Origin of the sequence: Sphingobacterium sp. UBA6317 (assembly GCF_002440385.1) — a bacterium.
GTDB lineage: Bacteria > Bacteroidota > Bacteroidia > Sphingobacteriales > Sphingobacteriaceae > Sphingobacterium > Sphingobacterium multivorum.
In genome coordinates this window covers 1-95,520 of sequence record NZ_DJTD01000049.1, presented here as the reverse complement: position 1 = coordinate 95,520, position 95,520 = coordinate 1, and the positions used below count along the sequence as shown (strand labels likewise).

Annotated in this window: 73 protein-coding genes and 1 tRNA gene; 35 read left to right on the top strand and 39 right to left on the bottom strand. The window is 41.3% G+C overall.

The annotated features are described in order from the left end of the window. Positions 1-263 precede the first annotated feature (263 nt). Positions 264-1,997, top strand: a complete 1,734-nt coding sequence (locus tag B3E92_RS17730) for a thiamine pyrophosphate-dependent enzyme (RefSeq protein ID WP_070569752.1) — start codon at positions 264-266, stop codon at positions 1,995-1,997. Between the two features lie 153 nt (positions 1,998-2,150). Here the strand turns inward: B3E92_RS17730 and B3E92_RS17725 are convergent, their stop codons facing one another. After that, positions 2,151-2,339, bottom strand: a complete 189-nt coding sequence (locus B3E92_RS17725) for a hypothetical protein (RefSeq protein WP_112374468.1) — start codon at positions 2,337-2,339, stop codon at positions 2,151-2,153. A gap of 266 nt (positions 2,340-2,605) precedes the next feature. Between B3E92_RS17725 and B3E92_RS17720 the strand changes: the two genes are divergently transcribed. Then, positions 2,606-3,094 (top strand): hypothetical protein, encoded by a 489-nt coding sequence (locus B3E92_RS17720; RefSeq protein ID WP_112374469.1) that lies wholly within the window; start codon positions 2,606-2,608, stop codon positions 3,092-3,094. Here the strand turns inward: B3E92_RS17720 and B3E92_RS17715 are convergent. Beyond that, on the bottom strand, positions 3,068-3,460 hold the full coding sequence (locus B3E92_RS17715; RefSeq protein WP_070569758.1) for a diacylglycerol kinase family protein: 393 nt from the start codon (positions 3,458-3,460) through the stop codon (positions 3,068-3,070). The two genes, B3E92_RS17720 and B3E92_RS17715, sit on opposite strands and share 27 nt — an antisense overlap. Before the next feature lie 203 nt (positions 3,461-3,663). On the opposite strand from B3E92_RS17715, the gene B3E92_RS17710 reads away from it, so the two are divergent. Then, positions 3,664-4,842 carry a MalY/PatB family protein gene (locus B3E92_RS17710; RefSeq protein WP_112374470.1) on the top strand — a complete coding sequence of 393 codons (1,179 nt, stop codon included), beginning with the start codon at positions 3,664-3,666 and terminating at the stop codon, positions 4,840-4,842. A gap of 162 nt (positions 4,843-5,004) precedes the next feature. Here the strand turns inward: B3E92_RS17710 and B3E92_RS17705 are convergent, their stop codons facing one another. Further along, entirely contained in the window at positions 5,005-7,167 is a 2,163-nt protein-coding gene (locus B3E92_RS17705; RefSeq protein ID WP_112374471.1) for a S46 family peptidase, read from the bottom strand. Between the two features lie 226 nt (positions 7,168-7,393). Between B3E92_RS17705 and B3E92_RS17700 the strand changes: the two genes are divergently transcribed. Both B3E92_RS17700 and B3E92_RS17695 read left to right on the top strand, forming a co-directional pair. After that, the gene (locus tag B3E92_RS17700; RefSeq protein WP_286897751.1) at positions 7,394-8,332 is read left to right on the top strand and encodes a hydrogen peroxide-inducible genes activator; all 939 of its coding nucleotides are present in this window, start codon (positions 7,394-7,396) and stop codon (positions 8,330-8,332) included. A gap of 6 nt (positions 8,333-8,338) precedes the next feature. Then, a complete protein-coding gene (locus B3E92_RS17695; protein WP_070569765.1) occupies positions 8,339-10,138 on the top strand; it encodes a chloride channel protein in 1,800 nt (599 codons plus the stop codon). A gap of 89 nt (positions 10,139-10,227) precedes the next feature. On the opposite strand, the gene B3E92_RS17690 is transcribed toward B3E92_RS17695, so the two are convergent. The 7 genes from B3E92_RS17690 to B3E92_RS17660 form a co-directional block, all read right to left on the bottom strand. Then, positions 10,228-10,818, bottom strand: a complete 591-nt coding sequence (locus B3E92_RS17690; protein ID WP_046675860.1) for a riboflavin synthase — start codon at positions 10,816-10,818, stop codon at positions 10,228-10,230. 751 nt (positions 10,819-11,569) lie between these two features. Continuing rightward, positions 11,570-12,163 carry an RNA polymerase sigma factor gene (locus tag B3E92_RS17685; RefSeq protein ID WP_070569769.1) on the bottom strand — a complete coding sequence of 198 codons (594 nt, stop codon included), beginning with the start codon at positions 12,161-12,163 and terminating at the stop codon, positions 11,570-11,572. A gap of 199 nt (positions 12,164-12,362) precedes the next feature. Beyond that, the gene (locus tag B3E92_RS17680; protein WP_112374472.1) at positions 12,363-13,853 is read right to left on the bottom strand and encodes an arylsulfatase; all 1,491 of its coding nucleotides are present in this window, start codon (positions 13,851-13,853) and stop codon (positions 12,363-12,365) included. Beyond that, positions 13,850-15,373: a sulfatase-like hydrolase/transferase gene (locus tag B3E92_RS17675; protein ID WP_112374473.1), complete on the bottom strand. Its 1,524-nt coding sequence runs from the start codon at positions 15,371-15,373 to the stop codon at positions 13,850-13,852. The genes B3E92_RS17680 and B3E92_RS17675 overlap by 4 nt, the downstream gene beginning before the upstream one ends. 55 nt (positions 15,374-15,428) lie before the next feature. Next, positions 15,429-17,084: a RagB/SusD family nutrient uptake outer membrane protein gene (locus B3E92_RS17670; RefSeq protein ID WP_286897750.1), complete on the bottom strand. Its 1,656-nt coding sequence runs from the start codon at positions 17,082-17,084 to the stop codon at positions 15,429-15,431. Positions 17,085-17,101: 17 nt separating this feature from the next. Further along, on the bottom strand, positions 17,102-20,530 hold the full coding sequence (locus tag B3E92_RS17665; protein WP_286897749.1) for a SusC/RagA family TonB-linked outer membrane protein: 3,429 nt from the start codon (positions 20,528-20,530) through the stop codon (positions 17,102-17,104). 185 nt (positions 20,531-20,715) lie between these two features. Beyond that, positions 20,716-21,894: a FecR family protein gene (locus tag B3E92_RS17660; protein WP_112374476.1), complete on the bottom strand. Its 1,179-nt coding sequence runs from the start codon at positions 21,892-21,894 to the stop codon at positions 20,716-20,718. A 360-nt stretch (positions 21,895-22,254) separates the two neighbouring features. On the opposite strand from B3E92_RS17660, the gene B3E92_RS17655 reads away from it, so the two are divergent. After that, positions 22,255-22,680 carry a hypothetical protein gene (locus tag B3E92_RS17655; RefSeq protein WP_146753040.1) on the top strand — a complete coding sequence of 142 codons (426 nt, stop codon included), beginning with the start codon at positions 22,255-22,257 and terminating at the stop codon, positions 22,678-22,680. On the opposite strand, the gene B3E92_RS17650 is transcribed toward B3E92_RS17655, so the two are convergent. From B3E92_RS17650 to B3E92_RS17615, 8 genes are all read right to left on the bottom strand, one after another. Next, entirely contained in the window at positions 22,661-23,533 is an 873-nt protein-coding gene (locus B3E92_RS17650) for an EamA family transporter (protein ID WP_286897746.1), read from the bottom strand. The two genes, B3E92_RS17655 and B3E92_RS17650, sit on opposite strands and share 20 nt — an antisense overlap. After that, positions 23,520-24,338 carry an alpha/beta hydrolase gene (locus tag B3E92_RS17645; RefSeq protein WP_286897744.1) on the bottom strand — a complete coding sequence of 273 codons (819 nt, stop codon included), beginning with the start codon at positions 24,336-24,338 and terminating at the stop codon, positions 23,520-23,522. The genes B3E92_RS17650 and B3E92_RS17645 overlap by 14 nt, the downstream gene beginning before the upstream one ends. Before the next feature lie 74 nt (positions 24,339-24,412). Next, positions 24,413-24,988, bottom strand: a complete 576-nt coding sequence (locus B3E92_RS17640) for a Crp/Fnr family transcriptional regulator (RefSeq protein ID WP_286897742.1) — start codon at positions 24,986-24,988, stop codon at positions 24,413-24,415. Positions 24,989-25,099: 111 nt separating this feature from the next. Then, positions 25,100-25,876: a hypothetical protein gene (locus tag B3E92_RS17635; RefSeq protein WP_286897740.1), complete on the bottom strand. Its 777-nt coding sequence runs from the start codon at positions 25,874-25,876 to the stop codon at positions 25,100-25,102. Between the two features lie 179 nt (positions 25,877-26,055). Next, a tRNA-Lys gene (locus B3E92_RS17630) sits at positions 26,056-26,128 on the bottom strand. Positions 26,129-26,269: 141 nt separating this feature from the next. Further along, a complete protein-coding gene (locus B3E92_RS17625) occupies positions 26,270-26,548 on the bottom strand; it encodes a lipopolysaccharide assembly protein LapA domain-containing protein (RefSeq protein ID WP_070561913.1) in 279 nt (92 codons plus the stop codon). Positions 26,549-26,603: 55 nt separating this feature from the next. Next, positions 26,604-29,201, bottom strand: a complete 2,598-nt coding sequence (locus tag B3E92_RS17620) for a heavy metal translocating P-type ATPase (protein ID WP_286897739.1) — start codon at positions 29,199-29,201, stop codon at positions 26,604-26,606. Positions 29,202-29,456: 255 nt separating this feature from the next. Then, positions 29,457-29,690, bottom strand: a complete 234-nt coding sequence (locus B3E92_RS17615; protein ID WP_286897738.1) for a hypothetical protein — start codon at positions 29,688-29,690, stop codon at positions 29,457-29,459. 269 nt (positions 29,691-29,959) lie between these two features. Between B3E92_RS17615 and fbp the strand changes: the two genes are divergently transcribed. Continuing rightward, positions 29,960-30,970, top strand: coding sequence for a class 1 fructose-bisphosphatase (gene fbp, locus B3E92_RS17610; RefSeq protein WP_286897737.1), 1,011 nt, complete (start codon positions 29,960-29,962; stop codon positions 30,968-30,970). Between the two features lie 114 nt (positions 30,971-31,084). Then, positions 31,085-32,533, top strand: a complete 1,449-nt coding sequence (locus B3E92_RS17605; RefSeq protein ID WP_286897736.1) for a L,D-transpeptidase family protein — start codon at positions 31,085-31,087, stop codon at positions 32,531-32,533. A 42-nt stretch (positions 32,534-32,575) separates the two neighbouring features. Here the strand turns inward: B3E92_RS17605 and B3E92_RS17600 are convergent, their stop codons facing one another. Next, positions 32,576-34,108: a DUF3943 domain-containing protein gene (locus B3E92_RS17600; RefSeq protein ID WP_286897734.1), complete on the bottom strand. Its 1,533-nt coding sequence runs from the start codon at positions 34,106-34,108 to the stop codon at positions 32,576-32,578. Positions 34,109-34,209: 101 nt separating this feature from the next. On the opposite strand from B3E92_RS17600, the gene B3E92_RS17595 reads away from it, so the two are divergent. Beyond that, positions 34,210-35,742 carry a SulP family inorganic anion transporter gene (locus B3E92_RS17595; protein ID WP_286897733.1) on the top strand — a complete coding sequence of 511 codons (1,533 nt, stop codon included), beginning with the start codon at positions 34,210-34,212 and terminating at the stop codon, positions 35,740-35,742. Here B3E92_RS17595 and B3E92_RS17590 read toward each other — a convergent pair. After that, positions 35,726-36,334, bottom strand: a complete 609-nt coding sequence (locus B3E92_RS17590) for a methyltransferase domain-containing protein (protein ID WP_286897732.1) — start codon at positions 36,332-36,334, stop codon at positions 35,726-35,728. The genes B3E92_RS17595 and B3E92_RS17590 overlap by 17 nt on opposite strands. Positions 36,335-36,562: 228 nt before the next feature. Between B3E92_RS17590 and B3E92_RS17585 the strand changes: the two genes are divergently transcribed. The 6 genes from B3E92_RS17585 to B3E92_RS17565 all read left to right on the top strand — a co-directional run bounded on the left by B3E92_RS17585 (position 36,563) and on the right by B3E92_RS17565 (position 44,986). After that, positions 36,563-37,021, top strand: a complete 459-nt coding sequence (locus B3E92_RS17585) for a hypothetical protein (protein ID WP_201639382.1) — start codon at positions 36,563-36,565, stop codon at positions 37,019-37,021. Between the two features lie 252 nt (positions 37,022-37,273). Continuing rightward, complete coding sequence (locus B3E92_RS17580; protein WP_046675878.1) at positions 37,274-38,545, top strand: glucose-1-phosphate adenylyltransferase; 1,272 nt, start codon at positions 37,274-37,276, stop codon at positions 38,543-38,545. A gap of 61 nt (positions 38,546-38,606) precedes the next feature. Beyond that, positions 38,607-38,690 (top strand): hydroxyisourate hydrolase, encoded by an 84-nt coding sequence (locus tag B3E92_RS24380; protein WP_083295797.1) that lies wholly within the window; start codon positions 38,607-38,609, stop codon positions 38,688-38,690. A 116-nt stretch (positions 38,691-38,806) separates the two neighbouring features. Continuing rightward, entirely contained in the window at positions 38,807-39,583 is a 777-nt protein-coding gene (locus tag B3E92_RS17575; RefSeq protein WP_286897731.1) for a phosphatase PAP2 family protein, read from the top strand. A gap of 376 nt (positions 39,584-39,959) precedes the next feature. Further along, on the top strand, positions 39,960-43,205 hold the full coding sequence (locus B3E92_RS17570) for a SusC/RagA family TonB-linked outer membrane protein (protein WP_286897729.1): 3,246 nt from the start codon (positions 39,960-39,962) through the stop codon (positions 43,203-43,205). Positions 43,206-43,216: 11 nt separating this feature from the next. Continuing rightward, positions 43,217-44,986 (top strand): RagB/SusD family nutrient uptake outer membrane protein, encoded by a 1,770-nt coding sequence (locus B3E92_RS17565; protein WP_286897728.1) that lies wholly within the window; start codon positions 43,217-43,219, stop codon positions 44,984-44,986. 109 nt (positions 44,987-45,095) lie between these two features. Here the strand turns inward: B3E92_RS17565 and B3E92_RS17560 are convergent, their stop codons facing one another. Further along, positions 45,096-46,025, bottom strand: coding sequence for a metallophosphoesterase (locus tag B3E92_RS17560; RefSeq protein ID WP_286897726.1), 930 nt, complete (start codon positions 46,023-46,025; stop codon positions 45,096-45,098). An 855-nt stretch (positions 46,026-46,880) separates the two neighbouring features. Here B3E92_RS17560 and B3E92_RS17555 point away from each other — a divergent pair. The 7 genes from B3E92_RS17555 (at position 46,881) to B3E92_RS17525 (ending at position 63,212) form a co-directional block, all read left to right on the top strand. Continuing rightward, the gene (locus B3E92_RS17555; protein ID WP_046675883.1) at positions 46,881-47,471 is read left to right on the top strand and encodes a YdeI/OmpD-associated family protein; all 591 of its coding nucleotides are present in this window, start codon (positions 46,881-46,883) and stop codon (positions 47,469-47,471) included. 443 nt (positions 47,472-47,914) lie between these two features. After that, positions 47,915-51,925 carry a hybrid sensor histidine kinase/response regulator transcription factor gene (locus B3E92_RS17550; protein ID WP_286897724.1) on the top strand — a complete coding sequence of 1,337 codons (4,011 nt, stop codon included), beginning with the start codon at positions 47,915-47,917 and terminating at the stop codon, positions 51,923-51,925. 182 nt (positions 51,926-52,107) lie between these two features. Then, complete coding sequence (locus B3E92_RS17545; RefSeq protein ID WP_286897722.1) at positions 52,108-54,972, top strand: TIM-barrel domain-containing protein; 2,865 nt, start codon at positions 52,108-52,110, stop codon at positions 54,970-54,972. A 27-nt stretch (positions 54,973-54,999) separates the two neighbouring features. Then, entirely contained in the window at positions 55,000-58,137 is a 3,138-nt protein-coding gene (locus B3E92_RS17540) for a SusC/RagA family TonB-linked outer membrane protein (protein WP_286897720.1), read from the top strand. A gap of 12 nt (positions 58,138-58,149) precedes the next feature. Then, positions 58,150-59,778 carry a RagB/SusD family nutrient uptake outer membrane protein gene (locus B3E92_RS17535; protein ID WP_112374501.1) on the top strand — a complete coding sequence of 543 codons (1,629 nt, stop codon included), beginning with the start codon at positions 58,150-58,152 and terminating at the stop codon, positions 59,776-59,778. Between the two features lie 49 nt (positions 59,779-59,827). After that, the gene (locus B3E92_RS17530; protein ID WP_286897719.1) at positions 59,828-60,763 is read left to right on the top strand and encodes a hypothetical protein; all 936 of its coding nucleotides are present in this window, start codon (positions 59,828-59,830) and stop codon (positions 60,761-60,763) included. A 4-nt stretch (positions 60,764-60,767) separates the two neighbouring features. Further along, positions 60,768-63,212 carry a glycoside hydrolase family 2 TIM barrel-domain containing protein gene (locus tag B3E92_RS17525; RefSeq protein WP_286897718.1) on the top strand — a complete coding sequence of 815 codons (2,445 nt, stop codon included), beginning with the start codon at positions 60,768-60,770 and terminating at the stop codon, positions 63,210-63,212. A gap of 512 nt (positions 63,213-63,724) precedes the next feature. Here the strand turns inward: B3E92_RS17525 and B3E92_RS17520 are convergent. The 7 genes from B3E92_RS17520 to B3E92_RS17490 form a co-directional block, all read right to left on the bottom strand. Beyond that, positions 63,725-64,615, bottom strand: coding sequence for a helix-turn-helix domain-containing protein (locus B3E92_RS17520; protein WP_286897716.1), 891 nt, complete (start codon positions 64,613-64,615; stop codon positions 63,725-63,727). Between the two features lie 172 nt (positions 64,616-64,787). Next, positions 64,788-65,981, bottom strand: coding sequence for an MFS transporter (locus tag B3E92_RS17515; RefSeq protein ID WP_286897714.1), 1,194 nt, complete (start codon positions 65,979-65,981; stop codon positions 64,788-64,790). 176 nt (positions 65,982-66,157) lie between these two features. After that, positions 66,158-67,042 carry an MBL fold metallo-hydrolase gene (locus tag B3E92_RS17510; RefSeq protein ID WP_286897712.1) on the bottom strand — a complete coding sequence of 295 codons (885 nt, stop codon included), beginning with the start codon at positions 67,040-67,042 and terminating at the stop codon, positions 66,158-66,160. A 622-nt stretch (positions 67,043-67,664) separates the two neighbouring features. Beyond that, complete coding sequence (locus B3E92_RS17505) at positions 67,665-68,582, bottom strand: helix-turn-helix domain-containing protein (protein ID WP_286897711.1); 918 nt, start codon at positions 68,580-68,582, stop codon at positions 67,665-67,667. 36 nt (positions 68,583-68,618) lie between these two features. Further along, complete coding sequence (locus B3E92_RS17500) at positions 68,619-69,422, bottom strand: SDR family oxidoreductase (protein WP_286897709.1); 804 nt, start codon at positions 69,420-69,422, stop codon at positions 68,619-68,621. Between the two features lie 120 nt (positions 69,423-69,542). Next, on the bottom strand, positions 69,543-70,505 hold the full coding sequence (locus B3E92_RS17495; RefSeq protein ID WP_286897706.1) for a polysaccharide deacetylase family protein: 963 nt from the start codon (positions 70,503-70,505) through the stop codon (positions 69,543-69,545). 4 nt (positions 70,506-70,509) lie between these two features. Next, complete coding sequence (locus tag B3E92_RS17490) at positions 70,510-70,902, bottom strand: DoxX family protein (RefSeq protein ID WP_286897703.1); 393 nt, start codon at positions 70,900-70,902, stop codon at positions 70,510-70,512. Positions 70,903-70,983: 81 nt separating this feature from the next. Here B3E92_RS17490 and B3E92_RS17485 point away from each other — a divergent pair, with 81 nt between their 5' ends. The 4 genes from B3E92_RS17485 (at position 70,984) to B3E92_RS17470 (ending at position 73,923) form a co-directional block, all read left to right on the top strand. Further along, on the top strand, positions 70,984-71,814 hold the full coding sequence (locus B3E92_RS17485; RefSeq protein ID WP_286897701.1) for an AraC family transcriptional regulator: 831 nt from the start codon (positions 70,984-70,986) through the stop codon (positions 71,812-71,814). Between the two features lie 203 nt (positions 71,815-72,017). Next, on the top strand, positions 72,018-72,323 hold the full coding sequence (locus B3E92_RS17480; protein ID WP_286897699.1) for a carboxymuconolactone decarboxylase family protein: 306 nt from the start codon (positions 72,018-72,020) through the stop codon (positions 72,321-72,323). Between the two features lie 255 nt (positions 72,324-72,578). After that, the gene (locus B3E92_RS17475; RefSeq protein ID WP_286897697.1) at positions 72,579-72,968 is read left to right on the top strand and encodes a DoxX family protein; all 390 of its coding nucleotides are present in this window, start codon (positions 72,579-72,581) and stop codon (positions 72,966-72,968) included. Next, the gene (locus B3E92_RS17470) at positions 72,946-73,923 is read left to right on the top strand and encodes a quinone oxidoreductase family protein (protein ID WP_286897695.1); all 978 of its coding nucleotides are present in this window, start codon (positions 72,946-72,948) and stop codon (positions 73,921-73,923) included. The genes B3E92_RS17475 and B3E92_RS17470 overlap by 23 nt, the downstream gene beginning before the upstream one ends. A 92-nt stretch (positions 73,924-74,015) precedes the next feature. Here the strand turns inward: B3E92_RS17470 and B3E92_RS17465 are convergent, their stop codons facing one another. Continuing rightward, complete coding sequence (locus B3E92_RS17465) at positions 74,016-74,372, bottom strand: winged helix-turn-helix transcriptional regulator (RefSeq protein ID WP_286897694.1); 357 nt, start codon at positions 74,370-74,372, stop codon at positions 74,016-74,018. 102 nt (positions 74,373-74,474) lie between these two features. Here B3E92_RS17465 and B3E92_RS17460 point away from each other — a divergent pair, with 102 nt between their 5' ends. After that, entirely contained in the window at positions 74,475-75,368 is an 894-nt protein-coding gene (locus B3E92_RS17460) for an MBL fold metallo-hydrolase (protein WP_286897693.1), read from the top strand. Positions 75,369-75,691: 323 nt separating this feature from the next. On the opposite strand, the gene B3E92_RS17455 is transcribed toward B3E92_RS17460, so the two are convergent. Next, positions 75,692-76,468, bottom strand: a complete 777-nt coding sequence (locus B3E92_RS17455; RefSeq protein ID WP_286897692.1) for a carbon-nitrogen hydrolase family protein — start codon at positions 76,466-76,468, stop codon at positions 75,692-75,694. Positions 76,469-76,649: 181 nt separating this feature from the next. Then, on the bottom strand, positions 76,650-77,612 hold the full coding sequence (locus B3E92_RS17450) for an aldo/keto reductase (RefSeq protein ID WP_286897690.1): 963 nt from the start codon (positions 77,610-77,612) through the stop codon (positions 76,650-76,652). Between the two features lie 105 nt (positions 77,613-77,717). On the opposite strand from B3E92_RS17450, the gene B3E92_RS17445 reads away from it, so the two are divergent. Then, a complete protein-coding gene (locus tag B3E92_RS17445; protein WP_159332986.1) occupies positions 77,718-78,059 on the top strand; it encodes a winged helix-turn-helix transcriptional regulator in 342 nt (113 codons plus the stop codon). A gap of 106 nt (positions 78,060-78,165) precedes the next feature. Here the strand turns inward: B3E92_RS17445 and B3E92_RS17440 are convergent, their stop codons facing one another. The 4 genes from B3E92_RS17440 to B3E92_RS17425 all read right to left on the bottom strand — a co-directional run bounded on the left by B3E92_RS17440 (position 78,166) and on the right by B3E92_RS17425 (position 81,481). Then, a complete protein-coding gene (locus B3E92_RS17440; protein ID WP_286897688.1) occupies positions 78,166-79,209 on the bottom strand; it encodes an alpha/beta hydrolase in 1,044 nt (347 codons plus the stop codon). A gap of 5 nt (positions 79,210-79,214) precedes the next feature. Next, positions 79,215-79,628 (bottom strand): OsmC family protein, encoded by a 414-nt coding sequence (locus tag B3E92_RS17435; protein WP_286897686.1) that lies wholly within the window; start codon positions 79,626-79,628, stop codon positions 79,215-79,217. Positions 79,629-79,737: 109 nt separating this feature from the next. Continuing rightward, entirely contained in the window at positions 79,738-80,595 is an 858-nt protein-coding gene (locus B3E92_RS17430) for a helix-turn-helix domain-containing protein (protein ID WP_286897684.1), read from the bottom strand. Between the two features lie 160 nt (positions 80,596-80,755). After that, on the bottom strand, positions 80,756-81,481 hold the full coding sequence (locus tag B3E92_RS17425; protein ID WP_286897682.1) for a CPBP family intramembrane glutamic endopeptidase: 726 nt from the start codon (positions 81,479-81,481) through the stop codon (positions 80,756-80,758). Between the two features lie 507 nt (positions 81,482-81,988). On the opposite strand from B3E92_RS17425, the gene B3E92_RS17420 reads away from it, so the two are divergent. After that, positions 81,989-83,092 carry a PAS domain-containing sensor histidine kinase gene (locus B3E92_RS17420; protein ID WP_286897680.1) on the top strand — a complete coding sequence of 368 codons (1,104 nt, stop codon included), beginning with the start codon at positions 81,989-81,991 and terminating at the stop codon, positions 83,090-83,092. Here B3E92_RS17420 and B3E92_RS17415 read toward each other — a convergent pair. After that, entirely contained in the window at positions 83,081-84,328 is a 1,248-nt protein-coding gene (locus tag B3E92_RS17415; RefSeq protein WP_286897678.1) for an arsenic transporter, read from the bottom strand. The two genes, B3E92_RS17420 and B3E92_RS17415, sit on opposite strands and share 12 nt — an antisense overlap. 409 nt (positions 84,329-84,737) lie before the next feature. Here B3E92_RS17415 and B3E92_RS17410 point away from each other — a divergent pair, with 409 nt between their 5' ends. Next, a complete protein-coding gene (locus tag B3E92_RS17410) occupies positions 84,738-85,100 on the top strand; it encodes a response regulator (RefSeq protein ID WP_286897676.1) in 363 nt (120 codons plus the stop codon). 124 nt (positions 85,101-85,224) lie between these two features. Beyond that, positions 85,225-85,566 carry a hypothetical protein gene (locus B3E92_RS17405; RefSeq protein ID WP_286897674.1) on the top strand — a complete coding sequence of 114 codons (342 nt, stop codon included), beginning with the start codon at positions 85,225-85,227 and terminating at the stop codon, positions 85,564-85,566. A gap of 819 nt (positions 85,567-86,385) precedes the next feature. Here B3E92_RS17405 and B3E92_RS17400 read toward each other — a convergent pair. Continuing rightward, positions 86,386-86,634, bottom strand: a complete 249-nt coding sequence (locus tag B3E92_RS17400; RefSeq protein ID WP_286897672.1) for a helix-turn-helix domain-containing protein — start codon at positions 86,632-86,634, stop codon at positions 86,386-86,388. 1,011 nt (positions 86,635-87,645) lie between these two features. Here B3E92_RS17400 and B3E92_RS17395 point away from each other — a divergent pair. The 4 genes from B3E92_RS17395 to B3E92_RS17380 are packed head-to-tail and all read left to right on the top strand — an operon-like array spanning position 87,646 to position 94,020. Next, on the top strand, positions 87,646-88,017 hold the full coding sequence (locus tag B3E92_RS17395) for a hypothetical protein (protein WP_286897670.1): 372 nt from the start codon (positions 87,646-87,648) through the stop codon (positions 88,015-88,017). An 18-nt stretch (positions 88,018-88,035) separates the two neighbouring features. Further along, entirely contained in the window at positions 88,036-89,418 is a 1,383-nt protein-coding gene (locus B3E92_RS17390; RefSeq protein WP_286897669.1) for a TlpA family protein disulfide reductase, read from the top strand. A 2-nt stretch (positions 89,419-89,420) separates the two neighbouring features. Further along, on the top strand, positions 89,421-92,639 hold the full coding sequence (locus B3E92_RS17385) for a SusC/RagA family TonB-linked outer membrane protein (RefSeq protein WP_286897667.1): 3,219 nt from the start codon (positions 89,421-89,423) through the stop codon (positions 92,637-92,639). 34 nt (positions 92,640-92,673) lie between these two features. Further along, positions 92,674-94,020, top strand: a complete 1,347-nt coding sequence (locus tag B3E92_RS17380) for a RagB/SusD family nutrient uptake outer membrane protein (RefSeq protein ID WP_286897666.1) — start codon at positions 92,674-92,676, stop codon at positions 94,018-94,020. A gap of 71 nt (positions 94,021-94,091) precedes the next feature. Here B3E92_RS17380 and B3E92_RS17375 read toward each other — a convergent pair whose 3' ends face one another. Next, the gene (locus B3E92_RS17375; RefSeq protein ID WP_286897664.1) at positions 94,092-94,568 is read right to left on the bottom strand and encodes a hypothetical protein; all 477 of its coding nucleotides are present in this window, start codon (positions 94,566-94,568) and stop codon (positions 94,092-94,094) included. A gap of 47 nt (positions 94,569-94,615) precedes the next feature. Next, positions 94,616-95,230, bottom strand: coding sequence for a MauE/DoxX family redox-associated membrane protein (locus tag B3E92_RS17370; protein WP_286897662.1), 615 nt, complete (start codon positions 95,228-95,230; stop codon positions 94,616-94,618). Positions 95,231-95,520 lie beyond the last annotated feature (290 nt).

Below are 95,520 nucleotides of genomic sequence, written 5' to 3'. Positions count from 1 at the left end.
TTTTGAGACAGCCTCTTTTTTTGTTGAATACAATTTCTTTTTATTTCAAGTATAGCGAATTGTTGGCTTTAATTTGAGCCCAGTATATACCTGCTCCCAATTGAGGCTGTTATTGCACATTCGACCAGATTATACGCTTGGGAAACGACAGACCTGTTCAGCTAATGTCCCAAACCATTACGCTACATTATTGTTGTTATTAAATAGCGGCAATATAATTTGCACGATGCCGCTATCACAAAATCTTAAATTATAGTATAAGTATGAAAAATGTAGCACACCAGATTGTGGGTCTTTTAAAGGATGCGGGAATTCAGCGTATTTATGCCGTAACGGGCGATAGTTTAAATTTTTTCAACGAAGCTGTTCATGCAGATGGAACGATGCAATGGATACATGTCAGGCATGAGGAAGTGGGGGCGTTTGCTGCAACGGCAGAAGCTGATTTGCACGGGATCGCTTGTTGTGCGGGAAGCAGTGGGCCTGGGCATGTGCATCTGATCAATGGTGTTTATGAAGCACACAAGACTCGTGTACCCATGCTTGTGATCGCATCAACATGTGCTACCTACGAATTTGGAACCGATTATTTTCAAGAAACCAATCCAATCAAGCTGTTTGATGATTGTTCTTGCTACAACCAAATGATCACTCGGCCGGAGCAGGTGCAACGTATGGTGCAAAATGCATTACAACAGGCTATCTCTAAACGGGATGTTGCAGTTATCGGCCTACCTGGTGACGTATCAGAAATGGAAGCGGTTCAAATGAATACTTCAACGAAGGTGTTTTTTACCGAGCCGCAAATTAGACCTTCGGAGATGGAAATTGGGCGATTGGCACAATATATCAATCAAGCAGAAAAGATAACCTTGTTCTGTGGTGTGGGGGCCAAGAAAGCACAGCAGCAAATTGTAGCATTATCACAAAAGATCCATGCGCCAGTAGGTTATTCATTTAAAGCAAAGTTGGATATCCAACGCGACAATCCCAATGAAATCGGGATGACAGGACTTCTAGGAATGGCTTCGGCTTTTCAAAGTATGCATCATTCCGATCTTATTTTACTTTTAGGGACTGATTTTCCTTATAAGGATTTTATACCGACCAACAAAACCATTATCCAGATTGATATTGAAGGTGAAAAGCTAGGGCGTAGATCCATCGTAGACTATGGGCTTGTTGGCGATATTGAGCATACCTTAAAAGCGGTATTGCCCTTTGTAGAAGCGCGTTCGGATACGAAATTTCTGGAGAAGCAGCTTGCTTCTTATGAAAAGGTCAAGGAAGATCTCATGACGTATGTGGAGGATTCAGGCAGCGAATGCGCAATACAGCCAGAATTTGTCGCTCATACCATTGATCAGAAAGCCAATGATGATGCGATTTTCTTGCTTGATACCGGTATGTGCTGTGTTTGGGGAGCACGTTATATTAATCAGCGAAAGGATCGAATCATGCTGGGGTCTTTCAATCATGGTTCTATGGCTAATGCCATGCCAATGGCTATTGGAGCTGCATTGACACATCCTGAGCGCCAGGTTATTGCTTTTTGTGGCGATGGAGGCCTATCCATGTTGTTGGGGGACCTTGCAACAATAAAACAATATAACTTACCGATCAAAATCATCGTCTTCAACAATCGTGCACTTGGTATGGTTAAATTGGAAATGCAGGTATCAGGTCTTAAAGATCAGGAAACTAATATGGTCAATCCAGATTTTGCGATGATCGCCCAGGCGATGGGCATACGTGCATTTACGGTGACTCAACCCCAGGAGGTGGATGGTGTTATCCATGAGGCTTTTGGGATTGTCGATGAGCCTGTCCTAATTGATCTATATACCAATCCCAATGCATTGGCTATGCCACCCAAAATATCCTTCAGTCAAATGAAAGGGATGACAGAAAGTATGGCAAAATTAATGTTGTCGGGTAATTTCGAAGAGGTGTGGGATACCATTAAGTCTAATTATAAACATTTGAAATCGCTTTGATCCCTTGTGACGGCGAATTATTGAATATATTAAAAGCCCCAAAAAGCATAAAGCAGAGGGGCTTATTTTGTGTTAAAAGTGACTTGAATGTGTGGCGGTCAGACCATAAGAGGCTGATCGGCGGATAGTCGAAAATTGAAGGAAAATGTTATCTCAACATTGACGTTGAACAAACCAAAGGCTTTTAAGTAATTCTTCTTTACAGCGTCTGAGTTTTTCAATTTTGGATTCGGAAGGAATCGTAACTTGCTCTTTAACAATAATAGCCAAGTCTGTTTCAATGGACAATTTTGTGAGTGATGTACATCCACTATCAAATTTCTTAAAGCTTACATCTTTCATACTAATATTGGTTAAGAATTCCTGAATTTTATAATGTACAATTTACTAATAAAAATTAGCTTTACAATAAGCCTACGATAATTTTATTGTTACTAAATTGTTTATTTTTAATAGCTTATATCGTGCTAAAATAGTAGACTGCTATCTAACTTATAAACAATATTCGCTTGCTTTTTGTTTTTTGAATTTGAAAATTTTAAATGGTAGTTATTTAAAACAAAAATTCTTTTGAATTGCTATCTATACGATCAAACAAAAAATAGACGATGAGAATAATCAATTTCGGATTTATAGCGTTGCTGTGTTGTGCTGGCTGCCATCAGGAACAAAAAAAACAAGTTACTTCAACGAAACGCAATGATACTGTTCAAACTACTCAACCGTTGGATACCGCGGGGTTTCTTAGTGGAAAGAGTACATATCAGTACCTTAAAAATGGCGATACCATTTCACTGTCAATCACTGTTGATGGAGAAAAGGTACAGGGTGATCTTAGCTATGCCTGGAAGGAAAAAGATCGTAATAGCGGACATATTGATGGTGTATTGAAGGGGGACATTTTAACGGCCGATTATACTTTTTCTTCTGAGGGACAGGAATCGGTCCGCCAGGTGATATTTAAATTATCTAAAGCTCGTGCAATGGAAGGTTATGGTGCGATGAAGGAGAAAGCTGGAAAAATGTCTTTTGTTGATCCGAAGAAGATTGCATTTGATGAGAAATTCGCGTTAGAAAATGTAACGAAGGGCCAATGAGATCAGCTTGGGGGTAAAAATTAATAGGCCGATCAATAGCGCGGTGATGCTGCTTATCATCACTGCCGCTGCGGCGACATCTTTCATCTTTTTGATGTTTGGGTTATGTTCTGGACAGATAAAGTCAGCCATATTTTCCAATGCAGTATTTAACAACTCACAGACGAATACAAAACCAATGGCAAAGAGTACAGCAATCCATTCGTGGGTACTGATGTGAAGCACAACGGATAGCAGTATGGCCATAATGGCCGCTATACAATGCACCCTGAAATTATGTTCTTCCTGCCAGGCTGTTTTCAACCCACTGAAAGCATAGTGAAAACTCTTTAATCTGGCACGGAATGAAAAGTTGTTTTTGGCCATAGTTGTTATGCTATTTTCTGTAAAGATAGCGCTTTCTGCTTATCCAGGTATACTGGATTTTTTTATTGCATGTTGTCTATTATGTCCGCGAGTTTTGTTATGTATATTAGCCTTCACTAAGTAATTTATCGTGCGATCTGAACCCCCTTTTACTTTATCATATTTTTTTTGCAAATGCCTCCTAATTTTAATTAAATTGCTGTATGATCTATAATTTTGACAAAACGATTGTTCGTCGTGGTACCGATTCGGTCAAATGGAATCAACATGATTATGCCGATTTGATTCCACTCTGGGTTGCGGATATGGACTTTCCAGCAGCACAACCAGTCGTGGATGCACTTGCGCAACGGGTTCAACATGCGGTATATGGTTATGCTACGATTCCAGCTGCTTTTTACAGCGCAGTGATGAGCTGGTCCTCACGGCGACATAAATTTGTACTTCAACCGGAATGGATACTTCCAGTTATCGGTGTGGTACCGGCGCTTTCGGCTTTGGTTAGCGCATTGACATCACCCGGAGATAAGGTTTTGGTGCAAGAACCTGTATATCATTGTTTTTTTTCTTCCATAGAACGCAATCAAGCCCAGGTGGTTTCCAATGACCTGATTTATCGTAATGGCGAGTATACGATCGATTTTGAGGATTTTGAGCATAAAGCAAGTGATCCGAAAGTCAAGTTATTTATTTTATGTAGCCCACATAACCCGGCTGGGCGAGTTTGGACCCGAGCTGAGCTTGAACGTCTTGGTGAAATCTGTTTGCGACACCAAGTTTTAGTCATTTCGGATGAAATTCACTGCGATCTGGTATTTGAAGGCTATACACATATTCCTTTTGGAAGTATCAGTGCAGCCTTTTTGGCGAATTCGATTACCTGTGTAGCACCGAGTAAAACCTTTAATTTGGCGGGATTGCAGGTCGCTACAGTCCTCGTGGCCGATCCTGAACTCAAGAGGAAGGTGCAACAGGCTTTCTTAGCTAATGAGATCAGTAGCATTAGCCCCTTTGCCATTACGGGCTTGATCGCTGCGTATGAGTGGGGCGGGGAATGGTTGGATCAGGCTTTAAGCTACATCCATGCAAATTATCTGTATTTGAAAGGCTTTATGAACGAACATCTGCCTGCTTTGCATGTGCTTCCTTTGGAGGGTACTTATCTGGTATGGGTAGATTGCGCCGCTTTGGGGATTTCAAGTCGAAAATTGGGAAAGCTCTTATTGGATGAAGCGCATGTGCAGGTGAATGTAGGTGCGATGTACGGGAAGGGGAGTGATGACTTTATTCGCCTCAACATTGCTTGTTCGAGGGAGGTATTGACAACAGGCTTGTTGCGTTTGAAGACTGTTTTCTCTTCTTTGCTCCAAGGGGCAAAATAGTACGCGAAGCTATTCTGAGTTAGATGAATAGGTTCTGATTTACGGTGAATTCTTCGTTCGCAGTGGCACGCCGCCGGGCGAATCGGAAATAGCGTGGTGAACAAAAAAAAGCCGCTGCATCTCTCGATGCAGCGGCTTTCTTGCGCCTTGTTTTAGACCAGATTAGATACCCATTTCTTTCAGGATAAAATGCGCGTTGTCAATTTTATCGGCAACCCAGAGGACATAACGAATGTCGACTCCGATGGATCTGCTGTAACTCTCGTTCCAAGCGAAATCATTAATTGTTGCGTCGTAAGCACGATCAAAATTTACACCGATTAATTCACCATTGGCATTCATAATTGGAGATCCTGAATTTCCACCTGTGGTATCCATATCATATAGGATATTGACCGGTACGGATCCCAGATCCTTTTGAAGATACGGACCAAAATTTTTGTTGAGGTAAGCTGTCTTGATTTCTTGTGGATAGTCAAATTCTGCTAAACCAAGATTTCCTTTTTGAATAATCCCTTCGATTGTTGTAAACGGTTTCATATAGGTTGCGTCAGCAGGCGAGTAGCCTTTGATGTGCCCGTAAGTCAGACGTAAGGTTGAATTTGCATCAGGAATAAAGTTCTTGGCCTGGAAAATTTCCTTAACGGCGACATAATCGCCCATTAATTTGTTCAGTACCCCTTCACGTCTTTTTTGTTCAGCAGCGAACTGGACAATATCATTGTTCAATTTGCCCTGGAAATCCAATAATTTGTCGTCAAATTTCTGAAGTGCATCGGCATTGGCCAAGACAGTATTTAGTATGTAATTTTGATCGCCAAGTTTACTGTTCTGAATAATCTCTGTTGCAAATTCTTGTGCAGTAGCCGTATTAAATTGCAATTTCTGAATGGAGGCCAATTGATTTTTACCTTGGAATGCAATGGCATCTTCCAACATTCGGGAGAAAATACGCTGATCAGCTTGCTTATTGTAGCTTTCGTAAGTTTCTTTAAGTGCTGTTTTTAACTTTTCAATATTTAAATCGAAAAGCTGTTTGGCCACCTGGGATGATTTTTCCTTGGCTAAGTTGGTTTTCAGAACGTTTAGGTCGCGAGCTACTTTCAATAAGCTTGTGCTGTTGTAAATATTGTTGATCCAAAGTTCCTTAAGGGCATCTTGATCACTGAGCTGATAATAGGCATCAATATCAGCGAGTAGACTTCCATATTTGTTTTTCAATTCGGGTTTACTTAAGATAAACGCTGCCAGTGCTTCGTCTTCTTGTTTTTTTGTCGATAGCAAGTCGATTCCTCGTAAGCCCTTGAGTTTACCACGATAGTTTTTCAATACATTCGCATTACGTTTTATGCGTGTTGCCAAGGACAAGGCGATATCGGTATTGTCTTTTCCTGCTTCCTCCATCTGTTTATTTTGGAAATCATACAGGTTGGATACGTAAGGCAAAAGATATTCCTGTTGATATTGAATATATTGTGCTGGTCTGTGTCGGAATGTTTTTCCGGGATAACCAAGGATAAAGGTGAAATCATTTTCCCGTACCCCATTTGGATTGACTTTAAGGTGTTTTTTGGGCTGGTAAGGAACGTTATCTTTAGAATAAGGTGCAGATTTTCCGTTTTTGCCGACATAAGCTCTCAGAAAAGAATAATCTCCCGTGTGGCGTGGCCATACCCAGTTATCGGTCTCTCCACCAAATTCTCCGATGTTTTGACGTGGAATATAAACTAAACGAACGTCTTCAATTGTTTTATAACGGAATAGGACATAACTTTTGCCGATAAACATTTCCGATACTTCAGCTTTAATCGTTGGATCTTCCTTTTCAGCTTGTTTAACCAGTTCTTGTTGTTTACGTTTGATCGTATTGATACGCTCCACTGGATCGCTGATGTTAGCGACAGCATTTAATATTTTAGCGGAAACATCCTCATAAGAATCGGTAATTCTTATTTTTAATCCTTTTGCCTCAATTTCCTGCTCTTGATTTTGTGCGACAAAACCGTTTTTTAGGTAATTGTTGATTGCTGTACTCGCAAGTTGAACGGCAGAAAAAGCACAATGATGATTGGTAATAATCAGACCACGGTTTGAGACAAACGATCCAGTACATCCACTAACTTGAACCAGGGCATCTACCAGTCCGACCTGGCCAGGATTGTAGATGTCTCTCTCACTGATCTTTAATCCGGCTTTCTTCAATCCAGCTCTATTTAATTCGCTCAATGGAAACATTCCCTCATCAGGATTTGCCTTGCTATAAGGACTGTTTGCCATGGTTAAGAATAAAGCTAGTGCAATTGTCGTACGATTTATAAACTTCATAGGATTTTAACTATCAACTGTTGTAAATCTCCAAATTTAAGAAAAGCATTTCGATGAAATCGATTTTTTATGTGAACTAATGTAACAATAGTGGATATACAGGATCTTTTTGGCAAGGTATTTATTGTATAATAAGCAGGCCAAATACCCCTGTTGACTTTAATTGTAAAGGATTTGACATTGGTTTACGACAGGAATCGTAATTTTGTGCTTTAAAGATAGTAAGATGACCTTAATCCAATTGGAATATATTATAGCTGTTGATACCTACCGAAGTTTTGTTGCAGCTGCAGAAAAATGTTTTGTCACGCAACCTACGTTGAGCATGCAAATACAAAAACTTGAAGAGTCTTTAGGGGCAAAAATCTTTGACCGGAGCCGTCAGCCTGTTGTTCCTACAGAAATCGGCGAGAAAATTATTCTTCAAGCTCGAATGGTATTGACGGAAAGCCGAAAAATCAATGAGATTGTACAGGATAAAAAAGGGGAAATTGAGGGCACGCTAAGGGTCGGTGTTATCCCGACAATCGCACCATATTTACTTCCGAATGTGCTGACCACATTTATGGAAAAATATCCAAAGCTACAATTGCAGATATGGGAATACACGACAGAACGGATTGTGCATGAATTGAAGGTCGGACTTTTGGACTGTGGTGTGCTATCTACTCCTTTAAATGACCCTGGGATTTTGGAGTCGCCCTTATTTTACGAAAATTTTGTCGCCTATATATCCGTCAATAGCCCCCTGTTTCCGAAAAAAATACTGAGTGGCGATGATATTGCCGATGATAAACTTTGGTTGCTCAATGAGGGGCATTGTATGCGTGGGCAGGTACTTAATATTTGTCACCACAAGCACAATCAAGATCTTACGGGAAGATTTGAATATAACACCGGTAGCGTAGAGACCTTAAAACGTATGGTCGATATCAACGATGGCATCACCATATTGCCTGAATTGTCGATTTGGGATTATTCCGACGAACAATTGGATCGTATCCGTTATTTCAAATCACCAGAACCGGTACGTGAGATATCATTGGTGACCACACAGAACTATGTGAAGAGACAGGCCATCCAGACGCTGGAAAGAGAAATATTGGCCGTAGTACCCGATAAATTCAAAACAAAAAAGAAGAAGGAAGTGTTGAGCTTTCAATAGAACGATATGGGAAACCTCAAAAGACGTTTTTTTAAAAAAATAGACCAGATCAATCAATGGCGGATGAAGAAAGTTTCAAATCGGAACTTTATCATTATACTCGCATTTTTGGTTGGAATTGTCGGTGGTATTATGGCATCTGTACTGAAAAGATTAACCCATTTTATTGCAACGACAATACAAGATGATATCGACTGGAAAGTAAAATACTCAGTTTACTTAATTTTTCCATTGATCGGAATATTGCTCAGCGTGTTTTTTGTTCGCAAATTTCTAAAAGGGAAGAAGATGGAACATGGGATTACACCCATTATCTATGCCATCAGTCGGAAAGGCAGCCGATTGGATCCCAGTAATATTTATTCTCAGGTAGTGACCTCAGCTATAACCGTTGGCTTTGGCGGTTCCTGTGGTTTGGAAGCACCAGTTGCTTTGGGCGGGTCTTCTATCGGTTCTAATATCGCCCGTTTTTTTGGACTGCAGTATAAGGAAGTTACCATGTTATTGGCTTGCGGTGCAGCAGCAGGAATTTCAGGTGCATTCAACAGCCCTTTGGCCGGAATGATCTTTGCCATCGAGATTTTGCTTCCAGAATTTTCAATTCCCGTGTTCATTCCTTTGCTGATCTCATCAGCATTAGCTTCTGTTGTCTCTCGTGTGCTTTATAATGAACCCTTATTCAGTACATTCAATTCCGACTGGCAGGTTTCGGCCTTAATATTTTACCTCTTGTTGGCCGTGTTGATTGGGCTTTATACGATTTACTTTGCACGTGTTTCCAGAAGTGTGGGTAAATGGTTTTCTAAGATTAAGAATCCCTATAATAAAGTCTGGGTCAGTGGAATTGCTTTAGGTCTGATGATTTTTGTATTCCCGGCACTGTATGGCGAGGGCTATATTACCATTCAGCAGATTCTGAATGGTCAGTTTAACTCGATTGTTAAGAACAGTTTGTTTTCAGACTATAAAGATATGGGATTAGTCGTCCTGGGTTATACGATATTGACTTTATTTGGAAAGTCCCTTGCCGCATTATTTACTTTAAATGGCGGTGGAAATGGTGGTGTATTTGGACCAAGTTTAGTCATGGGCGGATTATTAGGATTTGCATTTTCGTATGGTGTAAACTTAACCGGAATAGCCGAGTTAAATGTGCCAAATTTTGTGGTTGCGGGGATGGCCGGTGCGTTGAGCGGCATTATGCATGCGCCGTTGACGGGCATATTTTTGATTGCTGAAGTGACCGGAGGTTATACGTTAATGGTTCCATTGATGTTGGTTTGTTCCATTTCTTATTTGATTAATCGAGCCGTGCTAAAGCATTCCATTTACACCAAGGTATTGGCCGAGTCTGGCGATCTGATTTCTTATGAAGATAAGGATCGATCCGTGTTAAGTATGATGCGGATTAAATATGTATTGGAAACTAATTTTGTGATCTTACGCCCTGACGAAACACCAAAAGGTCGACAAACAGACATCATCCATAGTAAACGCAATATCTTTCCCGTGGTTGATTATGAGGGCAAATTTATGGGACTTCTTTATAGTGAGTTTCTATTTTCAGTCTTATTGGGCGAAGTGGATGGGGGAGATACCACCTTTGAGAAATTAGCGCAGAAGCCAAATGATACCGTTGGGATCAACGAAAACATGGAAATCGTGATGGCTAAAATGAATAAGGACGATACGTGGATACTTCCAGTTTTAGGGGACGAAAATAAATATATGGGCTTTGTTTCCAAATCGAGTGTATTCAATAAATATCGCGCATTACTGATCCGTCAGGGGCACTATTTGGAATAAATCAAGTATACAGTTAGGACCCGGAATAAAGCGTGTAAGGATGAACTTCCTTGGATTACCTTTAAACCCAAGGAAGAACAGTGAATTTTTTAAGCGCGCAAAGCCATTATCTTCGTGACATATTTCCCGATGATATCAAACTCCAAGTTGACTGTGCTCCCCACTTCAACCTGCTGCAAGTTGGTATGCTCTAACGTATATGGAATGATGGCAACGGAGAACTGATCGTCTTTAGAATCGACTACTGTCAAGCTGATACCATTTACGGTAATGGATCCTTTTTCTACGGTGATATTTTGTTTGGAAACATCATATTGAAAGGTGAAAATAAAACTACCATTTTCATCTTTCTTTTGGATACAACGCGCAGTCTGATCTACATGTCCCTGAACGATATGTCCATCAAATCTTCCGCCTGCCAAAGTACAGCGTTCCAGATTGATCAGATCGCCCACCTTTAACTGAGCCAGATTTGTCTTCTGTAGCGTTTCGTCAATTGCTGTCACTTTATGGAGATCATTGTTTAATCCTACTACAGTAAGACAAACGCCATTATGACTAACGCTTTGGTCTATTTTAAGTTCATTGGAAATAGCAGAACTGACGTAAAAATGGATATTACTTTTCTCCTGTTCGATATTTTCTATTTTTCCTAAGGTTTCTATGATTCCAGTAAACATGTTATTTTATTTTTGATTGTTTCCAAAGTTACTAAATAAAAAAATGAAATATGATTGTTAAGGTCGCACAAATACTGTCGCGATAAGTCAGGCGAATGCTAGTTGAAACTGGACTTGATGTTCAAACTAGCAGGATCGTTATAGCGATTGTTAAAAGGATCTTTAAAAAGGGCAATCCATCATTTCGGACCCTGTTTATGCATCCAATTGAACCTGTAAAGAATAAGAGTGCTTGATAAAACGAAGCAAAGGAGTGCTCCCTTATTACATAGTAAATTTAAATAATGCACGAGTTAAATACTGTGGTTGGGAGGCGCTGAGCGAAGCTACCAAAAAAAAAGCTTGTTGAAAAATGCAAAAAGATTGTAGTGTACATTGTACACTTACTATTCCTTTTGTGATTGCTATGCTAAAACAAATTTATGGGAGTTGAAAAAAAATATAACAAAATTTTTGTTTATATCATTTGAAGCACTATCTTTGTCCTAGGTTTAGGTTGATTGCCTCTTACAAAGAGGTATTTATAAAAGCTTAGCAGGTCGCCCGACCGAATGCTAAGCTTTTTTTTGTTTCTAGTTTTTTAAAATTATTGCTTTCTTAGTTTACTGATAAACAGCTGTTTGTATTTTTTAAACCGTTCCAAGGTTGGAGGGCAAGTATTGCCTGAAGGTGGTTAACCTTAGGGGGGATGCTGTGTGAATAGCCTATTGGTCTATCTAGGGGTCGGATGCGGGAAATTGAAGGGAGTTAATTATCCTTTGAAGGCATACCATACAGATAGCATAAGAACACTGAGGTATTCAAATTTTTTAGATTTGAACCTTTCTTTTAATGCGTATAATGCCTTAGACCTTGCATAATAGACGGTCGATGCGGTTGTGTTTAATGTTTCACAAATTTCTTCGGTATTCAAGCCGTCCAAAAAGCTGAGCTTGAAGATCTGAGCCTGCTGTCTGGGGAGCAAATTTATTTCAGCAAGCAGCAATTCGGTGAGTTCCGTACGGAATATTTTCTTGAGTACATCGTCTTCCGGAACCGACATATGCTGAAGAATATCGAGCTCCTCTTTCCGTATTTTGAATTGCGTCGTTCTTTGCATATCGATACAGGCATTTTTAGTAGCGATAAAAAGAAAGGCTTTCAGGCTTTCATAATTCTCTACCTTTTGTCGATTATTCCATAACTTAACAAAAACATCGGAGACAATTTCTTCGGCGTCGGTTTTGTTGCGGAGGTAGGAAAAGGCAAAATAGCGTAACGAATGACCAAAATGATCCATAAAAAAGCATAAAGCCATTTCATCACCTTCTTTTAGTGTATTGATGTATGATTCTATTTGCCGCATACTTGGTTATTGATCCTTTTACGTTGGCCTTCGGAATATGTTGTACTCCTCTATGGTCGATACGTCATTCAATAGGTACATTCACATTAGACTCCAGCTGTGGATTGCTGTGCTAAATTACATAAAAAACTTGGGTTGTCATGATTCAATCCGGACAACCCAAGTTTTTTAAGATAAAAAAATGAAGAAAGAAATCGATTTATTTTTTAATCATCTTATTCGCTACAATTTCCCATTCCTGAATATGGGCAGGTCGGTGTTCATGCTGAACAATTTCATCAAAATGTCGCAGCATTTGTGGGTATTGTGCAGCTAAATCATTTTCTTCCCAAGGGTCTGTCGTTAAATCAAACAATTGCCATTTTGCTTTGGGGTTTTTCTTCAGATCGAGTTTGACGGCCTTCCAACGTCCTTCGCGTATGGCGAGCTGGCCGCCCTTTTCTGGATATTCGAAATAGAGGTATTGATGTTTCTGTTGATTCTTCTGACCCAGCCAGGTTGGAAGGAGGGAGAGCCCATTGCTGTGTCCGGGGCTTTGTTGAACCAGCTGTGCGAAGGTTGCCATGAGGTCATATTGGGCCGAGATAAGGTCCGTTTCAGCATTGGCTTTGATATGGTTTGGCCACCTGACAATTAACGGAACTTTGATACCACCTTCAAAAACATCCATTTTTAATCCCCTAAGCGAATCGACACTGCGGAAAAAGCGATAATCTATGCCCCCATTAAAACCAGTTCCGTTGTCACTGGAAAACAGAATAATGGTATTGTCATCTATTCCCAATGATTTGATATGTTTCATAATCGTACCGACTTGGTCATCCAGATAGGTGATCATACCCGCATAGGTCGCTCTTGGATAGGGGGTAGCGGTATAGCCGTCCTGTCCGTAATACGGTTTGTCCTGGAAGAGGTCCTTATATTTATCCACATATTCCTGGGGAACTTGTAGTGATAAGTGCGGCAAAGTATAAGGAAGGTATAAGAAAAAAGGTTTACTTCGGTTTTTGTCGATAAAAGCCAGCGCTTTCGCTGTCATTAGTTCAGGTGCATATTCCTTACCGTCAAACTGCTTGAAGTCCTCTGCCGTGGCCTTACTGGAATCTAAAGGAGTATGTACAAATTTTTCCTTGTTTTGAAGGGGATATTTTGTTTCATTTTCCCAAAGATGGGTTGGGTAGTAATTGTGGGCCTGTTTTTGGTCCAGGTAGCCAAAAAAATAATCAAATCCCTGTTTGTTGGGGCTTCCGGTGGAGTTATTCATCCCAAGTCCCCACTTTCCAATGGCTGCGGTCTGATAGCCGGCTTTTTTAAATAGGTGAGCCATGGTATACGTTCCTTCAGGAAGTGGCATCTGGCCAGCTTCGAGACTATCTGCAAAACCGCCCAATTCATAATTTCCACGAATATAGGATTGGCCACCATGCTTGCCCGTCAATAACATGCAGCGGGCGGGGGCACAGACAGGCGTACTTGTATAGTGGTTTATAAAACGTAGACCTTCACGTGCCAGCTGTTGGATATGGGGTGTTTTGATCAATCGCTGTCCATAGGGCTCCGTTTCGGCATAACCTAAATCGTCCGCATAAAAAAATATAATATTGGGCAATTTTTGTTGCTTTTTCTTTTGTTGTGCAAAAAGAGTCCCCCATCCAAGGAGGATGAGGGCGAGTCCAGCTTTTATTTTCATTTTTTACGTTCTCCTTCCAATAACTGCTTGAGTTCAGCGACCTTTTCTGGATATTTTGAAGCCACATTATTCTTTTCGCCGATATCATTTTTGAGATCGTATAACTGATCTTCCGGAAGACTTCCTGTTTCAGTATCGGTTAGTTTCATGTAGGGGGCACCTTTGCTGGGTGCAATATATTTCCATTCGTCCTTTACGATAGCCAGTGTCTGCGCATGCTGTACCATACTGCTACGTCCCTTATTATCTTGACCGGTTAAGGTTTTCAAGAGTGGGGCGCTGTCTTTTGCTTCATCTGCTTTTAGTGGAACATCCAATAATTGGGCACTTGTTGCCAACAGATCTATTTGGCTGATCAAAGCATTGGAAACTTTCCCCTGTGCAACACCTTTGCCGCTCACGATAAAGGGCACGCGCGTTCCGCCTTCGAAGATGCTATATTTGCCACCGCGTAGTGGGCCTGCGGGTAGATGGCCATTTTGTTGGGCCACAGCTCCATCCATATAGCCGTCGTCGAGAACGGGCCCGTTGTCGCTACTGAAAATTATAATCGTGTTTTTGTCAAGTCCCAAGAGCTGCAACTGCTGTTGAATTTGTCCGACGGTCCAATCCAACTGCAGAATAGCATCGCCGCGGTAGCCGAGTTTGCTTTTCCCTTTAAATTGTGTTGCGGGCATACGTGGGACATGTGGTTCTGTCAAGCAGAAATAGAGAAAGAACGGTTTGTTTTGATGTTGGGAAATAAAGTCCTGGGCTTTGTGGAGAAATGTTGTGGAAACTTCTTCATCCACCCACCTGGCACGTGTTCCGCCGCTCATGTAGCCGATTCTTCCGATACCGTTGACGATAGTCTGATTGTGGCCCTGACCCGGTGAAGAATGCATTTTGAGCAGTTCGGGGTGTTCTTTGCCCGTAGGGTCGTTCCCAATTTTCTTTTCATAGTCCACCAGAATTGGATCATTGGCTTCAGCGGCCACAACTTGATCATTTTCAAGAAACACTGTTGGGACGCGATCTGCTGTTGCAGGAAAAATGAATGAATAGTCAAAACCTACATCATTAGGCCCGGGTTTAATGGGGGCATTCCAGTCTTTTTGGACCTGATTTCCGAGTCCCATATGCCATTTGCCAACAATGGCAGTAGCATAGCCGGCATGTTTAAATACTTTGGGTAATGTAATTTTATCCGTAGGAACGATTAGCTTGGCATCGCCTGGCAGAATGCCTGTACCTTCCTGGCGCCATGGATACGTCCCGGTCATCAATGCAAAACGGGAAGGGGTGCAAGTTGCCGATGTACTATGTGCATTGGTAAATCGGACGCCGTTCCGGGCGAGCTTATCCAGGTTGGGTGTCTCGATTTGTTTGGCACCATAGCTACTTAAATCACCGAAACCAAGATCATCCGCATAAATATAGATGACATTCGGTTTACTTGCCTTTTGGGCAAAACTAACGGTGGGTAGCGTAACAAAAAGGCTCGCGGAGAGTAATAACGCTAGAGATAGTGGCTTCTTCATATACGTTGAATTTTGTTTAAAGGGTATCGTTTGACAATTGACGATACCCAAGGTACTATTTTAAATCTGGATTGATATTAATTTCATTCTGTGGAATTGGCCAATGTTCATCTTGGCCAGCTCGGAAGGCCTTACTGGTTACGTACCATCGGCTATAAGGATCTTTGTTTCCACCTGCTTTTATGCGGAGATTTTTCGCCCCTGGGAATGGTGCCCCATAGAAATCGCCCTTTAGTACATCTTTTGCGATACCCCAACGTAATAAATCCCAATAACGGAGTCCTTCCAGTGCAAGTTCGACACGTCTTTCGTTACGTAAGGTCGAACGCAGTGCGCTACTGCTTTGGACGGTGATGGCTGGCATATTAACGCTGCTTCTTTTTCTGACAGCGTTGATAGTTTTGTCCAGTAGGTCGCTTGTAATAGGATCACCATTTTCGAGTTTGGCTTCAAGGTAACTCAGGAGGACTTCGGCGTAGCGTATAATAGGAACATCGGCTCCAGAGTTTTGTAAGTTTCCACTAAAGCCTTCGTCGTTGAACTTGCGCAATCCGTAGCCCGTGCGTGTTGCCTGTTTTGTTGTTGTCAATTGATCAATAGACAATGTGGAATCTGGATGTGAGGTGTATTTTAAATTTTTAAAGCGGTCTCCATTTGTTATCACCGTGAAGGCTAAACGCGGATCCCGGTTTTTGCTGATGTCTTGCGCATTATATCGCGCATCATCGTACGAAAATGCCGTTCCATCGGTGAAACCATAGCTCTCTACAAGGCTACCAAGCGGGCAATGGAGATGCCAACCGCCGGCGACTGCGGGAAAATTGTGTTGGAACATACCGTTTCCAGCGAGATCAACAAGATACTGCGTGGCAAAAATAATCTCTTTGCTCGTTTCGTTGGTTCCATTAAATAAGCCTGAATAGTTGGGATCAATGCTGTTTTCATTGGCATTGATGATCTGCTCATAACTTTTGATCGCGTCGGCGTAGGCTTTTTCGGCCAGTTGGATGCGTCCCAGGAAAGCGAGGGCTGCCTGTTTGCTTGCGCGGCCCCGTTCTGCGGCAGTCAATTTGCCATAACTCGGTAAGTCGTTTGCCGCTTCCTGTAATTCACGTTCAACAAAAGTAACCAATTCCTGTTTTTTTGCTTTGGATACCTGGTTTGCCTCATTGGGTGTTAAGGTTTTGGTCACCAAGGGAGCGTCACCCCAGTATTGAGAGAGGTAGAAATATTGACAGGCACGTATAAAGCGCGCTTCTGCCTTGAAACGAGCGAGTAGTTCAGCTGAAATCGGCGTCTTATCAATATTTTCAAGGAAATAATTTGCACGGGCGATTTTCTTATAGGTATACTGCCAATAATTGTCTAAGTTGCCGTTATTGCTCGTTAATGTTCCATCGGATAGCTTGTTGAAAACCGAATTATCACCACGTCTATCGTAGGCATTGTCCGAAGCAAACTCCAGATAAAGTAGCCCGTTATAGGACCACCAGTCTGTGGGGCTGAATTCGGCGAGGGAGTTCATTTGGATTTCTGCTTTGTATAATCCTGTCAGCGCTGATTGCGCATTCGTTTCACTGGTCCAAAAAGTCTCGTTTGCAAATTTATCAAGCGGATTGGTTTCCAGCTGTTTTTTGCAGCTGATGCTCAGGCTTGATGCAAGAAGAATGCATAGGGCCAATTTTATATGTCTGTGTGTGCTATGTATCATGGTTTTTTATCGATCGGTTAAAAACTAAGGTTAACCCCAAATGTAAAATTGCGCATAATAGGGTAGTAGGCGCCGCTTGAATTGATTTCCGGATCCCAGCCTTTTCTATAATTGCTTTTGGTAAATAGGTTTTCGGCGTTTGCATAGATCCGCAGGCCTGACAATTTCCATTTTGCAAGGGTGTTCTTGGGAATGGTATAGCCTAATTGCATATTTTTGAGGCGTAAGTAGCTCGCATCCAAAAGCCAGTAGTCTGACAGCAGTGTATTGGGAGTACCTGTGCTTGGCAATTGTTCAATTCTTGGGTAAACCGCATTGCGGTCGGGATTTGCTGCTGTCCATCTGCCATCAGCTTGCCAGCGTTGGATATTGCCGTTTTGTGTCAACGCAAATCCAGCATAATTGTCCAATAAGCCTTTAACACCACTTACACCTTGAAGAAGTATTCCTAAGTCAAAACCTTTATAGCTCATCCCGATATTCATCCCGTAGGTGTATTTGGGGATACGTGATCCGATCACAGTTCGGTCATATGTGGCATCTACTTTTCCATCAGGTATGCCGTCGGGGCCACTAATGTCTTTGTATCGGATATCGCCTGGCTGTGGCTTTGGGTTGATGCTGGTTTGATTGGCCCAGCTTGCAATATCAGCAGCATCGATAAATAGGCCATCGGCTTGGTAGCCATAGTAAGCCTGTATGGGGTAACCGATAAATAGGGTTGAACCATTTCCAACTAAGCCATTTGGCTGGTTGATATTGCCGACACCCAAATCGACGACTCTATTTTTGACGGTAGAGAAGTTTAGATTCACATTATACGAAAATTCGTTCAACTTCTTTTGATGTCCCAAGGTGAATTCCCAGCCACTATTTCGAAGTTTTCCAGAATTCTGTACGCCTACTTCAAACCCCAAAACTTTGGAAACACTAGAACCTGGGCTCACCAAAATATCGTAAGTATATCGGTTATAATATGTACTACTGAATGTCAATAAATTTTTAAATAAAGCCACTTCCATGCCCGCATCTGCCGTTCGGGTTGATTCCCACCGTAGCGTAGGGTCAACAATTGTTGTTCTGGCGACCCCTGGAGAAATGGTATTTCCAAAAGGGTAATTATAACCCGGATTTAAAACATCCTGGTATGGGTAGTTAGAGACAACGCGCTGTTGTATATTACCGACAATATTTTGGTTTCCAAGTACCCCATAAGATCCTTTGATTTTCAATTCGTCGATCCAACTATAATGGTCCTTTATAAACGATTCTTCACTCAGCAACCAACCTACTGCAATCGAAGGGAAGGTCGCATATTTTTTATCGGTTGGAAAACGGGATGACCCATCGTATCGAACAACACCCTCGACAAGGTATTTCTTGGCATAATTATATTGTACGCGTGCAAATAATGATTCTAATGCCCACTCTGAGGCTGTCCCAGCGTTCTGTTGCCCATCTGGTGAACCTACATTTAACTCGGTAAGATCATTGCTGGGAAAATTCTGGCGGTAAGCGCTTAAACCTTCGCTGTAGCCTTTTTCGAAAGAATAACCACCTAATATTTTCAGGTTATGCGACCCGAAAGTCTTCGTGTAGTCTGCTAAAGCTTGAAAAGTTTTGTAAGTGTCGTAGGGCGCACTTTGGTTCAGATTTGAGGGGCCCAGAATTATGGAATTGTTGATCCGTTGCGAAGCTCTGAAAAGTTTTGTACGGCCATTCGTCTGCGTATACCCGCCAATAGCGGATAAGGTCAGATCTGAAATCGGTTTCCAATCGAGCCTTGCGTTTCCCGAGATATTGGATACTTTTTCTTTGTAGAAGGATTCGCTCTCCAGGAAAGATACGGGTGTCCCTTTCAGGTTATTTCCTGCGCCCCAGTCACCGTTGCTCAACCGAATAGGGTATATGGCGGGATAGCGAATCACCTGAGAAATGATATCCGTCATGCGGGAGAAGTCGAGCGTTGCCGGTGCTGCCGGTTCGTCTGTTTCGGTCTGAATTGCTGCTACCCGCGTCGTTAATTTGAGCTTGTCATTGAGGTTTGATATGAGATTGAGGCGGACATTGTATTTGTCAAAATTGTTTTTGATGACAATACCTTTTTGATTCAAAAAACCAGCAGATAAGGTGTATTGTATTTTATCTGTGGTATTGGATATATTTAAATTGTGGCCTGTTTGTGTTGCTTGCGACTTAAATGAGCTTGCCATATAATTGGCATTGGGATAATTGTCAGGATCTGAGCCATCCTTAAATTTTTGGATTTCTTCGGCCGTATAACCACCGCCACCACTTGTGGTTTCGTTGAGTAAGGAAGCGTACTCCCAAGAGTTGACAAATTCGGGGAATGCTGTTGGCTTTTGGATCCCATAATAACCATTGTAATTGACCGTTAATTTTCCGCCAGCTGCGCCTGTTTTTGTTGTTACCAGAATAACGCCGTTTGCGGCTCTAGCTCCATATATGGCTGCTGAGGAGGCGTCTTTCAATACCGATATCGAGGCAACATCATTTGGATCAATATCATTAAAGGAATTGGTGGGGATACCATCAACTAAAATAAGTGCATCGGTACTGGCGCCGAATGATCCCACACCACGAATCTGTATCGTATTGTTTGCTGCCCCGGGTTGGCCAGATCGCTGTATGACGGTCACGCCCGGCATTTGACCAGTGAGGGCCTGAGCAAGCTGGGGAACGGAGCGTTTGGCGAGTTGTTTCCCATCAACTTGGGAAACCGAACCGATTAGTTCTTTCTTTTTTGTCGTACCGTAGCCTACGACGACGACTTCCTCCAATGCGTCGATATGCTGGCTAAGTTCAATATTGAGGTAGGGCTGGTTGGCCAACGGGATTTCCTTGGTTTGGTAGCCGATCATTTTAATGACAAGTACGGCGTTATTATTTGCTTCAATCTGAAAGTTACCACTTGCATCTGTAGTAGTTGCTTTTGTCGAACCTTTTATCATAATTGTTGCACCTTGGAGCGCGGTTCCTTTGCTATCGTGAACATTTCCCTTGATGGTGCGGTTTTGTTGCACTAAGACGTAATTGCTTGGAAGGTCATACGTTAGGTGGTTTGTTTTTAACTTCGTTACGACAAGCATATTATCCTGAAAACTCCAATCCACAGGTTGGACTTTTAAGAGGATCGGTACAGCTTTTTCTAAAGGCATATTGCGAACCTGCGCCTCAACTTTTAGTTCAGCAAGTTCTTTACCATTCAATAGAAAGGGGACGCCACTCTGTTTTTGGATGGTACGTAGTACCTGCACCAATGACATTTTTTTGGCGTTAATCGTGATTGATTGTGCGTAGCTGGCTGCAGACAGCTTAACAACACATGCAAGAGTAAAAAATGCGCTCAGCTTCATTTTGGTCTTCCATTGCTTGGGGATGTTCACAGCAATTCGATTTCTATGAACAAGAAATTTAAAATTCATAAATTTGTTGAATTAGGGATATAATCTATTGTTAAACTGATTGGGTAAATCGGTCAAAAATGGAGATCGCTATTATGGCCGATTAATGTTCGTAGCATTGGTCGGCTTTTTTTAGTATCTCGTTTTGTCTCCTTAGGTTGGTTTTCTCATAATTGTTGTTTTTGGGTTATTTCATGGATAATTGGTTAGTTTGAAACAAAGAGTTTACGGATGCCATTTTCTTGGATCAATTCAAATTTAATATGGCTGCGTTCCAAAATTTTTAGGACTGCCGATAGACTTTTCGTACGTTGAATTTCGCCATATAATAGTGTTTCTTTTATCGGTTGCGTGTAGATGATTTGCAGGTCATACCATTGACCGATCAATTGTAGGGCAGTATGAAGGTCCGTTTCATTAAAATAGAATTTATTGTCGAGCCATGCGATGTAATTAGCGGGATCGACCACTTTTTTGGATAGTTGACCCGAAGCTAAGAGCGCTTGTTGGTTGGGTCTGAGCTGTAACGTTTGCCCTTGCGCCGATAGATTGATGCTTCCCTCCACAAGCGTTGTACTACTTTGGGATTTCGAATAGGTGTTTACGTTGAATTCGGTACCGGTGACTTCGATGAGCTGTCCATTGGAAACGACCTGAAATGGAACCTTTTTATTTTTTGCAATTTTGAAATAGGCTTCACCGTCAACTTCAACAACACGTTTGTTTTTTGCAAAATGAAGCGGGTATTTGAGTGTTGTTTTCGCATTGAGTGTAATTTCCGAGCCATCTTCCAATTGGAGTTTCAGCATTGTGCCGGCGGGGGTATTAACTGTGGCCATCAGATCTTCTTTTAAAGATTCGTTTTGTAGAACAGTACCGTCTTCGTAGGTCAATTTATCTCCTGAAACAAGGGCTCCTTTCTGACTCGATACCTGGAGTACTTTGCCATTCGAAAGTCGTATTTCAGCGTTGTTGTTCTGTGCTTCTACATCATTTAAGACCATTCGATCGCTGATCGGTGTAGCCTGTTTTTTTACCACTATGAAATACATCAGACCACCTAAAATTAGGCTTATTAAAGCTGCAGCGTAGGGTAGCAAACGCTTTAGGTTTCTTATAGGAGATGGTTTAATGGCGGAGGTTCGAATGGTCTCTAGGGTCTTTGTCTTTAACCTTTCGTTCCAATCCATCGTATCTGAGGCCTGGAGTAGGCTCCATTGATTTAAATCGTTGATAAAATCATCGCGATCTAAAAGGTCTTCAAAAAAAATACGGTGTTCTGCTGATTCGTCCAACCATAGCTTTAAATCGGTCTTTTCATCCGACGTTAAGTTGTCGCCGATGTACTTTATGATTAGTTGTTTGATATCATCAGTCAATCTCATGGTGTATAATTTTAGATAGATACGTAACAGGAAGGATAAACCTTAGTAAAAAAATGAAAAAATATTCAGGTGTAGCATGCCGACAAATATTAAGGTCCATCCGTCAAACATCGTCAGGACCACGTCCAATAGTGCTTTGGCATTTATCTTTCAAGGATTAATTTGCATCTTTAAAAAGATTCTTGTCGTTTAAAGGTTACGCGGGTTTAGCAGTTATGCTATGTGAGAAGTCAGCCTTGAATTCGGTTTTGAAATTGAGGCGCTCGGAAGGGGCCTGGTCGAAATTTATTAAGGGAAAATAGGAGGGGACGAGAAGTTCAGGCCTATTCGCGGTTTTGTTTATTTTAAAATATTGTGCCGATGAAAAGAAAGCTAAGTTTTATTTTTCTGCGAATTATAGGGTTTAGTGTGTCGACGACCTTTGTCCTTACAGCCATACTTCAGGCAAATAATGAGGCGGCAAAAAGAGCACGTTGCTACATGCCCTTTTTTACAGAATTGTTGCTTTCATTCGTGACACTCTGTATTGCGATTGGTACGATATCTATTTTTCTAAATTTAAATAAGCAATTCAGAAGCAGTAGGCTTGCACGGGCACTATCCTTTGTTTTATTGCCCGCTGCTATTAGTCTATTGTTTTCATCCTTTCTGATCCAAACTGGTGGAGCCTCTAATATATTTGAAATGCTCCACATGGCTGCAACCATAGTTCCGGTTTGGGGGCTGATCTTATGGCAATATAATAGATTTAGTCATTGGCTGGCTACTACGACTTACCAACATTAATTATGATGACAGCCATTAAAATCAGGAGTATGCCCAACCATTGGAATCCTGAAACAACTTCCTGCAGAACCAACATGGCAGATAAGGTTGAAACAGGAATTTCCAGACTTGAAATAATATTTCCCATCGCTATTCCAGTTTTCGGGATTCCCTTTGTAAACAATAAAGGCGGTAGGATCGTTCCAAAAATGGCAATCAGAAATCCCCAGGGGACTGCATTAACTTGCATATACCGAATAATATCCATGTTCCAAAATGCGACGATGAGCAGCAGTCCGCCTAAAACCAAGAATTGGCTTCGTACCGAACTCGGCAGCTCTTTCTCCACTGTGCTTGAAGCATAAATTGCCAGCGCATAACTTATTCCCGCTCCGAACCCCAGTATTATTCCTCTGTAATCAAGCGCATTATTGTTTTGGAATAGATTGGTTGCTAAGGTCGTTCCGAGCAAAACGATAATAACTCCTGTTATCTTGCCTTTTGAAGGAAACTTTTTCAACAGCACTGCTTCTGCAACCAAACTTATCCAAATGGATTGCATCAGTAAAATAATTCCAACAGATACCGAGATATATTGGATGGAGAGATAGTAAAGTGTAGTTGTTAGGCCCAATGAAATGCCCCATACCATCAGTTTTATTTTTGATGAAAATTTGATAACGTTATGTTCTTTTGCACTACGCTTTGAAAACAGATTAAAGGCCAGCAAAAAGAGAAAACCAAACATAAACTGCAGAAAGGTCAACAGACTTGTGTGTATCCCTAAATGGTTTGCATATTTCACGATCGTTGCGAGGAGTCCATAGCTGCAAGCGCCTGCAGCAACATAGAGTGTCGATTTATAGTCCTTCATGTTGAAAGTAGTTTTGAAATAAAGCCAACTGTTGTGATAGTGATTTGCTCCAATAAGCAGTATCGTGTCCGCCTTTTGATTCGATGTAAAGATGCTCGATGTTTTTGTTGGTCAGATGCTTGTGGAATGTCCGGTTCATTTCCAGCATTTGCAGGTCTTCCGTTCCACAATCGAGGATATAGCGTTGTTTATTGTGCTTCATTTTATCTTCGTTGCTGTAGATGCGGTCTACATCGTTCAGATTTTTGAAATCGCCCAATACCTTGTCTACCTGATATTGCTGGTAGGCTTGTCCAAAGCGGTCGAAATCAAGTGCGCCGCATGAACTTCCGACGATCGAAAATGTTTGTGGGTAGGCTATGCCGATGTGCAATGCTCCGTAGCCACCCATACTCCAGCCCAGTATTCCGCGCGCATTTCGGTTTTGTTGCGTCGGGTAGTGATGATCGATGTAATTGACTAGCTCATTTCCGATAAAGGTGCTGTACTGTGAATGTGGATCGATGGGGCTATCTACGTACCAAGAATTGAAGTTGCCATTTGGGAGCACATAAATAGTCTGAAATGTTTTTGCTTTTTGGATTAAGTGGGGAATATCTTCTTGCACTGTGCGGGTGGGGTTGCCGCTATAACCGTGGAGTATATAAACTGTTTTATAATTGATCCCGTCTTGCATGTCGGGTGTAATTATAATGGTTTCAATGTTTTTGTCCATTTTGGCACTATGGATTTTTGTCTTAACGACTTTTTGTGCCGCCAGTGGTAGGCTAAGGGCAGAAAATAGGAGGGTGTATACTGTTTTCATAGCTTAAAATTTTATCTTTATAAGGCAAAATTCAAGAGTATAATCTTTAAAAACGTATACAGATGTTGATGGAATTATTCTTTTAATTCCTTACGGATGCGGCTTAATTGCGTGGGAGTTACACCAAGATAGGAGGCGATATGATGCTGTTTGAGGCGTTTGAAAAGCACTTGATTCTGATGAAGTTCAAGGTAACGTTCCTTCGCAGATTCCCATTTCAAATCGATTTCAAGTGGTTCTTTTTTGACCACCCAATTCTTTTCCAGGTAGGCTATCTGAAAGAGTACTAAATCATGCTTTGTCCGGACAAGCTCACGGAAAGCCTTGGCAGAATACTGAATCAACTCAACATCTTCGAGTGCAACGATGTTGAACGCGCTCGGTGTTTCTGTGATGATGGCGGCGGTGGAAGCACAAAAGCTATTTTCTTCAAAAAACATTTTATAGATGGTATTACCATCAGCGTCTAATTTATAATAGCCTAATAATCCTTTGCAGATAAAATAATAGTACTTGGCATATTCTCCAGCACGTAGAATATGTTCATTTTTTTTGAACTGCTTCACCTGAAAGATAGTTTTCAAAATGTCTGTTGTTTCTGCACTGAGCGCAGCATAAGTATTCATTTCGAAGAGTAGTTTTTCTATCATCTGGGGCAATTGTTTTTGTACATGCTGGTCTGTCTTATTAACAAAGTTAGTGAAATGACAGCTGCAATAGTGTCTTTACGGACTGTAACTTGGAAATTAATGATTTTTACACTAGTCTTTGATGTAATACTCTGTTCCATTTAAGCCGACATAGATTTCCCTATCGAGGTCACCGCGATAGCCAATAAATAGCGGATACTGCTGTTCACGTAGTGGATTATTATAAAGTTCCTCGATATTCGCATACTTTGCTTTAACAACGATCTGATTGGTTTCGCTATTTTTTATTCCCTTCAGTAAAGTGCGTTCACTGGTAAAATCTATGTAGGGTATTTCTTTTCGTTTGGGCTGAAAAACCAATTTAACACCTTCTTCAATCAACTCCTTGTTTTTTGTTCGAAATTCCTGAATGGATTGCTCGTCCGGAAATAGTTGTTTTCCGTTCCGGTTGTCTCTGATGTGTTGAAAGAGTGTGTTTTGATCTATGTTGTCGCTATAATAAACAGTTGAATTTTTATACAGATAAATGGTTGTTTCACCTGTTTTAAAATCGGTTGGATTGTATTTATATACTCGTGTACCCTTTTTATCGATGCGGTATCGCTCACCATTGAATAGAACCCAGGCATAGTCTGCTGTTCCATATTTAATGATCTCGGCATTATTCACATGGAAAAGTTGGAAATTGTAATCAGCCTCGAATAATTCTGCATTTTCAAAAAGCGCTTTTATCTTAATGTTTAGCGATTTGTCAGAGTAGCCATATAAGCTGTTCTGCATGAGAGTCGGAATTAAATCAGGATACGCCAAATCTGTTGAGGCTAATTTATCTTGGGCATGAGCAGGAATACATAAAAAGGTTAAAAGAAGTAAAATAAAATTTTTCATCCGTTTTGCTATTTAATGTGCCTAACCAAGCTATTAAATTAGCTCTGTAAAAAAATCAATGGAAATAGTGATTTTTAATATTGCTGAGCCTCGAAAGGATTGAATCCGGCCGACCTTTCTTTCGAATCCTAATGGCTTTAAAACAAAAAAAGCTAATCTTGCGATTAGCTTTTCTTTTGTGATCCCGCTGGGATTCGAACCCAGGACCCATACATTAAAAGTGTATTGCTCTACCAGCTGAGCTACGGAATCTTACTTCTTTGTTTTTGAACTACCGTTCCTTGTTTGAAGTGATGCAAAGATAGGGTTAATCCCTATTCCACGCAAGTATTTGTGCCATAAAAATGCGCTACAGCTGTTTAGGGCTTCATTTTTAGTGGTTTATTTTTTCTTTTAGGAGAGGAATTCTCGATCTTCATCCGATAATTGAGGTTTTTTGTGATCGTTTTCTTCTTCCGATTCGTCTATTTCTTCCTCTTCATACGCCCGCTGTTTCTTTTTTCCGATTTTCAATAGAGATACAAATACAATTCCCGCAATAAAAAAGGCCAATAGTAGCTTCCATAGTGCCACTTGCGATTCCCCGATAAAATTGAGCTGCACCGATTGCGGATTCTTGACACAGACAACTGTGATGATAACCGTAATTAAGATTAAAAAGATATTACGCATGTTACTGTAAGCTATATGTCGTTATTGTAGCAGCGAATATAGGGAATATCTGTTTTTAATCGATATCGATCTTTGCACGATTTAAGCGCAAAGAATTCAAAATAACCGAAACGGAACTAAAACTCATTGCGGCAGCTGCTATCATGGGTGACAAGAGAATTCCGAAAGATGGATATAGCAGGCCGGCTGCCAATGGAATTCCGAGTATATTATAGACGAAAGCAAAACCCAGGTTTTCCTTAATGTTACGAAGCAATTTATGACTCAGTACTTTTGCTTTGGCAATTCCAGTAAGATCTCCTTTCAACAAAGTCAAAGAAGCACTTTGTATGGCAACGTCAGTACCCGTACCCATGGCAATGCCGATATCGGCTTGAGCAAGGGCAGGGGCATCATTGATACCATCACCGGCCATCGCGACCACATGACCTTGTTGCTGTAATGTATGAATCTCTTGCAACTTATCTTTGGGCAAGGCATTGGCTTTGAAATGCTTAATGCCGACTTGATCCGCCACAGCCTTTGCCGTATGGACATTATCTCCAGTCAGCATGACTACATCGACTTGATGTTTTTGGAGGTATTGAATTGCCTGCTTCGATGAAGCCTTGATTTGATCTGAAATACTAAAATAGCCCAATAAGGTTTGATCTTTTGCGAGGAAAGACACCGTTTTTCCATTGGATTGAGCGGTTTCAGCCATCTGCTTCATATCGTGTGGAACTGCTATACCGATAGACTGCATCAACAATTGATTGCCAAGTGCTATACTGTTTCCGTTTATGTTTCCTTTGATTCCTTGTCCCGCTACGTTTTCGAAATCGGAAACTTTATTTTCTGTTTTACTGTTTTCTTTTTTTGCTCTTTCAATAATAGCATGACCTAAAGGATGTGTGCTATTGGCATTTAAAGCGGCAGCCAAAGACAATATTTCGTCTTTGCTACTGGAGGAGTTTGGTTGAATATCATCGACGGTGGGTTTTCCTTCGGTGATGGTACCGGTTTTGTCTGTTAGTACCACATCGACCTGGTTCATTTTTTCCAGCGCACTTGCGTCTTTGATCAGGATACCATGTTTGGCCCCTTTTCCGACACCAACCATGACGGACATCGGTGTCGCGAGCCCCAAGGCACAGGGGCAGGCAACAATTAGTACGGCAAGTGCATTGGCAAAGCCGAACGCTAAGGAAGCAGAAGGAACCCAGAGCCACCAGGTAAGAAATGTCAAAATTGCAATGATAATGACAATCGGAACAAATACCTCGGATACTTTATCTGTTAACCGTTGAATGGGTGCCTTGCTTCTGCTGGCATCATTAACAAGTTGAATAATCTGAGCCAAGAGTGTGTCCGAACCAATACGCTCTGCTTTCATGAGGAAACTGCGGTCGCCATTGATGGTTCCTGAACTGACATGATCGCCTTCCTGCTTTTCTACCGGAATAGGTTCACCCGTCAGCATGGATTCATCGATGCTGCTGTTGCCATCCGTAATTTGTCCGTCGACTGGAATTTTATCACCGGGTTTTACTTTGAGTATATCACCAAGTTGAATTTGATCTATGCCTATTTTTTTATCGATTCCATTTTCCACGCGCGTAGCTTCGGAAGGACTCAGCTTGATCAGTTCTTTGATCGCTGAATTGGTTTTGGAATGTGCTTTAGCCTCCATCACCTGGCCTAACAATACCAGCGTTAGAATGACGGTAACGGACTCGAAGTAAAGCGCAATGTAGCCATGGTGATTTTTTAATTCGTCAGGAAAGATCTGCGGAAAAAATAGACCTACCAAACTATAGACAAACGCAGCACCAGCACCAAGTGCAATCAGGCTAAACATATTAAGGCGCCAGGTTTTGAAAGATACCCAGCCACGTTGAAAAAAAGACCAACAGGTGTAAAAAACAACCGGTAAAGATAAAACCAGTTGTATCCATCCCGACCAGCTGGGTGGAATGATTTTACCGATCGGGTTGCCCGCAAGCATTTCACCCATGGAAAGTATAAATATGGGGACAGTAAATAGGATAGAGACCCATAGTTTCATACGAAGATTACGATAGGTATGATCGTCGTCCGCATTATTGCCATTGGCTATAGGCACAAGGTCCATACCACATATGGGGCAATTTCCGGGATGGTCTTGTACAATCTCAGGATGCATTGGGCAAGTATATTGAAGGTCTGTCTTTAACATGGGGACTTTTTCCAGGTTCATGCCGCATACGGGGCAGTTTCCTGGTGAGTCATAGAGCTTGTCGCCTTCACAATGCATCGGGCAATAGTATTTATCCGCAGACGGATTACCATGTGCTTTGTCGGGCGTAGCTAATGTTTGTGACTGATGTATTGTAGCATTTGACTGAGCGGAATGATTGTGTTGCTGTTCGCTATGAATAGGCGGAACTTCCATGGATTGATCGGAGGGAACCTCGGAAGTATGCTGATGTGCTTCGCCGATTTGATATGGCCCCAATTTGGATATTATTTCCTGTAATTGCTGTAACGGAATGTGTTTCTGGGATGTTATTGTCATGCTTGGCGGGTTTAAAGTCACCTCGGCATGAACCCCAGGTAGCTCGTTCAATGCATGTTCGATTGTTGTTTTACATCCATCACAGGACATTCCTGAAAGTGTATAGCGGTGTTGCATAGCGTTGTCTTTGTTGCCTAAAGTTAAAAGTTATATCGAGGTGATTTTTACACTTTTACCGGGTTTTTTTGTAAAATTTCCCGTTGATAATATGCTTTCAATTTGCCCCCATTTTCTAGGTCGAGCCAGCTTTATAGTCTTCGGGAGACAGAATATGGTGTAAAAAAACAGCGAAATTACGCTATGATAAACACAATCGAGCTATGTTTTGTTTGCTCTGGGGATAGGTATTAGGATAGGAGAATTTCCCTTTGATTAAGCCAGTAGCATTACTTGGGGATGTTTGATCAATGTATTGATGGTTACCTGCTCTTTCAAAACTGCTTCGTGAAAAGGCGCTGGAATCATCAGTTTAAATGTTTTTTTTGTGGTTTGGACCATGAATAGGGCGCCGTGAACGACCTGTTTATCGTCTATGATCAACGTGTGCTGTTTTACCAATTGGCTTCCCAATTTTTCCTTTTCGATGAGCTGTATAAGTTGTTGCATTGTATCAGAATATTTAGCCAAAATTACCAAATACTTAGCATTTATTGTTTTTTTTCTAATCGTCGCTCTTTGAAATTTATCCACTGCTTTCCGCCTTTTATTATCTTTTTAATAGCTAATAATCGTTTTAGCAAAGAAGAGTTTTCAAAACTTAGCGCAATCGATTGCGTATTTAGTCTGCTAAAATGCTAAATATGAGTAGCATGTGTTTGCTAAAGTTTGTTTAACTTTTTTAGCTTTGTGCAACAAATATCCAATAAAACAATATTATGAGTGGTATAACTACACTAGGTCAATTTATCATTGAAAAACAGGCCGATTTTCCATATGCCAAAGGGGAACTTTCTAGACTCTTGCGCGATATTGGAATTGCGGCAAAAATTGTAAATAGAGAGGTAAATAAAGCGGGATTGGTTGATATTTTAGGCGATGCAGGACAGGTTAATGTGCAGGGCGAGGGACAAAAGAAACTGGATGTTTACGCTGATGAACAGTTTATCAAAGCACTTCAAAGTGGGGGCGAATGCTGTGTAGTTGCCTCAGAGGAGCATGAAAATCCAGTTTACATCCAGTCAGGGGTTTCCAAAAATGCCAAATATATTGTGTGTATTGACCCACTGGATGGCTCAAGCAATATTGATGTCAACGTATCTGTGGGGACTATTTTTTCCATTTATCGACGAATTTCTGATACGGGTGTTTCTTGTAATAGCAATGATATTTTACAACATGGAACGAAACAGGTCGCTGCAGGTTATGTGATCTATGGTAGTTCAACCATGTTGGTGTATACAACCGGAAAGGGCGTAAACGGATTCACATTGGATCCATCGATCGGCGAGTTTTGTTTATCCCATCCCGACATGAAAATTCCGGCTTCAGGCCAAATTTATTCAATTAACGAGGGAAATTATTCCAAATTTCCAAACGGTGTCAAGCAATATATCAAATATTGCCAAATGGAAGACAGTGCAACGCAACGCCCCTATGCGTCACGGTATATCGGCTCAATGGTCGCCGATATACACCGCAATCTCCTCAAAGGGGGCATTTTTCTTTATCCTACGACTTCTGCACACCCTAATGGGAAACTGAGATTGATGTATGAGTGCAATCCAATTGCCTTCATCATTGAGCAGGCAGGGGGTAAAGCTTCGAATGGATCGCAGCGTATACTAGCTATTGAGCCAAAAACTTTGCACCAACGATCAGCAGCTTTTTTGGGCAATACCGATATGGTGGAATTGCTGGAAGATTTTCTGAAAAAATACAGTGATTGATTCTGTAGTGATTCAATGACAGGTAAGATTCTTTAGACCATAAGAATTATTTATCTTTGTCCCCAGAAAATGGCTTCATTATTGCGAAGCCATTTCTTTTTCACGATTTGTAATATGTTACGATTTTTAGTTTTTATTTCATTTGTTTCAGTAGTATTTTTTTCTTGTAAAGATAACCCTCCAACTTATGGCGATGTGCTGGCGAAGGAGTTTGAAAATAAGTCCTATAAGGATTTTGACACAGCTGCTTACGTAAAAGTCTTCCGTGACGTGTATGCTAAGGAAAAATCCCAATTGGTTAATCCGAGCTGGATGAAGGAATTATCCGATTCTACTGAAGGGATGACTTTAATTGCTGAACATCTCTTTGATGGTAGTATCGATACTATGATTACTTACTTCGAGCGAAGCGAAGAGCATGGTATTCGGACCAGTTATTTCCATACGGCTGCGATTAAGGAAACGTTGTTTTCGCTTCGAAAACTGAAGGGCAAAGATGTTGCCGAAGTTTATCCTTTATTGGCGAAGCTTGACTTATTGAGCACTGATGGACTCGTGGCTTATATCAGCAGTATCAAATATGGTGTGGTTAATCCCAAACGCCTTTATGGAAGGTATTTCGTTCCTCAAAAACGTATGAGCTATGGCAAAGTTATCAACTTGTTGGACAGCGTGAAAATCGGAAACGTCTTGGCCGATATACAGCCTAAAAATCAATATTATACTAGATTTCAAGATTTGTTGGAAAATGGGAATCTAAACAGTGCACAACGAAGCCAGGTGTTAATGGTATTGGAAAAATTGCGCTGGATGGGGGATGCTTTTCCGGAGAAATATGTATTTGTGAACATACCTGAACAGCGTTTACATATCATGGAAGATGGGAAGACAAGCCAACTGATGAATGTGTGTGTGGGTGAAACAGACAATCCGGCATATACGCGGAAAGGTGAGAACCATGAAACGCCTGTGATGCAGGGGATGTTGGATGCCATGCAAGTTAATCCGGTATGGAATATTCCAAGCAGTATTGTTAAGAAAGAATTATTGGCAAGTGTTCGGAATAATCCAAACTATTTGGCGTCGCGCAATATGGTGGCTTATTACAAAGGTAAACAAGTGGATCCTACCACTGTCAATTGGAATTCGGATTCTGTGGAGAATTTTCGTTTCAAACAGAATCCCGGTTCGGATAATTCATTGGGGAATGTAAAGTTCCTGTTCGAGAATCCCTATTCTATTTATCTACATGATACGCCGGCAAAACAAATGTTTGGGCAAAGCAACCGGGCGGTCAGCCATGGTTGTGTGCGTGTAGAAAAACCTGTGGATTTGGCTTCTTATCTTGTCAATAATGAAAAACAGGCCGAAAAAATTGCGAAAGAAATTACGACAGATTCCATTTCAAAGTCTCGCTGGGTAACACTAAAACGGCAGATGCCAGTTTATATCACGTATTATACCACCTGGTTGGATGACGAAGGTAAAATTGTTACTTATCCGGATATATACGGGTACGACCCGCGTTTAAAGGAAGCGTTAAAGAAGTATTGGACAAATTGATGAGAAAGGCTTAACCAAATGCGTTAAGCCTTTTTTTTATAGCTAATATTCAGAGTTGTAGGCTAGGGCTATCCGGACAAAAGGATAGTCTTTGTTTACGTTGTTATGGTCTTGATAACGACCTTCCAATCTAAAGTAACCAGAGTAAAGGTTGACGCCAAAGTTCTTCCAGATACGCATTGAAGCACTCGTGGATGCCGTATGAAGAAAATGGTGGGATTTGTTACCACTGATTGTGACAAAATATCCACCACGATAATCTACACCAAATTTAAAGCGGTTTAATGTGCTCAATGTAGCCGAAGCCCTAACATCAGCTCCGGGTCCGTAATCGTATGTACGGCTTTCACCAAAATGGAGGTAGGGATCGGGTACAGCGGCCAATACCACCGGACCACCACCAAGAATGGTTGTCAGCTTGGTACGGCTACCAATATTGAAGTTTGAAAAGACATTGTAATTGATGCTCTGGGATCCGTAATAAAAAGCTTCATTGCGCAGAAAGTCGAAATGTGCAGACACGATACCACGGTGGCGTCCTGTTAAATTGGAGAGAATACGGTTTCCATATAGCGAAGCATAGACATTGACCGCATTGACAATGGAACTATCATCTGATCCGAGTTCCAAATTGAGGAAGAAGTCATCAAAGGGTTTCTTTTTGTCTATATCATTGTTGGTGTAAATCAGTTTGATACGTGCATATACGTCATTCTTTCCTTTATTTAAGATGTCATGTTCTTTGGCATCAAACCGTCTTAGCCCCAATTCAACTTCGGTGTGCACTAAAGAACTGTCGATAACAGCTCCCTTGACCTTATCTCCCCAGCGCCCATCGAGCAATCGGTTGAGTCCGTTTATCGGATTGATCAGCATGGCCAGTAGTTCTTTTTTATTACGTTGTCCTTTAGTTAGGCTTGGTCGTGAAAGAATATGATGCGATAGTCTATGGGTCATTTCACCTAAAATAGTACCCCCAAAGCTTGTGTTGATGATATCATTGATGGATGGGGGTTCGGTTTCACCTGCAGTTTCCCAGATATAGCTACCAGCTACGGTTGCAGCTGTTGATTGTAGAAAACTATAGTTGTTGGATCGGAAGGAATTGAAATAAAACTGACCGTGATAAGGGTGCGCCATTTGATTCGTTGCAAAAAGATTGTCGTCCCAGGTCCAGGCAGACAGTTTTAAATGGCTAAAGAAGTTTTTAAAGGAAATATGGGAAACAGGATCTTTTCGAATGAAGTAATTAACCGAGGCAGGAATAGCCTGGATGGAGAACCACTCAATTCCCGCCCTTAAGAAGTTCTTTTTTTGGTAATCAAATAGACTGTCTGTTTGTTTTACATTGATACGATGATTGTTCCATGGTTTTGGCTGCTCGCGGTGGAACAAGTGATTTTTTTCGACTGATGTCGCTCGAAATAGGCTGTCTGAATTCATTAAAGAGTCTCTTGCTGGAAGGAGTGCTGCCTTACTTGGCCCTATATTCCCGAGCTGGACAAGCACCCAAAAGATTAATATAAAGAGACTATAGTGACGTTGGTTAATGCGTTGTTTGATCGAAATGAACATACTGTTTTGCGATAAAATTTGTAAAGAATAACAAATATAGGATAAAAGTGTTTGTGCGATTAGTACCTTTGCAGCAATTATCCTGTTCAAGTAATTTAGAAATGAACAATACCTTTGAAATATTCAATATAAAATCGATCAATCTTAAGAATGAGTTGTTTGCAGGATTAACGGTCGCGATGACGATGATTCCGGAATCACTTTCGTTTGCTATTTTAGCTGGATTACCGCCTTTTACGGGACTTTACGCAGCATTTTTAATGGGTTTGACTACTTCCATTTTGGGAGGCAGGCCAGGGATGGTCTCTGGAGGTGCTGGTGCAACAGTGGTTGTTTTAATGGCCCTGGCGGCAAGTCACGGTATTGATTATCTTTTTGCTGCTGTCGTCTTGGCGGGGCTTCTACAATTTTTGGTCGGACTTTTTAAATGGGGGAAATTTGTACGCTTAATTCCGCAGCCTGTGATGTACGGTTTTTTAAACGGACTGGCCATCATTATTTTTATGGCGCAAGTGGTCCAATTTAAAGAGAACACAGGATCGGGGGTGGAGTGGATGTCGGGAAGTACCTTATACATCATGGGCGGACTGACTCTACTGACGATGTTGATCGTGATTGGATTTCCTCGAATCACAAAGGCAGTCCCGGCCTCTTTAGTCGCTATTCTCGTTGTGTTTGGCTTGGTTTCTCTTTTAGGAATTGATACCAAAAAAGTAGTAGATATAGCCTCTGTCAGTGGGACATTACCCCATTTACATTTACCCAATGTACCCCTGAGCTGGGAAACATTGCAACTGATTTTTCCGTATTCGTTGGTGATGGCCGGAGTAGGGTTGGTGGAATCGCTTTTGACACTAAATATGGTGGACGAAATAACCGCGAGCAAAGGAAATGCAAACCGCGAATCCATGGCGCAGGGGGTAGCCAATGCAATCAATGGATTTTTTGGAGGAATGGGTGGATGTGCTATGGTTGCTCAAACATTGGTCAATTTAAATGCTGGTGCACGCACGAGGCTCTCTTCTTTTATTGGAGCCATGACCATCTTAGTGATTATTTTGGTAGGTGCTCCTTTCATTGAGCAGATACCAATGGCCGCGCTGGTCGGTGTGATGATGATGGTGGCAATAGGTACCTTCCAATGGGTGAGCTTGCGTATTGTCAATAAATTTCCGAAATCTGATATTTTTGTTGGTATTCTTGTCGCAGCGATTACAGTGGTTTTACATAATTTGGCACTTGCGGTGCTGATTGGTGTCGTGGTATCCGCACTTGTATTTGCCTGGGACAATGCGAAGCGTATTCGAGCGAGAAAATATTTGGATGCCGAGGGCATCAAGCATTATGAAATTTATGGACCCCTTTTCTTTGGTTCGACAGCTAACTTCTTGGAAAAATTTGATGTTTTGGAAGATCCTGACCGTGTGATTTTAGATTTTAAGGAGAGTCGTGTGGTGGATATGTCCGCTGTGGATGCGCTTAACAAAATTACCGAACGCTATGCCGCACAAGGGAAAAAGATCGAATTGTGGCATCTCAGTGAGGATTGTCGCTCACTGCTAAAAGATGCAGCAGACATTGTGAAGGTCAATATCGTCGAAGATCCCACTTATCGGGTCATGCCGGACAAGTAGACAATTTTTTGCGCAGCTCAAAAAACAGTTCATTTCCCTGTCTTTGGGGAATACTATTGGTGGAATCTGCCAGGTGTAAAATGTCAAATTTAGATTTGAATAATTGTTGGTATTCTGTTTGATCTCCACCGAAAGGTGGGCCTTGCTGCGCAAATTCCCGTTTGAACAATAAACCCATCAGTATACCCTGAGGCTTGAGCAAAGTATGCATTTGTTGTACATAGCTGGGGCGTAATGAAGGATCCAGTGCACAAAAAAAGGTTTGCTCAATTATATAGTCGTACTGGCCCTGGTGCTGGAAGAAATCTTGACATAGAATTTGGATGTTAGGGTTATTTTCGAATTCCCTTTTTACCTTTGCAACGAGTGTTGGGGCGATATCAAGTAAGGTAATTTGACTGAACCCCATGGCAAGGAGAGCCTTCGCCTCGTAAGCATTTCCACAACCGGGAATTAAAATTGCCGCATCTTTAGCAATAGACCCCGCTGCATAGTTGATGATTGCAGGGGATGCGTAGCCAATATCCCAGCCTGTCGATTGGGTCTTATAACGTTCATCCCAATAGTTTTCATCCAATAGTGAAGAATCCATAGCTATTTTGTTCTATATACTTTAGCAATTTACATAAATATTAGGTCAATAGCGTGCTTCTCTCCAATGAAAATTGCGTTTAGCTATCCTCTCGGAAGTTGATCATCTAATTTCAATTTTGGGAGCTATCGAAAAGGAGCAAAGTGTTGTAATTCACTTGCGTTCCATACGATATTAAAATTTATAGCGTTCAATTACTCTAGTAGGGCAAGTACCCTGTGTTTTTAGATGAATTATATTAAAGTAGTCTTATTTATTGTTTTATTTCTAATTGTTGGTCTTGCATATGCTAACCAAGATTGGAATGGTTTGGAGAGCGCGCATCACTATATCGGTTATGTGCTGTTAACTGTCTATATATCAGGATCAACTATGTTTGTGTACAAACCTCTTAAAGGAGATAGAAAATTGAGACGACATTTTTTTATCCGGTTTTCTGTGGTTTGTATCGCCTTCCTGCTACTTCTTGTCCCATATTTGATTCTTAAGCAACAAAATGATGGTTTGGGGGCAGGATATTTACTCTATTTTATGACAGTCAGTCTTGCGGCACCCTTGTCTATTTATGCCTTTATTGAGATCCTATGGTTATTTACGCAAAAGAAATATCCGCAAATAGGTATTAATCTATTGCTTGTTGGTTATATCTACTGCCTTTTTTTATTCAGTGGTCTATTTGGATATTAAATCTACGGGAGACACGGACTTGTAATCATCGTCTTTTAATCGGTTAAAATTAAGAATGGTTCTGTTCGTTTTTCGGGGATTACCTTTATTGTAAAAAGAATCAATGATCAAAATTGCTGTTTGCTTCTTATCCGAAAAATTGCTAATTTAATAAGGATTCTTAAACCTGAATTTAAAGGATCTCGAGCGTAAACCTGATCAGGTTCCTGTTCTTGAAGATAATAGTTTTATAACCAATTAATGGATTGAGGTATGATACACAAAGTAGTTTCCCTTGTATTGGGAGGAGGTCGAGGGTCGCGCCTTTTCCCATTGACGCAACAGCGTTCGAAACCAGCGGTTCCAATAGCTGGAAAATACCGTTTGGTCGATATTCCGATTTCGAACTGTTTGAATTCAGGCTATAATAAGATCTTCGTACTGACGCAGTTCAATTCAGCCTCTTTGAACACACACATCAAAAATTCTTACAATTTCAGCATTTTCAGTAAGGGCTTTGTCGACATCTTGGCTGCAGAGCAGACCAATGAGGGCGATCGTTGGTTTGAGGGTACCGCTGATGCGGTCAGGCGCACGCAGAAGCATCTCCTTAATGTCGATTACGACTACATTCTTGTATTGTCTGGTGATCAGTTGTACCAAATGGATTATTCAAAGCTGATTGATTTCCATGTTGAAAATGGAGGCGATGTTACCATCGCTACGATACCAGTCAATGGTAAAGATGCTACGGGATTTGGTATTTTAAAAGCGAACGAAGCGAATGAGATTACTGCTTTTGTCGAAAAGCCCGATAAGGATGAAGTATTAAATTGGACCTCAGAGGTTTCAGCGGTTTTGCATAAACAGGGAAGGCATTATTTGGCATCCATGGGCATTTATGTTTTCTCGAAAAACATATTGCGCAACCTTTTGATCGCCAACCCGGGGATGGATTTTGGTAAAGAAATTATACCTGATGCTATCGAAGCACTTCGGGTATTGAGCTATCAATTTGATGGGTATTGGACCGATATCGGGACCATCAAATCATTTTTTGATGCCAATATTGGATTGACAGATGATATTCCGGATTTCAATTTGTTTAATGAAACCGTGTATACACGTGCGCGGATGCTCCCGCCTTCGAAAATTTCGGGTACAACGTTAAATAATACGGTAATTGCCGATGGATGTATTTTAAATGGCGATAAACTGGAGAGGTCTGTTATTGGGATACGTTCCCGTATTGGTGAAGGAACGGTTATTAAATCGACCTACATGATGGGAACTGATTACTATGAGCAGTTGGAAGAAGTATTGGAGTTGGGAAATACACAAAAGCCACCACCGGTAGGTGTAGGTAAACGTTGTTATATCGAAAACGCAATCTTGGATAAGAACTGCCGAATTGGAGATGACGTTCGTATCATTGGTGGACCGGGTTTGAATGATGGCGATTTTGATACGCATATGATCTGTGATGGGATTGTTGTTGTGAAAAAAGATGCGGTCATTGCCAATGGCGTGACGATAGGACTTTGATCATACATAAATTTTAAATCTAAAGCCCGCTGTTCACATCAATTCATGAAACAGCGGACTTTTGTTTACGCTTTTTGAGCAGACACATCTTCATGTGCCGATTACGCTTTCGCCCTACGGCTATTCAACCTATAAGGGAAGCTGACCCTCTGACGAAGGTGGATGCAAGATGCTTAGTTTCCGAGTTGACAATGCCCGTTGTCTTTTTTTACTGGATATTTTAATATTATCTTTGCGCACGATAAAATAAATACGGATAAAATGAGCACTTACAAAAGATACTTTGTTTTTTATTGTATCCTGGTTTCACTTTTTGTAGTACCGGCTACCTCAATTGCCCAAATTCTGTCGGAACAACCGTCGGATTCGAGCCGCGGATCTCATTTTTTTAAGAAAGTTCCTTACAAGGAACTGGCTGTTCCTGTAGGACTGATCACCTATGGTGTCGTTGCCAAAGGAAATCCTTTTTTAAAGGGGATAGATGAAGACATTAGAGACGGCGTATCGAGAGGAACTAGCCGAAAAATTAAGTTGGACGATTTCACCCGCTTTGCTGGAACTGCCGGAGTATTTGTTTTGGACGCGGTAGGGGTGCCTGCCAAACATAACCTTAAACAACGCCTGTTTACGACAGCGGTTTCTAATATTATCATGACTTCAACCGTGAAAATTATGAAATCCACCATTCCCGTATGGCGGCCTGATAGTTCAGCGAATAATTCCTTTCCTTCGGGGCATGCTGCTACTGCGTTCGTTGGTGCCGAACTGCTTTGGCAGGAATATAGACAGGAGTCAATTTGGTACGGTATTGCAGGATATGCTGTTGCAGCAGGTACCGGTTATCTGCGGATGTACAACGACAAGCATTGGTTCTCGGATATCGCTATGGGAGCTGGGGTCGGTATCTTAAGTACTAAAATCGCCTATTGGTTGCTCCCTTTGGTAGACAGTCGATTACAGAATTCGAAAAAGAGCTATGTTGTGCTTCCAACATATAACGGGAGACAATTTTGTTTAAACGCTAGTTTACAGTTTTAGACTCATTTTTTTAAGCCCCATTCGGGGTCTCTACATTGATCGTATTCGGCTTGCCTCAAAACAAAATTTCCTAGATAGTATTCGTACAGGGGTATAAATCCACTTTAAACCCCTGTATTCACCACAGTTTTTAGGTGTTCTACCTGAAGATCGGCACTGCTGTGTCAGCCATTTCCATTCCCTATTTCAGCATGTAACGTTTATGTGAACTTCGAATTAAAAAATTACGTTAATTTCGTAAATAAGAATTTGTTTTTTAAATTTAGTAGACAATCTAATCCACTTTTGCTGTTTTTTACAAAAAGAAAAGCAGGCTAAGTAAATAAACCAAAGTTGAGCCTAAGGGTTCTTTATTATTTTAAACCAATTTGTAATTATGATGAGAAATTTTTTTCTTCATGGAAAGGCGAGACCCATTAGCCTTTTGGGGCTCTGCCTGCTGTTTAGTCAGCCTGATTCTTACGCACTGAATCTGGATCCGATCAATGCTATTGTCGATCAAGATCAGGTTACAGGGATCGTCAAAGATGAGAAAGGTCAGGCATTAGCCGGCGCTACCATCACCGTCAAAGGAACATCCGTTCAAGCATCCTCCAATCAACAAGGTATTTTTGCTATTCGGGCCAAGCGTGGTGATGTTTTGGTCGTGAACTACCAAGGCTTTACAAAACAGGAGGTAGCCGTTTCCGCAGGCAACATCAGTGTTGTTATGGTTTCGAGTGATCAGGCGCTTGAAGAGGTCGTGATCATTGGCTATGGTAAGCAGCGGAAAGGGAATATCACAGGTTCCGTCGCTACCGTCAATGCAGAACAGCTAAAAAATATCCCCAGTTCAAATCTTTCCAATTCACTTGCCGGTAGAGCAGCGGGGGTCAATGTCACCAATACTTCGGGGATGGCTGGAGCATCGTCGAGCTTGCGTATACGGGGGAGTTTTGCCGAGCCACTCTATGTAATTGATGGCGTGGTTCGCGATAAAGCTGCATTCGATGTCCTTGAAGCGAACGAGGTTGACCAAATGACCTTTTTAAAAGATGCTGCAACTGCCGCAGTGTATGGCACCCGGGCCGGTAATGGTGTAGTGGTGGTAACGACAAAAAAAGGAACGGCGCAAGCACCTGTTTTTAATGTACAAAGTAATTATACTTTCAATACGCCAACACAGGAGCTCCTTGCTAATTTAACGACTGCGCAAGATGAACTCACTTATCAAAATCGGGTAGCCGAATTTCGCGGTCTTTCCATCCCAAATGGACAAAAAGAGTTTGATTATTTCAAGGACAAAAATTACAATGCCAATGACGTTATCTGGCGCAATCCGTTTACACATCGACAATCGATATCGGTTAATGGGGGTGGCGACAAAATTACTTATTATAGCTTGCTGAGCTACCGTAAAGAAAATGGATCTTATAAATCTTTGGATCATGAGAAATTTAATTTAAGGAGCAATATCTCCGCGCAGATTACCGAAGATTTCAGCATGGATTTTAATATTTCAGCCAACCAGACGAATTCGAAGCGCTTTTTTTGGCCATTCAGCACATCTTCGAACGATGATGATTTTGATGTATCCGATTTCTACCGTGTTACATTCAACTGGCCAAAGATGTATCCATTTTATCTGAATGCAGACGGAACTCCGAGCAATACACCAACGGCTTATCCTGTACAGACGCCTATGGGAAGCTGGCAAGCGTGGAATGTGATCGATCAGGTCATTGGGGATCGCTATATAGACCGTAAAGTGCGGCAGGTCAATCCTATTATGACCCTAAACTTGAAGCTGGATAAATTGGTACAGGGCCTTTCGACAAAAGTTGTAGGAAGTTACATTGCTCAAGACTATATGCGCAAGCGTTATATGAGTTTTCAAAAGAACTATACCTTTACCTCTTTAAACCCGAATGACAACCGCTTTATACCAGCTCCACCATCAGAAGCTAATATTAATATTTTTACTTTTAGTCAGAGCCAGCCTTTCATGGATTACAGCCCACAACGATTGTGGGAATATCAACTAAACTGGTTTTTAAACTATAACCGCAAGTTTGGTAAACATTCCGTCGATGGGACATTGGTTTATGAACAGTCCAAAAAAGGAGGGACTTATGTCACTTCAAGGGCAGAAAATCCAATTACAGCCCTGGATCAAATGTTTATTTATCCTACAGATCGCAATTTTAGGTCGACAACTGCCAATGAAACGATCGATTCGAGACGTGGTATTATAGGGCGTGCCAACTACAATTATGCGGATAAATATATTGCGGAGTTTTCTTTTCGTTACGATGGTTCACCATTATTTCCGACGGATAAGCGGTGGGGATTTTTTCCTTCAGTATCGGCAGCCTGGCGTGTATCGGACGAAAACTTCTTTACGGATATAAAAAATACCATATCGGATTTGAAGTTCCGAGCTTCTTATGGTACAACGGGTAATGATTTGGATGTTAATGCCAATCGAATCGGGCAATTTGGTTATTTAGAAAAGTATACCACCTCGGGCGGCTATATGTTTGGTGACCGCTATTACAATGGTATTGCGTATGGTGCAACCCCAACACAAAATCTAACCTGGACAACTTCTAAGAGTGTCAACTTGGGTTTGGATTTTGGATTTGTTAATAATAAACTGACCGGTAGCCTTGATCTGTTTTCACGCAAGGAAACGAACATCCTAGGACCAAGATCGCTGAAGGTCCCTGACAATTACGGTCGCGCACTTGCTCCCGAAAATTATGCGGCGAGAAGTTATAAAGGCGGCGAGATTTCTTTTAACTGGAATGACAAGGTTGGTGAAGTGGCTTATGGTCTCAATGCAAATCTGGGGTATGCCAAAGACCGTTGGGACATCATTGACGAAGAACCATCTTATGCATCGGGCCAGCCGCAGAACTTTCGCTCCAGAATTGGACGACCTGAGAATAGAATTATCGGCTTAGAATCCCTTGGTTTGGTTAGGACACAGGCTGAAGCTGATGCGTTGAAAGCAAAAGGATTTAAGACCTACGGAAGGGATCCTTTTCCTGGGATGATCTTATATAAAGATATTCAGGGGGCGAACTATTCAGGTGGCCCGGATGGGAAAATTGATGATAACGATTTGCAGTTATTGTCGGACAATAATTCTCCGCGCATCAATTATGGGGTTGGATTCAATGCGAGCTGGAAGGGCTTTTATGTCTCGGCTTTATTTCAGGGAGTTCTTGCTTATGATCGCATGATCAGTAATCAAGAAGGCGGTGGAATGCGCCAGCACGGTGATACCTTCCGTCCATATTATCCAATTTGGGCTTCCGATGTCTGGACACCGGATAATACCGACGCCAAATATCCGCGACCAACGGGGTACTCTGGATGGGCCGAATCCGGTGCAGCCCCTTCGTCATTCTGGATAAGAAATGGAGCCTATTTGCGCTTACGTGACATTAATGTTTCTTATCGATTGCCGAAAAGCATGACCGAGAAGATCCGTGTAAAAGATGTCAACCTGTTTTTCAATGGAACCAATTTGTTTGTTTTTTCGCCGATGAAAGAATTCCATGACCCGGAACAAAAGCTGTATGATTCTTATCCAGTCATGAAAACCTTTACGTTTGGACTTGATGTTAAATTTTAAATGAAAAAAAGATGAAAAAAATATATTATCCTTTAATAGCGTTGGCTCTGTGTATGTCTTCCTGTAAAAATGTGCTGGACATTGATGATCTCAATTCGCTGGATGAAGCCAAGGTATGGGCCGATCCAAATCTAGTCAACGGCTATCTTGCCAATCTATATCCACTATTTGGCAACTGGAACGCTGGTGCGGATGGAAATTCGGAACAACTAATTGGCATCGCTTTCCCCTTGGATGCGGTCACCGTCAACAACGGTTCTTACAAATCCTGGGACTATACAACCATCCGAAAAATTAATACGGCGATACAGAAAGTTGGTGAAAGTACTGTGCTAAAAGCGGACTTCAAAAATGCGGTGATTGGGCAGTCTTTGTTTCTCCGTGCCTATATGTATTTTAATATGGTCAGGATTCATGGTGGGGTCCCTTATATTACGGTACCTCAAGATTTAAAAAATGATGATCTTAATGTACCCCGCAATTCTACAAAAGAGTGTTTTGATCTGATGATCAAAGATTTGGATCAGGCTATTTCCTTACTGCCAAAAACGATTGCCAAGGGTACGGCAGATTATGGAAAGGTTGACGGTGATTTTGCGGCAGCTTTTAAAGCGAAAGTATTGTTATATAAAGCTTCACCCCAGTTTAATCCCTCCAATCCTTATGGAAATGCTTATTGGCAGGAGGCCAACACTGCGAATAAATTGGCTTATGAGCAACTTAAAGCGGATGGCTATAGTTTGACTCCAGATTATTCCAATATTGCGCTGGTTGAAAAAGGACCAGAGGTTGTTTTTGCTGTGATTAATACTTATCCAAATAAAGTCGCTAATTGGGATAATGGCGTACGACCCGGCTCCGAAAGTAGAGGGCCAGCGGGTTCTGTTCCATCCTGGGAATTTGTAAAAGCTTTTCCAATGAAAGATGGAAAGCTTTATTCCGATCAAACGGGCAAATACTATAAGACAGAAGATCAATTTTTGCAATCCTATTGGGAAAACCGCGATCCGCGTTTTGATAAATCCATTGTGTGGAATGCCAAGATTTATGAGGTTTCAGGAAAGACCGGCAAACGACAATACACTTCTGTAGGTATTGCTCCGGCTTTAGATGACTTTGGTATAAATCCTAACGCAAAAACACCTTCTTCCAATTTGGATCGATATAGTGGGTTTTTTATCTTAAAAAACTCTAAATTATCATTAAAACAGACCGAAGTGGAAACCCAGTATGATGTGGATTTTGTGTTGATGCGCTATGCCGAAGTCCTGTTGAATTATGCTGAAACAGCAAATGAAACCGGAGACTTTGTGACAGCCTTAGATTTGGTGACACAGATCAGAAAAAGAGCGGGTATAGAACCTGGTGCGGATAATAAATATGGTATTGCAGCGACTACGAAAGAGCAAATGCGTGAAGCCATTTTAGCAGAGCGTAATATTGAGTTCTGCTTTGAAGGACATCGTTTTTGGGATTTACGACGGTTACGTAAGTTAAATATACTAAACAATACGACAAAGCATGGAGTTGAAGCTATTGCGATCAATGCTAATGGAACTGAAATGAAACTGGAAGATGCAAATGCATTGGCCAAAACATACACGTTGAAAGAGAATCAGTTTAAATATAGTGTCTTGCAGGTGCCAAGTACAGGAAACAAAGTGAACCTGGTACCAGATACCTATTATTTCTTTCCAATAGCACAATCAGTCATTGATAAAAATCCGAATATCAAGCAGAATAAAGATTGGGGCGGAACATTTAATCCAACCTTAGAATAGTGTATTCACTAAACCCATTCAATAAAAAACACCCTCAACGGCTTTCGCTGTTGGGGGTGTTTTATTTAAATTTCATTTATGGCGAGTTTTTTAATCGCCCGATTGAGCCTTATTTGGATGATAATTTAAAAACTCTTGAACTGAGTCTACCCTGGCCTTTGATTTTGATTTCTTCCGGATAAAGCTCCAAAAGACCATAGGCATTGCTTGTAGGTGTTTCTATCATACCTTCCATGGTTACAAAAGGAATATTGTTTACCATCACATAATTGCCTTTATGATTATGACCGGAAAGTACCAGTTTAACTTCTGGGAATTTGTAGAGTATATCAAGAACTGGCCTATTATTGAGTGTTTCATAACCATTTTCTGGCAATAAGGGATGATGTGTCAATACGATCACATGCTCCTTATTTTTCCGCGCTCGGGCAAGTTCGTTTTGCAACCATAGGAGTTGTTTATGATCAACTCCGCCATTCCAGGGTTGCGTATTTTTCCTTCCGTCTGCCTGTAGGCTACCCACCAAGGTTTTCCATTCACGTTGGTCTGCTGAATTGGGCGTTGTGGCATATTCACTGAGCGCATTCGTATTTAAGAAAACAAATCGCCATTTCCCTTTTGTAAATGCGTAGTATTTAGCTGGCATCCCAAAAGTGGTGTGCAGAAGATCTGGTTTAGATACGCTGACATAGTCATGGTTGCCAAGTAGACAATACATCGGTTTTTTTAAAGGGTAGAGATGTTTTAACAATACAGGTAGATCTTTTGGACCTTCGTCGACAAGATCGCCAAGAACCAATGAAAAATCGACTTTATTGCGATTAAAGAAGTCTACAGCGGTATCGACTTTCATTAAAGAATTGTGGTAGAACCGGCTACCGTGGTCTGTTTTGTCTGCGTATTGCATATCGGCCATGATACCGATACGGAGAACCGGCCTGTTGGATTGTGCCATGCTGAATAAGCTTGGTAAAGAGCAGATGACGAATATGGAAAGAAACTTCCATTCCCGTTTGATTTTTAAACCAATCTGTTTCATTTTTTATAGCGTTTTAACATGTGTTTCTATGAGAATACAAGGTACTTGTTCTCTTCATGCTGTCTTATTGTTGATCCAGGTGTGCTTGAACGTTAGCCTCGAATAATTGATTATAATGTTATCACGAGTATACGGAGAATGGATTAGAGATTCAAATAAAATAAATACACAAACGTTTGTGTAAATTGATGAATCCCTAACGAATTATAAATGGCTGCCAACACATATAAACTATCGATCTTTTAGCTTATTGTAATACCGTAAATTGGCGATTGTCGTGTTTAACGAATAAAAGGTTTAGGTAGTTATGGTATTTTGATGCCAATTTATCTCGGAATTATACTTCCCGAATATTGGGCTTGTCGGAAATGTATTTATGAGGGGGCTATGGGTACGGATGCATGGAGGAAACTCCGTGCAGTGTTTTGGCGACAGTAAAGCGTTTGGTGAAGTGATTTTCCGGTTTTCGTCTTTTCTGGTTTCGGGGTTAACTGCTGCATTGATCTCAATTTCTTTAAGGGCTTGTTATCTGAAACGAAATGCAAAAAAATAAATGTTTTTTTTACCCTATTTGACGCTATCGATTTGGCGCCTACGAAAAGTGATCATCTGGCGAGTGAGGAAAAGTCGGTGTGTTTTTCGCAGTCTGCATACAGATTGTTCTACTCGTCATACTTATCCTAGTTCCAAAAAGGTACATTCTTAGAATTTAAGAAGGAAAATATTGGTGAACAATTTGGATTAACAAATGTGCTGAGCTTGTCCATATCCTTTTGGACAACAGTGATGATTAGCATTTGAAAAAGTCGTATTTTCACAATAGATAAATTCGATCTATTCCAATCGACAAAAACAATGATAAAACACCATGCAGAAGAAAGAGTCACTATTTACCTGAACACAAAGGAAGAGTGGCGGCTTTGGCTCGAAAACAATCATCAAATAGCACAATCAATTTGGGTGATCTGTAATACCAAAAAATCAAATCTACCAGTAGTCAGTTGGACAGAGCTGGTGGATGAAGCTTTGTGTTTTGGCTGGATTGATAGCACGAGGAGGCCGATTGATGCCTATTCATTTATGCAATTATTTAGTCGAAGAAAACCAAAGAGCACGTGGTCTAGAATTAACAAAGAAAAAGTTAAAAAACTAATCGATGCGAATCTGATGGCTCCAGCGGGGTACGCGGTTATAAAAATAGCACAAGAAAATGGCTCTTGGTCAATTTTGGACAGTGTGGAAGAATTAATTATTCCCGAGGATCTGGATGAAGCATTTCGACATTATGCTGGTTCAAAAGATTATTTTCTTGGGCTGAGTAAATCCGTCAAAAAAATGATGTTGCAATGGATTGTTCTTGCCAAAAGACCAGATACCCGCAAAAAACGCATTGATGAGATTGCCGCAAGAGCAGCAGAAAAAGATAGGCCTAAACAATTTCAGTAAAGGGATCATTTATCGAAATGAATCAGGCCTATAGCATTAGCTTTTGTCTTTTATAACTAATATTGCACGTTCTATGTAGCGTTGTTTCGCTTTTTTTTACGTTTTCCATCACTTCCTTATAAGTCAATTTCTTTCTTGGATTTTAACGATTGTTTAGAGTGGTTAAACGTATCAATTAATTTATACGAGTTCAACCAGTAGGAGGGGTTTAACTGGGGGGTAACAGGGGGTTAACAGGGGTATAACAGGGGTAAACCCTTGTTAACCCCCTGCTATATCCCTATAAAAATGGTGTTATTTAGGTTTAACTCACGAACTTGATCTCAATGTGGTAACCTAGTTTATAGGATAAAAAATATGGGGCTCATGCTAAAGCTTATATTAATAGCAACTTGATTTGCTGTATTTACTCAATTTTTGTATCATTGGGGAGATGATAACCAATGCAGCAGCTTAAGTCTTTTTTATTCGCTTATCTCCAACTCTTTCTTCTCCTTTTCTTAGGGCAATCTTCAGTTTGGAGCCAGGTCAATACGTATGCGTTTAAAACCTTAACTTCTGACCAGGGCCTGGTCCATAATCATGTCAATTGCGCACTCAGGGATAAGTACAATTACCTCTGGTTTGGTACCGAATCTGGCCTTAGCCGATTTGATGGAGCGCAATTCACAAATTTTCGCTATTCCGCTAATAAACGTACCGGGCTGAGTGGAAATTCGATTTCCGCAATCTTTGAGGGACCAGAAGGCAATGTATGGATCCGTACCAGCAACCGGATGAATGTGTATGATCAGCATTCAGGCATTATCGTCCAGCAGCTTGATTCCATACTGACCCGCTTAAAGTTGCCCGTCAAAGACGTACATACGATAAGACAGCTGGAAGGGCAGACCTTTGCACTATTGTATAGTGATCGTTCGCTGATCTTGTACGATAGCCTAAAGAAAACCTATCGTACTATACCGCAGTTGACCAAAAACAACCGAATAGCCGATGTGATAGCTGGGCAAGGGCAGACGATCTGGGTAATCTACGAAAATGGCCTGCTGGGTCACATTGATACGAAATCACTGCGAAGTACCAAAACTAGCTTATTGCCGATCAGCAATAAGCTGGTAAATTATAATCTATTTGCCGATCAGGATGGGGCGATATGGATCTTCTCAAAGGATATTCCAATCGGTGTATACTGGTTTGACCCGAAAGATGGATCAATTCAACACCTCCAAAAAGAACTATCCAATCCTTTTGTAGGTAATATCGTGCAAGATGATCAAGGGCATCTTTGGCTAGGAACTGATCATGGTGGTATCAATGTTTATGATAAAAAAACAAAAAGTGTACAGATCCTCGCTAACGATAAATATGATTTACGGAGCCTACCTTACAATAGCATAACGGCTTTATATCGGGATAAGTCAGGTATCATATGGGCGGGAACCTATAAAGGTGGCATCAGTTATTATCATCCCAAGCTGTTGTTATTCTCTTTAATCAGGAACTATCCAGGGCTTCCTAAATCGCTTCCCTTTGACGATGTCAATAAGTTTGTACAGGATCGAAAGGGTAATCTATGGATCGGGACAAACGGTGGGGGATTGCTCTATTATAATAGCAGTCAGAAAACATTCACGCAATACCTGCATGATCCTCAGGATCCCAACAGTTTGAGCTCCAACGTGATTGTTTCCTTATTGCTGGATACGGAAGATAAGCTGTGGATCGGAACTTATCGAGGTGGTATGTGTCGATTCGACGGCAAAAGTTTTAAGGTTTTCCACCGTGATTCGGCACCTGGAAAGTTGAACGACGATAGTGTATGGGAGATCTACGAGGATAGTCAACATCGATTTTGGATAGGAACCTTAAGTGCTGGCTTGTACCTGTTTGATAAAAAGACAGAACAGTTTTCGAGAGCGTATACTCGGCAGGGACAAACCATTAACAGCAATTATATCTCTGTCTTGTTTGAAGATTCAAAAAAACGGCTCTGGATCGGCACAGCGACAGGTTTGGCATTGTTGGCTCCCGACGACAAGATTAGCTATATGAATACATCCAGTTCGCCCATGAAACTTATGAATGATCTGATTTATGATATTAAAGAGGACAAAACTGGTCGTATTTGGGTAGCAACACAAGAGGGCTTGCATGTAATCGACGGTACAAAAGTAAGCTATCTCACACAGCAGGATGGACTCAGCGACGATGCGATCCTGGCGCTCTTGGTCGATAATCAGGGGGGAATCTGGGCTTCAACAAACAAAGGACTGTCGGCGATTGTCGGCAAAGGGCAGGCCGAGAAGTTCATCATCCGCAATTTTACAAGGGAATCAGGCCTTCAGGGGAATGTATTCAATGAAAACGCCGCTTTAAAAATGCGGGACGGAAGACTTGTCTTTGGTGGGCCAAAGGGATTCAATTTTATCGACCCTAAGAAAATTAGCAGCGAAAGTGAACTGGTCTTACCGCTTTTGTCCAATCTTTATTTATTTAACAAGCGGATAGCCGTAGGTGAGGAATTTTCGGGCCGGGTCATTTACGATCAAGCCCTGAATAATCTTAAAGAACTGAGTCTTCCTTACAACCTCAATGCCATTTCGCTGGAGTTCTCTACCTTTGACTACCTGCAACAGCATAATGGACTCTACCAATATCAGCTTGCTGGTCTAAGTGATGAATGGTTTGATTTTGAACCGGCAACCATGCGCGCCAATTTCACCAATCTAGACACCCGAAGCTACAATTTGTATATTCGGCACGCCATCGATTCGAATAGCTGGTCTGAGGGCGTGCTGCTCCTAACAATCGATATACAGCCACCTTTTTGGCGTTCGGCTTGGGCCTTTCTTTTCTATGCCAGCCTGTTACTGATCATCCTATGGGCTTATTTTTATTTGACAAAACTACGTGTCAAGACGCGCAATCAACTCTACCTCGCCCAGGAACAGGCTGCACAGGCAAAGGAACTGGATGCGTTGAAAACACGTTTCTTTACCAATATAAGTCATGAATTCAGAACTCCGATCAGTTTGATTCTAACTCCAGCGCAGCAGCTGCTGGATGAAGAGCAGCATCCAGAAAAAAAAGCCGACCTAAACTTAATCAAGAAGAATGCAGACCGTCTGCTTAAATTGGTCAATCAGCTGCTGGACTTTAGAAAATTGGAGAAAAGTGAGCTTGAGCTGAACGAAGCGTATGGGGACCTCATGGGATTTATCCGCGAAATGCTTGATGCCTTTGCGGGGATAGCGCAAAGCAATCAGATCTCGCTGCAGGTCAATATCGCTCCAGACACCTATCTGTCCTGGTTTGACAAAAACAAATTGGAAAGCATTATTTTCAATCTGATGTCAAATGCGATCAAGTTTAGCCCGGTATCCGGCATTGTGGCATTCCATGCCGAAGTCACTGAACACGAAACAGGAAAGATGCTGCGTATTGAAGTTCAAAATCAGGGTACAGCGATTCCCGAAAACCTACAAGCCCGCGTATTTGAACGTTACATGCAACTGGATGTGCCCAATGGAAAACTGAATCAGGGTACGGGAATCGGGCTTTCTATTGTTAAAGACTATGTCGAATTCTTGGGCGGAACTATCGCGCTAAGCAGCAATGTGCACTGGACGATTTTTAAAGTTCAGCTACCCATACATAAGGCCAAAGCGAGTGTCGATCCTGTCGAAAGCGATAAGCAGGATAAACCCGCTATTTTATTGGTCGAAGATGATATCGACTTCCTCCATTACCTGGAGCGGAGCCTGAGTTCAGCCTACCTAATCCACGCTGTGCAAAGCATCAATGATGCAAAATTGATCCTAAGCAAGCAACAGGTCAATCTGATCATCACCGATCTCAGCCTCCCTGGAGAGAGCGGACTGGAATTTTGCCGGTTTATAAAGGCCCAGGCCAAGCTGGTCCATATCCCTGTGCTGATTGTAACGGCCGTAGTCAATCAGAAAATTGAACTGGAAGCCTTGGAGTCGGGTGCTACAGATTATATCAACAAGCCTTTTAATATTAACCTGCTGCGTTCAAAATTAGCGCAGATACTCCATCAACAACAGACAATGGTAAAACGGTATAAAAAACAGATTAATGTTAATCTGACGCAGCCCGATATCGCATCTGCTGATGAACAATTTATCCGTGCGCTGGTAATGGAAATTGAACAGGATCTCAGTGACTCTTCGCTTTCTGTCGAACTGCTTGCCAAAAGAATGAACATCACGCGCGTAGGGCTTTATAAAAAGGTGCTTGCCATCACAGGCTATTCACCGATGGAATACATCCGACATATTCGGCTCAAACGTGCCATGCATCTGGTTCAGAACTCGAAATTATCGATGGCTGAAATTGCTTATGAAGTAGGATTCGGAAATCCGAAACAATTCAGCAAATATTTTAAATCTGCATTTGGTAACCTGCCGTCTTTTTATCGAAAAAGCTTGTAAATAAGAGAATTGTCGATAGTGTTTTCCGCCAGTATCCCCGCGTAAGTTAACAAAATAACCCCTAAAAGTTAACAAAATATACCCCTTATACAACCGGTTGCATTCTATATTTGATCTGTTCTTTCAATAGGAAAGGACGCGTAATAACCAAGGGAATATAATAACCAATAAATCTTATTTAAATGCGCAACTTAACGTACGCTTTAAGTGGTTTGATGCTCTTCGCAATCGTGCAGCAGGGATTTAGCCAAGCCAATAAAGCTCATTATGAAAAAATGCCTTCCGGTATTAAGGTCAGCTTCAAAAATTCGGAGACCTCCATTGATCAGGATATTTATTTGGATGTCGTAACCGACAAGATTGTGCGTGTTACAGCTGTTCCAGCTGGTGCAGTCTTACCGGGACAAACGAGCTTAGTGATCGTCGATTCACTGCGCCGGCAAGTAAAATCACTTGCGGTAAGCTCGACCGACTCTACGGTAAATGTACAAACGGCCAATATGCAGGCAGTGGTTTCCTTGATGAACGGCAAAGTGGAATTTTTTGACCTTAAGGGGCAATCCATCCTTAAAGAAGCAAAGCGGAATTCAAGTTCTTTTTTAGCTAATAGTTATCAAGGTGATGCATTTTATCACATTAACCAGGACTTTATTGTCAATGCGGAAGAGGGGATCTATGGACTCGGCCAACATCAGAATGCGGTGATGAATTATAACCGTGGCAAACAGGTTTCGCTGCTGCAGTACAATACAGAAATCGGAATACCCTTTTTACTGTCCACTAACAACTATGGCATTTTATGGCACAATTACTCCATTACAAAAGCGGGCGACGTGAGGCCGTTATTGCCTTTAAATGCTTTTAAGTTGCAGTCAAAAGAAGGAGAACCGGGTTGGCTCACGGCAACCTATGTAAATCGGAACAAGGACGAAGAAGTGTATCTATCCCGACCGGAATCAATCATTGACTATGGCTACCTAACAGATCAGCACAAATTTCCAAAGAGCGTAAAGCTGGCCGAAAGCAAAGTCATCTATGCCGGAAGTTTCTCTTCGCCCTATACTGGCAAACATGTGCTGCATTTTAAATATTCAGGTTATATGAAAGTTTGGATTGATGGCGAGCAGGTCGCTGACCGCTGGCGGCAATCCTGGAATGCGGGTACCTTTGAAATAGAAAGAGACCTGCAGAAAGATAAAACTTACCAGATCCGAATGGAATGGATACCTGATGGGGGCGAATCTTATTTTACCTTAAACTGGCAGAGCCCCATTCCAGAAGCGCGTAAAAACGTATTTTCCTTTAATTCAGAAGCTGGAGATGCCATTGATTATTACTTTGTACAGGGCGCATCAATGGATGAGGTCATTGCAGGTTATCGCCACTTGTCCGGCAAGGCACCGATTATGCCGATTTGGAGCTTTGGATTTTGGCAGAGCAGAGAACGTTACAAGACACAAGCGGAAATTGAGGAGGTCGCGGCTGAATTTCGCAAACGTAAGATTCCGATCGACAATATTGTGCAGGATTGGTCTTACTGGGCTGAAAACGACTGGGGGAGCCAAAAATTTGATGTAAAGCGTTTTCCAGACCCTCTGGCTATGGTGAAGAAGCTGCATGATCAGCACTTTAAGATCATGATTTCGGCCTGGCCCAAAATCAATGAAGAGTCATCGGTATACCAAGAATTTAAAGCCAACAAATGGATCTATCCGCGAAATATTTATGACGGCCGTAAAGACTGGATCGGAAAGGGCTATACCTCGACATTTTATGATCCTTTCAACAAAGCGGCACGCGATGGGTTCTGGAAATTGTTGGACAACAATCTTTTCAAAATTGGGATCGATGCTTGGTGGATGGATGCGAGTGAGCCAGATATTCACTCCAATATTGATCTGGATGAGCGTAAATCGGTCTTTCAGCCAGCTATAGGATCATCTGTTCGCTACTATAATGCGTTCCCTTTGCAAAATGCCAAGGGTATCTACGAGGGCCAGCGTGAAACAGATCCTAACAAACGGGTGTTTATTCTGACGCGATCCTTTTTTGCAGGGCAGCAGCGCTATGCGGCTGCTGCCTGGAGCGGCGATATTGCTTCGAGATGGCATGACATGAAAGATCAAATTGCCGGGGGCATCAATTTCTCGATGTCCGGTACACCTTATTGGACGATGGATGCAGGTGGCTTTTTGGTTGAAAACAGGTTTCACAAACCTGATGCGGCGGACTTGGAGGAGTGGCGCGAGCTGAATAGCCGCTGGTACCAATATGGGGCATTCTTGCCTTTATTCAGGGCGCATGGACAATATCCCTACCGCGAGCCGTATAATATCGCTCCTGTGGATCATCCGGCCTATAAAAGCATGATCTATGCGATCAATCTACGTTATAAATTACTGGCCTATAATTATAGTCTTGCCGCAAAGACTTTTTTTGAAGACTATTCGATGATACGTGGACTTGCCATGGATTTCCCTCAGGACAAAGATGGATTCGACCGCAATGACCAATACCTTTGGGGACCATCTTTGCTCATCAGTCCTGTCACTGAAAAAGGTGCGAGCTCACGCAAGATACACTTTCCAAAAGGAACCAGCTGGTATGATCTATACCGTGGCAAGATGGTAACAGGTGGGCAGGATCTGCTTGTTGCTGCACCATACGAACGTATCCCTGTTTATGTCAGAGCCGGAGCAATATTGCCTATTGGACCGGTCATGCAGTATACTGCCGAGAAAAAGCCGGATGTACTGGATGTCTATGTCTATGCGGGAGCAAACGGTCATTTTTCACTCTATGAAGACGAAGGAAGCAACTATAATTATGAAAAAGGGAAATATAGTCGCATTGATTTCAGTTATGACAATTCGACAAAGACGCTGTCAGTGGCCAACCGTCAGGGTGATTTCGATGGCATGCTGACCAAAAGAAAGTTCAATTTCATTTTTGTCAGCGACAGCAACGCCGTTGGACTGGATGTTTCACCAGCAAAACCCACAGTGGTAACCTATGCCGGTAAAGCCTTGCAGGTCAAATTAAAATAATAAAAACCAATTTATAAATCAAGAGATATGATAAGCAAACAATTGTTGAGCAGGGGCATGGCCGTCGTTGTCATGACCAGCGTAACCTCTTTGGTCTGGGCACAATCCTTTACCGGATCGGTTGTTTCGGCTGATTCAGGACTGCCGATCGGGGGAGCGAGTATCAAAGTAAAGAATCAGAAGATTTCAACAAGCAGTGATGAATCGGGCACGTTCGCACTGAAGGCCAGCACAGGGACAGTATTGATCGTTACCTACGTAGGGTACAAAACCGAAGAAATTACAGTGACTGGCCCCAATATGGTGATCCGCCTGCAGCCGCAAGCTTCCGATCTTGAAGAAGTGGTGGTTATCGGCTACGGTGTACAAAAGAAAAAATTGAATACAGGAGCCAACTTGAAGGTAGAGGGTGAAGAACTGCAGAAACGTAATCAATTAAACCCGCTGCAGTCGCTTCAGGGGCAAGCACCGGGTGTATCCATTACATCAACTTCCGGTCAGCCGGGAGCAGATATGAAGGTGGTCGTCCGGGGGCTGGGAACAATTGGCAATTCAGGCCCCTTGTACGTCATCGATGGCGTTCCGGGAGGGGATATTTCGGTCTTAAATGCGGCCGATATCCAATCTATCGACGTACTGAAAGACGCGGCTTCGGCCGCCATCTATGGTTCGCAGGCTGCCAATGGGGTTATTCTGGTCACCACTAAAATGGGCGCTGCGGGAAAAAATGTGGTGTCGTTTGATGGCTATACAGGCATTCAGAACGTTTCGCGTAAAGCAAAATTGCTGGATGCAGATCAGTACAAGGTGATCATGAATGAGCAATCACTGAATTCGGGGGCTGGGGTTATTGATTTTAACAGCATGGACGGTCTGGCCAATACCAATTGGATGGATTACATGTTTAAGGATAATGCAAAAATGGACAATTACAATGTTGCCCTGACTGGCGGCAATGAAAAATCCACCTACGCCTTATCGATGAACTATATTGGTCAGGAGGGAATTGTCGGTGGTAAAGATGTTTCCAACTATCAGCGTTATGGTTTCCGTACGAACTCGGAACATAAACTCTTCGATAACTTTGTGAAAATAGGTCAGCACCTTAACTTTAACTACATCAAAAATCGGGGCATCGGTGTAGGCAACCAGTACAATAATACCTTACGCGGTGCTTTTGCGACTTCGCCCTTGTCACCGGTGTACTCGGACAATGGCTTGTACGGAAGTCCTTTCAATGATACCTCCAATTCACCTTGGTACAATGGGGACAGCAATCCATATGGGGTGATGATGACCAATTCGAACAACGCCAATGATGGCCAAAAATTACTGGCGGATGTATTTGCGGAGATTGAGCCTGTCAAAGGCTTGAAGGTCCGGTCATTGCTGGGATTCAACTATTATGCTTCAGAATACAGAAGTTTTACGCCCTTATACCGCTTCTCCATCTACACCTACAACCAAAATCATACAACAACCTCACAGAACATGAGCAAAGGTCATACGCTGACCTGGACAAATACTGCTTCCTATGACTTTGATATCCATACGGATCATCGTTTTTCGGCTATGGTTGGTATGGAATCGCTACGTTACCAGGGAACTTACCTTTCGGGATCCAACTGGAATCTGCTTTCGCAGTTCAATGATTTTGCACATGCTTACCTGGACAATACCACAGGCCAGGCACACCTGGACGAAAAAGGTAATGTCGTCGAAACGCGTACCGTGTCTGGAAAACCAGAAAACATCACGCGTAGGGTATCCTATTTTGGGCGGCTGGGCTACAACTATAAGGAAAAGTACCTGTTGAATGCTACATTGCGTGCAGATGGATCTTCTAAATTTTCTCGCAGCAATCGCTGGGGATATTTTCCTTCGGTATCGGCGGGCTGGGTAATTTCTTCGGAAGAGTTTTTTAAAGAACATTTAGCGGCTGTAAACTTCTTTAAACTTCGTGCTTCATGGGGGCAAGTGGGTAACCAGGATATCGCTGATTTTCAATATGCGGCACCCATCAGTACCTCAACAGGCATTACATCCTCCAACCCCGGAGCACATTATGTCTTTGGAACGAGCAACAATAATATCGCCGGTGCTTATCCGAGCCGCTTATCCAATCCGAATCTGACCTGGGAAACTTCCGAACAGACCAATATTGGATTTGACGCCAAATTTGCGAACAGCCGCCTGGATGTTGTGGCCGATTTTTATGTCAAAAAGACGAAGAACTGGCTGGTTACAGCGCCCGTTTTGGCGACAACCGGTACGTTGCCCCCTTTTATCAATGGCGGTGATGTGAAGAATACAGGGGTGGAATTGGGCCTAAATTGGGCGGATAAGATCAATGAAGTCAAGTATCGTCTTGGGGTAAATGGTGCCTATAACAAAAATAAGGTGGGACAGATTCCGACTGAAGATGGCATTATCCATGGACAGACAGCCATGTTATACGATAATTCGGAAGAATTTTATCGTGCTGCAAATGGTCTACCCATTGGCTACTTCTGGGGGTATAAGACAGACGGCCTATTCCAGAACCAAGCCGAGATCGACGCCTGGAAAACAGCCGGGAAAGGTATCCTTCAAGCGGATGTGAAACCGGGCGATGTGAAATATGTAGACCAGAATAGTGATGGTATTATTAATGCCTCGGATAAGACAAATCTGGGTGTGGGCATGCCTAATTTTACTTATGGATTTAATATTGGACTGGATTATAAAGGATTTGATTTCTCGGTGAATGCCTACGGTTCCCTGGGAAACAAAATTGTACAATCTTACCGCAATCATGCCAATAAACAAGCAAACTATACCACGCGAATATTAGACCGATGGACCGGAGAGGGGACTTCCAGTACAATTCCCCGTGTTACGGAAACGAATGTCAATTGGCAGTTTTCAGACCTTTATATTCAGGATGGAGACTTTCTTCGGATCAGCAATGTGACCTTAGGTTATGATCTATCGAAGCTGATCAAATGGAAGTATGCTAATCAGATCCGCTTCTACGTTCAAGGACAAAACCTGTTCACGTTCACCAAATATGATGGGATGGATCCCGAGATCGGTTATGGAACCGATGGTTGGGTGTCGGGTATCGACCTTGGTTACTATCCAAGACCAAGGACTGTATTATTTGGCCTAAATGTTAAATTCTAAACACAAGAAATCATGAAAAAAACGAGCTATATCTATCATTCCATGTTATTTGGGTCCTTAATCTTAGGATCATGTTCATCCAGTTTTTTGGATGTCGAACCGATGACAAGCGTTTTGGAAAGCAATTTTTATAAAACCATAGCCGATGCTGACATGGCTTTGGTCGGCTGTTATGATGGTTATCAACGCACAACCTCCAATGGGAGCCAATCTTTCTATCTGACAGCAGAGGTGGCCGCCGACAATTGTTTTGGCGGAACAGGTACAACAGACGGTCGATCATTTCAGGCAATAGACCGTTTTGATATTGCGCAGTCCCAATCGGACAATAATATCTTTGATGGTACCTGGTCTGATTACTATGCGGGAATTTTTCGCTGCAATACACTCTTGGGAAAATTGGATGGCACTGATTTTTCAGGCAACACAACAGCGCGGGCACGTATTGAAGGGGAAACGAAGTTCCTACGGGCGACCATGTACTTTGATCTCGTCCGTCTATTCGAAAACATACCTTTGCTAACGAGCCCGACCAATGAGAATATTCCACAGTCGGATCCCAAAGCGATTTATCAACTGATTGTTTCAGACCTTAAATTTGCGGCTTCCAATATCCCAGCCACAGCTTACCCCAAGTCAGCTGCGGCAACCAATGATGGCCGGGCTACTCCATTTGCAGCAAAAGCGCTATTAGCCCGTGTTTATCTATTTTATTCAGGTTATTATGGTGGCGAGGATATCGGTGTCTCCAAAGCCGAAGCCCTGGCGGGACTGGAAGAGGTTATCGGTAGCGGCCAGTTTGCGTTGGTGGCTGATTTCAAAAATCTGTGGCCAGCAGCGAGTTATATCCCCAATGCAAGCAATAATACACTAGATATCTCCAAATATGCCGGCAAGGGAAATGCAGAGGTTGTATTTGCACAGAAATTCAACAATACATCGAACTACAACGGTTATGTTGATGGCAACCGCTGGGTCGTCTTTCTGGGCTTGCGCGGAAAAAATTGGTCGCCCTATGGCCAAGGATGGGGGGCATGTACGGTAAGCAAAAAGTTTTTCAATGAGTTTGACAACATGGATACGCGCAAAACCGCCTCAATTATTGATATCGATGGCGAGAACATCACTGGATTTGACCTCAAAGACCAGCGTGAGTATACAGGTTACACCATAAAAAAATACGCCCCCACGGCATTGCCGGATGGGACCACCAATACAGGTGGGGATAAGGATATGCAACTGTCCCAAGACCAGGATTACTTTGTCATCCGCTATGCTGATGTCTTGCTTATGGCGGCAGAACTCGGTTCCGCAAACGCGCAGAAATACTTTGATGAGGTAAGAAAAAGAGCTTATAAGACCAATTTTGTGTCGCTAGCAGTTTCAAAAAACAATATTCTGAAAGAAAGAAAATTTGAATTTGCTTTTGAAGGTATCCGCTATTGGGATGTATTGCGGCAGGGGCTGAATAATGCCGCCGCAACACTAGAAACAACAGAGGATGTGCTAAGTGGATCTGTACCCGAGAAGGTCATCGTGACTAAAGAGCGTTTTTTGACAACGAAAGGATTTATGCAAATACCCAATAAGCAGATTACCTTATCCAATGGTGTACTGAAACAAAATGCTGGATGGAACTAAACACAAGTATACGAGGACTCACTATTAGTTGAATTATAAATAGACAAACATGAAAAAGATATTCACCTATGCCATCTGCTTTTTTGCGGCGATGGTACTCTTTGGAGCCTGTTCTCCTGAGAATTATATATTGGGAGACATCGATGTCACATCGGCACAGTTGGACAAGGGAAAGGCCTTTACTGTTGAACATGATGCCAATAATCCCAATATTGTGTATTTAACCAGCTTGATGGATTCAAAATACACCCCATTGTGGGAGCATCCACAGGGGCGTAGTCAAGAGAAAAAGGTAACCCTAAGAATGCCTTTTCCTGGTGAGTACACTGTCAAATTTGGTGTCGAGACGCGTGGTGGCATCGTCTACAGCGAGCCTGTGACATTCAATATCGATCAGATGTATGCCGAGTTTATCAGTGACGAGACTTGGACCTTATTGACAGGGGGGGCGGGAGAAGAGAAAACCTGGTACCTCGATCTGGATGCTGAGGGCATTTCTCGCTACTTTAAAGGTCCAATGTATTTTTACGGCACCGGTGACTGGTGGGGAAGCATCAATAAAACAGCCGCGCCTTTAAACAGCGATAGCTGGAGCTGGGAACCCGATTGGAAAGGCAATAGCTGGCTTATGCCTGCAGGCGATTATGGAAGTATGACTTTTGACCTGAAAGGCGGTGCAAACATCAACGTGAATCATGCCATGCTAGGTAAAGTCCAGAAGGGGACTTTTAACATTGATACCGAAAAGAAAACCATCCGTATGACTGGGGCGTCGCCTTTACATGGAAAGCCACAAGATGGAATCGTCGTCGACTGGGGCGATGTCCGTATTATGTCGCTGACCGAGAATACCATGCAATTAGCCGTATTGCGAGATCCCGTGCTTTCGAATGACGGAGCGGCCATGCTGACCTTTAATTTTATCAGCAAGACCTACAAGGAGAGTTTGGCCGAAGATGCCAAGAATAACAATAAGACCCCATAAATGTATGCTGAAGCAATTAGTTGATACTAGGTATAGCCGGATAATAGGTATACTGATCCTGTTATTTGCGACGGCGGGTTCTTTAAGTGGACAGTCCAGAAAGGTTATTGATTTTAATGGGGGCTGGTGGTTTAAACGGGACAGCAGCCAGCAATATAGCAATGGACGAAAAGGAGAGGGCTGGCGAAAGCTCGATCTACCACATGACTGGAGTATCGAAATGCCATTTAGAGAAAGCAGTCCCGCAGGTAGCGGGGCTGCTTACCTTGATGGTGGCGTAGGATGGTATCAAAAAACGTTTAAACTGGCTCGGGCTGAGCAAGGGCAACGGATATTTATTGCATTCGAAGGTGTATACGAAAACAGTGAGGTCTGGATCAATGGGCATTTCTTAGGAAAAAGACCCAATGGTTATATCGGATTTGAATATGAGCTTTCCCCTTATTTATACTGGGATGGTAGGGAAAACCTGCTTTCAGTAAAAGTAAACAATAAGAATCAGCCCAATTCGCGTTTCTATTCGGGGTCGGGGATCTATCGGGATGTCAAATTAATCAGCCGGAATCCAGTCAGCATAGGAACGAACAGTACCTTCATAAGAGCTGGGCAGCTCAGTGAGAAACGTGCTGTCGTGGATCTCTCCCTGGAAATTGAGCATAACCCTGAGGAATCAAAAAAGATTACGCTACTGACAGAGGTTCTTTCAGCTCAAGGTGCTGTTCTAGCGAGTAAACGTACTACGTTGAACGCCCTCAAGGCAGGTCTGCATCCCCTCGATCAGCAGATAGTCCTCGAAAATCCCATCTTATGGGGTATCGAAAATCCCTATCAATATACAGCAAAGATTAAACTTATTGTTGATGGTCGGGTTGTAGATGAACAGCTTACGAAATTTGGCTTACGTAATTTTAGCTTCGATCAGCAACAGGGCTTTATGCTCAATGGGAGGCCGCTTAAAATCCGTGGGGTCTGTTTACATAGTGATCTCGGCGCTTTGGGCATGGCATTCAACCGATCTGCAGCATTACGTCAGCTTCGCATCATGAAAGAAATGGGGGTGAATGGAATACGGACATCACACAATCCTGAGGCGCCAGCGTTTTTGGATCTCTGCGATAGCTTGGGTTTTGTGGTGATGAGTGAAACCTTCGATATCTGGAAAGGGCGCAAAAATCCCTATGACTATCATTTATATTGGGACGAATGGTACAAGCGGGACTTTGTTGACCATATCAAAAGGGACCGGAATCATCCGTCGTTGTTTATATGGTGCTTGGGCAATGAAGCGCAGGAGCAATGGCATTCCAAAGCTGATGGTGCAGCGATTCCGATTGCGCTGGCAGCAATCGTCGATAGTCTGGATGGCACACGTCCGACCACCATTGCCAATAATGAACTCTCCAAAGCCAATCCGGTGCTGATGAGTTCGGCGGTAGATTTGATTGGCTATAACTATAACCATAAGAAATGGGCAAGCTTCCCACAAGATCATCCTGAAAAGAAGTTTATCGTAACGGAAAGTACTTCGGCATTGGAAAGCCGCGGAACGTATGATTTGGTGCCATATGATTCTAGTCGCATGTGGCCAGAACGATGGGATATTCCCTTTTCTGGCGGGAACAAAGACAGGAACATATCGGCTTACGACAATGTATTTACACCTTGGGGATCAAATCATCAGACAAGCTTGAGGTTGATGGAAAAGTACGACCATATTGCGGGCATGTATGTATGGACAGGATTTGATTATCTCGGCGAACCAACACCCTACACCTGGCCGGCACGAAGTTCGTACTTTGGTATTGTGGATCTAGCTGGATTTCCGAAAGATGTCTACTATCTGTATCAAAGCGTCTGGACAGAAAAGCCGGTCTTACATGTATTGCCTCATTGGAATTGGAAGCAAGGTGATCGGGTAGATATCGTGGTATATTTTAATCAGGCTGACCGGGTGGAGCTTTATCTGAACGGTAAAAGGATAAGGGAGCAGTCCAAAGACCCAGATCGGTACGACCTTGTATTTAAAGCTGTTGAATTCAAACCAGGGGAGATTGAAGTAATATCGTTTCAAGGTGGCAAGAAACTGCTAAGTAAAACGATCCGTACCGCAGCGAAAGCGCATCGTATACAATTGTTTGCAGAAAATGTGACTTTCAATTCGGCAAAGAAAGAACTTTCCTTTGTACATGCTTATATCGTGGACGAGTTTGGCACGATCGTTCCTTATGCAGACGATAAAATCGAATTTGAGGTGGAGGGAGATGGTGCAAAAATTGTGGCGACAGACAATGGCAATACGACGGATCTGACGAGCTTCCAATCTGCTTCCCGCAATGCTTTTCATGGTAAAGCCTTGGCGATTGTCACGAGCAAAAACAAAGGCAAAATACAGGTAAGGGCAAAAAGCGAAGGACTAATTTCGGGTGCTCTTCAACTTGAAGCCAAATAGTTCTTGGCTCTGCTCTGCGCTGGATTTGTATGTTTTTTTTCACTAATAAGAGCAAGGTCCGACCATGGTCGGACCTTGCTCTTTGTTGTATAACGCGATCATTAAGGCTATGATTTACTTGCCGATACAGAATATGAACCGCCTTAATATATAGGAATTTAACTATTTAAGGGGACATTTGAACGCCATTCTCAAACAAACTGGTAATAACTAGAGCAAAGTTACTCTATTTGAAAGATTTGACAAAGCATTTAATTTTGAATTTTAGGTATCGTAAACTTCTGTTACAGACTTATTTGTTATTGCAACAGATTGTAGTGAAAAGGCTGACGATGACGACGCCCAACAAAAAACACGATCTAATGTGGAATTAAAAAGTTTTATCTAAATCCTGTCATGCGAACATCTCCAGGATTTAAATATCTTATGTCTATTGCACTACCATTTTCACACTGAGTGGTTCCCCTGCCGTATAAGCTATATTATAAGACTTCGAAGGAAAACATTGATCGTCAATTCAATTGGGCTTTCCTGTATTGCACCGGGGTCATTCCGGTCTGCTTTTTAAAAAGTCTGGCAAAGTATGAAGAATTCTCAAAGCCCAGTTCATAGGCTATTTCCGAAACCGTCTGATTTCCAAGACGGAGCGAATTCTTTGCTTCTGAAATAAGGGCAAGATGGATGAGCTCCAGTGCCGTCTTACCAGTTTCCTGCCTTAGCAGATCGCTCAAATACCGTGGCGAAAGGTGTAGTTGTTCTGCCATATTAAATACCGTTGGCAATCCCTGATCTTTTATGCTGTTGTTCGCCAGATAGGTCTTTAGGACTTCATTAAACCTGGAAACAGTTTTACCTGAAGCCAGTTGCCGGTCTACAAATTGTCTCTTGAAATATCTCTGTGAATACTTCAGGATGGCCGTAACGTGATAGAGTATTATCTCTCTGCTATATACATCAGGATTATTTTTATACTCTTCCTCGATTTTGCCGTAAAGATCCCAAATGGTCTGTTCTTCTTTACTGGAAAGATGCAGCGCCTCATTGGTTTCATAGTCGAAGAAACCATAGCGCTCAATCAGATTATTGAGCTCATGCCCCTTAAGATAATCTTCATGTATAAGTATCATAAATCCATCTTTCTCATATTGAAGATTTTTCATTTCGATAATCTGCCTTGGTTTCATAAAAAATAATGATCCGTTATCATGGTCATACCGGGTTCTCCCGTACATAAATTGACCGCTGATTATTTTTTTGAAAGCAATAACATAACAGTCCGAAGTGAACTCCCGGTCTCCCAATGTGCATTCCGATAAAAAACCGACTATGCTAAACATCGGATTTAGCGGGGGATTCCATTGATTCTCATTATGCATTTGTGCAAGTGAGCTGTAGTGTTTCATTTCTTTATTCTATTTAGTAAATTTAAGTATTTAAGTACTGGTTGCCAAACTGATCACTTTATTTCCGCCTTGAACCTAAACTCTGATTGTTCCTGCTTCCACTAAACGTTTGTTCTGTCTGCAGCGTCAATAATATTTTGAAATTTTTAATTTTTGTGAAGATTTTTCGATATTATTTGCTTCTTTTGCTGATTTTCGAGAAAACATATATTGCAATGATTAATAAGAATACGATAATCGCGTTTATAAAAGAAAAGAAATGGGTCGTCCTGATATCAAACAGGTGGATTAGACCATAGCCCACGGCTGAACTTAAGATATAGATACCCCCACCTGTTAATCCGCTAGCAGTGCCCGCACTTTGAGTGAAACGTTGAAGACAATAAGCATATACGTTGTTAAAAACAAAACCGCTTAAGATATGGATGGGCAGGATAAAGCCTAAGAGCATCCAGATATTCTCGTGGCCCGCAGTGAAAAACATCATCAGAACCACGATAACAGCTGATAAGATAATGGCGGGAAATAATTTGGAAATAAGGGGTTTTTTGAGCATCATTTTAGATATGATACCTCCGGTCATTAGTGCAACACCTGAACAAAGCGAGCTGTAACCTGTCACAAGCGCGGAAAATCCATATTTTTTCTCTATAATGAAAGGACTGACCATCCCGTAAATTACCAGTTGGGAGTAACTAAGACCAACAATCACCAATCCGAGTGTGAAATCCGGGGTGCCCAGCATCGTTTTATATACATCTTTGATGTTCTTCCAATTAAAAGCCTTTGTTTGCTGGAGAGATTCTCCTGTGTATTTCAACTCAAAGAATAGTACGATGATAGCCAGCGATCCCAGTAGGTAGAAATTTGCCTCCCAGCCCAAATGCGTCTGCAGGTAGCCTCCCAAAAAGGGCGCCACAATCGGTGCTGTAGCAAATACAATGGAGAACAGGCTTGTATAATTTTTGAGTTTTTCTCCGCTGAACATATCCACAAAAAAGGCCCTCTTACCAACTATAATAAGAGAAACCGTGATTCCCTGAACAATCCTCATGGCATAAATGGTGTAAATATTTGGTACAGAAGCAATAATAAAGCTTGCTGCTGAAAATACGATCAGTGCACCGATGTTAATCCTGTATCTTCCGAAACTATCAAGGATACTTCCTATGAACAACTGACTGGCTCCTGAACTTACCATAAATAACAAGAGGGTCAGCTGGACTGCCTGTATGTCAACATTGAGCTTTCCCGCCATAGCCGGTAGGGAAGGGATGTATATATCTGTTGTTAACCCACCAAGCGGAATTAGTATGAAGGCAATTAAGGTACTGATGTGAAGAAATTCGCGGCTTTGCTTTTTCATTTGAATGATTGGTTATTTATAGAAACTCACAGCCATTTAACGGCCGCAGGTTTCTTTTTTGTTAATTGATCATCTATTTTTTGCCATTGAAAAATTATCTCCTCCATGCGGACGTCCCCAGTCTTCTGCTATGAATCGACATCAAACTGTTGTCCAGCACGGAGGATCAGATAATATTATATTTCTTTGGCAACCCAATGGAATGTATTATCTCTTTTTTCAATGAATCCTAAACCCGGGAATGGAAGGTGGTCCCCAAAAGTAAATTTCTTAGATTCTGCAAGATGTGCTCCCATATCCTGACGTGCTTTTACAGCTTGGTGGAAATCAACGTCAATCTGGTTTCCCCATTCAGGACGGCCAAGGAGGATTACGTGTTGGAACACGTCAGCGAAGTGGACCAGTTCCTCTCCTTCGGAGAAAATGGTAATAACAGTATGGCCCGGGGTATGGCCCGGCGCAAGATTTAATTTCAGAAAGCCAAATAATTCATCGTTGTCTTCGAAGAAATGAAGTCTAGGTTGCGCAAAAATGATATGCCTTTTAGCAAAGGCGCTTTGAAATTCTGCCATTTGGTTATCTGATCCTTTTGAAAAATCGGGTTTTTCAGACAGCCAGAAATCGTTTTCGGCTTTGGCAATGAAAATTTTGGCATTTGGAAAAGTGAATGCACCATTTTCATCCATTATCCCGCCAATATGATCATGATGTGCATGTGAAAGTACAATTTCAGTAATATCTTCTTTTTCAATTCCTGCCGCCGAAAGGTGCTTAACTATTTTGCCTACAGTTGGACCTGAAGTCTTTCCACTTCCTGCGTCGATTAAAACTGTATGTTCACTGTTTTTAACAAGAAGGACATTTCCCTCGAATACCAATTTATGGGGAAGATGGCCGCGGCCCTCTAAAAATTCGATGATCTCATCCGGGTCTCTGTCCGGTGCAAAAAGCGGCTGTATGGGATCCAGATCAAATTCACCATCACTTACTACGATCAATTCCAATGAGCCTAATGTGCACTTAAAAAAGTCCTTAGCTTCAATTTTTTCTATTGTTTCCATTTTTCCTTTTTTTTTGATAGGACAAAGTTAGGGTGCACTTGCTCGCTCGGTTAGTATATATGAGCTGAAGATTAGCACAAAACTCCGATTGCGCAGATTATTGGATAAAACTGATGATCTAACATGGTGTTTTTTAATATGGAATATATTCAAGTGTCTCACTAAGTCTTTTAATTGTTTCCTAATTAAGGTATAATGAAAAATTAAATATATTGCACTTTGGTCAAGATAATATGAAGGACGGGGAGAGTTGAACAGATAAGTAATTCGGCTCCAAATCGATCTAACTCAGCACTTGTTGGTTAATCTGTCTTTATTTGCTGGATCTATATCAATTTAGTCCTACGCTGGGATTAAAATCTATCGCAGGTGTCGGGGGAGGGGAATGGCAAAATAGTTATATAATAATAAACCGACAGCTCTCCGCAAATTGTAGATACTCCCAGCAGCCTTCATTGCATAAATAGATTAATAGGTTACTTCCGAAAAGGTTGCAAAAAAGCCTGACCGAAAGATCAGTTCGGCCAGATTCCAAAAAAACTGTCACTTCAAGACGCAACGTGAGACCATTTTTTCAGAATGCCCACTATGTAATATAGTGGGATAATATTGTCCATTGGTTTTAATTCTGCTCAGGAAACTGTTTTCTGAAGTGTAACGGGGAAATTCCGGCTTTGGTTTTGAAAATTTTGGTGAAGTGGGAGGGATGTTCAAATCCGAGGTCGTAAGCAATTTCGCTTACCGATTTTTTGGTTCCCAAAAGGATATTTTTTGCTTTGTCGACCAATTTTAGATGGATGTGTTCTATCGTCGTTTTGCCTGTGAATTTACTGAGCAAATCTGACAGATAGTTCGAAGAAAGATTCAGTTTTTCGGCAAAATATTTTACTTCGGGAATCCCTTTTTCTATCATATGGTCATCATTAAAATAATCATTAAGGAGAATTTCAAATCGTTGTGTTATATCGTTTCCTGTTTTGTTACGGGTGAAAAACTGCCTATCATAAAATCTATCAGAATAATTCAAAAGCATTTCAATCTGATTTAAAATCAATCCCTGAGTATGGCGATCAATATTCTGGGAATATTCTTTTTTAATTCTTACAATCACTTCATCAAGCAAAACTTTTTCATCTTCCGAAATATGAAGTGCCTCATTGCTTTCGTATTGAAAAAAACTGTACTTTTGAATTTTTTTGCCTAAATCCGAACCGTATATAAAATCAGGATGAAATGCCAGAAACCAACCTTCCTCAATCTCTGTATCTGCACTCGGACTCATCACCTGATTCGGAGCGGTAAACATCAAAGTTCCTTCCTGAAAATCATAATTTGAACGTCCGTATTTTAAACTTCCTTTAAATTTTTTGTAAACAATCGTGTACAAATCAAGGCTGTACAGATAGTCTGCAAAATTTTTGTCGGAACGGCTTACATTTTTCAGATCAATCACCGTAATCAAAGGATGTTTTGGACTTCCGTAATTGTAAAAACGATGAAGGTCTGCAACAGATTTTATGGAAATAAAAGCGTCTGACATTTTTCTGATTTTAGTTAAAGTTAAAATTTCTTGGGTTTAATTCTGCATCAGTCTCAGAAAATCTTCCTCAGAATTTTTGTTTTTCAAATCAATATAAAACTGTGCATCTTCGCCAATTACATATCTTAGTTTGGAAAGTTGATCCGTTGCAGAGACAAAAATAGTTTCCGCAACTTCTTCTGCGCTTGCTTTCGGAAGATGTTCTGTCCGTTTGGTGAATTTTGGGATAAATGCTGCCAATTCCGTGTTGTATTCTTCAATCGTATTTTGAATCATCTCGATTCCGCTTCTGAAATTGGTGGCGATACTTCCCGGTTCTATAATTTTTACATCAATTCCAAACGCCGAAACTTCAAAATGTAAAGCTTCGGAAAATCCTTCTACTGCAAATTTCGAGCTGTTGTACAAACTTGCAAAAGGTCCCGCTGTAATTCCTCCGAATGAAGAAATATTAATGATGGTTCCTTTTTTCTGGGTTCGCATTATCGGTAAAACGGCTTTGGTAACATTCATCAAACCAAAAACATTGACTTCAAACTGTTTCTGAATCTGTTCAGGACTTGAAGATTCGAAAACGCCCATCAATCCGTAGCCTGCACTGTTTAATAAAACATCAATTGAGCCGAATGTTCCTGTTCCTTTTGTCATTGCTTCCTGAATTTGTTGTGGATTGGTTACATCCAGTTTTACCAACAGAATATTTTCAAGAAGATTCAGTTCTTTTTCGTTTTCCGGCGAACGCATTGCAGCGATGACATTCCATCCGTTTTGCTGAAATAATTTAGCGCTTGCTTTTCCCAATCCCGATGACGCACCTGTGATCAATACTGTATTTTTCATAATGAATTTGTTTAAAATTTCTTAGACAAAGTTCCGATAAGCAAAGACGAATCACTTGTCGATTTTAGGGAATGTCTTATACATTTCTCTGATTTTGTGATCTACTGACGGTGGTATTATTTACTCCCTTATGGTTGTTTTATCTTCTAATGCCATTCTTGCAATTTCGTCTTTACGCTTAAAGCTTACGCCTTCGTGCTTTCTGATATAGGTAAATAATTCCTTCGTTGCCTGCACCATTTGCGGTGTACCACCAATACGGTCGTGGAAGCTTATGGACATTTGCCTTCTGCGGTTTTCTGACTCTTCATACAGTTGATCAAATTCCATTTTTACCTGATTTACAAACTGATCAACAGAGAAATTTTTACCCTCAATCAATTGGATATCGTTACAACGCAAAGTATAAGGCACGGTTACAAAATCTTTACTATTTACTTTTTGAATGAAAGGTTCGTCTCTGCTCAAATCATCAATATGGTATAAAAATCCCAATTCTTGTAAAATTTTTAAGGTGTTTTCGCCCCTACGCAACCAATTAGCATTATAGCCGATTGCATTGAAGCCCGTAATTTTTTTGATGGCATCAACACCGTCTTCTATAAATTTTTTCTCGTCATTGTAAGACATTGTGTATTGTGTCGCCCAGTTCATACCGTGTGCGGCTGCTTCGTGACCACGATCTACAATTTCTTTTGCCAATGCCGGATTTTTTAGAACCGCAGAGCCCACCATATGCGATGTGATTTTTACACCCAATTTATCCCAGTTATCAAGCATACGAGGAATACCTTCTTTATACCCGTACTCATACCAGGTTGCTGCCGGCAAATCTTTATAGCCTTTTTCCATATTTTGAGGAAAAGGACTTTCTGCATTTTCGGGTTGTCCGCCAGCTTCAAACTGCATCGAAACTGAAACCACCAGACGGGAACCATCCAGCCATTTGGAGTTTTTTGCATTTGGATCTGCTCGCAGATTGTTTGTGCTTTGTGCCATTCCCGAAAGTGGTAAGGCGCTCCCAACCAATCCTGCTGTGGTGAGCAAACCGCTTTGTTTAATGAATTTTCGTCTGTCCATCATATTTTTATTTTTTAAAAAATTGGTCTAATGAAATGCTGTTTGCTGAAATGAATTGATACAACACAACGAGAATGATGGCGTGCATCATTTGCGATGGAAGTGCTTCCCAATTCTCTATCAGGCAAGTGCCAAACATTAATATAATCATCACAACAAATCCGGCAATGATAACTTTGGGAGAAAATATGCCCAAAATCAACAATATGCCGATCGTGAATTCTGCCACCGGCAGGATGTAGCTAAAGGGTGATACCAAACTTTGCGGCAACATTGATTTTGAAAAAGTTTCGGTCATCCATTGGCTGAAAGCGGTGAGTTTGGGTAACCGTACCAAACCGTGCCCGAAAAAACTGATGCCTGCCACTAGGCGCAACATCAAATAAGATATATCGTTCATAATAAAATTTTGTACAAAGTTCTATTAAATGCAATATCTGAAGCAAGGATTATTACAGGTTTTTTTTGTAAAATTGCAGGTATGAATGTGCAGAATTTATATAGTTCCTACGAATTGGAATTGCTTGAAACGCAATATTATGAGGCAAAATCACACAGAAATACATTTTTTGAAATGGTTTTTGTACTTGATGGAACTGGACTACAGATCATCAACGAGCATGAACTGCCTTATGCTCCAGATAAATTATTTCTTATATTTCCGCAGGATACTCACTATTTCAATATAGATGCTTACAGCCGTTTTTTCTTCATCAGGTTTAATAATAATTATATCAAAACACAGAACAGTCAAAACATCCGTGAATTGGAATATATTTTTAACAGCCATAATCATTTGCCTGGCTGCATACTGAAAACCATCACCGACAAGCCGTTTATCCGTGCTGCAGTAGAGGCACTCATCCGTGAAAAAGAAAGTAATTCACCCCAAAAAGAACAAATAATCCAACAGTTAATCAATACCATAATAACCTACGCTGCCCGCAACCTTACCTTGCAGGAAAAAGAAGTTTTCAATGGTAAAATTTCGGGTGTAATGTCCATTATAAACTACCTGCACCAAAATATTTTCGAGCCGGAAAAATTAAAAATCAATCAAATAGCTGAACATTTTCACCTTTCTCCAAAATACATGGGAGAATATTTTAAAAAACATACCAGAGAGAGCCTGCAACAATATATTATGCTTTACAAATTGAAGCTGATCGAAAGCCGATTAAAGTTGACTGATATGCGTATTAGTGAAATTGCTTTAGAGTTTGGTTTTACAGACCAAAGCCATCTTAACCGGATTTTTAAAAAATATAATGGTACAACTCCTTCCTCATACCGAAAGAAAAACATTAGTTAATGCCGAATGTAATTCTGTACTATTATCCAGCTGAAACGGGTTAGTAATGTGCTTGTGTACTGATGTAACATTGTTTTACAAAATGAAATAATTTAAATCATAAAAAATGAAGACAATTACAGTACCTGAAAGAGAACAGCTAAGTTTTGGTGTACAGAGCATTTTAGAATCTATGGAGAAAAAAATGGGGAAAAATTCCCAAGTTGTATGCAACCATTGGTTATTCATCATCCGCTTTAAAATCGATGTTGGAAACTGAAGCTTCTCTGGCTCACGATTCATCATTTACCGCAAAAGAAAGAGAAGCTATCAATCTAATCGTTTCACAAGTTAACGAATGTGATTACTGTTTAGCCGCGCACACGACATTAGCGAAGATGAGAGGCCTCACAGAAGAAGATACGCTGGAAATCAGAAAAGGATGTTTTTCAGAGGCAAAATTAGACGCTGCCATCAAGTTGGCTCAGTCTATTGCCAAAAAAAAGGCAACGCAGGAAACGGAGCTTTAGAAAATTTCTTCAACACAGGATATGACGAAAAAGCTTTAATTGAAATTACAGCATTGGTGGCACTGAGAAGCTTTACAAACTATGTATTTGCCAGCACTCAGATTCCTATTGATTTTACTTTGGCACAGGCTATTTAAGAAGTGTTTTAATAATAAGTATTTAGTTTTGTTGAGATTAGGGAAAAAGGAATACAAATGTTATTGCCACCCTTTTAGCTTAGAAGTAATTTTGTCCTATAAATAAATGATTATTAGGATGAAAATTAAGCGAATATTCTTTTGGACATCAACAGCTACTTTCAGTTTATGGATGTTGGGTAATGCCTTTGCCTATCTTACTTCAGATCAGGCTAAAATTCTTTGTAAACATTTCGGATTTCCCGACTATTTCCGCGTCGAACTTGCCTTTGCAAAAATACTTGGAGTCATCGTTCTGCTATTTCCTGTTTTTAAAGGAAGATTGAAGGAATGGGTCTATTCTGGTTTTACTATAACAATCATCTCTGGTTTTATTGCGCACATTTGTTCGGGGGATAGTTTCACATCTTCGGCTGCCGCCTTACTTGCACTAGTATTTTTAATTATTTCTTATTATACATATCAACATTTAAAAGTTAAAAAAAATGAAAGCAGCAGTGATTTTTGAAAGAGGGGAAATGCCTCAATACCTAGAAAATTTTCCGGAACCAATTGCCAGTAATGATGAAGAGATTTTGATTTCTGTAAAAGCAGCGGCAATAAAAAATTTAGATAAATCGCAGGCAAGTGGCAAACACTATTCTACGGAAAATGATTTGACTAAAGCAATAATACCTGGTGGAGATGGGGTTGGTACCTTGGCCGATGGAACAAGGGTTTTTGCAATGGGAATAAATGGGATGATGGCAGAAAAAGCATTGGTAAACAAGAAGACAATCGTAAAACTGCCAGAAGGTATAGACTACGATATAGCTGCCGCTTTGCCGAATGCTGTTGCGGGATCTGCGATGGCATTGCGTTTTAAAGCGAAAATTCAAGAGGGAGAAACGGTACTGATAGATGGGGCGACTGGATTCACAGGCAAAATTGCCGTTCAGATAGCCAAATATTATGGTGCGAAAAATATTATTGTTACCGGAAGAGATGAAAGTACCCTGAAGTTATTATTGAAGTTTGGGGCTACCAAGACTGTAACAATTAAACAAAACGATGATGATTTTTTGAAACAGTTAATCGAAATTCATAATAGCACACCTATTGACATTATCATCGATTATTTATGGGGCCGTACTGCAGAACTCCTCCTGGAAATGCTCAAAGGGGAAGGAAATGTTACACATCAAACAAGATTTGTTTCTGTTGGCTCATTGTCTGGAGATAAAATTCAAGTATCTTCTGAAATTTTAAGAAGTGTAGATTTGAGTTTATCAGGATCAGGTTTAGGAAGTTGGACGAACCATGAGATACAGATTTTATTTGAAGAAATTTTGCCTGAAATGCTTCAGCTGGCAGCTGACAATAAATTGATTGTAGAAACCCAAACAGTACATTTAAAAGATATTAATCAGATTTGGGCCATGGAGATATCAGGTGGAAAAAGATTAGTGGTAACGATATCCTGATAGATCGTAAGCAAAGTTAGATTAAGTAGTGGCTATTACAGATTAAGCGTGGTTACTAGCGCAAAATTCTAAAAGTCACAGACAAGTAAGAGCTACTTTCCTGTGACTTTTTTTCTATGTTCCAGTCCCCAGTCTTTCATCGCCATAATCACTTTTTCCAGAGACAAACCGTGTTCTGTGATTTCGTATTCTACCGTCGGCGGGAACGTCTCGTGAACGGTTCTGGTAATTAAAAGATTAGTCTCCAGTTCTTTTAGTTCTTTTGATAAAACCTTATCGGTTATTTTGGGAATTTCTCTTGCAAGCTCTCTGAATCTTTTGCTCCCGAAAGATAAAGAAACGATAATTGGCAATTTCCATTTACCTTTTAGAATCTCTAATGCGTCCTGTATCGGCAGCATTATCTCCATACAGGTTTTTTGTTCAGTACTGTCAGTTAATCTAGCCATAATAATCCATTGCTTACTTAGAAGATAGTGCTATCTAAAAGGATAGTAATATCTTTTGGATAGTTACTTGCTTTAATTTTGTATCAACAAATTTATAAAAAAATGAATACAATCAACAACATTAAAAATTCAGGATATTTCAAATTCCAATTAGGACAACTTCATTTGGCTGTAATTACAGATGGAGTTATAGAGATTGAAAATATTCAGCCGATGTTTGCTCCTAACATTGAGAAAGAGAAGCTCAAAAATTTTTTAGATGAAAACAGGCTTCTTGGAGACAAATTAGAATTGGCAGGGAATATTCTTCTGGTAATGAATGGAGAAAGAAATATTCTTATCGATACAGGAAGTGGCGCACTGTTATCTCCTTCCACCGGAAAATTAATTGAAAACCTTAAGAATTTAGGAATTACCCCTCAGGATATCACGGATATTGTCTTTACACACGCACATCCTGATCATATTGGAGGTGTTGTTGATAAAGACGGAAAATTGGTTTATGAGAATGCCGATTATTATATTTCAGAAACAGAATATAACTTTTGGATGTCTGATGAACCTGATTTTTCAAAAGGAACAAAGAATCAGTTTTCAGATTTTGAAATCCAGTTTGCGAGAGACCATTTCAAGCCCATTGGAACGAAACTTAATTTTTATTTAGATGAAGCTGATCTTTTTGGCTTTCTTAAATTAGAACACGCTCCGGGACACACACCAGGTCATACTGTGATTACCATCTCATCGGAAAGAGAAGAATTGGTGCACATTGCAGATACTTTTCAGCATATTATGTTAATTGAACATCCGGAATGGGGAAATCAAATCGATTCGGATTTTGAATTGGCTGTAAAAACACGAAAAGCAGTTTTGGAAAAATTAGCATCGACGAAACAGCTTCTTTTTGCAGACCATTTGCCTTTCCCCGGTTTAGGTTTTATCGAAAGAAATGAAAACAGCTATCGCTTTGTTCCGAAGTCTTTTTACACGGTCTAGAATTAAATCCTCCCACCGCGGAGGATTTTTTATTTTCGGAAAATCTGTGATATTCTTCACTTCAAATGTGCTATTTATTCGGGTCTAATGATGCTACCCTTGAAATATCAAAATCATTTCAGAAAAAATGAAAACTGCATTTAGTCTTTTTATAATATTTTCTTTCCCCTGATCAGCTAATGCCCAAGGATTTCAAAAACAAATTCGGAAAAGTAACATCTTAATTAACCATTATTGCACTATTCTTGAATGTCATTTTATTACCATCAGGCTCTAACTTGTTGTGAATTTATCAATAAGCCTCCCAAACATAAAATTTCAGATTAAAGATCGTTAACATTGAGTGGATATCCTTTCTTTGCTTGCGCTGTTTTTTTTAAATCTATGGAATGAGAGACAAATTTTCTTTCCGGCGTGGTTGATTCTAACAAGCTGCCAGTCATCGGTTCTATAATCCAGCCTGTACCGCCCCAATCAAATTGAGCACTTTGTCCTGACCTGTTTGAACTCAAACAGTAGACTCCCGATATAATTGCTGACGCTCTTCCAATGGTTAGCCATTGTTCGACAGAAGATTTCCCCGTTGCTCTGGGGCATAACAATAGATCTGCATTTTGTTTTCCATAGTGACGGGCTCTTTCTGTGAACCACAGTTCAGTACACATAAGCACACCAATTCTCAAGTCATCAAGCTGAACTGTCTCAAAGGAAATATTGTCTTCTTTGTCGAACCAGCTTTCTTCCCAAAAATGATCTTCTTCCGGAAAAAGTGCTTTGGTATGAATTTTCCGATGGCCTTTTCCCTTTTGAAATACAAATGCCGTATTGTAAAATTTTGTACCAACAGTTTCGGGAGCAGAATAAATAATATACTTTGCCTCAAGTATTTCTACTTCCTTAAGCCAAAGCTGATGTTGTTCTACACTTTTTTGCTGTACATCTTCTAAGACCTCTTTGCTATTAACAAACCAGGAATAAAAAGGCATTTCAGGTAAGAGTAATAAATCTGTCTTATTTTGGTTGAGATAAATTTGGAGTTCTCGCCAGTCTTCTAAAAATTCCTTTCTGTCATTACTGAGTTCACATACCGTAACATTCATACTTAGCTGTTTTTAATACTATATTTTAGGATGCCCGGCGTTGAACCATCCCATATTCCAACAGCCATACTGCCGCTGGAATCCATGCTGTTCACTAAAATAGAATCTCTTTTTGGCATGCGACACAATTTTAAAGTCAAATTTAGTTCATATACTTTAAGAATTACTATCGATTACAAAATCAACCACGTACCGTATTCAGCAGATCGTGCGGATACCCGAGGCTAATGGAGCTTAATTTGTCCAGCTTCGTTCGTTCTTCAGGAGTTAACGTGACATCTGCTGCTTTTATAATTTCCTCAAATTGATTGCTATTCCGTGCTCCCAATAACGGGAATGCCTCTTTTGATAAATTCCATGCAAAAGCGATCTGACCGGGAGTTGCATTATATTTTTCCGCGATTGCTACCAGTTCATCAATGATCAGTTTGGTTTTCTCGTCCTCCGAATATCCAACGCCGGAAGAATGGCTGATTCGCCCGGTTTCTCCCTTTCTATATTTTGCGGTCAGCAGTCCGCCAGCAAGTGGCGAGTACATCATTACACCAAGACCAAATTCCTTTGCCATCGGGATCAGTTCACGGTCTGCGGTACGTTGCAATAAATTATATTCAATTTGTAAAGCATTGAGTTTTGTTGCTGATGCAATAGCCGATGCCTTCCATGCCGGGAAATTAGTGAGACCCGCATACACTATTTTCCCTTCTCTGACTAGATCTTGAAGTCCCATGGCTATTTCTTCCCATGGAGTTACTCCATCATCATAATGCGGCATATAAATATCGATGTAGTCCGTCTTCAATCTTTTCAAACTTTGTTCAACAGCCTGTCGCATAGATTTACGGTTATTCCCAAAATTACAGATCGCAGGGCTGGGATCACTACTTCGGGTATATTTTGAGCAGATAATAAAATTACTTCGCTGCCCCTGTAGATGGTTGCCTACGATTTCTTCTGCCTCTCCAAATTGGTAAACATCCGATATATCTATAAAATTACCCCCTGCATCTGCATAAGCTGTTAAGATCTTTTTCGATTCTTCGGGATCGGCTCCGTAGCCTTTTCTTGTCCCAAAGTTGGCAGCTCCCAAAATTATTTCACTGGCATGCAGTCCTGTTTTTGATCCAAATAACTTGTATTTCATATTTTTATATTTACTTTGTTGCAAAGGTAAGGGCATAAAGTAATCGTGTCAATTACGGATAAATTTATCTATACCCACTTTATACCTTTGTAAATTATAACAGCTATGTACGAAAAAAAGCTTCCGGTTAATCTAGATTGCGGTTTACATCTGTTCCTACAAGTGGTTCAGGGAAAATGGAAAATAAACCTGCTCTGGGCCATTCATTCAGGTATCAAGCGTCCGGGTGAACTGCAACGGAAAATCCCCAATGCAACCCGGCGTGTACTTGATGCGCAGCTTGGCCAATTGATTGAACATGGATTAATCAATAAAGTCGTCTTTGATCAGCTTCCGCTGAAAGTAGAATATGAACTGACTGGGCTGGGTGAGAGCCTTATACCAGTCATTGCGGTAACAGCCCAATGGGGTGAGGATCACAGAAATGAATTGGAAAAGATCTTATGAGAAATCCCGCTCGATAGGGCATGCGCATGCTTAAGACGCTATTATAAACATAAAAAACACCAAACAGTAAAACCATTTGGTGTTATTCTTTGAAATGCAGGTTATTTTACTTCGTAAACAGTGCTTTTCTTAAAGCAGTTGCCGCATTTAGCACAGATTCCTGTACAGCGTGGATATGCGCTAGTGGATTCAGCATCCCATAATCGTGAATAAAGCCTTTATACTCTGTAACAGTCGTTGGTACACCGGCATCATCCAATTTTCTTCCATAGGCGACACCTTCGTCATGCAGAATATCATTCTCTGCCACCTGAACAAGTGCAGGAGGCAAACCTTTCAGCTCTTCCAACGAAGCTTTCAGTGGGGACGCGTATTTGTTATCGCGTTCTTTTAAGTCAGGCAGGTAATTATCCCACATCCATTTCATCAACGACGTTGTTAAAAACCGTTCCTGTGCAAATTTTGTGTACGATGCTCTGCTGAAGTCGGAGTCTGTTACGGGCCACAAAAGTACCTGCTGTTTTAGCTTGGGACCATTTTTGTCTTTGGCCATCAATGCGACCACTGCTGCCATATTTCCACCGACACTGTTTCCGGCAACAGCAAGTCTGCTGGCGTCGACCCCGATTTCTTTTCCATGCTTGGCAACCCATTTTGTTGCGGCATAAGCCTGATTGATGGCTACGGGAAATCTGGCTTCGGGAGATGGGGTATAATCCGGGAAAACAGCTACTGCACCACTGTTGACAACAAGGTCACGAACCAGTCTTTTGTGGGTAGGGTAGTCTCCCAAAACCCATCCGCCGCCGTGAAAGAACATAAATACGGGCAGCCCGGCCTGTGCACCTTTGGGTTTTACGATATGTATTTTTACGGTCTGCCCGTCCTGAGTAATGGTTCTCTCTGATTCCTGGATATCGGAATAATCGAAGTTTACCGATTTTTGAGCGCCCACCAACACCAATCTAGCGTCTTTTGGTGAGAGGGTTTCCAGCGGTTTTCCGTCGCCGCTGTTCAATGCTTTTAAGAATGCTCTTGTTTCCCGGCCGATTTTGGCGTCCTGAGCTGCTGGGTTTGATTGTGCCATGATATTGGAATTTAAGCTGACGAGTGCCGCGAATGTGAAAACTTTTGAATAGAGTGATTTCATTGTGATTATTTTTTTAGGTTGATGTTCAAGATGATTTTGAAGCTGAATGCTGCGCTTACAGGACAGGTTCTTTCGGCCTCTCGGGCAATTTTTTCAAATTCTTCTGCAGAGATACCGTCTACTTCTGCATCAAGTAGCAGTTCGGACTGTGTGATCTTTCCATTATCCAAGGTAATGATGGATTTTGTCTCCAGTCTTTCGGGGGTATAACCTGCCTGGGTGAGATCCAGGCTCAGCTTCATTGTAAAACATCCTGCATGGGCAGCAGCAAGCAGTTCTTCGGGATTTGTTCCGACGCCTTTAGCGAAACGGCTATTGAATGAATACTGGGTCTGGTTCAGAACGGAACTTTGTGTGGTCAGATGTCCGTTTCCTTCTTTGATGGTGCCGTTCCAAACGGCGGTAGCGTTACGTTTCATACTCTTTATTTTTGATTGTTAATTTCTTATAGAACAAAGGTATGTCATATAAGTAATCTAAATAAAGAGCAAAAAGTCGATATAAATTGTACTTTTTTCCTTTTATAGTCTAATTTTTAATTTCTTTTCGAAAAGCCGCGGGAGTTTTCCCTGATTTCTGCGTAAAGATCCGGTTGAAGTAAGCCGGGTCTTCATACCCCAATTGATAGGCGATTTCCTTTATGGTAAGCTCGCTGTAAAGGAGCAGACGTTTAGCTTCAAGGACGATCCTGTTTTTGATCATCTCGTTCGGATTTTCAAGGTGGAGTTTATGGAATTTGTTGGAAAGCGTTTTTGGAGCCAGGTTTAGCAGGTCCGCATAATCGGCCACACTGTGTTTTTCCTTGTAATGAATATTGACTAGCCGGCTGAAGTTTCTGAAAAAATCCTGATCCGTACTGACAAGATCGAGCGTTTCATTTTGGAGGTTCTGCTTTTTCCACTGCCGCGTTGCACGGATGATTATCTGCTTGAGGTAAGTTCTGATCATTTCTTCAGATGAACGGTCCTGAATATGAAGCTCATCGCTGATCTGAGCGAATAATTGGGATATGCTGTGCAGCTCATCGCCGTGCAGGTCCACTGCCGGGTTTTCAAAAATATTATTGAATAAAAGTCCGTCGCAGGCAACCTCCTCATCGTGAATCTGAATACAGTAGAAATCTCGGTTGTAATGAATTAAAAAGGCTATATCTTCATTGGCTGACTGAATGTCAAGATATTGATTGGTATTGATGAAAAGCAAGGTGGGATTTTGAGTTTCATAAGCAGTGAAGTCCACCGTTAGTGCGTAACCCGCTGGAATGAGCAATACTTTGATGTAATGGCGGAAAGTTTCGCCGTTCACCAGATTCAGCGAAGAGGAGTCGAAAGAAATCAGGCCTAATTTTTTGTGGTTCGATTCGAAAATGGAAGTAGCACTGTGCATAAGGAAGTTTGTTTATGTTCAAATGTATCTCTTTTGCTGATAAAACTAAAATAAACGATGTAATTTGAAGCATAGAAAAAAATAGGGCCTTTCCGGTTATTCGCAATCGTCTCTGGACGTATTTATCTGTAAAAAGACATTCCTGGTTATAGTAGAATAGCTAGTTGTCGCTTTTTTTTAGGATTAGTGTGTGCTTGTTTATTGCTAAGCGCTGCCTATTCCTCTTTTTATAAACTATGGTAAATACGATAGCAAAGGCAATGGTAGATCCCCTCAATATGTTCGCGTAAACACCTCCTAACGATGTATTGTCAAAGTCGAACAAAATCCAGGTCAAGTTCATCAGCGTATGCGTCCATATCGGAACCCATAAGTTATAATTCCATTCCGCAAAAAGCCAGGCAAAAAAGACTGCTCCCAGAAATGTGAGCATAAAAATGCCCATCATCCTGTTGATATCTTGGCTCTGATATAAATGCCCGGAAGCAAATAGGACTGCACCAAAAAATATCGCTGGAATAAAACCCAGTTTTGTCTTTCGGAATAACTGGCCAAAAAGAAAACCCCTGAAATATAATTCTTCCATAAAACCGGCGATAACTGTTTGTGCAATCAAGGTCTGCATACTGACCTCCTTATTCAGACCGAATATAAAAAGACCTCCAGCCAGCATGGGCGACACAAAAAGAAGACTTAATGTTATTCCGGTCGCAAAATTGCCAGAAAGGCCCAGACTTTTAAATACTCGTTCGCGCTTGCTGAGGACGTAAGTTCCTAGAAAAATAGGTACTCCGATGATGAAATAAGTAAGTATATAGCTCAATAACCCTTGCCGGGTAAGTGTATCGAGTTCTCTTTTGATGGGGCCGAAAAATAAAAACAGCATATAATAAAGAGAGAAGCTTATTAAAACAACAAGTATTACGCTTAACGTTGGGCCGGTTTTCATAACATGGAGATTAGTTTTTTACACGATAGCAAATAAACATCTTGTGATAGCTTATTTTTAAATTTGGTCAGTAACAATCAATGTCTCAAATATAAAACATTGATTGTTATATAGCAATTATTCATCATTGTGCATTAAGCCGCTTTCGGGACTATGTGCTTTGCAAATACTACAATGACTAGATGACCGAATGTTTATTTTAATACAAACGATCTCAATTTCAAGCTGTTCTAGCTAATAAGACAGAATTTCGTTTCTGCTGATTGTTAAGGATGGCTGAATGGGGGATTCAGCCTCCTTTAACACCAATGTTTTGCTGATAAAATAGCTCACAGAATTCCCAAGTTTTATAGGATAACCCAAGATGTAAAAATGATAATGCTAATATTATTATAATACGTATATTTACCTTGTTGACAAACACTTTTAAACCCAATCAATTGTATGATTAACTTGCACGGTACGGATTCTACCTTTACAGTATCCCAAAAGCATCTCGCGCAAGCGCTCGCACAGGCACGTATGGGCTTCTGGGAAGTTAGCCTACTGGAAAAAAATTACATGTCCTGTACGGATCAATGCAAAAGAAATTTTGGTTGGGATATAGCAAGGGAATTTAGCTATAGTGATTTGTTGGGCTGTATTGTGGATGAAGACCGGGAGGCAATGCAGGCGAGTGTCGCGAGGTCTATTGAACTACAGATACCCTATATTGCGCAGTATCGTGTAAGGCATGGTGATGATAGCATCCATTGGATTGAGGCACGTGGATGGGTTACTTATGACGAGAATGGCTGCCCGCAGGTCATTGCGGGAACGACGCTTGATATTACAGAGAAGAAGGAGCTGGAAATTTTACGCGATGAAATGTTGAGCATCGCCATGCATGAAATTAAGACACCGCTATCATCCGTAAAAGGAACCCTGCAGCTTCTGAACAGGCAGTTGACAGCGCAAGAAAATGCTTTGTCAAATAAACTCGTAGAAAATGCGCTTAAAGCCACTGACCGTATTAATCGTCTTCTCAATGAGATGGTAGCCCCCGTGATGGTAATGGCCAAAGGAATCGAACTCGATAAATCCACGATAGATTTGACCCAGCTTATCCTTGAAATAAGCCAAAATGCTGCGCTCATATTTCCCGAAAGTGAGCTGCACTTACATTTGCCCGATGATACCGTATTTCTGGACGCGGACGGTTATCGAATCGGACAGGTAATTACCAACCTGATCAATAATGCTATTAAATATAGTGATAAAAGATCACCCATACACATCACGATGACAGCAGATCAGCATGAAATATCCGTACTGATAAGCGACCTTGGGATGGGAATAAAGCCTGAGGATAGAAAAAAAGTATTTGAGAAGTTTTATCGCTCCAATGGACACAATCATATCGAAGGTTTCGGTATCGGGCTTTTTCTATGCGCCGATATCATATTGCGCCATGGTGGTCAGATCCATGTGCTCGATAAAGAGGGGCCGGGCACCGATATCGCTTTTACCCTTCCATTAAATAATACCGCTAATCATTTAAATTATTAGGGCAAGTAAAGCGACTAGTAGGGCGGGAATCATAATGATCAGTCCCAATTTGAGGAACCTCCACGCGCTGATATCGTAGCCATGGCGCCTAAGTTCTTTGAGCCATAAGATTGTTGCCAGTGATCCCGTAACGGACAAGTTCGGACCGAGATCTACACCAATTAGTATGGCGCTCCTAACAATATCGGGCAGGTGGATCTGAGATAGCGCAGTTCCCGCAATCAGACCGGCGGGCAGGTTGTTGATCACATTGCTGCCGATGCCTATAACGATTCCTGCCAACCACGTTGTTTTTCCCGGTGCCGCTTCCGCACTGGCAGACAGTTGTTGCGCCAGCATACCGATCAAACCTGTTTGCTGTACAGCTTCAACCAGGACAAATAGTCCGGCTACCAGGGGAATGACAGACCATGAAATATGACGGAAAAAGGTAATAGGATTTTTTCTTTCGGCGATTGACACCAATAATGCCGTGCTGACACCGGCAATCGCGGTCGGAACGCCGAGATCCCATTTTTTAGCCGAAGCCAGCATTAACAGCGATGAAGTGATGACAATGCCTGCCAGCACCATTTTGCCGCCACGAGGGAGCCGTTCTATAGCCATATCAGACCGCAAAGTAGGAGCTAAGTTATTTTTCTGGGTCAAATAGAGTATCAGAAAGGTGACCCCGATGGAAAGTATGGAGGGTAGCGTATAACGTGCAAGCCAGCTCGCCAAGGATGGCATATGATCGCCATAGATCACCAGATTGGCAGGATTGGATATAGGCAGTACGAAGGATGCTGCATTGGCAATAAATGCGCAGATGAGCAGGTAGGGCAACGGGTTTTTCACTTTTGCCTTTGATGCTGCCACTGCTACAGCTGGCGTGAGCACAACTGCCGTCGCATCGTTTGACATAAAGATCGTAACGACGGTCCCGACCAGGTAAATAAGCACAAAAAGTTTCGTCGTCGAACCCGCGGAAAGTTTGATGGCATGGGAGGTGAGCCAGTCAAACAGACCCTCGCGTCGCGCCGACTCCGCCAAACTCATCATTCCTATTAAGAAGAGGTAAACATCAAGCCCCTTGCCGATACCTGTCCAGGCGGCTTGGAATGAGATCAGGCCGAAGAGTAATAATAGGATGGCACCAATGGTAGCCCAAATGGCTTCCTGGATCTTAAATGGCCGTATGATAACCCCCGCAGTAGCAAATGCCGCGATGAGGAAAATGTAAAAATTGGAACTCATTCTTTATGTGGTCATAAAATAATCAAAACTATAACAGTTCGAATGGTGTTATTCACCTGATCTTACGTTAAAATTGATTATTTCAAAAAGCGGGCTACACGCAGTAGCCCGCTTTTAATTTTTCATGGAAATATACGTAATAATAAGAAACTAAAATTGTACTAAAGAAAAACTGTTACACTTTTAAAATGAAAGAATTAGTGAATATTAAAGCGACAGGACGAGTTGTAAAAGCTGATAGAGCTAAATTGTATTAGCACGGTGTAATACTTTTGATTGTTTGACCATATTTTTTTATAAATTGCCTATTTTGTGCTAACAGGCCATAGTTAGAGGAAAGGATAGGTGTTTTAGAGCGATGGACTAGCAAAGTCATATTAATAAAGCAGTAAATTGAGCCAACATATTCATGAAGAGGAAAATAATTATTTGCGAGGACGATACACTTATATTAGATGTGTTAGGGCTTGCATTAGCGAACGAAAACCAGGAGGTCATATCCGTTGCCCATAGCCCGGAACTCATGGCTACGATAGACGAAAGACAACCTGACCTGTTGATTGTGGATCTACAGATGCCATGGCTGGACGGAGACGACATTGTGCGGCAACTCAAGGCATCCGAAAAATACAGCTCAATAAAAGTGATTATGATGTCGGCGAGCCTTCAAGGCAAAGCGATAGCTGATGCTTGTGGGGCCGACGCTTTCTTGGCCAAACCATTTGAACTGGATGAACTTGAATATTTAGTGGATAAATTCCGCACGATCTGATTTTTGGTGTAGAATTTTTAACTAAATACCATAATTCGTCATTGGTACAGCTGGGTTCAAAGTCAGTCAGGGAAGGCGGGGTCTGAATTTTATTCTTACCTTTAGCACTATTAAGATATTAAGGATGATTCAATTTTTCGCTGCATCGGGTAATGAGGCACTCTTCGATTTGCTTCAGCAATCCACTGATCGCACCGCAATTTATACAGGTGAGGATTTAAATATCAAGTTTGCAAACGATGCAATGCTTAAGATATGGAATAAAGATGAATCCATTCAAGATAGATCTTTGGCGGATGTATTTCCTGAGCTAAGAGGACGGGCCACCTTTGATATGCTCCGTGCCAGCTGGTATTCGGGAAATATAGTTGAGGTTTGCAATGTATCTTCAACGACGACAGTGAATGGTAAAACGACCACTTTGTATTATGATTACAAATATAAACCAGTTGCCGATAATGCCTGACATTCTTCGGCTTTGCGTTGTGGGGCTTTTTATAACTACTGTTCATCTGAAGAGCGCATTGCGGACAAAATAGGGTGAACAGTTATTGTCAATAAACTGTGTGTAAATCTTTTTAGACCAATTTCACGCATATCTGATATTTCATAATAATAGATGCCTATTTTGTCGCCGACTTTTAAATCGTCGATGGTATGCTCCGTTTTAAGACTATTCGACCCGTATATTTCTAATACATAGGGGTAATTTTTTATTTTAAGATATCTATATTGGCCATAATTATAATATAGTAATTTATTTTATTAAGAAAGCATTTTTTCTTTTCCTCACTGTACCTGCCAGGTTCTTCCGTTTATTTGATAGAGCAAAATAAAATTATAGATGTTATCACCAATTTAGAGAAGCGAGATCCTTTATTATAACTGCGAAAATTAATATCATCAGCGTACAAAAGAAAAGATGTCCCATGAGGAACATTGTCCGCTTTTTTCTGGGATCTTCTTTACCTTTATAGGCCTTCCAACTGTAATATAATCCAAGTGGGGCTAAAACTAAAGTAATGAGATATGGTATTGCTACGAGAGCTTCATAAACTACTTTAAAATTCTCATTTACTGATCTCAATAACGTTACTGTGAGCATTGAAATTAGCAATCCTATTCCATAAAATCTGAATATTTTTATTGATTTTTTTAGGTACTGCGGTTTCGCCACTTCAGACATATAATTTCGTTTTTGTTAAGCTCTATAAAAATCGAGATGCACAGTGCTTTAAGTCACTCGAGGTTTCTAATTTATTCAATTTTGATGCTGTTATGCGAACTAGATATTGACAGGCTTTTCAGGCATAAAATCCTTTAGGCTACATTCTAATCCTGCTGCCAGTTTATTTAACTGATCGTAGGTGTACATACTTGGAGAGTTTTCTATCTCAATCTGGCCTATATATCCTGAAGTTACTCCAAGCATTTTAGCAAGTTTCGCTTGACTGACTTCTTTCACATTCCTTATTTCTCTAACCAATTTCACAATTTCCCACTCGATTTTAGTTTTCGGTATTTTTTCACCCATAATTTTTTAAAATTATTTGCATAGCTATAGCTAAGTGATTATATTTGCTTAGTGATAGCTAAGTTTTAATTTACTATCTGATTTTTTATTGATGCCTTTAATTATTGGGCATCGAGTTAACTTGAAAATATTAAGTGTTTTATGCACTTTGATATTATTGACGAGTCTCCAACTTTCCACTTGGTACCTGGGAAGGAGGCGGTAAGGTTAGCTCATTACCTGCGAATATCGTATCTTTGCATACGCGCGGGAATGAGCCTTGCTGAGTAGCCGCTTCCGGGTACCACCTTAAGCTTGCTTAAGGCCTAGCTAACGCTTTCGGGCTTTAGCGAAAGAGTGGAGAAAGGCAAGGTTTCATTCCTTCGTTATTTTTGGAACTCGTTCACATAAAACCAAAATGATTATGAGAACGAACAGTACAAACACCATCCATCACCCGCAATCGATCCAAGTAAGATTGACTAGGTATTCCCGCAAATCACTTTTAAAGAACATATTCCGCGCACCCGAATAGGATATGCTCAAAAACAGGCTGTAAAGAGCAATAAAAAGGGGAGGTCTTAACTTTCCTTAAAATGAAAAGAAATCTGAACCCAGTTCAGTTTATTTTCCTTCTTTATACGCCTGTCACCGACCAATACATTTATATAATTGCATTAAAAGGTAATATTGGCCAATGTTACAGCTTGATTTAATATTTGCACCTTAAAATTAAGCAAATTTTCGTTGAGTCCAAACTTTTTACCCGTGGTTTTTATTGCAATCCAATAGTTGTGGTAGGTCGGTATTTATTTCTTTCCGGCAGGGAGCGCCATAATTAACCCTAATTTATGCTTTGAAATTGTATCAGGGCGCTTTTCGGACTTTTAATCTTATTTGTCCATTTGGCATAGTTCTCTTTTGACCTATGCAATGACAAGCCTTTTTAAAGCGAAAAAATCGCGAAGGGGGATGCTATGCCTTTACCTGAGCGAGCATCCAAAGGTTTGTCATGCTTGATGAAACTAAATTATGAACCAAAAATCAAACAATCTGCTACCCTTTGAGATAGCATGTTATGAAATATACGACAATGGATACGATCCATTAAATACCATTCGGGAGTTCTGGTCCCAACATACTATCAACGACTGTCAGGAAAGCCTTTGTCTGCTCTTTGAAGGCTATCGAAATGTAGTAAAGGAAGATGCTGCCTACGTAAAGCAGATGCATACCTTTTCGATGAAAGTGTGCCGTGTGCTGATCGCTTATTTCCTGGTGCACTTTCGTAAGATCGGCATCGATGCGGTGCCATTCGCCTTTGCTGAATCTGCAGAGGCTATTTCGGCCGATCTGGAAGCCAAGCAAAGGATCCACAGTTTCTTTAATAGAATTGCTGAATAATACCTAATCCATAAGCAGATGATAAAAACATCAAAATCATTCACTGCCTTATTGGATAAGGTAGTCAATATTCCAGTTATACAGATTACATTTCTTGTAATCTTGTTCCTCTTAGTTTCTATGTTTAGTTTATCGGCTCAGACGCCCCGCAAGGACAGCGGGGCCGATGGGCTCAATGGACTAACCGTACTCAATCCAGGTGAGCCTATTCCTGATGCTGTCCGGAAAATACCATTGGAACTTAATTATTTTGATGGCAAGAAAAAGACGGTAAAGCTAGCTGATTTCAAAGGCAAAGTGATTGTCCTTGATTTCTGGTCTACGGGCTGTAAAGCCTGTATCGAGGGAATTCCTAAAATGGAGCTGATCCAGGATCGGTTCAAAAAGGATATGGTCATCCTGATGGTCAATAGCAAACGCAATAAGGATACCCCACAGCGGATCAAGACTCGATTCCAAAAATATAGGGAGGATTTTAATTACGTTCCTAAATTAGGCTCCATATTGGACGACACCATGTTTACTACACTTTTTGAACACAATACCTTGCCAACTACTGTTGTGATCAACTCCAAAGGTGAGTTTGTAGCCACGACTAATGCAAACAACTTGACAGATGGTAATATTGAAGCCTGGCTCAAGGGGGCGAAGGGAAATATCAAAAATAAAGGAATCTATCATAACACAGGTGGAGAAGGAAGAGGAGGCGGTGGATCATTATTTGATACAACAAGCACTTATTATTATTCAGCATTTGCTAAACAAAGGGATAATTTTTTGGATGATTATCCAAATACAGTTTATAGGGACGGCACAACTTACTTGCGGATCGGAAACCAAACCTTGAGTTTTATGCTAACCTATGCGTTCCCATTGGAGATGAAGGGCTACAGTGTTAGAAAGGCATACTATGCGCCCGGATTGGGAATAGACTTTAAGCTCAAACTGATCCGCAATCGGTATTGGTACGAATATTTTAATCGGGATTCTGTGACCAAAAAGGAGATTCGGGATGTCTATAGAAAAGATTTTGTCCACTTTTTTAAAATTGCCGTAGAAAGGAGAAAAGATACAGTCGAGTGCTACAAAGTATCTTATACACCTGCATTTGAAAAATTAAAGACAAAACACAGTGTGGTCATATCGAAAGCGAGCTCGCCCGATAATGAATCTTATGCGCAAAAGATACCGATCTATAGTATTCTGTCAGGCCTGTCTTATGCTTTTGAAGTACCTATCGAAATCGATCAGTCGGAGATGACCCGGGTCGACATAACAATTCCCGCTGGTTTTATCTACCGAACCGAGAAGGAAAAGCTAGACTTTTTTAAGAACAAAGGCATTATACTGACGAGGACAAAGGCTTTTAAAGAATTTCCGTACATCTATCTCACCAAATAATCATGAGAGCATTTTGGTTGACATTGCTCTGCAGTGTGTGTTTCCTGTTGGGCAAGGCCCAGCAGGAGCAACGGATAGTGATACAGGGTGTCATTATAGATAAGGATGCACAGCATACCATCGCCGGTATTACTGTTCGTTCAAAAATGGATAATAGTAAAACTAAAACCGACCAAGAAGGCAGATTTAGCCTGACAGGAATGAATCGGAAAGACTCGGTAATCGTCTCAGGTGTCGGTTACACAACCGTCACAGTTTCGGTAGATTATTTCTTTCAGAAGGAACCGCTATCGATAAAGCATTCGGATCAATATCTTGATGTAGTCGAAGTGAATACGGGCTATCAGACCCTTAAGCCCAATGAAGTAACTGGCGCGGTAGGTATGATAACCGAAGATATGTTGAAGCAGCAGACGGGTACCAATATTATGCAGCGCCTGAACAATATGGTACCAGCGGTACGGTTTGACAATCAGCCCATCCAAAACCCGATCATTCAAAAGTTGAATGTGTCTATCCGTGGCTTGAGTACAATAAATGGACAAATGGACCCCTTGATCGTGTTGGATGGTTTTATCTATGAGGGTAATATCGGCAACATCGACCCGAACTCCGTTGAATCGGTATCTATATTAAAAGATGCGGCAGCAGCAGCTATCTGGGGTGCCCGGGCTGGTAACGGTGTCATTGTACTTACGAGCAAAAAAGGGAAACTAGGGACTAATGAACGGTCGAGAATATCGTTTAACAGCACCTTTTTGTTCAATCAAAAGTCTGACCTGACACAGTTATACCGACTTTCAAATCAGGATTTTATTGGGGTGGAAAAAATGCTCTTTGACAAGGGATATTATAATGTTTTCCTCAACAGCGTAGGCTATGCTGCTATGACACCAGTAATTGATATCCTGGATAAAAGAAAAAAGGAGCTGATCAGTTCGCTTGATTCTGCCAAACTCATCAATAATCTATTGTTGCAGGATGGCTTAAAAAACTATGCTGATGCATTTTATGAACGTCCATTTACACAGCAGTATAATCTGAATATTTCTGGCGGCGGGGCCAAGCATGCTTATGGTTTTGCGACAGGCTATACAACGGACAAGTCACAGTTGAATGACAGAAATAGGAAGATCAATCTCTTGTTTTCGAATACTTTCAAACCGATCAGTAAACTGCAGATTGACTTCGCAATGAATTATACCAATGCTTTATCCAAGTCGGGAAGACCTGATCTTACCGGTCTGACCTACAATGGGAAATCGGTTCCGTACCTGCAATTTGTGGATGATGAGGGGCATGAAATCCCATTTGAGAGGGATTACCGGCAACTCTATGTAGATCAGAAATACAATACCGGATTTTTGGACTGGTCTTATTATCCAATGTCGGAGTATAAATACAGCAATACGGCTTCAAAGCTAACGGAGCTATACGCTACCTTTGGTTTGGCTTATCAGGTAAAATCATTTTTAAAACTTAGCCTTTCGGGTCAATATCAATTGCAGTCTATAAAGGGAGAAACCCGCAGTACCTTGGAAAGCTATGACGCGAGATCAACGATAAATAAATATATTCAGATAGATGGCAATGGAAAGCTGACTTATCCTGTACCTCAATCGGGTCTATTAAGAAATTCGCTGACTGACGGACAGTCTTATACGATCCGTGGACAGGGAAATGTTGATAAGCGTTTTGGGGCATACCACATCGTGGGAATCCTAGGTGCGGAAATCAGGGAAAATAGTCAGAAAGGCAATTCATTTACCGCCTATGGATACAATGATCTGCCTTTGGCTTATGCTCCAGTAGATTATGTGACCTTATTCAAGACTAATCCTGATGATCTGTATCAGAATATACTCGGTGCACCTGATTTCTCGAAGACGGTCAATAGATACATATCTACCTTTGCCAATTTTTCAACTATTTGGAAGGAAAAATATGCTCTATCCGCTTCGCTCAGACAGGATGGAGCAAATATATTCGGTGCTTTGACCAACGACAAGTGGTCGCCCTTGTGGTCGGTTGGCGGTTTCTGGGAATTGGGTAAAGAGCAGTTTATGAAGAGAAGCTGGATAGATATGCTGAAGCTGAGAGCAACTTATGGTTACAGTGGAAATGTAGATGTTTCAAAAACACCACAACCCGTTGCCAATGTGCAGACGGATTCGTACACGAAATATCGGATCCTCAATATTTCCAAACTCAATGACCCGTCATTACGCTGGGAAAAAGTAGGTACGATAAATTTTGGTTTGGATTATAGCTTGTTGAATGGTCGTATTAATGGTGCTGTAGATTACTATGTAAAATCGGGTAAGGATCTATACGGTTCTACAGAATATGATTACACGACTTGGGGAGCAAGTAATGTGATCACGAAGAATGTAGCGTCTATGAAAGGTAAGGGGCTCGATATCAGTATCACTTCAAAGAATACATTGACAGGGGTAAAATGGGATACGCGGTTAAATCTCAGTACAAATTCCAACAAGACAACTGCTTACTATCAATCCTTGAATCAGGGCGTATTGAGTTTTCTAGGAAACGGCAACAAAATAACTCCGCTTGTCGGTATGCCGCTGAATGCGATCGCCGCCTACCGTTGGGCAGGACTGAACGAGCAGGGGATAGCTCAGGGGTATGTCAATGGAGAAAAGAGTACAGATTATTCGAAAATCCGGTCGGCTTCCGTGGAAACATCCACTAGCGATGGAAGTATCCGTTTCTTTGGTTCCGCCAAGCCACAGGTGTTTGGAAATTTGATCAACAGTTTTTCATGGCATGAATTCTCCCTCGGCTTCAATGTAAGTTTCAAGGCAGACTATTATTTCTTAAAACCTGCAACTTCTTATTTTAACCTGTTCCAAAGCGGAAATGCTTATCCGGATTTTGAAAATAGGTGGCAAAAAGAAGGGGATGAGCTGCACACTAATACGCCAAAAATGTCGTACCCGCTCGTTTCGTCTGCAGATGCATTTTATACGCAATCGGAAATACATGTTTTGAAGGGAGATCATATACGGCTCGAATACGTTAATTTCTCCTGGCAGAAGGCATTTGATCAAAAGGGCAATAAAACGAATGTAAGACTATATGGAAACTTTGCCAACCTAGGTATATTATGGCGAAGTAACAGGCAGAAAATCGACCCTGAATATCCTTATCGACTATCCCCGCCTAAGGTGTTCTCGATCGGAGTCCAGGTAGATTATTAACAGAGCTGTATTTACCTATTTTAATATTTAAAACATGAAAAAGATAATTATAATCATATTGTTATGTCCTTTGCTCTTGTTGTCATGCAACAAGTATCTGGATATACAGTCCAATAATAGATTGGTCGTACCCAACAGCCTTGAAGATTTACAGGGGCTGTTGGATAACTCCAAAAACATGAATCTAAACTATTGTGGACTTGGCGAGCGCTCTTCTGATAATGTGTATATACCCCTAGAGAACCTAAATACCCTTGCGGTTGAATCAAAAGAACAATATCTATGGAAGGAAACAGTGTACAACTATGCCAACGACTGGTCTGCCATGTATACAACCGTTTATAATGCGAATTTGGTATTAGAGAAAATAGAGGACATTCAAAGAGATAGCGGCAATGTGCTCGATTGGGACCGTATCAAGGGGTCTGCATTATTGTTTCGTTCGGCGGCATACCTTAGTCTTTTATGGACTCATTCAAAAGCCTTCGACACGAATACCGCGAAAACTGACCTTGGTATTGTTTTAAGAGAGACGTCGGATTTTAACGTCAAGTCGGTGCGCTCCTCTGTGGAACAAGGGTATAACCAAGTGCTCGCCGATCTGCATGCTGCCGAACCATTACTGCCGACAGAAGCAACACATGCGATGCGCCCCAGTAAACTGGCTGTTTACGGCTTATTGGCGAGAACTTATCTTTCGATGTGCAATTATAAGCAGGCGCTCGTATATGCCAATGCCTATCTCAACATAAAGCACGAACTAATGAACTACAATGACCAAAGGGATGTAAAAGCTTCGGCAAATTATCCCTTCACGATTTTTAATAGGGAGACAGCCTTTTTTACCCAATTGCGATCGTCGACGGTTACAGCTGCTTATTCTAGTATCGATACGCTTTTATATCGGGCATATGATACTAATGATTTACGGAAGCAGCTGTTTTTTAAGATCACTAAAGGTATTATAAATTTTAAAGGGCAGTATACTGGTGCACTTGCCCTATTTGGAGGGATCGCGACAGACGAGATTTATCTCACTAGAGCTGAATGTCTGGCAAGAGAAGGGAAGTTAGATGCAGCGCTGGCTGATCTTAATCTATTACTGGAAAAACGCTATAAAACGGGAACATTTATGCCAATCAACGTGATGAATGCTACAAGTCTACTGGATACAATCTTATTGGAACGGCGTAAAGAGTTAGTCTACAGAGGACTGCGCTGGATGGACATTAAGAGACTCAATCTTGAAGGTCGCGAAATCCATTTGATCCGGCATGGTGAAGACGGACAAGTAGAACTCAAACCAAATGACAACCGCTATGCTATTGCTTTGCCTGACGATATTATCAGGATAACAGAGATGCCACAGAACCCACGCTAAAAAATATAGGCGGCTTACCCTAGCAAGCCGCCTAAATTACTATCAATTTACCGATTGCACCAATTCTCGCCCTATAACGTTCTATTTATAGGATCAAATTGTGTTGCATTGGAACCTGGTGCTTCACTAGGTAAATAACCATTTCCTTCTGCTGCCTCGATGCCCTCAATCTGAACTTTGGAATCATCCAACGTGCTACCGCTTACATCAGAAGCATCAACTTCAAGGGCACAGGCCGCTTCTTGCGCTTCATCACAGCTCTGACCATTTGGCGAAGTCGTCCAATTTGATTCATCTTCCACTTCCGATTTATTCGTCGGATCACCATGGAAGTAAAGCATCACGCTGGCAAACGATTTGCCGGATAATTTTTCAACAGCTTTTGCGCCATTGAAACATACTGCGAAGGCTATCGCTAACATCATGTAGCCTTTACGATTGAAGATACTAGTCATATGACTATCCTCCTTTCTGTACAGCAGACCGCTAATATTTTTCTTTTTTAAATACTTCTTGGTCTGCGACAATTTGTGTTTATAATTTACCATAGCTTTTTTCTGAAACTACGGTCTGGTTTTCCTATGCTGTAGCCGAATTACTGTAACCCCTCTACAAGCTCGTTCGGGAACGGGGCGCCCTGCATGGGGTAGTCGAATGCATTCTTCGACTTTCCTTTCAACAGCACTTGGACATGACCAATGACGATAACAATAAAAAGTAGGAGGAACAGATTTATTCTGTTTTTATAGCGGTTATTTTGAATACGTTTAGCTGTTTTATTTGATGTTTTTCTGCTGAGAAAAAGCCCTGCGAGGGTTAGGATAAATAACAGCGCGTTTATCCAGAGGTGTGTGATCCGATTGACGTTGGTCAAAAAGCTGCTGCACATGCAAGGCGCATTTTTTAATATGCCGAATACACCCAAGGCGATATAGATACTGAAAATAAGAATCAAAAGAAGGGATACTGACCAACCTAGGCGTTCCAGTTTCTTATGCGGCATAAAAAGTAAGACGGCCAAAGAAATTTCCAACAGTGGCATCAACCAGGAAAGGACAGGCGCAAAGGAGCCAATAAGCGGTTGATGAACCAGTGAGAGCTCAAATGCATCATGGATCCATATTTTGTCCATGCCAACATAGAGCCAGAATAAGATAATTCCGCATCTTAATAGTTGATAAGTCCAATGGTATATTTTATCTCTTTTCATGTTATTAACGATTTATCTGCCGCGACTATTTTCTTGCCCGCTCTTAATTCCGTTTTCCGCGATCATCTTATACCAAAGTTCGCCAGTAAAAAGCAGGAGAACTTGACTGAATCTGGAGAGTAGTATATACAGGTTTGGAATAATGAAAGGGTATAGCAATAAAAAGAAGCTGTCTCAAATTTATTGAGGCAGCTTTTTTATTAAATATGGCTATGCGATAGATTTGTGAGTTGTTTGTTGATTATTTCACAGAACTGTTCATTTGGGAAGAAAAAGAACAAAAAGTAGCT

Coding starts and splice junctions, on each gene's coding strand:
- B3E92_RS17725 (WP_112374468.1), bottom strand. CDS start 2,339: ATGAAAGATGTAAGCTTTAAGAAATTTGATAGTGGATGTACATCACTC.
- B3E92_RS17650 (WP_286897746.1), bottom strand. CDS start 23,533: ATGAAGGACTATAAATCGACACTCTATGTTGCTGCAGGCGCTTGCAGC.
- B3E92_RS17710 (WP_112374470.1), top strand. CDS start 3,664: ATGATCTATAATTTTGACAAAACGATTGTTCGTCGTGGTACCGATTCG.
- B3E92_RS17515 (WP_286897714.1), bottom strand. CDS start 65,981: ATGAAAAAGCAAAGCCGCGAATTTCTTCACATCAGTACCTTAATTGCC.
- B3E92_RS17475 (WP_286897697.1), top strand. CDS start 72,579: ATGAAAATTAAGCGAATATTCTTTTGGACATCAACAGCTACTTTCAGT.
- B3E92_RS17620 (WP_286897739.1), bottom strand. CDS start 29,201: ATGCAACACCGCTATACACTTTCAGGAATGTCCTGTGATGGATGTAAA.
- B3E92_RS17615 (WP_286897738.1), bottom strand. CDS start 29,690: ATGCAACAACTTATACAGCTCATCGAAAAGGAAAAATTGGGAAGCCAA.
- B3E92_RS17660 (WP_112374476.1), bottom strand. CDS start 21,894: ATGAGATTGACTGATGATATCAAACAACTAATCATAAAGTACATCGGC.
- B3E92_RS17510 (WP_286897712.1), bottom strand. CDS start 67,042: ATGGAAACAATAGAAAAAATTGAAGCTAAGGACTTTTTTAAGTGCACA.
- B3E92_RS17640 (WP_286897742.1), bottom strand. CDS start 24,988: ATGATAGAAAAACTACTCTTCGAAATGAATACTTATGCTGCGCTCAGT.
- B3E92_RS17585 (WP_201639382.1), top strand. CDS start 36,563: ATGAATTATATTAAAGTAGTCTTATTTATTGTTTTATTTCTAATTGTT.
- B3E92_RS17370 (WP_286897662.1), bottom strand. CDS start 95,230: ATGAAAAGAGATAAAATATACCATTGGACTTATCAACTATTAAGATGC.
- B3E92_RS17705 (WP_112374471.1), bottom strand. CDS start 7,167: ATGAAGTTTATAAATCGTACGACAATTGCACTAGCTTTATTCTTAACC.
- B3E92_RS17490 (WP_286897703.1), bottom strand. CDS start 70,902: ATGAACGATATATCTTATTTGATGTTGCGCCTAGTGGCAGGCATCAGT.
- B3E92_RS17550 (WP_286897724.1), top strand. CDS start 47,915: ATGCAGCAGCTTAAGTCTTTTTTATTCGCTTATCTCCAACTCTTTCTT.
- B3E92_RS17435 (WP_286897686.1), bottom strand. CDS start 79,628: ATGAAACGTAACGCTACCGCCGTTTGGAACGGCACCATCAAAGAAGGA.
- B3E92_RS17375 (WP_286897664.1), bottom strand. CDS start 94,568: ATGGTAAATTATAAACACAAATTGTCGCAGACCAAGAAGTATTTAAAA.
- B3E92_RS17730 (WP_070569752.1), top strand. CDS start 264: ATGAAAAATGTAGCACACCAGATTGTGGGTCTTTTAAAGGATGCGGGA.
- B3E92_RS17690 (WP_046675860.1), bottom strand. CDS start 10,818: ATGTTTACTGGAATCATAGAAACCTTAGGAAAAATAGAAAATATCGAA.
- B3E92_RS17575 (WP_286897731.1), top strand. CDS start 38,807: ATGAGCACTTACAAAAGATACTTTGTTTTTTATTGTATCCTGGTTTCA.
- B3E92_RS17680 (WP_112374472.1), bottom strand. CDS start 13,853: ATGAAAATAAAAGCTGGACTCGCCCTCATCCTCCTTGGATGGGGGACT.
- B3E92_RS17450 (WP_286897690.1), bottom strand. CDS start 77,612: ATGAAATACAAGTTATTTGGATCAAAAACAGGACTGCATGCCAGTGAA.
- B3E92_RS17625 (WP_070561913.1), bottom strand. CDS start 26,548: ATGCGTAATATCTTTTTAATCTTAATTACGGTTATCATCACAGTTGTC.
- B3E92_RS17405 (WP_286897674.1), top strand. CDS start 85,225: ATGATTCAATTTTTCGCTGCATCGGGTAATGAGGCACTCTTCGATTTG.
- B3E92_RS17540 (WP_286897720.1), top strand. CDS start 55,000: ATGATAAGCAAACAATTGTTGAGCAGGGGCATGGCCGTCGTTGTCATG.
- B3E92_RS17535 (WP_112374501.1), top strand. CDS start 58,150: ATGAAAAAAACGAGCTATATCTATCATTCCATGTTATTTGGGTCCTTA.
- B3E92_RS17700 (WP_286897751.1), top strand. CDS start 7,394: ATGACCTTAATCCAATTGGAATATATTATAGCTGTTGATACCTACCGA.
- B3E92_RS17415 (WP_286897678.1), bottom strand. CDS start 84,328: ATGAGTTCCAATTTTTACATTTTCCTCATCGCGGCATTTGCTACTGCG.
- B3E92_RS17545 (WP_286897722.1), top strand. CDS start 52,108: ATGCGCAACTTAACGTACGCTTTAAGTGGTTTGATGCTCTTCGCAATC.
- B3E92_RS17395 (WP_286897670.1), top strand. CDS start 87,646: ATGAACCAAAAATCAAACAATCTGCTACCCTTTGAGATAGCATGTTAT.
- B3E92_RS17695 (WP_070569765.1), top strand. CDS start 8,339: ATGGGAAACCTCAAAAGACGTTTTTTTAAAAAAATAGACCAGATCAAT.
- fbp (WP_286897737.1), top strand. CDS start 29,960: ATGAGTGGTATAACTACACTAGGTCAATTTATCATTGAAAAACAGGCC.
- B3E92_RS17655 (WP_146753040.1), top strand. CDS start 22,255: ATGAAAAGAAAGCTAAGTTTTATTTTTCTGCGAATTATAGGGTTTAGT.
- B3E92_RS17570 (WP_286897729.1), top strand. CDS start 39,960: ATGATGAGAAATTTTTTTCTTCATGGAAAGGCGAGACCCATTAGCCTT.
- B3E92_RS17565 (WP_286897728.1), top strand. CDS start 43,217: ATGAAAAAAATATATTATCCTTTAATAGCGTTGGCTCTGTGTATGTCT.
- B3E92_RS17500 (WP_286897709.1), bottom strand. CDS start 69,422: ATGAAAAATACAGTATTGATCACAGGTGCGTCATCGGGATTGGGAAAA.
- B3E92_RS17715 (WP_070569758.1), bottom strand. CDS start 3,460: ATGGCCAAAAACAACTTTTCATTCCGTGCCAGATTAAAGAGTTTTCAC.
- B3E92_RS17595 (WP_286897733.1), top strand. CDS start 34,210: ATGAACAATACCTTTGAAATATTCAATATAAAATCGATCAATCTTAAG.
- B3E92_RS17560 (WP_286897726.1), bottom strand. CDS start 46,025: ATGAAACAGATTGGTTTAAAAATCAAACGGGAATGGAAGTTTCTTTCC.
- B3E92_RS17465 (WP_286897694.1), bottom strand. CDS start 74,372: ATGGCTAGATTAACTGACAGTACTGAACAAAAAACCTGTATGGAGATA.
- B3E92_RS17380 (WP_286897666.1), top strand. CDS start 92,674: ATGAAAAAGATAATTATAATCATATTGTTATGTCCTTTGCTCTTGTTG.
- B3E92_RS17600 (WP_286897734.1), bottom strand. CDS start 34,108: ATGTTCATTTCGATCAAACAACGCATTAACCAACGTCACTATAGTCTC.
- B3E92_RS17645 (WP_286897744.1), bottom strand. CDS start 24,338: ATGAAAACAGTATACACCCTCCTATTTTCTGCCCTTAGCCTACCACTG.
- B3E92_RS17420 (WP_286897680.1), top strand. CDS start 81,989: ATGATTAACTTGCACGGTACGGATTCTACCTTTACAGTATCCCAAAAG.
- B3E92_RS17485 (WP_286897701.1), top strand. CDS start 70,984: ATGAATGTGCAGAATTTATATAGTTCCTACGAATTGGAATTGCTTGAA.
- B3E92_RS17460 (WP_286897693.1), top strand. CDS start 74,475: ATGAATACAATCAACAACATTAAAAATTCAGGATATTTCAAATTCCAA.
- B3E92_RS17400 (WP_286897672.1), bottom strand. CDS start 86,634: ATGGGTGAAAAAATACCGAAAACTAAAATCGAGTGGGAAATTGTGAAA.
- B3E92_RS17580 (WP_046675878.1), top strand. CDS start 37,274: ATGATACACAAAGTAGTTTCCCTTGTATTGGGAGGAGGTCGAGGGTCG.
- B3E92_RS17440 (WP_286897688.1), bottom strand. CDS start 79,209: ATGAAATCACTCTATTCAAAAGTTTTCACATTCGCGGCACTCGTCAGC.
- B3E92_RS17425 (WP_286897682.1), bottom strand. CDS start 81,481: ATGCTGTTTTTATTTTTCGGCCCCATCAAAAGAGAACTCGATACACTT.
- B3E92_RS17685 (WP_070569769.1), bottom strand. CDS start 12,163: ATGCGGCAAATAGAATCATACATCAATACACTAAAAGAAGGTGATGAA.
- B3E92_RS17390 (WP_286897669.1), top strand. CDS start 88,036: ATGATAAAAACATCAAAATCATTCACTGCCTTATTGGATAAGGTAGTC.
- B3E92_RS17520 (WP_286897716.1), bottom strand. CDS start 64,615: ATGAAACACTACAGCTCACTTGCACAAATGCATAATGAGAATCAATGG.
- B3E92_RS17430 (WP_286897684.1), bottom strand. CDS start 80,595: ATGCACAGTGCTACTTCCATTTTCGAATCGAACCACAAAAAATTAGGC.
- B3E92_RS17590 (WP_286897732.1), bottom strand. CDS start 36,334: ATGGATTCTTCACTATTGGATGAAAACTATTGGGATGAACGTTATAAG.
- B3E92_RS17635 (WP_286897740.1), bottom strand. CDS start 25,876: ATGAAAAATTTTATTTTACTTCTTTTAACCTTTTTATGTATTCCTGCT.
- B3E92_RS17555 (WP_046675883.1), top strand. CDS start 46,881: ATGATAAAACACCATGCAGAAGAAAGAGTCACTATTTACCTGAACACA.
- B3E92_RS17445 (WP_159332986.1), top strand. CDS start 77,718: ATGTACGAAAAAAAGCTTCCGGTTAATCTAGATTGCGGTTTACATCTG.
- B3E92_RS17410 (WP_286897676.1), top strand. CDS start 84,738: ATGAAGAGGAAAATAATTATTTGCGAGGACGATACACTTATATTAGAT.
- B3E92_RS17530 (WP_286897719.1), top strand. CDS start 59,828: ATGAAAAAGATATTCACCTATGCCATCTGCTTTTTTGCGGCGATGGTA.
- B3E92_RS17720 (WP_112374469.1), top strand. CDS start 2,606: ATGAGAATAATCAATTTCGGATTTATAGCGTTGCTGTGTTGTGCTGGC.
- B3E92_RS17505 (WP_286897711.1), bottom strand. CDS start 68,582: ATGTCAGACGCTTTTATTTCCATAAAATCTGTTGCAGACCTTCATCGT.
- B3E92_RS17665 (WP_286897749.1), bottom strand. CDS start 20,530: ATGAATTTTAAATTTCTTGTTCATAGAAATCGAATTGCTGTGAACATC.
- B3E92_RS17495 (WP_286897706.1), bottom strand. CDS start 70,505: ATGATGGACAGACGAAAATTCATTAAACAAAGCGGTTTGCTCACCACA.
- B3E92_RS17670 (WP_286897750.1), bottom strand. CDS start 17,084: ATGATACATAGCACACACAGACATATAAAATTGGCCCTATGCATTCTT.
- B3E92_RS17385 (WP_286897667.1), top strand. CDS start 89,421: ATGAGAGCATTTTGGTTGACATTGCTCTGCAGTGTGTGTTTCCTGTTG.
- B3E92_RS17455 (WP_286897692.1), bottom strand. CDS start 76,468: ATGAATGTTACGGTATGTGAACTCAGTAATGACAGAAAGGAATTTTTA.
- B3E92_RS17525 (WP_286897718.1), top strand. CDS start 60,768: ATGCTGAAGCAATTAGTTGATACTAGGTATAGCCGGATAATAGGTATA.
- B3E92_RS17470 (WP_286897695.1), top strand. CDS start 72,946: ATGAAAGCAGCAGTGATTTTTGAAAGAGGGGAAATGCCTCAATACCTA.
- B3E92_RS17605 (WP_286897736.1), top strand. CDS start 31,085: ATGTTACGATTTTTAGTTTTTATTTCATTTGTTTCAGTAGTATTTTTT.
- B3E92_RS17675 (WP_112374473.1), bottom strand. CDS start 15,373: ATGAAGAAGCCACTATCTCTAGCGTTATTACTCTCCGCGAGCCTTTTT.